The sequence below is a fragment of the Tenacibaculum sp. 1_MG-2023 genome (assembly GCF_030547425.1).
Classification (GTDB): Bacteria; Bacteroidota; Bacteroidia; order Flavobacteriales; family Flavobacteriaceae; genus Polaribacter.
The window spans coordinates 1-115,343 of record NZ_JAUORH010000009.1 but is presented as its reverse complement, the minus strand read 5'-3'; the positions used below and the strand labels follow the sequence as shown (position 1 = coordinate 115,343).

At 31.8% G+C, this 115,343-nt stretch carries 110 protein-coding genes, 1 tRNA gene, 1 other RNA gene and 1 riboswitch (1 of these 113 running past the window's edge); of the genes, 67 read left to right on the top strand and 45 right to left on the bottom strand.

Annotated elements, in window-relative coordinates; translation table 11 throughout:
* The 5 genes from Q4517_RS08275 to Q4517_RS08255 form a co-directional block, all read right to left on the bottom strand.
* Positions 1-1,556: the 5' portion of an amidohydrolase gene (locus Q4517_RS08275; RefSeq protein ID WP_303508057.1), read on the bottom strand. It extends 58 nt beyond the left edge of the window; 1,556 of the gene's 1,614 nt are visible here — the first part of the coding sequence; the start codon lies at positions 1,554-1,556; the stop codon falls past the left edge of the window.
* Positions 1,556-1,915, bottom strand: a complete 360-nt coding sequence (locus Q4517_RS08270) for a MauE/DoxX family redox-associated membrane protein (RefSeq protein ID WP_303508056.1) — start codon at positions 1,913-1,915, stop codon at positions 1,556-1,558. The genes Q4517_RS08275 and Q4517_RS08270 overlap by 1 nt, the downstream gene beginning before the upstream one ends.
* A 239-nt stretch (positions 1,916-2,154) precedes the next feature.
* Complete coding sequence (locus Q4517_RS08265) at positions 2,155-3,594, bottom strand: M20/M25/M40 family metallo-hydrolase (protein ID WP_303508055.1); 1,440 nt, start codon at positions 3,592-3,594, stop codon at positions 2,155-2,157.
* Between the two features lie 49 nt (positions 3,595-3,643).
* Complete coding sequence (locus Q4517_RS08260; RefSeq protein ID WP_303508054.1) at positions 3,644-5,425, bottom strand: hypothetical protein; 1,782 nt, start codon at positions 5,423-5,425, stop codon at positions 3,644-3,646.
* Positions 5,426-5,464: 39 nt separating this feature from the next.
* The gene (locus tag Q4517_RS08255) at positions 5,465-8,485 is read right to left on the bottom strand and encodes a tetratricopeptide repeat protein (protein WP_303508053.1); all 3,021 of its coding nucleotides are present in this window, start codon (positions 8,483-8,485) and stop codon (positions 5,465-5,467) included.
* A gap of 124 nt (positions 8,486-8,609) precedes the next feature.
* Between Q4517_RS08255 and Q4517_RS08250 the strand changes: the two genes are divergently transcribed.
* Positions 8,610-9,293: a cell division ATP-binding protein FtsE gene (locus Q4517_RS08250; RefSeq protein WP_303508052.1), complete on the top strand. Its 684-nt coding sequence runs from the start codon at positions 8,610-8,612 to the stop codon at positions 9,291-9,293.
* Between the two features lie 209 nt (positions 9,294-9,502).
* Here Q4517_RS08250 and mdh read toward each other — a convergent pair whose 3' ends face one another.
* From mdh to gyrB, 4 genes are all read right to left on the bottom strand, one after another.
* The gene (gene mdh / locus Q4517_RS08245) at positions 9,503-10,429 is read right to left on the bottom strand and encodes a malate dehydrogenase (protein ID WP_125343487.1); all 927 of its coding nucleotides are present in this window, start codon (positions 10,427-10,429) and stop codon (positions 9,503-9,505) included.
* A 126-nt stretch (positions 10,430-10,555) separates the two neighbouring features.
* Entirely contained in the window at positions 10,556-12,481 is a 1,926-nt protein-coding gene (locus tag Q4517_RS08240) for a PQQ-binding-like beta-propeller repeat protein (RefSeq protein WP_303508051.1), read from the bottom strand.
* A gap of 122 nt (positions 12,482-12,603) precedes the next feature.
* Entirely contained in the window at positions 12,604-13,644 is a 1,041-nt protein-coding gene (locus tag Q4517_RS08235; protein ID WP_303508050.1) for a DUF6588 family protein, read from the bottom strand.
* A 92-nt stretch (positions 13,645-13,736) separates the two neighbouring features.
* The gene (gene gyrB, locus Q4517_RS08230) at positions 13,737-15,674 is read right to left on the bottom strand and encodes a DNA topoisomerase (ATP-hydrolyzing) subunit B (protein ID WP_303508049.1); all 1,938 of its coding nucleotides are present in this window, start codon (positions 15,672-15,674) and stop codon (positions 13,737-13,739) included.
* Positions 15,675-16,104: 430 nt separating this feature from the next.
* Here gyrB and Q4517_RS08225 point away from each other — a divergent pair, with 430 nt between their 5' ends.
* Entirely contained in the window at positions 16,105-17,283 is a 1,179-nt protein-coding gene (locus Q4517_RS08225) for a DUF3103 family protein (RefSeq protein WP_303508048.1), read from the top strand.
* A gap of 86 nt (positions 17,284-17,369) precedes the next feature.
* On the opposite strand, the gene asnB is transcribed toward Q4517_RS08225, so the two are convergent.
* Positions 17,370-19,031, bottom strand: a complete 1,662-nt coding sequence (gene asnB, locus Q4517_RS08220; protein ID WP_303508047.1) for an asparagine synthase B — start codon at positions 19,029-19,031, stop codon at positions 17,370-17,372.
* Between the two features lie 229 nt (positions 19,032-19,260).
* A riboswitch (cobalamin riboswitch) is annotated at positions 19,261-19,458 on the top strand.
* Between the two features lie 94 nt (positions 19,459-19,552).
* Between asnB and Q4517_RS08215 the strand changes: the two genes are divergently transcribed.
* The 10 genes from Q4517_RS08215 to recQ all read left to right on the top strand — a co-directional run bounded on the left by Q4517_RS08215 (position 19,553) and on the right by recQ (position 33,021).
* Positions 19,553-20,617, top strand: a complete 1,065-nt coding sequence (locus tag Q4517_RS08215) for a DUF5074 domain-containing protein (RefSeq protein ID WP_303508046.1) — start codon at positions 19,553-19,555, stop codon at positions 20,615-20,617.
* A gap of 206 nt (positions 20,618-20,823) precedes the next feature.
* Positions 20,824-22,215, top strand: a complete 1,392-nt coding sequence (locus tag Q4517_RS08210; protein WP_303508045.1) for an anthranilate synthase component I family protein — start codon at positions 20,824-20,826, stop codon at positions 22,213-22,215.
* Between the two features lie 83 nt (positions 22,216-22,298).
* Positions 22,299-22,877 (top strand): aminodeoxychorismate/anthranilate synthase component II, encoded by a 579-nt coding sequence (locus Q4517_RS08205; protein ID WP_303508044.1) that lies wholly within the window; start codon positions 22,299-22,301, stop codon positions 22,875-22,877.
* 69 nt (positions 22,878-22,946) lie between these two features.
* Positions 22,947-23,933, top strand: a complete 987-nt coding sequence (trpD, locus tag Q4517_RS08200) for an anthranilate phosphoribosyltransferase (protein WP_303508043.1) — start codon at positions 22,947-22,949, stop codon at positions 23,931-23,933.
* Between the two features lie 122 nt (positions 23,934-24,055).
* Positions 24,056-24,844: an indole-3-glycerol phosphate synthase TrpC gene (gene trpC / locus Q4517_RS08195; RefSeq protein WP_303508042.1), complete on the top strand. Its 789-nt coding sequence runs from the start codon at positions 24,056-24,058 to the stop codon at positions 24,842-24,844.
* Between the two features lie 22 nt (positions 24,845-24,866).
* Positions 24,867-25,475: a phosphoribosylanthranilate isomerase gene (locus Q4517_RS08190; protein ID WP_303508041.1), complete on the top strand. Its 609-nt coding sequence runs from the start codon at positions 24,867-24,869 to the stop codon at positions 25,473-25,475.
* Between the two features lie 64 nt (positions 25,476-25,539).
* Positions 25,540-26,715, top strand: a complete 1,176-nt coding sequence (trpB, locus tag Q4517_RS08185) for a tryptophan synthase subunit beta (protein ID WP_303508040.1) — start codon at positions 25,540-25,542, stop codon at positions 26,713-26,715.
* Between the two features lie 127 nt (positions 26,716-26,842).
* The gene (gene trpA / locus Q4517_RS08180; protein WP_303508039.1) at positions 26,843-27,613 is read left to right on the top strand and encodes a tryptophan synthase subunit alpha; all 771 of its coding nucleotides are present in this window, start codon (positions 26,843-26,845) and stop codon (positions 27,611-27,613) included.
* 66 nt (positions 27,614-27,679) lie between these two features.
* Positions 27,680-30,847, top strand: a complete 3,168-nt coding sequence (locus tag Q4517_RS08175; RefSeq protein WP_303508038.1) for a S41 family peptidase — start codon at positions 27,680-27,682, stop codon at positions 30,845-30,847.
* 68 nt (positions 30,848-30,915) lie between these two features.
* On the top strand, positions 30,916-33,021 hold the full coding sequence (recQ, locus tag Q4517_RS08170) for a DNA helicase RecQ (RefSeq protein ID WP_303508037.1): 2,106 nt from the start codon (positions 30,916-30,918) through the stop codon (positions 33,019-33,021).
* 405 nt (positions 33,022-33,426) lie between these two features.
* On the opposite strand, the gene Q4517_RS08165 is transcribed toward recQ, so the two are convergent.
* Genes Q4517_RS08165 through Q4517_RS08155 form a run of 3 tightly spaced genes read right to left on the bottom strand, consistent with a single transcriptional unit; the run spans position 33,427 to position 37,494 of the window.
* Positions 33,427-34,206 (bottom strand): YncE family protein, encoded by a 780-nt coding sequence (locus tag Q4517_RS08165; RefSeq protein WP_303508036.1) that lies wholly within the window; start codon positions 34,204-34,206, stop codon positions 33,427-33,429.
* Between the two features lie 13 nt (positions 34,207-34,219).
* The gene (locus Q4517_RS08160; RefSeq protein ID WP_303508035.1) at positions 34,220-35,851 is read right to left on the bottom strand and encodes a DUF1501 domain-containing protein; all 1,632 of its coding nucleotides are present in this window, start codon (positions 35,849-35,851) and stop codon (positions 34,220-34,222) included.
* Positions 35,852-35,853: 2 nt separating this feature from the next.
* Positions 35,854-37,494, bottom strand: a complete 1,641-nt coding sequence (locus Q4517_RS08155) for a DUF1800 family protein (protein ID WP_303508034.1) — start codon at positions 37,492-37,494, stop codon at positions 35,854-35,856.
* A gap of 402 nt (positions 37,495-37,896) precedes the next feature.
* On the opposite strand from Q4517_RS08155, the gene Q4517_RS08150 reads away from it, so the two are divergent.
* Both Q4517_RS08150 and Q4517_RS08145 read left to right on the top strand, forming a co-directional pair.
* The gene (locus tag Q4517_RS08150; protein WP_303508033.1) at positions 37,897-38,283 is read left to right on the top strand and encodes a helix-turn-helix domain-containing protein; all 387 of its coding nucleotides are present in this window, start codon (positions 37,897-37,899) and stop codon (positions 38,281-38,283) included.
* A 5-nt stretch (positions 38,284-38,288) separates the two neighbouring features.
* Entirely contained in the window at positions 38,289-39,188 is a 900-nt protein-coding gene (locus tag Q4517_RS08145; protein ID WP_303508032.1) for an IS3 family transposase, read from the top strand.
* A 79-nt stretch (positions 39,189-39,267) separates the two neighbouring features.
* Here the strand turns inward: Q4517_RS08145 and Q4517_RS08140 are convergent, their stop codons facing one another.
* Positions 39,268-39,672: a hypothetical protein gene (locus Q4517_RS08140; RefSeq protein ID WP_303508031.1), complete on the bottom strand. Its 405-nt coding sequence runs from the start codon at positions 39,670-39,672 to the stop codon at positions 39,268-39,270.
* Positions 39,638-39,811, bottom strand: coding sequence for a sigma factor (locus tag Q4517_RS08135; protein ID WP_303508030.1), 174 nt, complete (start codon positions 39,809-39,811; stop codon positions 39,638-39,640). The genes Q4517_RS08140 and Q4517_RS08135 overlap by 35 nt, the downstream gene beginning before the upstream one ends.
* 119 nt (positions 39,812-39,930) lie before the next feature.
* Between Q4517_RS08135 and Q4517_RS08130 the strand changes: the two genes are divergently transcribed.
* The 4 genes from Q4517_RS08130 to Q4517_RS08115 are packed head-to-tail and all read left to right on the top strand — an operon-like array spanning position 39,931 to position 41,565.
* Complete coding sequence (locus Q4517_RS08130; RefSeq protein ID WP_303508029.1) at positions 39,931-40,437, top strand: GbsR/MarR family transcriptional regulator; 507 nt, start codon at positions 39,931-39,933, stop codon at positions 40,435-40,437.
* Between the two features lie 38 nt (positions 40,438-40,475).
* Positions 40,476-40,847, top strand: a complete 372-nt coding sequence (locus tag Q4517_RS08125) for a hypothetical protein (RefSeq protein ID WP_303508028.1) — start codon at positions 40,476-40,478, stop codon at positions 40,845-40,847.
* Complete coding sequence (locus Q4517_RS08120; protein WP_303508027.1) at positions 40,844-41,188, top strand: hypothetical protein; 345 nt, start codon at positions 40,844-40,846, stop codon at positions 41,186-41,188. The genes Q4517_RS08125 and Q4517_RS08120 overlap by 4 nt, the downstream gene beginning before the upstream one ends.
* A gap of 2 nt (positions 41,189-41,190) precedes the next feature.
* Positions 41,191-41,565: a hypothetical protein gene (locus Q4517_RS08115; RefSeq protein ID WP_303508026.1), complete on the top strand. Its 375-nt coding sequence runs from the start codon at positions 41,191-41,193 to the stop codon at positions 41,563-41,565.
* Between the two features lie 81 nt (positions 41,566-41,646).
* Here Q4517_RS08115 and Q4517_RS08110 read toward each other — a convergent pair whose 3' ends face one another.
* From Q4517_RS08110 to Q4517_RS08100, 3 genes are all read right to left on the bottom strand, one after another.
* The gene (locus tag Q4517_RS08110) at positions 41,647-42,282 is read right to left on the bottom strand and encodes a peroxiredoxin-like family protein (protein WP_303508025.1); all 636 of its coding nucleotides are present in this window, start codon (positions 42,280-42,282) and stop codon (positions 41,647-41,649) included.
* Positions 42,283-42,405: 123 nt separating this feature from the next.
* Complete coding sequence (locus tag Q4517_RS08105; RefSeq protein WP_303508024.1) at positions 42,406-45,846, bottom strand: methylmalonyl-CoA mutase family protein; 3,441 nt, start codon at positions 45,844-45,846, stop codon at positions 42,406-42,408.
* 70 nt (positions 45,847-45,916) lie between these two features.
* Positions 45,917-46,195 (bottom strand): hypothetical protein, encoded by a 279-nt coding sequence (locus Q4517_RS08100; RefSeq protein WP_303508023.1) that lies wholly within the window; start codon positions 46,193-46,195, stop codon positions 45,917-45,919.
* A 344-nt stretch (positions 46,196-46,539) separates the two neighbouring features.
* Between Q4517_RS08100 and Q4517_RS08095 the strand changes: the two genes are divergently transcribed.
* From Q4517_RS08095 to Q4517_RS08075, 5 genes are all read left to right on the top strand, one after another.
* Entirely contained in the window at positions 46,540-48,534 is a 1,995-nt protein-coding gene (locus Q4517_RS08095) for a urocanate hydratase (RefSeq protein WP_303508022.1), read from the top strand.
* 11 nt (positions 48,535-48,545) lie between these two features.
* A complete protein-coding gene (locus Q4517_RS08090) occupies positions 48,546-49,073 on the top strand; it encodes a DUF4136 domain-containing protein (protein ID WP_303508021.1) in 528 nt (175 codons plus the stop codon).
* 87 nt (positions 49,074-49,160) lie between these two features.
* Entirely contained in the window at positions 49,161-49,325 is a 165-nt protein-coding gene (locus tag Q4517_RS08085) for a DUF5522 domain-containing protein (protein WP_299009226.1), read from the top strand.
* 57 nt (positions 49,326-49,382) lie between these two features.
* Entirely contained in the window at positions 49,383-50,090 is a 708-nt protein-coding gene (locus Q4517_RS08080) for a DUF4197 domain-containing protein (protein ID WP_303508020.1), read from the top strand.
* A 172-nt stretch (positions 50,091-50,262) separates the two neighbouring features.
* A complete protein-coding gene (locus tag Q4517_RS08075; protein ID WP_125069320.1) occupies positions 50,263-50,460 on the top strand; it encodes a hypothetical protein in 198 nt (65 codons plus the stop codon).
* Here the strand turns inward: Q4517_RS08075 and Q4517_RS08070 are convergent.
* Positions 50,443-51,201, bottom strand: a complete 759-nt coding sequence (locus Q4517_RS08070) for an ABC transporter substrate-binding protein (protein WP_303508019.1) — start codon at positions 51,199-51,201, stop codon at positions 50,443-50,445. The genes Q4517_RS08075 and Q4517_RS08070 overlap by 18 nt on opposite strands.
* Before the next feature lie 34 nt (positions 51,202-51,235).
* On the bottom strand, positions 51,236-52,006 hold the full coding sequence (locus tag Q4517_RS08065; RefSeq protein WP_303508018.1) for a LytTR family DNA-binding domain-containing protein: 771 nt from the start codon (positions 52,004-52,006) through the stop codon (positions 51,236-51,238).
* A 395-nt stretch (positions 52,007-52,401) separates the two neighbouring features.
* On the opposite strand from Q4517_RS08065, the gene Q4517_RS08060 reads away from it, so the two are divergent.
* From Q4517_RS08060 to Q4517_RS08045, 4 genes are all read left to right on the top strand, one after another.
* Positions 52,402-55,476 (top strand): TonB-dependent receptor, encoded by a 3,075-nt coding sequence (locus tag Q4517_RS08060; RefSeq protein ID WP_303508017.1) that lies wholly within the window; start codon positions 52,402-52,404, stop codon positions 55,474-55,476.
* Between the two features lie 11 nt (positions 55,477-55,487).
* On the top strand, positions 55,488-56,684 hold the full coding sequence (locus tag Q4517_RS08055) for a RagB/SusD family nutrient uptake outer membrane protein (RefSeq protein ID WP_303508016.1): 1,197 nt from the start codon (positions 55,488-55,490) through the stop codon (positions 56,682-56,684).
* Positions 56,685-57,120: 436 nt separating this feature from the next.
* Positions 57,121-60,207, top strand: coding sequence for a SusC/RagA family TonB-linked outer membrane protein (locus Q4517_RS08050; protein WP_303508015.1), 3,087 nt, complete (start codon positions 57,121-57,123; stop codon positions 60,205-60,207).
* Positions 60,208-60,219: 12 nt separating this feature from the next.
* A complete protein-coding gene (locus Q4517_RS08045) occupies positions 60,220-61,884 on the top strand; it encodes a RagB/SusD family nutrient uptake outer membrane protein (protein ID WP_303508014.1) in 1,665 nt (554 codons plus the stop codon).
* A gap of 102 nt (positions 61,885-61,986) precedes the next feature.
* On the opposite strand, the gene pyrF is transcribed toward Q4517_RS08045, so the two are convergent.
* On the bottom strand, positions 61,987-62,799 hold the full coding sequence (gene pyrF, locus Q4517_RS08040) for an orotidine-5'-phosphate decarboxylase (RefSeq protein ID WP_303508013.1): 813 nt from the start codon (positions 62,797-62,799) through the stop codon (positions 61,987-61,989).
* A gap of 63 nt (positions 62,800-62,862) precedes the next feature.
* On the opposite strand from pyrF, the gene Q4517_RS08035 reads away from it, so the two are divergent.
* From Q4517_RS08035 to Q4517_RS07995, 9 genes are all read left to right on the top strand, one after another.
* Positions 62,863-63,939, top strand: a complete 1,077-nt coding sequence (locus Q4517_RS08035; RefSeq protein WP_303508012.1) for an ABC transporter permease — start codon at positions 62,863-62,865, stop codon at positions 63,937-63,939.
* 1 nt (position 63,940) lies between these two features.
* Positions 63,941-64,423: a thioredoxin-like domain-containing protein gene (locus Q4517_RS08030; protein WP_303508011.1), complete on the top strand. Its 483-nt coding sequence runs from the start codon at positions 63,941-63,943 to the stop codon at positions 64,421-64,423.
* Between the two features lies 1 nt (position 64,424).
* The gene (locus Q4517_RS08025; RefSeq protein WP_303508010.1) at positions 64,425-64,919 is read left to right on the top strand and encodes a TlpA disulfide reductase family protein; all 495 of its coding nucleotides are present in this window, start codon (positions 64,425-64,427) and stop codon (positions 64,917-64,919) included.
* A gap of 41 nt (positions 64,920-64,960) precedes the next feature.
* Positions 64,961-65,719, top strand: coding sequence for a triose-phosphate isomerase (gene tpiA, locus Q4517_RS08020; protein ID WP_303508009.1), 759 nt, complete (start codon positions 64,961-64,963; stop codon positions 65,717-65,719).
* Positions 65,719-66,552, top strand: coding sequence for a 50S ribosomal protein L11 methyltransferase (gene prmA / locus Q4517_RS08015; protein WP_303508008.1), 834 nt, complete (start codon positions 65,719-65,721; stop codon positions 66,550-66,552). The genes tpiA and prmA overlap by 1 nt, the downstream gene beginning before the upstream one ends.
* 5 nt (positions 66,553-66,557) lie before the next feature.
* Positions 66,558-66,833: an ATP-dependent Clp protease adaptor ClpS gene (locus Q4517_RS08010; protein WP_115900312.1), complete on the top strand. Its 276-nt coding sequence runs from the start codon at positions 66,558-66,560 to the stop codon at positions 66,831-66,833.
* A gap of 2 nt (positions 66,834-66,835) precedes the next feature.
* Positions 66,836-67,108, top strand: a complete 273-nt coding sequence (locus Q4517_RS08005; RefSeq protein WP_303508007.1) for a hypothetical protein — start codon at positions 66,836-66,838, stop codon at positions 67,106-67,108.
* 473 nt (positions 67,109-67,581) lie between these two features.
* The gene (locus Q4517_RS08000) at positions 67,582-67,911 is read left to right on the top strand and encodes a hypothetical protein (protein ID WP_303508006.1); all 330 of its coding nucleotides are present in this window, start codon (positions 67,582-67,584) and stop codon (positions 67,909-67,911) included.
* A 2-nt stretch (positions 67,912-67,913) separates the two neighbouring features.
* Positions 67,914-68,339, top strand: a complete 426-nt coding sequence (locus tag Q4517_RS07995) for a TerB family tellurite resistance protein (protein WP_303508005.1) — start codon at positions 67,914-67,916, stop codon at positions 68,337-68,339.
* Positions 68,340-68,504: 165 nt separating this feature from the next.
* On the opposite strand, the gene Q4517_RS07990 is transcribed toward Q4517_RS07995, so the two are convergent.
* From Q4517_RS07990 to Q4517_RS07965, 6 genes are all read right to left on the bottom strand, one after another.
* Positions 68,505-68,783 (bottom strand): hypothetical protein, encoded by a 279-nt coding sequence (locus Q4517_RS07990; protein WP_303508004.1) that lies wholly within the window; start codon positions 68,781-68,783, stop codon positions 68,505-68,507.
* 4 nt (positions 68,784-68,787) lie between these two features.
* A complete protein-coding gene (locus Q4517_RS07985) occupies positions 68,788-69,756 on the bottom strand; it encodes a deoxyhypusine synthase family protein (protein WP_303508003.1) in 969 nt (322 codons plus the stop codon).
* Between the two features lie 11 nt (positions 69,757-69,767).
* Positions 69,768-70,547, bottom strand: coding sequence for an RMD1 family protein (locus Q4517_RS07980; RefSeq protein ID WP_303508002.1), 780 nt, complete (start codon positions 70,545-70,547; stop codon positions 69,768-69,770).
* A 1-nt stretch (position 70,548) separates the two neighbouring features.
* A complete protein-coding gene (speB, locus tag Q4517_RS07975; protein WP_303508001.1) occupies positions 70,549-71,487 on the bottom strand; it encodes an agmatinase in 939 nt (312 codons plus the stop codon).
* 15 nt (positions 71,488-71,502) lie between these two features.
* The gene (locus Q4517_RS07970; RefSeq protein ID WP_303508075.1) at positions 71,503-72,894 is read right to left on the bottom strand and encodes an arginine decarboxylase; all 1,392 of its coding nucleotides are present in this window, start codon (positions 72,892-72,894) and stop codon (positions 71,503-71,505) included.
* A gap of 381 nt (positions 72,895-73,275) precedes the next feature.
* Entirely contained in the window at positions 73,276-73,827 is a 552-nt protein-coding gene (locus Q4517_RS07965) for a mechanosensitive ion channel domain-containing protein (protein WP_303508000.1), read from the bottom strand.
* 97 nt (positions 73,828-73,924) lie between these two features.
* Between Q4517_RS07965 and Q4517_RS07960 the strand changes: the two genes are divergently transcribed.
* The 8 genes from Q4517_RS07960 (at position 73,925) to Q4517_RS07925 (ending at position 83,949) form a co-directional block, all read left to right on the top strand.
* Positions 73,925-74,758, top strand: a complete 834-nt coding sequence (locus tag Q4517_RS07960; protein ID WP_303507999.1) for a universal stress protein — start codon at positions 73,925-73,927, stop codon at positions 74,756-74,758.
* Between the two features lie 2 nt (positions 74,759-74,760).
* Positions 74,761-75,138 (top strand): hypothetical protein, encoded by a 378-nt coding sequence (locus tag Q4517_RS07955; RefSeq protein WP_303507998.1) that lies wholly within the window; start codon positions 74,761-74,763, stop codon positions 75,136-75,138.
* Between the two features lie 7 nt (positions 75,139-75,145).
* Entirely contained in the window at positions 75,146-76,210 is a 1,065-nt protein-coding gene (corA, locus tag Q4517_RS07950) for a magnesium/cobalt transporter CorA (protein WP_303507997.1), read from the top strand.
* A 50-nt stretch (positions 76,211-76,260) separates the two neighbouring features.
* Positions 76,261-76,680, top strand: a complete 420-nt coding sequence (locus Q4517_RS07945; RefSeq protein WP_303507996.1) for an HYC_CC_PP family protein — start codon at positions 76,261-76,263, stop codon at positions 76,678-76,680.
* Positions 76,681-76,785: 105 nt separating this feature from the next.
* Positions 76,786-80,595, top strand: a complete 3,810-nt coding sequence (locus Q4517_RS07940; protein ID WP_303507995.1) for an efflux RND transporter permease subunit — start codon at positions 76,786-76,788, stop codon at positions 80,593-80,595.
* Positions 80,585-81,820 carry a TolC family protein gene (locus Q4517_RS07935; RefSeq protein WP_408034052.1) on the top strand — a complete coding sequence of 412 codons (1,236 nt, stop codon included), beginning with the start codon at positions 80,585-80,587 and terminating at the stop codon, positions 81,818-81,820. Before Q4517_RS07940 ends, Q4517_RS07935 begins: the two co-directional genes overlap by 11 nt.
* 4 nt (positions 81,821-81,824) lie before the next feature.
* Positions 81,825-83,525, top strand: coding sequence for an efflux RND transporter periplasmic adaptor subunit (locus tag Q4517_RS07930; RefSeq protein ID WP_303507994.1), 1,701 nt, complete (start codon positions 81,825-81,827; stop codon positions 83,523-83,525).
* A gap of 13 nt (positions 83,526-83,538) precedes the next feature.
* A complete protein-coding gene (locus tag Q4517_RS07925; RefSeq protein ID WP_303507993.1) occupies positions 83,539-83,949 on the top strand; it encodes a heavy-metal-associated domain-containing protein in 411 nt (136 codons plus the stop codon).
* Positions 83,950-84,228: 279 nt separating this feature from the next.
* Here Q4517_RS07925 and Q4517_RS07920 read toward each other — a convergent pair whose 3' ends face one another.
* From Q4517_RS07920 to Q4517_RS07910, 3 genes are read right to left on the bottom strand one after another with little or no spacing between them, the layout of a single operon-like run.
* Positions 84,229-84,441 carry a hypothetical protein gene (locus tag Q4517_RS07920; protein WP_303507992.1) on the bottom strand — a complete coding sequence of 71 codons (213 nt, stop codon included), beginning with the start codon at positions 84,439-84,441 and terminating at the stop codon, positions 84,229-84,231.
* A 17-nt stretch (positions 84,442-84,458) separates the two neighbouring features.
* Complete coding sequence (locus tag Q4517_RS07915) at positions 84,459-84,830, bottom strand: DoxX family protein (RefSeq protein WP_303507991.1); 372 nt, start codon at positions 84,828-84,830, stop codon at positions 84,459-84,461.
* 28 nt (positions 84,831-84,858) lie between these two features.
* A complete protein-coding gene (locus Q4517_RS07910) occupies positions 84,859-85,269 on the bottom strand; it encodes an SRPBCC family protein (protein ID WP_303507990.1) in 411 nt (136 codons plus the stop codon).
* 113 nt (positions 85,270-85,382) lie between these two features.
* Between Q4517_RS07910 and Q4517_RS07905 the strand changes: the two genes are divergently transcribed.
* The 5 genes from Q4517_RS07905 to Q4517_RS07885 all read left to right on the top strand — a co-directional run bounded on the left by Q4517_RS07905 (position 85,383) and on the right by Q4517_RS07885 (position 88,222).
* Positions 85,383-86,354, top strand: coding sequence for a GlxA family transcriptional regulator (locus tag Q4517_RS07905; RefSeq protein WP_303507989.1), 972 nt, complete (start codon positions 85,383-85,385; stop codon positions 86,352-86,354).
* 108 nt (positions 86,355-86,462) lie between these two features.
* Complete coding sequence (locus tag Q4517_RS07900) at positions 86,463-86,786, top strand: helix-turn-helix transcriptional regulator (protein ID WP_303507988.1); 324 nt, start codon at positions 86,463-86,465, stop codon at positions 86,784-86,786.
* Positions 86,787-86,788: 2 nt separating this feature from the next.
* Positions 86,789-87,259 carry an SRPBCC domain-containing protein gene (locus tag Q4517_RS07895; protein ID WP_303507987.1) on the top strand — a complete coding sequence of 157 codons (471 nt, stop codon included), beginning with the start codon at positions 86,789-86,791 and terminating at the stop codon, positions 87,257-87,259.
* On the top strand, positions 87,256-87,636 hold the full coding sequence (locus Q4517_RS07890) for a DoxX family protein (protein WP_303507986.1): 381 nt from the start codon (positions 87,256-87,258) through the stop codon (positions 87,634-87,636). Before Q4517_RS07895 ends, Q4517_RS07890 begins: the two co-directional genes overlap by 4 nt.
* Positions 87,637-87,643: 7 nt before the next feature.
* Positions 87,644-88,222 (top strand): YdeI family protein, encoded by a 579-nt coding sequence (locus Q4517_RS07885; protein WP_303507985.1) that lies wholly within the window; start codon positions 87,644-87,646, stop codon positions 88,220-88,222.
* Between the two features lie 71 nt (positions 88,223-88,293).
* On the opposite strand, the gene Q4517_RS07880 is transcribed toward Q4517_RS07885, so the two are convergent.
* Positions 88,294-88,746 (bottom strand): carboxymuconolactone decarboxylase family protein, encoded by a 453-nt coding sequence (locus Q4517_RS07880; protein ID WP_303507984.1) that lies wholly within the window; start codon positions 88,744-88,746, stop codon positions 88,294-88,296.
* A 129-nt stretch (positions 88,747-88,875) separates the two neighbouring features.
* Positions 88,876-89,856 (bottom strand): GlxA family transcriptional regulator, encoded by a 981-nt coding sequence (locus tag Q4517_RS07875; protein ID WP_303507983.1) that lies wholly within the window; start codon positions 89,854-89,856, stop codon positions 88,876-88,878.
* Positions 89,857-89,991: 135 nt separating this feature from the next.
* Here Q4517_RS07875 and Q4517_RS07870 point away from each other — a divergent pair, with 135 nt between their 5' ends.
* Genes Q4517_RS07870 through Q4517_RS07855 form a run of 4 tightly spaced genes read left to right on the top strand, consistent with a single transcriptional unit; the run spans position 89,992 to position 91,624 of the window.
* The gene (locus tag Q4517_RS07870) at positions 89,992-90,495 is read left to right on the top strand and encodes a DinB family protein (RefSeq protein WP_303507982.1); all 504 of its coding nucleotides are present in this window, start codon (positions 89,992-89,994) and stop codon (positions 90,493-90,495) included.
* A 5-nt stretch (positions 90,496-90,500) separates the two neighbouring features.
* Positions 90,501-90,908: a VOC family protein gene (locus Q4517_RS07865; RefSeq protein ID WP_303507981.1), complete on the top strand. Its 408-nt coding sequence runs from the start codon at positions 90,501-90,503 to the stop codon at positions 90,906-90,908.
* Positions 90,909-90,952: 44 nt separating this feature from the next.
* Positions 90,953-91,375, top strand: a complete 423-nt coding sequence (locus Q4517_RS07860) for a VOC family protein (RefSeq protein WP_303507980.1) — start codon at positions 90,953-90,955, stop codon at positions 91,373-91,375.
* Positions 91,376-91,390: 15 nt separating this feature from the next.
* Positions 91,391-91,624 (top strand): hypothetical protein, encoded by a 234-nt coding sequence (locus Q4517_RS07855; protein WP_303507979.1) that lies wholly within the window; start codon positions 91,391-91,393, stop codon positions 91,622-91,624.
* Between the two features lie 71 nt (positions 91,625-91,695).
* Here Q4517_RS07855 and Q4517_RS07850 read toward each other — a convergent pair.
* The 3 genes from Q4517_RS07850 to Q4517_RS07840 all read right to left on the bottom strand — a co-directional run bounded on the left by Q4517_RS07850 (position 91,696) and on the right by Q4517_RS07840 (position 92,243).
* Positions 91,696-91,769 (bottom strand) — tRNA-Arg (locus Q4517_RS07850).
* A 75-nt stretch (positions 91,770-91,844) separates the two neighbouring features.
* A complete protein-coding gene (locus tag Q4517_RS07845) occupies positions 91,845-92,078 on the bottom strand; it encodes a putative signal transducing protein (RefSeq protein WP_303507978.1) in 234 nt (77 codons plus the stop codon).
* 12 nt (positions 92,079-92,090) lie between these two features.
* Positions 92,091-92,243, bottom strand: a complete 153-nt coding sequence (locus Q4517_RS07840) for an SsrA-binding protein (RefSeq protein ID WP_303507977.1) — start codon at positions 92,241-92,243, stop codon at positions 92,091-92,093.
* Positions 92,244-92,848: 605 nt separating this feature from the next.
* Here Q4517_RS07840 and Q4517_RS07835 point away from each other — a divergent pair.
* Positions 92,849-93,790, top strand: a complete 942-nt coding sequence (locus tag Q4517_RS07835; RefSeq protein ID WP_303507976.1) for a calcium/sodium antiporter — start codon at positions 92,849-92,851, stop codon at positions 93,788-93,790.
* Positions 93,791-93,862: 72 nt separating this feature from the next.
* Here the strand turns inward: Q4517_RS07835 and Q4517_RS07830 are convergent, their stop codons facing one another.
* Complete coding sequence (locus tag Q4517_RS07830) at positions 93,863-94,873, bottom strand: glutamine synthetase beta-grasp domain-containing protein (protein WP_303507975.1); 1,011 nt, start codon at positions 94,871-94,873, stop codon at positions 93,863-93,865.
* 178 nt (positions 94,874-95,051) lie between these two features.
* On the opposite strand from Q4517_RS07830, the gene Q4517_RS07825 reads away from it, so the two are divergent.
* The 8 genes from Q4517_RS07825 to Q4517_RS07790 all read left to right on the top strand — a co-directional run bounded on the left by Q4517_RS07825 (position 95,052) and on the right by Q4517_RS07790 (position 104,420).
* Entirely contained in the window at positions 95,052-97,235 is a 2,184-nt protein-coding gene (locus tag Q4517_RS07825; RefSeq protein WP_303507974.1) for a glutamine synthetase III, read from the top strand.
* Positions 97,236-97,643: 408 nt separating this feature from the next.
* Complete coding sequence (locus tag Q4517_RS07820) at positions 97,644-98,552, top strand: hypothetical protein (RefSeq protein ID WP_115900358.1); 909 nt, start codon at positions 97,644-97,646, stop codon at positions 98,550-98,552.
* Between the two features lie 69 nt (positions 98,553-98,621).
* Positions 98,622-99,077, top strand: a complete 456-nt coding sequence (locus Q4517_RS07815) for a hypothetical protein (RefSeq protein ID WP_303507973.1) — start codon at positions 98,622-98,624, stop codon at positions 99,075-99,077.
* A 96-nt stretch (positions 99,078-99,173) separates the two neighbouring features.
* Positions 99,174-99,818, top strand: coding sequence for a CsgE family curli-type amyloid fiber assembly protein (locus Q4517_RS07810; RefSeq protein ID WP_303507972.1), 645 nt, complete (start codon positions 99,174-99,176; stop codon positions 99,816-99,818).
* Positions 99,819-99,830: 12 nt separating this feature from the next.
* Entirely contained in the window at positions 99,831-100,247 is a 417-nt protein-coding gene (locus Q4517_RS07805) for a curli assembly protein CsgF (RefSeq protein ID WP_115900361.1), read from the top strand.
* Positions 100,248-100,278: 31 nt separating this feature from the next.
* Complete coding sequence (locus Q4517_RS07800; RefSeq protein WP_303507971.1) at positions 100,279-101,625, top strand: CsgG/HfaB family protein; 1,347 nt, start codon at positions 100,279-100,281, stop codon at positions 101,623-101,625.
* Positions 101,626-101,636: 11 nt separating this feature from the next.
* On the top strand, positions 101,637-103,136 hold the full coding sequence (locus tag Q4517_RS07795; protein WP_303507970.1) for a carboxypeptidase regulatory-like domain-containing protein: 1,500 nt from the start codon (positions 101,637-101,639) through the stop codon (positions 103,134-103,136).
* Positions 103,137-103,241: 105 nt separating this feature from the next.
* A complete protein-coding gene (locus tag Q4517_RS07790) occupies positions 103,242-104,420 on the top strand; it encodes an AIR synthase related protein (protein WP_303507969.1) in 1,179 nt (392 codons plus the stop codon).
* A gap of 46 nt (positions 104,421-104,466) precedes the next feature.
* Here Q4517_RS07790 and Q4517_RS07785 read toward each other — a convergent pair whose 3' ends face one another.
* Positions 104,467-104,898, bottom strand: coding sequence for a hypothetical protein (locus Q4517_RS07785; protein WP_303507968.1), 432 nt, complete (start codon positions 104,896-104,898; stop codon positions 104,467-104,469).
* Between the two features lie 78 nt (positions 104,899-104,976).
* Between Q4517_RS07785 and prfA the strand changes: the two genes are divergently transcribed.
* Positions 104,977-106,053, top strand: a complete 1,077-nt coding sequence (gene prfA, locus Q4517_RS07780; RefSeq protein ID WP_115900368.1) for a peptide chain release factor 1 — start codon at positions 104,977-104,979, stop codon at positions 106,051-106,053.
* Between the two features lie 301 nt (positions 106,054-106,354).
* Positions 106,355-106,543, top strand: a complete 189-nt coding sequence (gene rpsU / locus Q4517_RS07775) for a 30S ribosomal protein S21 (RefSeq protein ID WP_115900369.1) — start codon at positions 106,355-106,357, stop codon at positions 106,541-106,543.
* Positions 106,544-106,632: 89 nt separating this feature from the next.
* On the opposite strand, the gene Q4517_RS07770 is transcribed toward rpsU, so the two are convergent.
* The 3 genes from Q4517_RS07770 to ssrA all read right to left on the bottom strand — a co-directional run bounded on the left by Q4517_RS07770 (position 106,633) and on the right by ssrA (position 110,185).
* Positions 106,633-107,082 (bottom strand): alpha/beta hydrolase, encoded by a 450-nt coding sequence (locus Q4517_RS07770; RefSeq protein WP_303507967.1) that lies wholly within the window; start codon positions 107,080-107,082, stop codon positions 106,633-106,635.
* A 202-nt stretch (positions 107,083-107,284) separates the two neighbouring features.
* Entirely contained in the window at positions 107,285-109,426 is a 2,142-nt protein-coding gene (locus Q4517_RS07765; protein ID WP_303507966.1) for a S46 family peptidase, read from the bottom strand.
* Between the two features lie 364 nt (positions 109,427-109,790).
* Positions 109,791-110,185, bottom strand: a transfer-messenger RNA (tmRNA) gene (gene ssrA, locus Q4517_RS07760).
* 230 nt (positions 110,186-110,415) lie between these two features.
* Between ssrA and Q4517_RS07755 the strand changes: the two genes are divergently transcribed.
* Both Q4517_RS07755 and Q4517_RS07750 read left to right on the top strand, forming a co-directional pair.
* A complete protein-coding gene (locus tag Q4517_RS07755) occupies positions 110,416-111,624 on the top strand; it encodes an NAD(P)-dependent oxidoreductase (RefSeq protein WP_303507965.1) in 1,209 nt (402 codons plus the stop codon).
* Positions 111,625-111,664: 40 nt separating this feature from the next.
* On the top strand, positions 111,665-111,886 hold the full coding sequence (locus tag Q4517_RS07750; protein WP_303507964.1) for a DUF3820 family protein: 222 nt from the start codon (positions 111,665-111,667) through the stop codon (positions 111,884-111,886).
* Here Q4517_RS07750 and Q4517_RS15455 read toward each other — a convergent pair.
* From Q4517_RS15455 to Q4517_RS07735, 4 genes are all read right to left on the bottom strand, one after another.
* Positions 111,848-112,240, bottom strand: a complete 393-nt coding sequence (locus tag Q4517_RS15455; RefSeq protein WP_368506465.1) for a DUF2809 domain-containing protein — start codon at positions 112,238-112,240, stop codon at positions 111,848-111,850. The genes Q4517_RS07750 and Q4517_RS15455 overlap by 39 nt on opposite strands.
* A 62-nt stretch (positions 112,241-112,302) precedes the next feature.
* The gene (creD, locus tag Q4517_RS07745) at positions 112,303-113,685 is read right to left on the bottom strand and encodes a cell envelope integrity protein CreD (protein ID WP_303507963.1); all 1,383 of its coding nucleotides are present in this window, start codon (positions 113,683-113,685) and stop codon (positions 112,303-112,305) included.
* 57 nt (positions 113,686-113,742) lie between these two features.
* Positions 113,743-114,039: a transcriptional regulator gene (locus Q4517_RS07740; RefSeq protein ID WP_303507962.1), complete on the bottom strand. Its 297-nt coding sequence runs from the start codon at positions 114,037-114,039 to the stop codon at positions 113,743-113,745.
* Between the two features lie 32 nt (positions 114,040-114,071).
* Complete coding sequence (locus tag Q4517_RS07735; RefSeq protein WP_303507961.1) at positions 114,072-114,680, bottom strand: hypothetical protein; 609 nt, start codon at positions 114,678-114,680, stop codon at positions 114,072-114,074.
* A 78-nt stretch (positions 114,681-114,758) separates the two neighbouring features.
* Here Q4517_RS07735 and Q4517_RS07730 point away from each other — a divergent pair, with 78 nt between their 5' ends.
* Positions 114,759-115,133: a DUF1801 domain-containing protein gene (locus Q4517_RS07730; RefSeq protein ID WP_303507960.1), complete on the top strand. Its 375-nt coding sequence runs from the start codon at positions 114,759-114,761 to the stop codon at positions 115,131-115,133.
* A 14-nt stretch (positions 115,134-115,147) separates the two neighbouring features.
* Here Q4517_RS07730 and Q4517_RS07725 read toward each other — a convergent pair.
* Positions 115,148-115,343: transposase (locus tag Q4517_RS07725; protein WP_303507959.1), on the bottom strand; the 196-nt coding region annotated here is incomplete at its 5' end.

Here is a 115,343-nt window from a genome sequence, read left to right as displayed (position 1 = left end):
TTTCCGTCGATTTTCATGATGTCTTTGTCTAAAATGATAAAATCAGCTACCTTACCAACTTCTATACTTCCTTTTTCGTTTTCTTCAAAATTTGCATAAGCATTCCAAATAGTCATTCCTTTTAAGGCATTTTTTCTTGATAATGCATTGCTCATTTGATAACCTTTTTCGGGATAACCTTTTAAATCTTTTCTGATGGTTGCTGCATAAAATGTATATAATGGACTTACATGTTCAATAGGAAAATCGGTACCTAAAGCTACTTTTCCATATTCTTTTAATAAGTCATTATAAGCATAAGCACCTTTAATTCTATCTGATCCTACACGGTCTTCAGCCCAGTACATATCAGAAGTGGCATGTGTTGGTTGTATAGATGGAAGTATATTTTTGAATAGATTAAAATCTTTTACATCTACTATTTGAGCGTGCTCAATACGCCAACGTCTGTCGATTTTGTCTTTTAATACTTCGTTATAGGTTTTTAACATCACATAATTGGCAGAGTCACCAATTGCATGTGTATTCATTTGATAGTCGGAAGCTGCAATTCTCTTAGCTACTTTCTGTAAGTTCTCATAAGAGTTTACCAAAGTTCCAAAACGCCCTTTTTTGTCAGAGTATTCATTTTTAAGAGTTGCACCACGTGATCCTAGAGCACCATCAGCATATACTTTTACAGAACGAACATTTAATCTATCAGTTTTTATAACACCTTTGTTTAGGTAATAGTCAAGGTTTTCTTGATTATTAGAAATCATTACGTACACACGCATTTTTAAATCACCTGATTGTTGTAAGCTGTCAATCAATTCAATTACCTGTTTATCTAACCCAGCATCATCAACCGTGGTAAGTCCTAAATTGAAACAGATTTTTTCAGCATCTTTTAAGGCTTGAATTTGTGCTTGTTTTGAAGGTTTTGGAATATTGATAAAATTCATTGCATTATCAATAAGTACTCCTGTTAACTTTCCATCTTTTTTTATAAACTCTCCTCCGTCTATTTTAGAATCGATAGTAATTCCAGCTAAATCAATAGTAGCTTGATTGACTAACATTGCATGACCATCAATTCTACGAATAGCAACAGGTGTATTTGGAAATATACTATCCAATTTTTCTTTGGTAGGAAATTCTTTTACTTCCCAATCATTTTGATCCCAACCGCGACCTGTAATGTAAGTAGTATTCTTTTCTTTTTGAAAATTGATTATGCGTTGTAGTACTTCATCATAACTTTTAGTACCAACTAAGTCTACTTTTTGTTGTTGTAACCCTAAGCCATAAAAATGACAATGTGCATCGATAAAGCCTGGGTAAATCGGTTTGTTTTTAGCATTAATAATGTTTAATGCTGTATATTTTTCTTGTATTTCTTTATTGTTTCCTATGGCTATAAATTTTCCATCTTTAATAGCGAAACTTTCAGCAGTATCAAAATTAGAGTTTACTGTATAGGTATTGGAATTAATAACAATAGTATCTATTTTTTCTTTTTGTTTACAAGAAAATAGCAGACTAAAAGCGAGTAGAGTAAGTAGTGTTTTTTTCATCAGTATATGTAAATCAAATAGGCAATGTATAACAGTAAAAACTGAAGAGGAACTCTAATAATGGCTATTTTTTTAGAACCAATGGCAGGTTTTTCTCTAAAAACATCCCAAATATGAATAGGTAAAAAAATCAACATTAATACAAACATAGCTAAAGCTGCTTGTTTGGTAGTTTGATTAACTAATAACCCAATACCAATTGCCAATTCTAATAAACCAGCTATATAGTTTACAACTAATTTGGGAAGAAAATTAGGGATGAATCGATTGAAAATTTTAGGCTTTACAAAGTGCATAATTCCTGCAAAGGCAAAAAATATTCCGAAAATAATCCTAAGCACTAATATTAATGTATTCATTAACTGAGTTTATTACTGGGTTAATATATAAGCATGAAGAGTCTTCTTTTTTATTCTGTTCAGCCTTTTTAGATAAATAGTTATTAAAAATATTATATAGGACAATTATAACAAAGGTGATAATTAAATTAAAAATAGCTTTTTTAAAAGTGAGTTTCTTTTTTCTATAACTTTCTTTGTGTTTTCTTTTAGTATCAAAGTATTCTTTGTTTAATCTACTACTCACCCTTATACGATTTTTAAGGTTTTAATGTTTCTTTGTTGTATAAGTATTTATCCATTAAATACACAATACTAGCCATAGAGGCACTACCTAATTCTAATTCGCGTTTATTTACTTTATCAAATGTGTCTGTTGCCGCATGATGATAATCGAAATAACGTTGTGAGTCTGGTCGGTACCCCACTAAGGTAACATGGTCATCTTTTAAAGGTCCGATGTCTGCACCGCCACCTCCAGCAGTAATATCATGTAACCCGTATGGTGCTAAGAGTTTTTTCCAGCTTTGTACAAGTTGTAAGTTTCTTTCATTGGCATCGATAGAAAAACCTCTAGGTGTGTGTCCACCTGCATCAGACTCTAAAGCTCCAATATGTAGTTCCTTATTTTCCTTAGCTAAACGAGCATATTCAGTTGCGCCACGTAAACCGTTTTCTTCGTTCATGAAAAATACGATACGGATGGTGTTTTTTGGTTGAATATTATTCTTTTTTAATAGATATGCAACTTCTAAAGACTGTACAATTCCTGTTCCATCATCATGTGCTCCTTCTCCTAAATCCCAAGAATCTAAATGTCCACCAATTACCATAATTTTATCAGGAAATTCACTTCCTTTTATTTCACCAACAACATTATGTGAAGGGGCATCAGGTAAACTCTCACAACTTTGTTTAAAATAAAACTGTAGGTTAGGTTTTCCTTTTAAATGTTTACTTAAATTCTCTGCAGCACGAGAACTAATTGCAGCAGCAGGAATGTATTCTTCTTGCGGAATATCACCGTACCCCATAGAGCCTGTGTGTGGATAATCATCGATTCCATTGGTCATAGAACGAACAATAACTCCTTTAGCTCCAAATTTTCCAACAGCAGCGGCACCTGCAAAGCGTTGCGCTACACAACCGCCATAGGCACGAAATGTATTGATTAAGGTATTATCGAAAGCACCGTTAAAGAAAACAATTTTACCATTGGCATTGTCTCCTAATTTTTTAGCTTCTTCAATGTTTTTAACTTCGATAACTTCTGCAGTAATTCCGTTAGAAGGTGTTGGAATTGAGCCTCCTAAAGCACAAATAGGAACGTTTATTTTTTCTCCGTTAAACTCATAATTAGCAACTTCTTTTTCTCCTCGAACCCAATGAGGTACCATAACAGGTTGTAGCCAAACAGAGTCTAAACCAACTTCTTTCATGAGTTTTTCTCCCCAAATAACTGATTTAGCTGCTCCTTCTGATCCAGATAAACGACTTCCGATGTTTTGTGTTAAATCACGTAACCATTCGTACGATTTACCTTCGGTAAGTGCTGTGCTAAATAGTTTTTTTATTTGTGTAGAGTCTTGTTGATAGTTTGCTTCAGTATAGTTTTTCGAAGTAGTTGTCGTCTGTTTTTGTTCTGTTTTACAGGCAAATAAAGCAATGCTTGTAAGTAGTAAAAAAGTTATTTTTTTCATTTAGGGTGTTAATTTTAATACCCTAAATGTAAGTTTTATATTTTAATTTTTAGAATAAGGTGTCAAACTTCCAAGTTAAACCTCCCATTGCTTGAAATCCTTGTACATTAAAGTTGTTAAGTCGTTGGTAACTGTTGTTTAAAACATTATTTAAGTTTAAGAACACAGAGAAAGAATCATCAAAATGATAGCCTCCGTTAAAGTTTACATCAAAATAACTTTTTAAGTCTATTGAGGTAAAGGTGTTAGCAGGTAAAGTACCGTAAACTCTTCCTTTACGATTCCCTACAAAATATAAATTAGCACCTGCAAACCATTTGTTGGTTTTATAAGTTCCGAAGACTTCACCTTTTATCTCAGGAGTATTCCAAGCTTCTGTTTCATTGGTTAAGGTAAATTTATTGAACTGAGCATTGGCTCCAACAGTAAGGTTTTTAATACCATCAAAGGCAACTTCACCAAAGAAGGTCATCAGTTTAATATCGTCATATAGAACTTTAAAAGAGTTCCCATATTCATATCCGTAAAAAGTAAATCCGTTAGCTCCAGCAATATTAGAACCATCAGATTTTGATTGATTTAATACAAAAAATGGATTATTTTCAATATCAGCATAACTTACTTTCACATTATAACTAAACTGATGGTTTAGTTTACCTCTAATTCCTCCAAAAGCATCAAACTTTTTATTAGTTTGTCTCATGTCAAGAGTAGGAGACAAATAAGGGTTGTCATCTGTAAAAGATTGATACATATTTGTGGTTAAATCACCAGAAGCACCAACAAATACATTTGCAAGTTCTTTTACTATAGGATAAGAAATCTTTACATCAGGGTAGATGAAAAAGTTATTTTCGCTATTTTCTGTGTCCATTGAAAAGTAGCTTTTTGCTCCTAATTGAATCGCTAAATCTTGTACATTGAATTTGTAAGTTGGGTGTACTCCTAATGTAATAAACTTGTAATCTATAGGCGTAATAGCATCATCACCATAAGCGTATGAACCACCTAAGTAGTTTAGGGTGGTATTTATATACAAATCGTTTAATTGACGATGAAAATTATTTAAAGGAAGTCGAAATTCTGCATTACCGTCAACTAAAAATTCCGCACTTTCAAATGAGTCAGAGAAAAAAGCGATTGCCCCGTTAGCTTCATCTAAAAAAGAATCATCTGGTTTTATTTGTCCAAATATTTTTACATGGTTGTAACTTTGAGCTTCTTCAATAGCACTTAACGTAGCTTCTGTAAACGTTATATTTGTAGGTAAACCATACCAGTTATATTTATCTTTCTCAGCACTTATACCTGCTGACCACTGAAAATAACGTTCTTGTTGGGTGTAGTTTAAGTTTAGGTCAATATTATAAAAAGTACTGCTTAATTCAGTATTTGCTACGGGGTCAGATGATAATAGGAACTTTAAATGTGCGGTTAATTCACTATTATAGCTTTCACTACGCCTTACGTACGCTTCTAAAAAAGGGGAAAGAACATTTCCAAAACCAACCGATACATAGTTAGGGTATAACTTTTCTCTTTTACCTAAGTCAACTTTTTTCATTGTTCCGCTTTTAGGAATAAAGGTAGATGCAACAGGAGCTGAAAATATTTGGTATTCTAAAGCTTTTTTCTGAGTTTCTTTTGTGTGTTCAATTACTGGTTTTTGTTTTATTTTAAAGGCATCAGTAATTTTAGGAACATATGAAGTTACAACATTTACAACTTCGGTTTTTATAATTGTGTCTTTAGCTTTGTTAGTTGCATTTTTCTCTTGTGCATTTGTATATGCTACTATAAATAAAACAAGTAAACTTAAGTGCTTTTTCATCGATCTAGTCATTTAACTTTCGTTTGTTATTAACAAATTTTAGTTTTGGGTAGTTACTGATTCGTTTGTTTTTGCTTCTTTATTCTTAATAGTACGAAGCTCGTTTTTAGCTTCTTCAATAACATCTTTATACTGTGTAAAGTTTTTGATGATATTTTCTAAGATATATGTTGCTTGATACGCATCTTTTAAGGCATAATAATTTTTTGCCATAATTATATAACTTTTAACTCCCCAGTATTTGTATGACGAGTAGTTAGCAATTAAATCTTGTACAGCTTTAGTAGAAGCTTCGTATTCTTTATTCTCATGTAAAAAGAAAGCATTGTAATATAAACATTCAGCTTTCAGTTCACCGGTAGCTTTTTTACTAGCTTCATTAAAGTATTCTTCAGCAGTTAAAAAATCATTGTTTTTAAATGAAGAACGAGCTAAAATGATTTTAGCATCTTCAGCAATGTTGGTGTCTACCTTTCCTATAACTAACACTTTTTCAGCATAGGCAATAGCATTACTATAATCATCTTTTTTATAGTACCCTTTCATTAAATTACTTTGAGCAAAAATGATGTTTTGAGGATAGTTAGCTTCTTTTTCTAACTGTTGAAGTACTAAAATACCGTTACTCCAATCTTCTTTTTGTAAATAAATATTAGCTAACTTGGTTAAAGATTCTTCTGTAAAATCACTCTTAGTTTGTTTGTTTACATAGGTGTAGTGAGGAATAGCTTTATCAAATAACTTTATGTTGTTATACGCTTGTGCTAAGTAAAAATGAGTTTTTAAAGCATTAATTCCGTTAGGGAATTGCTGTAAATATTTATTAAAACTTTCAATAGCTTTATTATTGTTGTTCTCTAGGAACTTATTTTCAGCAGATTGATAGGTTGCATTATCTAATTCTGCATTGGTAACATTGGCAAAAGGTATGTTTTGAACCCAAGCCGCATATTCATCTACTTTACCAATATCGATATATACGTTTTTAACGTTACTTACTGCTTGTTTTGCTTCGTTTGAATTTGGGTATTTCGCAACAACATCTTTATACTTTTCAATAGCTTTTCTATTGTTGTTATTACTATAGTATAATAATCCTTGGCGTAACAACACATTTGGAACGTAATTGCTTTTTGGGTGATTGGCTAGTAAACGTTCATAAGCTTTTTGTGTTTTTGAAGCATTGTTCATAGTTGTATGAGTAGTTGCCAATTGGAATAAAGCGTCGTCTTTTAATTGAGAACCATCGTAGTCACTAATTAATGTTTGAAGGTTTTGGATTTTTACATCATTTTTACCTAAAAAACCATTACTCATAGCTGTTTGATATTGTGCATAATCAGATCCTACACCACCTTCTTGAATTACCTTATTATATGCCTTAATAGCATTTGTGTAGCTTTTTGAAGCATAAAAAGAATCTCCTAGGCGATTGGAAGCATCATCATTTAAATCGTTGTCATCCAAATTTTGTTCTAAAAATTGCTGAAAGTATTTTGCGGCATTAGGATAATTTTTTAGTTTGAAGTTTGTGTATCCAATTTGATAATTAAGCATCTTAGCTTCTTTAATTTTTTTATCAGTAACCGATAAGAAATGTTTAAGAGCGTTTTGATAATTTCCTAAAGAATATTCGGTTTCAGCCAACCAGTAAGCAGCTTTATTGCTCACAGTAGTGTTTTCTGACTGAGTTGCATTTACAAAGTATGGTTTGGCTTCTGTTATTTTATTTTCGTTGTATAATTGAATACCTCTGTATAAAGAAACTTCATTGATAATGCTTTTGCTTTCTGGAGTTTCTGAAGTATTTAAAAAGTCTAAAGCACCTTGATAATCTCGTTGATGCAAGTATGAGGTCACTAACAAATTACTAATTTCAGCAGTGTTTGGAGATGTTGGGTATTTAGCTAAAAAGCCCTTTAAAACATCAGGAACACTTTCATACGGGTTTCCTTCTTCGTAACTTAATTTCGCATAATTTAAAGAAGAACTTTGTGTAATTTGAGCATCAAAATCCATCTCACTTGCATTTTTAAATGCGTTTAAAGCTTCCGTTTTTTTATCTAATTCTAAATAACACTCTCCTAAATGATAGTAAGCATTTTGTGCTACTTTGTTATTACCACCAATAATTTTATTAAAATTACTAACAGCAGTTTCATAATCTTTTTGTTGGTAGTAAGCATAACCTAAATAATAGTAATCGGTATTTGTCCATCGACCATTTTTTCCTTTGTAGGCTTTTAAATAGGGGATTGCTTTTTCATATTTTTTAAGATTGAAATAACTTTCACCTACGATTTTAGAAATTTCTGAAACCTCTTTTTGGTCTTTCGTAGATTTTAATAATTGCTCTCCAATTTGAATTGATTTATCGAATCGTCCAGCTTTAAAACTAATGTCGAGAATATAGTAATTTGCCTTTGCTTGGTAGGTAGCGTCGTTTGCTAACTGACTTAAATTGTCTTCTGCTTCACCAAAGTTTTCTTCTTTATAGGCTATGTATCCATAGTAATAACGAGCATCATTACCATAAATAGGGTTTCCTAACAAAGTTTGAAAACGAGACTTAGCATCTTTTAAGTAGTTAGAAACTAAAAGAGCATACCCCATTTTATAATTGAGTTCGTTTTTTTCTTCTTGACTCAGTAGTTTTTCATTTACTTTTTGATACCATTTCAGGGCATGAGCAGCTTTTCTGTTAGCAAAATAATAATTACCAACATTTAAAAAAGCCTTCTCTTTTTTATTATTGTACGGGTAATTTTCAACAAATTGATTAACTCTGTAGTCAGCATCATCTTGTTGTAATTTTATTGCACACATAGCATCATAATAGTCAGCATCCGCTTTTAAATTATGATGCTTTTTAGAATTTATAGAAACTTCACGAAAAAGTTCTTGTGAAGCAGCATATGCTTTGTTGTTGTACAAACGAATTGCTTTATGGAAATCGGCATTTGCATCAGTATTTATAGCCGATTCTTGTGCTATTACAGCTGTTGTAATGGTTAAAAAAAGAAATAAGTAGTAGCTTTTTTTGAAACAGTTAAATCTCATATTTTTTAGTTATCTAGAAACTATAACGTTAGTTTTTTATTTTTGTTGGGAGACTTTTTATCAAAAGTAAGAAATGTTACAGAATTACGTTATAAAATTTTAGATTTGTAAAAAACTATACTCCATGGAAAATCCTGTTTTACACCTAGAAAACGCAGATATTTATCAACAAGACAACTTAGTGTTGTCAAAAGTAAATTTTACTTTAAATAAAGGTGATTTTTATTATTTAATTGGTAAAACTGGAAGTGGGAAAAGTAGCTTGTTAAAAACCTTGTATGGTGATTTACGTTTGCAACGTGGCTTAGGAAGTATCGTTGATTTTGATTTAAAGAAAATGAAAGAAAAAGATATTCCTTTTTTAAGAAGAAAATTAGGGATTGTTTTTCAGGACTTTAAATTATTAAATGATAGAAATGTTTTCTCTAACTTAGAGTTTGTGTTGAAAGCTACAGGTTGGAAAGATAAAGCTGAAATGAAAGATAAAATTCACGAGGTTTTAGATAAAGTAGGGATGAAAGAGAAGTACTATAAAAAAACTTTTGAATTGTCAGGAGGAGAGCAACAACGTGTGGCAATTGCTCGAGCTTTATTAAATGATCCTGAGTTAATTTTAGCGGATGAACCTACTGGGAACTTAGATCCGAAAACTTCATTAGAAGTGATGGAGTTACTAAATGAAATTCACCAAAGTGGCAAAACAATATTAATGGCTACCCACGATTATCAATTAATTGTTAAGTTTAAACAAAAAGTAGTTAAATGTGAGGGAGGAGAACTGTTTGAAGTAGTACCACAAACCGTATAGTATATAAAAAACAAACCCACTCCAAGGATGAAGTGGGAAAATTGCTATGAAAAACTATGAAAAGAAACACTACTAATGCTTCTCTTATTATAAAGACGTTCAGATTAGCAGAATCTTACACAGTTATTAGAATTTTAACAAAAATTTATAAAAAAAATCCTGAGTAACAAAACTACTCAGGACTTTAAATATTCTACTGTGTTAACTTCTTAGAAAGTTAAAGCAGTGTTGTTGTTTTTAACAGCTTCAGCTGAAGAAGTTAAAGCAGCCTTTTCTTCTTCGCTTAAGTTAATTTCAACGATTTTTTCAATTCCGTTTTTACCTAATACTACTGGTACACCGATACATAAATCAGATAAACCATATTCTCCTTCTAATAAAGCAGAACAAGGGAATATTTTCTTTTGGTCACAAGCAATTGCTTGTACTAATCCAGAAACCGCAGCACCTGGAGCATACCAAGCAGAAGTACCTAATAAACCTGTTAAGGTAGCACCACCAACTTTAGTATCTTGTTTTACTTGCTCTAATCTTTCTTCTGATAAGAATTCAGATACAGGAACAGAGTTACGAGTAGCTAAACGAGTTAACGGCACCATTCCTTTGTCAGAGTGACCTCCGATAACCATTCCGTCAACATCAGAAATAGGAGCTTCTAAAGCTTCAGCTAAACGATACTTGAAACGAGCAGAATCTAATGCACCACCCATACCAATGATTCTATTTTTAGGTAACCCAGTTGCTTTGTGCACTAAATATGTCATCGTATCCATTGGGTTAGATACTACAATGATAATTGTGTTAGGAGATTGCTCAACTAAGCTAGCAGCTACAGATTTTACAATACCAGCATTGATTCCTAATAACTCATCGCGAGACATTCCTGGTTTACGAGCAATACCTGAAGTAATTACACAAATATCTGATCCAGCAGTTTTGCTATAATCTCCTGTTGTTCCTGTAATTTTAGTATCAAAACCATTTAAAGAAGCAGTTTGCATTAAGTCCATTGCTTTACCTTCAGCAAAACCTTCTTTAATATCAACTAAAACAACTTCAGAAGCGAAATTCTTAATAGCAATGTACTCAGCACAACTAGCACCTACAGCACCTGCTCCTACAACCGTTACTTTCATTTTATATATGTTTTTTGTAATTAATTATGTTTATAAGTGCGGAATCCGCACAAGATGCACAAAAATAGCGATTTGGCTATGGATATAAAAGAAAAACCCGTTGATATTTCAACGGGTTTTATATTGTTAGTTATAGCTAAATATTTTTAAGTCTTTTCCTTTAGAAAAATAAATCTTTTTAGCAGGTTTGTCAATTTTGTATTTTGGTTTATCTACACCAAACTCATATGTTTGAACAGTATCACCAGAGTCTTTGTTAACTTGCACTAAAACTTTTTTTCCTTCTTTGTTTGCGTAGAAGAAAGCATTATTTTTAGTAGCTTTAAAAGCATTGTGTCTTGTATCATCCCATATGTCATTGGCAAAAGATGTCATTAACTTTCCTTGACTGTGTTGACTATAACCTTTATAGAATCTAGATTCACCTGTACCTTGTTTCATTATATTTTGTTGCCCTACGAAATGTTCTGACGTATGTAGTCCAACTCCAGTTGACATGTTGTACATACCAGCTAATTGCATGGCTGATCCTGTTACCCCTAGGGTAAAAGCGCCGAAGTTTTTTAAATGACGCAATCCTTCACCAGGTTGCTTGAAGAATTCTTTTTTGATGACGTTACCTTTAAGATCAGTCATTACGAACTCCCAATTACCATTTATAAAGTATCCATTGTCTCGAGCCTCTAAAAGATTAATGTCTTTTTTATTATGAAATTCAATTTTTTTCACCTGATCTTTTCCTAATCCTTTATCAGGATTTAATATGTATAATTTTTTACGTTTTAGTATAATTAAATTTTGGTTTTTATTATCAAAGGTAAGTTTATCCTCTTTTGGATCCACAGCTATTCTGTATACTTTTTTCTCTTGTCCTTTTTTAAAATATAAAATTCTAAAAGGAGTTACAAGAATGATTCCATTATTGTATTCAAAGGTAGTATATTCCTCATCGTCTTCAACTTCAAAATCAATACCAGAAATCAGTTTTTGAGGCTTTTTCCAAACTTTTTTCCCTATATTGTCAACTAAATGTTTTTTGTTTTTATAGTAAACCATATAACCTTCATCAGTTTTTTCAACACCTTTTACTTTTTTTCTTTTAAATTCTTTTTTCCACGCTTCTTTACCTGTATGATAATCATACAATTTGGCTCCGTCTTCATGGATAAGGAATAGTTTTCCATCTTCAAATTGATAGTTCACGAAGCCTTCATCTAATTTGATAGATTTTTTCCAAACTTCTTTACCTGAGTTTACATCAAACGCTATAAGTTCTTTACCGATTACTTTTTTACCTATCAAAGATAGTCCCATGGTAAATCCAGCTTTAATAGCACCTCCAACCAAAGAACTGCTTTTGTTTTCAACAGCAATTAAAGATTTGTTATCTTCTGTAAAAAATAATTTACCAGCGTCATATTTTTCTGATAATATAACTTTACCATCAGATTTGTTAATTAAAAAAACAGTTTTACCAGCTGTAAAAGCAATTTTATCCCCGTTTTGGATAAAGTTATAAGCACCTGCACCTCCTAATAATAAGCTTCCTAACTTCTTATTAGTTTTTATAGAGCTTTCCCAAATAATGTTATCATTTTCAATACTAGTTAAAAATAGTTTAGCTTCAGTTTTATCAGTTTTTGCAAAAAATAAAATAGCATTTTTACCAAAAACAAACTTGTCATCAAAAATTCCTTTGTATCCATTGGTCTTTTCGTCTAAAATTTTATGACCCGTTTTGATGTTGAAAATTGTTTGATTAAATTTTCCGAATGGAGATAATGCTACTTCAGTAAAAGAAGAGCCTCCATCTTGACCAAGAGCATTAAGACTTTTAATAAATCCGCTTTCTTTGAACTCCCATATTTTTTGACCTGTTTCACCATTAACTCCATATACGGCACCGTCTGTTGTAATCACGGGAATCCCTGTTAGGTTGTGTAGGTAAACGTCACTAATTTTACTATCAAGAGTAAGTGTGTGATCAGGAACCTTTTGAGCGGAAACTAATAAAGAGGTTAATAGAAATAATAAGAATAATTTTGTTTTCATAACACTTAAAAATTAAGAGGTTAAAATTTTGTTAAATTGAAAATTAGCTGCGAATATAGAGATTAAAAAAATCCTATTTAGTTAAATAGGATTTTTTATTATACATTTTATAAAGTGAGTTTTTATCTAAAGCTAAAAGCAATACCTGCATTAACAGAGTTGTACTCTTGTAAGGTGTAACTTCCGAAGATTTTAAAGAAACCTAAACTTAAACGAGCACCTAATGTGGTATTAAAACTACCAGAGCTAGAGCTTAATGATAGTGGGTTTGTTCCAAGGTTTTCTCTTTCTGTACCTAAAGGTGTAGAATAATTAGCGTAAAAACTATCTCCTCTCATATCTAAGCTTGTGTTACCTCCGTTATATCCAACACCTCCATAAATGTTGATAACAGGGAAGTTTAAAGAGGCTATAGCTTGAACGGTATATGAATTTAATCTAAATTCTGTAACTGCATTTCTAGCTTCGATGTCTCCATCTACGTCACCAATAGTGTAATCTACATTCATATTGGTGTAGGCGGCTAATAAAGAAACATGTAAAGGAGTTTTATCCATTGGTCCAAACCAATCAGTAATTTCTTTTTTAACACCAATACCAAATAATCCACCTTTTACATCATCTGAACCTACTTTAGGAGAGTATCTAAGCATCGCTTCAAATTTAAAAGGGAGTCCTAATCCAACTTGGACAGAAGGAGCAGGTATAGCATTAGCAGGTAGGTCATCTTTTACTCCACCAGGCATAGTGAAATTAGCAGTACCTATTTCGTTCCCTTGATCATCACGTAAAGTGTATTCAAGTTCAGCTGTAGTAACATTATCACTACTTGAACCTAGTACAGTAGGAGTATCAAAGGTGTTGTTTATTACTTTTGTATTTTGTGATAAACCTAACTTAGATATATTAAATATTTCGTCTTTAGAAGGAGCGAAAGAAGCATTGGCACCAATAGTGATATCAAAGCCAAATTTTTTATGAACTTTAGCAGTATGATACCAGCCATTGTTCATACTATAAATAAAACCTTTCATAGCAGGGTCTAAATAAGCATTTGTTAATTTGCTAGCGTCTTCTTTTGCTAATAAAATAGTTTCTAATTCTTGAGCTTTAACACTAAAGCTTATGATTAAAGTTAGTAAAGGTAATAGAGTTTTTTTCATAATTATGAAGGTGTTTGTTTTAAGCGGTAAAAATATAAAATAAAAAAAAGCTCAATAATTTTATTGAGCTTTTTTGTCGTTAAGAAATTGTTTTATGCATCAATATTCGCATATTTTGCATTCTTTTCTATAAAATCTCTACGTGGAGGAACTTCATCACCCATTAACATAGAGAATATTCTATCAGCTTCAGTTAAGTTATCAATAGTAACTTGTCGTAATGTTCTAAATTCAGGGTTCATAGTAGTATCCCATAATTGTTCTGCGTTCATCTCCCCAAGACCCTTATAACGTTGTATGGCTACAGAACCTCCTAATTTTTGAGCTATTAAATCACGTTGATTGTCATCCCATGCATACTCACGTTTTTGTCCTTTTTTAACTAAATATAAAGGAGGGGTTGCAATGTAAATATAGCCTTGTTCAACCATTTCACGCATGTAACGGAAGAAGAAAGTTAAAATTAAAGTTGCAATGTGAGAGCCATCTACATCGGCATCACACATAATTACAACTTTATGATATCTTAATTTCGATAAATTTAAAGCTCTAGGGTCTTCTTCTGTACCAATAGTAACCCCTAATGCGGTAAACATGTTTTTGATTTCTTCATTTTCAAAAACTTTGTGTTGCATTGCTTTTTCAACGTTTAAGATTTTACCTCTTAAAGGAAGAATAGCTTGGAAGTTACGATCACGACCTTGTTTTGCAGTACCACCTGCCGAGTCTCCCTCAACTAAGAAAATTTCACAAAGAGCTGGGTCAGTTTCAGAACAGTCTGATAATTTACCAGGTAAACCACCAATACTCATTACTGTTTTACGCTGTACCATTTCACGAGCCTTGCGTGCCGCGTGACGTGCTTGTGCTGCTAAAATTACTTTTTGAACAATAGTTTTAGCATCATTTGGATTTTCTTCTAAGTAATCTGTTAGCATTTCAGATACTGCTTGTGATACAGCAGCACTTACTTCACGGTTACCTAATTTTGTTTTTGTTTGACCTTCAAATTGAGGTTCTGCTACTTTTACAGATACAATTGCTGTAAGTCCTTCACGGAAATCATCACCAGCAATTTCAAACTTTACATTTTTTAGTAAACCAGATTCGTCAGCATACTTTTTTAATGTATGGGTTAATCCACGACGGAAACCTGATAAGTGGGTACCACCTTCATGTGTGTTAATGTTGTTTACATATGAGTGTAAATTCTCTGCATACGAATCGTTATACACCATAGCAACTTCTACAGGGATTCCATTTTTCTCTCCTTCCATAGAAATTACATCTTGGATAATTTGTGTTCTTGTTCCGTCTAGGAACCTTACAAATTCCGATAATCCTTCTTCAGAATGAAATACTTCAACAATATCATTTCCTTCATCATCTTTATTACGCTTGTCTGTTAACGTGATAGTAATCCCTTTATTAAGGTACGCTAATTCACGCATACGAGTAGCTAAGGTGTCGTAATTGAATTCGGTAGTTTGCTGAAAGATTGACCTATCTGGTAAAAAGGTAACGATGGTTCCAGTAAAATCAGTTTCTCCAATAGTTTTTACAGGGTACAAAGTTTTACCTCGTTCGTATTCTTGTTGCCAAATTTTACCTTCTTTATGTACAGTTGCTGTTAAATGGTCAGAAAGTGCGTTAACACAAGAAACTCCAACACCATGTAGTCCACCAGAAACTTTATAAGAATCTTTGTCAAACTTACCACCAGCTCCAATCTTAGTCATTACTACTTCTAGAGCAGAAACTCCTTCTTTTTTATGGATACCTACTGGAATACCACGACCATTATCTCTTGTTGTAATTGAATTATCTTCATTTATAGTAACATCAATGGTGTCACAATGACCAGCTAAAGCTTCATCAATAGAGTTGTCTACTACCTCATATACTAAATGGTGTAAACCACGTACTCCAACATCACCAATATACATGGAAGGACGCATACGTACATGCTCCATTCCTTCTAACGCCTGAATACTATCGGCAGAATAATTATGTTTTTTTTCTTCGCTCATTATAAAGAGAATTAAATTAAAGTCTTTATCATAAAAAAATCGCTCGAAAGCGATTATAGTTACCTCACAAATTTACAACTTTAAAAGCTTAAATTAAAGTTTTTAAGCGGTTTTTATGGTGTTTTATTAACAATTGCTTTAAAAATAAAAAACCGCTTAAAAGAGCTAAAAACACTTTTAAATTAATTTTTATAGCTTTTGGGTAGTTTTTGTGAATCTTCTTTTTTTTAAGATTGCTTATATGGCTTAAAAATTTTTGTATAAATAAATAATTTGAGTATTTGTTGTTTAAGTGTTAAATAAATGTATATAAAATGCTGTTTAATGTGTTTTGTGTTATTTTTTAATAAATATTTAACGCTTTTTGTGGTTTTTGTAGTGCTTTTTGTTATTATTGATGTCAATATTAATAAATTAAATTTTTTTAAAAATGAAAACCCCCCGAATTTTATTTGGAGCTTTATTAGCTTCGATGTTGTTTATTGGTTGTAACAATTCTGAAGAATTAGTTACTGGTTCTGATAATTTAGTAGAACAGCAAACTTCTGATTTAGTAAATAAGAAGGAAGCTGCTTTTCAATTCATTGATTTAATGAAAAATCAAAGTTTTAAAGAAAAAGCTGTGGAGCTATTGATTAATCAGCAACCTAGCGTTGCGATGTCTAAAATTTTAGAGCAAACTTCTGAATTTGTAGATGGTGAAGAAGCATACAAATCATTAGCTTCTAAAACAACAACGTTAGAAAATAGAGCCTCTAAAGAAGCTGCTCCTGACAAAATAGAGATTTTAGAGGTTTGGATGCATAATGGAAAAAGAATAGATAATCTTTCTGATGTGTTGTTTTCTTTTGCTCCTGAAGGAGATGAGAAAACATGGAAAAGAGTTGAGGCTTATACAATAGATAAAGAAGTTGTTTATCTTGACCCTAAAGAAGCACCAAGTCAAACAGTAATAATTATTGAAACCGATGGTTTTGAGACTTTGAAGAAAGAAGTTGCTTATATGAATAAGTATCTTCAAGAAGGAGGAGTTCAAAATGAGAGGTTTTTAAATTCTTCATTTGATTTAAACGCTAAACCTGCTAGAAATACAGGTTTAGAAACTACGAGATTAGATAAGATTAGATTAAATGATGATGAAGAGCCTTGGGTAAGTGGAGCTGCTGAGGTGTACGCTATAACATCAGGGATTAAAGATAGTACAAATAATCCTGAAATTAAGATAATACCTATGTATTATTTAGATCATGATGATACTGATTATTACCCGAATCAAATATTATTGTTTTGGGATGATTATCAATATCAAGCAGCAAATATTCAGTTATTTGAAAAAGATGACAATACAAATTATAAAGACTTAGTTTCTGCTATTGTAAATGGAGTTTTTCAAATTATAGGAACAGTTTCTACGCAACCTTGGGTTAATGTTTTGGGACAGGTTGCTGGAGCAATAATTCAAGCGATGCCTGATAGCTGGTATGCTAATAATGATGATTATGTAGATTCTTTTTATACAATTGAAAAAAATAAGAGTTACAATAATTATTATGGTGCTAGAAGAAATGCTAAGATAAATTTATCTCCTTTTTATGTAGCTCCAAATTAAAAAATAAATTTAAAGGAATAACAAAAACCTCGCTTATTGGCGAGGTTTTTTACAACTAAAATTTGAAAATAAACTAAGAATTACTCTTAGTAAGCGTCTTCATGTACAGTCTTAATAGCTCTACCTGAAGGTTCGTTTTGGTTTTGAAAACTTTTATCCCATGCTAGTGCTGTAGGACTACTACAGGCAATTGAAGGAACAGAAGGAACTGTTAAAGCAGCAGTTTCACTTGGGAAGTGTTCTTCAAATATTGAACGATAATAATATTCTTCTTTGGTTCTTGGTGTTTGCGTAGGAAAACGATGTGGAGCATTTGCCATCATTTCGTTAGTAATAGCAGCTTCTACAACTTCTTTTAAGGTATCAATCCAGTTGTAGCCAACTCCGTCAGAAAATTGTTCTTTTTGTCTCCAAGCTACTTCTTTTGGTAAATAGCTCTCAAAAGCTTTACGTAATACCCATTTCTCCATACGTTCACCATTAATCATTTTGTCTTCTGGGTTAATACGCATTGCTACATCCATAAACTCTTTGTCTAAAAACGGAACACGTCCCTCAATTCCCCAGGCCATTAAGCTTTTGTTAGCACGTAAACAGTCGTATTGGTATAATTTATCTAATTTTCGTACAGTTTCTTTGTGAAATTCTTCTGCGTTAGGGGCTTTATGGAAGTATAAATATCCTCCAAAAAGTTCATCAGCACCTTCGCCAGATAAGACCATTTTTATTCCCATCGATTTAATAACACGTGCCATTAAATACATTGGAGTAGAGGCACGAACTGTTGTAATATCGTAAGTTTCCAAGTTGTAAATAACATCTTTTATTGCGTCTAAGCCTTCTTGAATAGTAAAGGTTATTTCATGATGAATAGTATCAATATACTCCGATACTTTTTTAGCTGCAGCTAAATCAGGTGAGCCTTCTAAACCAATAGAAAATGAATGTAATTGTGGATACCAAGCAGCATCTTTATCACCAGATTCTACACGTTTAGCAGCATATTTTTTTGCAATAGCAGAGGTAATGGAAGAATCCAATCCACCAGAAAGTAATACTCCATAAGGTACATCACTCATTAGTTGCCTATGAACAGCGGCTTCTAAAGCATCACGAACTTCATCTATGGAGGTCTTATTGTCTTTCACAGCTTCGTATTCCATCCAATCACGAGAATACCATTTTTGCAAACCATCTTCACGCGTATAATAGTGTCCTGGAGGAAAAATTTCAATTTTGTTACAATAACCTTCTAAAGCTTTTAACTCAGAGGCTACATAAAAAGTACCGTGTTTGTCCCATCCTATGTATAAAGGAATAACTCCCATATGATCACGAGCTATTAAATATTCATCGGTAATAGAGTCATAAACCGCAAAACCAAAAATCCCGTTTAAATCATCTAAAAACTCAACTCCCTTTTCTTTGTATAAAGCTAAAATAACCTCACAATCAGATTTTGTTAAGAATTTATGTTGCTCTTTGAGTTGCTTTCTTATTTTTTTATGATTGTATATTTCTCCATTAGCAGCTAATACAAACCTACGGTCATGGCTAAATAGAGGTTGTTGTCCAGAGGCAGGGTCAACAATTGCTAGTCGCTCATGTGCCATAATTGTTTTTTCATCGCTATAAATTCCACTCCAGTCTGGACCTCTATGGCGAACTTTCTTAGCCATTTCTAATAGTTGAGGTCTTAATTTATCTGAAGGTTGTTTTAAATCAAACGCACATACAATTCCACACATAATTTTGTTTTTTATTGTTTATTACAATGCAAATAACCTAATTATGTTTTTATTTTTAAACAATTATGTTGTTATTGATTACGTATTGTAACTTTTTAATCTGAAAGATAATGTTTTAGAAACTTTAATTTGAGTTTAAAGATATTCTTGTAATACTTATAAAGTTGGGTTTCATGCGGAAAGGAGGTGTTGGAATTTTAACAGTAAAATTGATGTTTCTTTCCTGAGACTAAAATATATTTGCTGTGGTTTTTCTTTTGAAGAAAAGAAAATTAAAAGGGAATTAGGTGAAAATCCTAAACTGTACCCGCAACTGTAAGCTTAGGCCATTAATTATGGGCACTTGTTATTTCTTACACCACTGTTTTTACGGGAAGGTAGTAGCAAGATGTTAGTCAGGAGACCTGCCAAAATTTAATTCATTGCTTTTCTTTCGGGTTAAAAGAAGAAGCAGTAAAGAACATTTGAAATATAATGTTTGTATTTTTTTGTTTTCAGAAACTTTAAATTTAATTATAATAATGATACGTAATTATAGTATTGTATTGGTATGTTTAATATCAGTTTTTTTTTCATGTTCAAGTGATTCAACGAAACATGAACCAACTCCAATTTATGATAATTCTTTTATACTAAGTTATGAGGGGGACAAAACAGTGGTAGGGTACTTAGATGAAATTCAGATTTTTACCCCAAATGTATATGAGTCTCTAAATAAAAATTCAATATCTTTTACAAACTTTGAAAATAGTTTATTCATAGTGTCTCAAGACGGACCTAATTTTGTTACAAAATTAAACTTAAAAGATCTTGCAGAAGAAGCAGTGGTGACTACATCTAAGGTAAGTAGTCCTTCTTATTTAACTATGTACTCAGAAACAGAAGGTGTAATAGTATCAACTGGTGGAAGAGGGAGACGAAAAACGTATGATTTGTCATTTTTTAACTTAACAGAAGGAGTAAAAGATAAAGTTGATGGAATTTCATCAAAAGTATTGTTTTCAAAGTCAGGGGTGTTAGTAGATGGAGATAATATGTTAATAGCGGATGATAAAGAACTGAAAATATTAAACATTAAAGATAAATCATTAAAAGTGGTGTTAACTTTTGAAGATGTAATCTCAGGTATTTTAAAAGGTAAGGATAATAAAATTTGGATAGGGACAGAGAAAAGAGTTGGTGAAGCTAAATTTATAAGCTTAACAGCTAGTTACACTGTTGATGAAACGATTACGTTATCAGGAGTTAATTTGTATAAGAATAGTATGCTTTCAATAAGCGAATTAAGTAGTTACGTTTATTGGTCAGAAGTATCTACAGGAATAATTTATCGTTTTAATACAGTAACAAAAGAAGTAGAAGAGTTTATTAACCCAACTACAGAAGGAATAATGCTTACAACTGTTATAAGAGAACACCCTACTACAGGAAAAGTATATGTTTTAGGAGCAGAAGATTTTTTTGATACAGATAAAAGTATACTCACTATATATAATGAAGATAAATCTGTTTTTAAAACTGTAAAAGGAATAGGTAACTCGCCAATAGATATTTTCTTCTCTAAAGAAGATTTTTCTGTAAATTAAATATTGTTTATTTATTTTTTAATGCGAAAAAGTTTGTAAAATCAAAATCACTTTATACATTTGTAGCATAATGATAAAACAACAATTAAATAACTGGTGGTGGAAAACTCGTAACTTACGTTAGTGAGACCATCTTGTTATATCTATAATACAACGAAAAGGCTTATCTCATGATAAGCCTTTTTTGTTTTTACATATTAAATGAAATGAAAAAAATTACCTTTAAAACAATAGCAAAAAAACAATTGGCAGATATGATAACACCAGTTAGCTTGTATTTAAGAACAAGAGACAAGTATGCGAATAGTTTGCTGTTAGAAAGTTCAGATTATCATAGTAAAGAAAATAGTTATTCGTTTTTGTGTATAGAACCTTTAATAACCATCAAAGCAGAAAATGATGAGTTGTTATTGTCGTATCGAAAAGAAGAACTAGAAAGAGAGCCTATTCAAAGAAATTTTTATGAAAAGTTTGATGCGTATAGCAATGTTATTTCGATAAATTGTTCAGAGGAAATAAAATCATTTAATGGATTGTACGGTTATACAACTTTTGATGCGGTTCAGTATTTTGAAACAATTCAGTTAAAATCAAATAAAGCACCTTCCGAAATTCCAGTATTACAATATAGTTTTTTCCGATTTATCGTAGCAATTAATCATTTTAAAAATGAAATGATTTTGATAGAAAATATACCAGAAGGAGAAGAGTCTCGATTATCAGAAATAGAAAACTTAGTAAACTCTCAATCTTTTGCTAAATATGACTTCGCTTTTGAAGGAGAAGAAACATCTAATATTACAGATGAAGAGTTTAAAGAAAATGTTACCAAAGCAAAAGAACATTGTAAGAGAGGAGATGTTTTTCAGTTGGTCTTATCACGCCAATTTCAACAACAATTTAAAGGGGACGAATTTAATGTGTACAGAGCATTACGCTCTATAAATCCTTCTCCTTATTTATTTTATTTTGATTATGGAAGTTTTAAGTTAATGGGATCTTCGCCAGAAGCACAAATTAAGATAAATGAAAGTCAGGCTATTATTAATCCAATTGCAGGAACCTTTAGAAGAACAGGTGATGATGAAAAAGATAGAGAGTTGGCGAAAGAGTTAGCAAATGACCCGAAAGAAAATGCAGAACATGTAATGTTGGTTGATTTAGCAAGAAATGATTTAAGTAAGCACGCAACCAATGTAACGGTAGAAACCTACAAAGAAGTGCAATATTTTAGTCATGTAATTCACTTGGTATCTACAGTAACAGGAAAGATTACAGGAAATCCGATAGAAATTGTGGGAGATACGTTTCCAGCAGGAACTTTAAGTGGAGCACCAAAATACAAAGCCATGGAATTGATAGATACATACGAAAATCAAACCCGTGGATTTTATGGAGGATGTGTTGGTTTTATAGGTTTAAATGGAAATGTAAACCAAGCCATAGCAATTCGTTCTTTTGTAAGTAAAAATAATACCTTGTTTTATCAAGCAGGAGCGGGAATCGTTATCAACTCAAAAGAAGAAAACGAATTACAAGAAGTAAATAACAAATTGGCAGCATTAAAAAAAGCATTAGTGTTAGCAGAAGAAATATAAAATTAGAATTGAGATGTTAGTATTTAGGTGTAGGATATACATGCTTTATCAATACTTAAATCTCAATACTCAATACTATAAATATGAAGATACTAATATTAGATAATTACGACTCGTTTACCTATAACTTGGTGCATTATGTAGAAGATATTACAGGTACTTTACCAGATGTATATCGCAACGATGAAATTTCAGTAGATGAAATTAAAAAATACGATGCTATTATCCTGTCACCAGGACCAGGTATTCCTGATGAAGCAGGTGTTTTGAAAGAAACTATAAAAACCTATGCAGGCAAAATTCCGATATTTGGAGTATGCTTAGGGTTGCAAGCTATTACTGAGGTTTTTGGAGGTGAAATAGAAAACCTGAATGATGTATTTCACGGAGTAGCTACTGAAATGAAAGTGACACAAAATAATACGGTCACTTTCAAAAATATTCCGGAAACTTTTGAAGCTGCACGCTATCACTCTTGGATTGCTTCACGCAACAACTTTCCAGAGGAATTAGAAATAACAGCAATTGATGAAGATGGTAGCATTATGGCATTACGTCATAAAGAATTTGCAATTGAAGCGGTACAGTTTCATCCAGAAAGTATTTTAACTCCAGACGGAAAAAAAATGATTCAGAATTTTATAGAAAGTGTAAATAAATAACGTCATTTCGAACGAAGTGAGAAATCTGTTAGAAGAAAATCGCCTCATTCTATAGAAAACATAAAAGATATGAAAAAAATACTAAACACCCTATTTGAACAAAAACGATTGACCAAGGAACAATCGAAAGAAGTTTTGATAAATATTGCACAAGAAAAATACAATGCTTCACAAATAGCCGCATTCATTACTGTGTTTTTAATGCGTCCAGTTTCGGTAGATGAATTATCAGGATTTAGAGAAGCTTTATTGGAACTCGCCATAAAAGTAGATTTATCTGATTTTAATACCATCGATTTATGTGGAACAGGAGGTGACGGAAAAAACACATTTAATATTTCAACATTAACCTCATTTATTGTGGCAGGAACAGGACATAAAGTTGCAAAACACGGTAATTACGGAGTGTCTTCTGCATCGGGTTCTTCTAATATGCTAGAGTTTTTAGGATATAACTTTACAAATGATGAAACCACGTTGAAACGTCAGTTAGAAGCGGCAAACATTTGTTTTTTACACGCACCACTATTTCATCCAGCAATGAAAGTTGTAGCACCTATTAGAAAAGAATTAGGAGTAAAAACATTTTTTAACATGTTAGGGCCATTGGTAAACCCAAGTCGTCCACAAAATCAATTAGTGGGCGTATTTAATCTAGAAGTAGCTAGAGTGTACAATTATATGTTGCAACAATCTAATGTAAATTATGGAGTGGTACATGCACTTGATGGATACGATGAAATTTCGTTAACAGGAGATTTTAAATTGTTTACCAAAGAAGCAGAGCAACAAGTTTCTCCATCTGACTTAGGACAACAACAAATTGCTCCATCGGCTATTTTTGGAGGGAATACTGTTAAAGAAGCTGCGGACATATTTGTGAACATAATTAACGGAAAAGGAACAGAAGCACAGAATAACGTGGTATTAACCAACGCGGCATTTGCCTTAAAAACGTTTAATAAAAACAAGAGTTTTGAAACCGCATTTGAAGAAGCAAAAGATTCGTTATTAGGGTTAAAAGCAAAACAATCGTTAGAGAAATTAGTAAATTAAAATAAAAAACCATCATTCCGAATGGACACTGAGCGTAGTCGAAGTGGTAGTGAAGGAGTCTTTCTGTAAAGAAAATAATTTAGATTACTTCACTTTGTTCGCAATAACAAAAAGAATATAAGATGACTATTTTAGATAAAATAATAGCCTTTAAAAAACAGGAAGTAGCAAAAATAAAAGCTGAAGTTGCTGTTAAAAAATTGGTAGAAAGCCCGAATTTTAAAAGGCAGCCAATTTCTTTGAAAAAATCATTGTTGGAGCCTTATTCAACAGGAATTATAGCAGAGTATAAACGTCAATCGCCTTCTAAAGGAATTATAAATGATAAAGCAACCGTAGCTGAGGTAACAAATGGATATTTAGACGCCAATGTAGCAGCACAATCAATCTTAACCGATACTTCTTTTTTTGGAGGGACCATGGCAGACTTGATGGAAGCACGAGTAATTAATCAACAAAAGCCTATTTTGAGAAAAGATTTTATTGTTGATGGATTTCAAATAGTAGAAGCTAAAGCAATTGGGGCTGATGTGGTGTTGTTAATAGCTACTTGTTTGACAGCTGAACAATTGAAGAATTACGGACAATTAGCAACCGATTTAGGCTTAGAAGTTTTGTATGAAATCCATACGCAGGAAGATTTAGATAAAATCGGAGAGTTGGATAATAAAATCATAGGAATTAACAATCGAAATTTAAAAACGTTTGAAGTTGATTTAGAACACTCCATAAGTTTAGCAAGTCAAATACCCGATACGGTTGTAAAAGTTTCTGAAAGTGGAATCTCAGACCCAAGGATTATAACAGGGTTAAAAGAACATGGTTTTCATGGTTTTTTAATAGGAGAAAACTTTATGAAAACAGAAAACCCAGGTCAAGCATGTCAAGAGTTTATCGATCAAATCAGATAATATGAAACTAAAAGTTTGTGGAATGAAGTTTATAGAAAATATTCAGCAAGTAGCTGAATTACAACCTGATTATTTAGGGTTTATTTTCTATGAAAAATCATCAAGAAATTTTGAAGGCATCATTCCGAAACTACCCAAAGGAATCAAAAAAGTAGGTGTTTTTGTAAATGAGTATTTGGAGATTGTAGTTTCTTTAATTGAAGAATATCAGCTGGATGCGGTTCAGTTGCATGGAGATGAATCAGTAGCATATATAAAGGAGTTAAAACAGTATTTATCAAAAGTAGAAGTTATCAAAGTATTTGGAATTAAATACGAGTTCAATTTTGAGGTTTTAGAACCTTATGAAGAGGTGGTAGATTATTTTTTGTTTGACACTAAGGGAAAAGAGCGAGGAGGAAACGGAGTAACATTTAATTGGCAAATTTTACAAAACTATAACTCAACCAAACCTTACTTTTTAAGCGGAGGTATTGGTTTAGAGGAAGTTGATGAATTGCAGTCTTTTTTTAAAAGAGAAGCCTCTAAGTATTGCTTTGCCATTGATGTAAATAGCAAGTTTGAAACCAAGCCAGGAATAAAATCAGTAAAAGAATTAAAGAAGTTTAAAAAAAGTATTAGTCAAAAATAGTTAAGTGTCATTTCGAACGAAGTGAGAAATCTCTTTTTATGGCTAAATAATAAACGACAAGAAAATGAAATTTCAACCAGACAATAACGGATATTACGGACAATTTGGAGGAGCATTTATACCAGAATTGTTATATCCAAACGTAAAAGAATTAGAAGATAATTATATAAAAATTATAGAATCTGAAGAGTTTCAAGCAGAGTATAAAGATTTGTTACAACACTATGTTGGACGTCCAAGTCCACTATATTTAGCAAAACGATTATCAGAAAAGTATGGAGCAACAATTTATTTAAAACGCGAAGATTTAAATCATACAGGTGCGCATAAGGTAAATAATACGATTGGTCAAATTTTAATAGCAAAACATTTAGGAAAGACTAAAATTCTTGCAGAAACAGGTGCAGGGCAGCACGGTGTTGCTACCGCAACGGTTTGTGCTTTAATGGGATTAGAGTGTGTTGTTTTTATGGGAGAAATTGATATCCAACGTCAAGCGCCGAATGTAGCCCGTATGAAAATGTTAGGAGCTAAAGTAGTACCAGCAACTAGTGGAAGTAAAACGCTAAAAGATGCTACAAATGAAGCAATTCGTTATTGGATTCAACATCCAGACACCTATTATTTAATTGGTTCTGTAGTAGGACCGCATCCATATCCAGATATGGTAGCTCGTTTACAGGCAGTGATTTCAGAAGAAATGAAAATACAGTTAAAAGAGCAAACAGGGAAAGAAAATCCTGATACTATTATAGCCTGTGTAGGTGGTGGAAGTAATGCAGCTGGAGCTTTTTATCATTATTTGGAAGATGAAGAAGTGGAGTTGATAGCTGTAGAAGCAGCAGGACTTGGAGTTAACTCAGGTGAAAGTGCAGCTACTTCACAATTAGGAGAAGTAGGTGTGATTCACGGAAGTAAAACAATTTTAATGCAAGATGAATATGGACAAATTGTAGAACCCTATTCAATTTCTGCAGGATTGGATTATCCAGGAGTGGGACCGTTACATGCTTATTTGCATGAAACAAAACGAGCAACATTTATGAATGCTACGGATAAAGAAGCATTAGAAGCTGCTTACGAACTAACAAAAATAGAAGGAATTATTCCTGCCTTAGAAAGTGCGCACGCTTTAGCGGTATTGCCTAAAATGAATTTACGCAAAGATCAAGTGGTTGTGGTGAATTTATCAGGTAGAGGTGATAAAGATTTAGAAACGTATATAAAACATTTAAGCTAATAGTTAAAAGAATGTCTCATCGAGTGAGTTTGTGAGGAACGAACAAATTTGTATCGAGATGTAATAAGTTCTCGATACGATTTTCTCCCAAAGTCGAAAATCACTCGAACTGACAAAACAATAGAAAATGAACTCAATTCAACATATATTCAATAAAAAGGAAAACAATTTATTATCAATTTTTTTTACCGCAGGTTTTCCAAAATTAGAAGATACTACAAAAGTTATTGCTGAGTTAAGTAATAGCGGAGTAGATTTTATAGAAGTAGGTTTGCCATATTCTGACCCACTTGCAGATGGACCAACTATTCAGCATAGTAGCGATGTAGCGTTGAGAAACGGTATGAATCTCGATGTGGTTTTTGAACAGTTGTCTTCTTTAAAAGAAACGAATAAAACGCCATTAGTATTAATGGGATACTTGAATCAGATTATTAAATATGGAGAAGATAAATTCTGTCAAAAAGTAAAGGATTGTGGTATTGATACGGTAATTATTCCAGACTTACCAATGGTTGAGTACGAAAATCACTATCAGCAGTTATTTGAAAAATACGGAATTACAAACGTGTTTTTAATCACACCACATACTTCAGATGAACGCATCCGTAAAATAGATTCTTTATCTGATGCTTTTATTTATGTAGTTGCTTCGGCTTCTATTACAGGAGCAAAAGGAGAGGTTTCATCAGCACAAATAAATTATTTTAAAAGAATTCAAGCTATGAACTTGCAAAGTAAGTTGATTGTAGGTTTTGGTATTTCAGATAACAAAACATTTACAACTGCTTGCGAGTATATGAATGGAGCAATTATTGGCTCAGCGTTTATTAAAGAATTAGAAAAAAAAGGAATTAAAGAGATTGGTAATTTTGTAAGAACTGTTAAGAACTGTTAATATATTCCTAATTTTATTATAGTTTTAGTCGTAAAGAGCTAATTTGGTCATTTAAAATCAAATAACATGACTAAAAAGATATTCTTAGGGGTGGCTTTAATAGCAAGTAATTTTTTATTTGCTCAGCAGACGTTAGTTCGTAAGCCAGTGATAAGCCCTGATGCTTCTCAAATGGCATTTAGTTATTATGGCGATATTTGGCTATATAACTTTAACAATCAGCAAACAAAAAGGTTAACAATTCACAAAGGTTACGAAAGTAACCCTGTTTGGAATGAAACAGGAACTGAAATTGCATTTTCATCAAATAGAAAGGGAAATGATAATGTATTTGTAACTTCTATAAAAGGAGGAGTTCCAAAACAGTTAACATACTACCCAACAGCCAATGTTCCTACAGATTGGACAAAAGAAGGAGATATCGTTTTTACGACTGGTCGCGTGTTAAGAGGTCCAGAGTGGGATAAACAAATGTATGTAGTTAATGAAAAGGGAGAAACACCTCGTCGATTATTAACTGCTTATGGTGAAATGGCTTCAGTATCTCCTAACGGAAAATTAATCGCTTTTACCAAAGGAGCATGTCGTATTGCTCGTGAAGATTATTCTGGTTCTGCGCAACGTGATATTTGGGTTTATAATACTGAAACAAATGAATATCATCAAATAACGAGGAGTAACAAGAATGATCACTCTCCTGTTTGGGATACCGCGGGGAATTTATACTACATCGGAGCAAAAAGTGGACGCTATAATATTTATAAACAAGCAATTTCTGCAAATGGAACAGCCAATGGTACAGCTACTCAATTAACGAGACAAACAAAAGACGGTGTACAAACATTTTCAGTAAGTAACAATGGAACGATTGTTTATACTAGTGGGGCAGATATTTTCAAGTTAGAAAATGGAAAAACTCAAAAAATTAACTTAGATATTGTTTCAGATAATCGTTTTGAAGAAGAAGAAACTAAAACAGTTTCGGGAAATATTAGCAATTATGCAGTTTCACCTAACGGAAAAAACGTAGCACTAGAAATTAATGGAGAAATCTTTGTAAAGGAGAATAATAAAGAAAAGAAGCACTCAAACAATGTAAGTAAGCATCCATATAGAGATATAAATCCACAGTGGTTAGATGATAAAACAGTTGTTTTTTCTTCTGATAGAGATGGAGTTTATCAATTGTATAGTGCCGTTTCTACAGATACTTTAGTGGGGTTACACCGTAGTTTAAAAACAAAAGTTTCTAAACTAACAAATAGTAAAGAAGATATTGAGTATTCTTTAGTTTCTCCTGATGGAAAGAAGATAGCTTATCAGGTAGGAAGAGGGATTTTAATGATTGCTGATATTAAAAAAGGAAAGATAACAAATGCTAAAGAGTACTCCAATTCTTGGGCAGCTGCTGAAGGAGTTTCATGGAGTCCAGACAGTAAATACATCGCCTATTCTCAAGAAGACTTAAATTTTGATAGCGAAATTTTTATTCAATCTATAGAAAAACCTTCTACTAAAATGAATGTATCGATGCATCCTAGAAGTGACCGTAATCCAGTTTGGAGTGCTGACGGAAAAAAGTTAGTATTTTTATCAAATAGAAGCGGAATCAATTACGATGTTTGGATGGTTTGGTTGGAAAAATCAGATTGGGAAAAGTCAAAACTAGATCACGAAGAAGGAGCTTATTATCCTGAGAAGAAAGAAGAATCTTCTAAAGAGAAAGACGCAAAAAAAGGAAAGAAAAAGAAGAAAAAAGTAGTTGTAAAAATAGATGAAGATAAAATTTACGACCGTTTAGTACAGGTTACTTCTTTACAAGATGATGAGTATAGTCCTGTGTTTAGTGCAGATAGTGATTTCATTTATTTTTCAGCAACCAACCCTGCTACAGAAAAAAGAAGTACGTATAAAGTTAAATGGGATGGTAGTAAGCCAAAATTAGTGAAAGGAGTTGCTAATGCACGAAACTTTACTGAAAACAAAGGGAAAATTTATTTCACTTCTAGAGGAAAATTAGTTGAGTTAAATACAAAATCTGATAAAGTAACAAGATTGCCTCACAGTGCAACTTATACTACTAATAAATCAGAGGAGTATAAGCAAGTTTTTGAAGAAGGTATACGAGCATTAACTGCAGGTTTTTACGATCCAGAATTTCATGGGTATAATTGGAATGCTTTAGTAAAGAGGTACAAGCCTTGGGTATTGTCAGCAACCACACACGAAGATTATACCTATATGTTTAATTTGTTGTTAGGACAGTTGAATGCGAGTCATATGGGATACCGTGGAAGTGCGCCAAGAAATACAAGTGATAAAGTTGGCGTATTAGGGTTAGAAGTAGAAAACACTAAAAAAGGTGTAAAGGTTTCTTATGTGTTACCAAATTCAGTAGCAGATAAATCAACGAGTAAGTTAAAAGTTGGTGATATTATCACGGAAGTTAATGGACAAGAAATTAAAAAGAATACGAATTTTTACAGCTTACTAAAGAATACACAATCAAAAGAGATTTTACTGAGTTTAAATAACGGTAAAGATGTAGTATTACGCCCAGAAAGGTCGCTAAGAAGTTTACAATATGAGGAATGGGTAAATTCTAGAAAAAAGTTAGTAAATGAATATTCTAACGGTCAATTAGGGTATATTCATATTCAAGGAATGAACATGCCAAGTTTTGAGCGTTTCGAACGTGAATTAAAAGCTAGCGGATATGGTAAAAAAGGAATTGTAATAGATGTGCGTTACAATGGTGGAGGATGGACTACCGACCGATTAATGGCAGTGTTAAATGTAGATCAACATGCATATACTGTTCCAAGAGGAGCAGCAAAGAGTTTGAAAAATCATCAAAAGTTTGCAGATAACTACCCGTTTAATGAGCGAGCTATTTTATCGGTAAACACAAAACCAGTGGTAGCATTATGTAATGAGAATAGTTATTCAAATGCTGAAATTTTTTCACATGCATTCAAAAGTTTAGAGTTAGGTAAATTAGTTGGTCAGCCAACTTTTGGAGCTGTTGTTTCTACAGGAGGTAAGCGATTAGCTAACGGAATGATTCGTATGCCCTTTAGAGCATGGTTTGTAAAGAAAACAGGAGAAAACATGGAGAACGAAGCACCTGCAGTACCAGATTACTTAGTGAAAAATGCACCAGGGTGGAAAGATAGAGGAGAAGATGCTCAGTTAAAAAAAGCAGTGGAGGTATTGTTACAAGATATTAAGTAATAAGAACTAAAAATAAGATCAAGCGTAGAGTTTAAACTCTGCGCTTTTTTTATTCCTATTTTTGCAAAATGATGCAGATTACAGAACAAGAATTGTTAGAAAAATTAAAGGTAAATTTTGGATACGATAGTTTTCGTTTAGAGCAACAAGCTATTATCGAAAATATTTTAGCAAAAAAAGATACGTTGGTTATTATGCCAACAGGAGGAGGAAAGTCTATTTGTTACCAATTACCAGCATTATTTTTTGAAGGAGTTACATTGGTAATTTCTCCATTAATTGCTTTGATGAAAGATCAAGTAGATAGCTTAAAAGCAAATGGGATTTCTGCTACTTTTTTTAACAGTAGTCAATCAACTGAAGAACAGCAACAAGTATTTGATGCAATAGCTTCAAAAAGTATAAAACTATTATATGTTGCTCCTGAAAGTTTATCATTGCTTCAAAATGTATTGAACCAATCTTATATAAGTTGCATAGCGGTTGATGAGGCGCACTGTATTTCTGCATGGGGACATGATTTTCGTCCTTCCTATAAACAATTAGCATTTCTTAAAAAATCGTTACCAGAAACTCCAATAGTAGCATTAACAGCTACAGCAGATAAAGCAACCCAGCAAGATATTTTAGAACAATTATCTGTTCCAAATGCAGCACAATTTATAAGTTCTTTTAATAGAGAGAATATCGCATTAGAGGTGCGTCCTGCGAATGATAGAGTACAACAAATTATTAAGTTTATTCAAAGAAGGCCTAATGAAGCGGGGATTATTTATTGTTTGAGTAGAAAAGCTACTGAGCAATTAGCAAAAAAGCTACAACAAAATAATGTTGATGCTAAAGCTTACCATGCTGGATTACCTTTTGAGGAAAGAGCAAAAACACAAGAAGCATTTATAAAAGACGATTGTGAGGTAGTTTGTGCTACGATTGCTTTTGGAATGGGAATCGATAAATCGAATGTTCGTTGGGTAATTCATTACAATATGCCCAAAAATATCGAAGGCTATTATCAAGAGATTGGACGTTCTGGACGAGATGGTTTGCCAGCGAATGCCTTATTATTTCATAGCTATGCAGATGTTATTCAGTTACGTCAGTTTATAGAAAATACAGGAAATAAAGAAGTACAGGAGGCAAAACTAGAGCGGATGAAGCAATTTACTGAAGCCACTGTTTGCCGAAGAAAAATACTTTTGAGTTATTTTGGAGAATTGATAGAAGAAAATTGTGGGAACTGTGATGTGTGCAAGAATCCTCCCCAATTTTTTGATGGAACAGTTATTGCCCAAAAAGGATTGTCAGCTATTTATAGATTGCAAGGAAAAGAAGGAATGGGTATGGTGATTGATGTACTAAGAGGTGCAAAAAATGCGGCTGTGTTAGATAAGAATTACGATAAGCTAAAAACTTATGGTGTAGGGAATGATATTTCTTGGAGAGATTGGCAGCATTATTTAATTCAGTTAACCAATCAGGGGTATTGTCAAATTGCTTTTCATTTAAATAATAGTTTGCAACTTACTGAGTTCTCAAATAAAGTGCTTTTTGAAGGAGAAAAAGTACAATTAACAACACCAGTGGAGTTTACAAAAGAAGTAAAAACGGTAACAAAAGAGAAAAAGAAAAAAGCAGTTAAGGATACATTGTTTGAGCGTTTGAGAAAACTGCGTTATCGCATTGCTCAAGAAGAAGATATTGCAGCCTATTTGGTTTTTAATGATGCTACACTTAAAGAAATAGAAAACGAAAGACCACAATCTGACGAAGAATTTCTAGCAATAAGTGGAGTGGGACAGCGAAAGTTAGAAGTGTATGGAGCTGAGTTTATGGAAGAAATCAAAACTTTTTTAAACGAAAAGAAGAAAACTAAAAAAGATACCACTTTAGAAACGTTTAAGTTATATAAAGAAGGGTTTACAGTTGAAGAAATAGCAGAGAATCGTGGATTAAAACCTACTACTATTTTTTCTCATTTATCTAAGTTATATCTAGACGGAAAAGATGTGAGTTTGGATGAGTTTATAGAGGCAGATACATTAGCTTTGGTGGCAAATGCGAAAAAAGTATTGAAAAATGAAACAGCTTTAAAACCTTATTTTGAGTTTTTAGGAGAGAAAGTCCCATATGAAAAAATACGAGTAGGATTGACCATTTTACAAAGGAAAGGTTAGTGCATTATGAATGAGAATTGTTTTCCTGTCGATGCTAATCCAGACGTTATTTTAAACTGTTTTCATATGTTGTTAAGTTAGTTTTTTTACCTTTAGTTTATAAATAGACTTAAACATTTAAATGCCTATGTTTTTTTTAAACAAGAAAATCTTTGAATAACTTTTTTAGTAATTGTAGCTGTTGCAGAACTTATTTTTTTGAATAAAATAATTATTTATGATTTTGTAAAAAAAGCAGAACCAGAGAATAAGTCATTAAAAATTAAGTTTTTGTCAGTTTTACAATTGTTAAACATTTACTTTTGTTATATAAAGGCTTTTTTATTAGAAGTTTTAAATTATAAAATAAATTGATTTCAATTACCTATTAAGGAATTCTTTATATAACAAAAAATCTTTTAAATGTTATTGTTCAGATTCTATCGTTTCATAATGGGGAGCAATTGCTGTTATCCATCCCTCAATACCAGTAGCATTAGAAGAAATAAAATCGCCAGAACTTTGCTTAAATCGACTTATACCATTAAGTAGCGTTACACCAATAATTTCACTATTGAAAATAGTTAAGCAATAAGTGTCGATGCTTCCAGAAAGTGGAATGAAACTTTCATTTTTGTTAGATAAGTTTAGTTTAACTATGGGGGCTGTTACAGTATAACGTAAGTAGTATAATTTATTACCATCGATAGCTATATCAGGAATGCTAAGTGAAGCATTTTGTGTTACTATTTCTTCAACAAATTTTCCATTTTTATCAATCTTATTAATAATATTCGTTTCATAAACTGAATAATATATGTAATCTCCATCAACAGCAATACCTTCTGTTCTTATGTTTGGAATTTCAGAAATTATTGCACCCGTATGTGGATCGATTTGATATATTGATTCTTCTTCGCCAATACCACCAACCCACAAAAACTTACCATCGAATGCTATGGCATGCGGAGATTCTAAATTTTTAGGTAACTCCAGTTCTTTTTCCAATACTCCACTTGTTTCGTTGTAAAGGTATATTCCTGGCTCTTGGTACCTTCTGTGTTTTAGTAACCATAATTTTTTATCAATGGTATCAGTATCATTTACTACCTGATTATTGCTTGAGAATTTAATATAAGGCTCATTACAAGAGGATATTAAAAATAAAAAAATGATTGACTTTACTAGTACTTTTATTGCTTTCATAATCATTAATAAATTATATTTTAATGGCTTTATGAACTTCATTACTACCATTAGATAGCATAATTTCAAAAAAATAAACACCACTACTAAGGTTAAATAAATCGATGGTTGCTTTACCGTTAACTAAACGGTCTGTTCTACTCATTAAAAAGGCTCCAGAACTATCATAAATTTTATATGAAACGGATTCTAGATATTCAATACTAGATAAATTAATGGTGTTTTTAAAAGGATTAGGATACAGTAACCATTTTTTGTTTTCTTGAAAGTTATCATTTTGATTAGGAATACATCCTAGAGAAATATCAAACTCAGATTTTAAAATATCACCTACTTTTAAATTAACAAAACTGTCGTTTAAGGTATGGTTAAAAAAGGTTTCATCAATAATAGCATCATTTGCACCCAAAAAGTTTTGAAGTAATGTAGCAAATGTTTGTCTGTAGTCATACTGAACCGTTGTAAGTTGAAAATTATTAGCGCTAGTAGCTTCAGACAAATCTGGATTGGTTCCAGATACACCTCCTTTAACAGGTTTACCAAAAATAAACATAGGTGCTATTTCACCATGGTCTGTACCTAAATTTCCGTTTTCTGCAGCTTTTCTACCAAACTCAGAAAAGGTAAGTCCTACCACATCATCTGCTAAATTTTGACTATTTAAATCATTCATAAAAGCTTCCATAGCACCAGATAATTCTGAAAGTAAATTGTAATGCGAACCAATAACTTCTCCACCTCCTTGAACTTGCGAATCGTGTGTATCAAAACCATGAATATGCACCATGTATATTTTGGTTTTTAAATCGCCACTTATTAATCGAGCTACTGTTTTTAATTGATTAGATAAGTCATTATCTGGATACGTTGAAGCATTTGTACCTTTACCAAAAGCAGTAGAAATAGCTTCAGAATACGTGTCTGTAGACGAATCGATACCTGTTAAAAATCGTAATTGGTCTCCATAATCTGAATCTGGATAATTTAAAGGTGCCTCACCTAATAACCCATTAACAATAGAATAAAAGTTATTTGGATCTTGCCTTGAAAGGTTTAAAGATAAATTATGAGCTTCTTGAGAATGGAAGCCTAGCGATCTATTAACCGCACCAATCTCTATGGCAATAGGGAAGTTTTGTGTAACTAAACTTGAATAATAACGTTCCATAAAGCGTCCTATCCAACCTGTGCTAGACCCGTTTAAAACACTATTTCCATCGTTTCCTGTTAAATATAAATCATTAGATCTAAAATGACTTTTGTTTTGTGACGGATATCCTACAGATTGCATGATTCGTACCCAACCTCTATCGTATAAGCTTTTAATACCTGTAAGTGCTGGATGTAAACCTATTTGCTGGTTGTTTATAAGTGTTCTGTCTAACGTAATGTATTGATTACTTCCTGTAACCGGAACTTTTATTTTAGGTCTTAGGTTACTGTAAATGTCATACTGATTTAGCGGTACAATGGTGTTTAAACCATCATTTCCTCCAGATAAATTTACGAGCACTAGTTTTCTATTAGAAATATCTGGGCAATCTATATACGGCATAAATGTTTTTAATGCAGCCTGCAGTTGAAATGGTGTTAAACTAATTGCTGAAGCTGTTGCCGAAAGTTTTATAAAGTTTCTTCTTTTCATAATTACATTAATTGAAATTCAGCTGCATTAATCATGGCAGTAACTAAAGCATCAATACGAGTTTTTACAGTAAAATTGTCGTTATCATTTAAATATCTATTCCATATACCAGTCCAATAATAATCTGGAAAGCCATCTTCTACCAAAAACTGTTTAAAATAGTTTACTCTATCAGTATCAATAGCTTCTGGGTACAATAAATTGGCCATTTCAGATATTAATACATTAGGATCTTGAGCGCCTGTGATGTTATTTCTTACAAATAATACCGTATCTATTGTTGCAGAAATTTCACCCGAACCAATAGTATTTACTCCTTGAATTAAACTTTCAATAAGACTATATCTTCCTATAATTGTATTGGACGAAAACCAATATCTATCAAAATCGGGTTCTTGAAAATATGCATGGTAACCAGCTACATCAAAAGGACTGAAAAGATCCATACCTGATGTAACAAAATAGTTATCATGTATAAACCTTTTGAAAAAAATATGATAATATTCTAAAGGATTACTAGTAGGATCTGGAATGGATGCATTAAATAATGAACATATTTCAGATACTAATTGTAGTGGGCTTTTAATAATGCTTCCTATTGTTTCATCTGTAGCAATACTATCGTCAGCATCGTAAAAATGTTGACTAGAAAGCAGGGTTCTTACCACAGGAACTATTTCAAAATCATTTGCAATTAACAAGTCTGCTAATGGGGTAATAATATCTGTTTCAACTTCATCATCCCATTTACTTTTTACAAAATAACGATATAGCTTTCTACAGTAAGCTTTTGCGGTTTCTTGTTGGGCAAAAACCATTTCAACAAAATCATCTAATTCCTCAAATATTTCAGTAGTAGTTTCTCTACCAGTAATGGTTTGATTGTTAAAAGCGTTACTAAATGTTTTATTATCGGAATTATGTTGTTCAAAGTTTACATAACCCATCGGAATTCCTGTATCAGGATCAATAATACTTCTGTTTTCTTCTATTTTAAATCCAGAAAACACTTTTGCAGCTTCTTGTATATCTTCTTCTGTATAGTTAGTGTAATTGCCCGGGCCAATTTGCTCTCCTCTTAAAATAGTAAAAAGTTCTAAGTATTCTCTAGCATAATTTTCATTAGGGTTGTATTTATTATTCCTATGATTATCTAAATAGTACAGCATAGAACTATCTAAGGTGATTTTTTTTGCTAAGGTTTTTATATTTCCTAAAGCATAAAAATCTAGTAATCGCAAATAATCATAAAAATAGGTAGCAGCACCAGAACCACCATCTTTTGAAACGGTAAAACAGGTGTGAAAGAAAAATGACAATTTGTGTTTTAAGCTAACTTGATTTATGGCATTGTACCACCACCATCCTGCAACTATGGCACGTTTTCTAGTTTGTCCCTCAAAATCTTTAGGCAATGTAGGTGAAGAAGTCCAAAATTCATCTGGACTACCTTCAGGAAGAGGATCATAAGGTTCTTGAAGTGTGTGTGGAGAATCAATAGTTAGACTATCAATAGCTTCAGTTGCAGTCATACCTGTAAATACATCTAATTGATCTTTAGTGTAATTAAAGGTAGCACGCCTAAGTAGATGCTTAGCTTTTCTTAAATCTAAGTTACCACTAAGGGGATTAAGTGATGCCATAAATTAATTTTTAGTTTAGTTAGTGGAGATATAACAAAAAATGATTTTAATTATTGTTTGTTATATATTGTTTTTTTTACCTAAAAAACACTCATGATTTACTTTATTTTTAAACGCTTATTTTTTTCAAATTCTTTAATGTCTTTAGAATAAGTTCTCATTTCTAACAGTAGTTTTTTGGATGTTAAAAAGTTATACAAAACTAGATTTTTAATATTTTAAATCAGAGGGTTTAAGATTGATGACAAAGATAATTTTTTAAATGAAGTATTTGTAAGTATTGTAGGTAGTAATTTACTTGTTGTTGAAACAAAAAAAGCAGTTAAAAGGTATTACCTTTTAACTGCTTTTTTAGGACGGATGTCCCGTCCTGAAATATCGTTACACAAAAATTCAAGTGTAATGAAAACAACTTATGTAAAACGTACTCAGAAAGACTATTCCTTGTCTTTCAAACTTCAAGTAGTTCAAGAGGTTGAGCAAGGTTTGCTCACGCGTACCCAAGCTCTATCTAAATATGGTATTCAATCAGGAGCTACTATCAGAACTTGGTTAAAAAAATATGGTAACTTTGATTGGCAGAATCAAACTCCACTTTCTATGTCAAAGACTCCCGAACAAAAGATTTTAGAATTAGAAGAAAAGATCAAACTCTTAGAGAAACAGAAAGCACGTGCAGAACATTTGGCTGAACGTGCTGATAAGGATGTTATTCTGTTTGATATGATGATTGACTTAGCGGAAAAAGAATTTAATATCCCTATCAGAAAAAACTCCAACCCCAAGTAATTGATATGTTTAAAATACATTATAGAGAGAGTATCTCATCTACTTGCGAGTTACTTGGGGTTAGCAGGCAAGTATATTATCGAGCCATACGATCAAAACAAAAACGACAATCTATTGCTAAACAAGTAACAGAGTTAGTTCAGCGTGTTCGGATGGATCAACCGCGTATTGGCACAAGAAAATTGTATCATATCTTAAAAGAACCATTACAGAAGTTGAGTGTTGGAAGAGATCGTTTGTTTTCTATTTTAAAAGCCAATCATATGTTGATAAAGCCTAAACGAAGTTATCATATAACTACCAACTCTCATCATCGTTTTAGAAAACATAAAAACTTGATAGAGGGTCTAAATATAGAAAGACCAGAACAAGTTTGGGTAGCAGACATCACTTATGTAGGTAACAGAAGTAATCCAATGTATTTATCTCTTATTACAGATGCTTATTCTAAGATGGTAGTTGGATATTATGTATCAAATACTTTAGCTGTAGAGAGTTCTATAAAAGCATTAAAACAAGCTACTAGAAACAGGAGATATCCGAAAGAAGCCTTGATACATCATTTTGACAGAGGATTGCAATATTGTAGTAATCAGTATCAAAAGATCCTTGACAGGAATAAGGTTCGATGTAGTATGACAGAATCGTATGATCCATATCAAAATGCAGTGGCTGAGAGAATCAATGGAATTTTAAAACAAGAATTTTTAATCAATACGGATACAATTAGTATTAAAATGATGAAAACTATAGTAAAACAAAGTGTTGATGTTTATAATACCAAAAGACCACATTTATCATGTCAAATGCTAACTCCAATACAAATGCATAAACAAAATAAAATCAGAATAAAAACCTATAAAAACAAAAACACAGATAAGACAGCTGTCTTATCTGTGTTTTAACTATTTTTAATCCTAATAAAAACTGTAACGGTTTTTTAGGACGGGTCAGAATGAGAGTTGTAATGTGTTAGTTGAAAGTTTAACTTCTTACAAATTTACCTATTGATTCTAAAAGTTGTGGGTTGTCTTCTAGTGCTATTTTAGCTACTGCATAAAATTCACTCATCCAATCGTCTATTTCACTGAAGGCTTTGTCTTTTGCTTTTGTTGCATCTTGACTTTCTCCTTTTTCTTGTAAATAGGTTGCTCTTGCTAGTTCTAAGTTGGTTATTTGTTGGGTGGTGTTATTTATTTCTTCTATAGTTATCTTTAATCGTAAGAGTTTTGTTTGAATGTCTGTGTCGTTGGTTACAACTGTGTAAAACTTTTTAACTACTTCTAACCATTTAATATATGCGGTTGGTAAGCTACCTGTTAAGGCTAGTTTGCTTAGCGTGGTTGGGTCTTTTCTAAAAATTACTTTCGCTTTTTTCCTGAAAAGCATCTCTACTTTTCCAAATTTGTAAGCAAGCTTCTTGGTAAAAGTCTTCAAAATCTTGTTGTGAATCTGTATATGCCCTGCATAACTTAATGATAAGACCCGCATGTGGTAATATAGATGTTATATAAAAATCGTTACTCAAAGTTGTTCTTATTAATTAGTATTCGTTTAATTAAAAGTATTACAAAATAAATTAAAAAAGTTCAGTATTTTATTTTCAGTAATTATTGAAAGTTTGATAATTAGTATTATATTTGTAACATGAATTTAGATGAAGCAAAATTAAAATACATTCATACTTGGGGAAGTTTAGCTACAAGTTGGGGAATTAATAAAACAATGGCGCAAGTACACGCTTTATTATTAGTATCAACCGAACCGATGTCTGCAGATGCTATTATGGAAACTCTAAAAATTTCTAGAGGAAACGTAAACATGAATGTAAGAGCATTGATAGATTGGGGAATTGTAAATAAAGAGTTTGTAATAGGAGAGCGTAAAGAGTTTTTTGTTGCTGATAAAGATATTTGGGAATTATTTAAACAAGTTACCAAAGAGCGTAAGAAAAGAGAAATTGAACCTGTTTTAAATGTTTTAAATGAGTTACAAAATAATGTAAATGATAATTCTGAAGAAGCAATGGAGTTTAAAAAAGTAATGAAAGATTTATCTACCGTAACAAATACAGTTAATACTATTCTTGATAAAACAATTAAGGCTGATGAGCACTGGTTATTATCAAGTTTTACAAAAATGATAAAAAAGTAAAAAAATTTAAAATAAAATTTTCAAATATTTCTGAAACTATGAAAATAAATATCTCAATAATGACCTGGATTAATAGAGTTTTAATGATTCCATTTTTAGTGCTCTTAATTTTATCAATTTTAAAAAATGATTTCCTCTCTTTAGCGGCTATTTTAGCCTTTATGATAGGATTCTTTCATGTGTTCTCATTCTTACTCACTTTATTTTATTCAGGTACTATTAGCAAGTTTGAACGGAAATTAATGTTGATTTATGGTACGTCAGTTGTGCTTTTTTTTAGTGCTTGTTTTTTTGTTGGTGAATATAATATCGGCAAAAACCACATTATTTATTACATATTATGTGCTATACCAGTAATTTTATCAATTTATTGGACTTATATTTTAGAAATGATAAAAAAAGAAATATGAGTCAATTCACATATATGATATACCTATTATTATCAAGTACAATTGTTCTTTGGGTAGGAGAGGCTTGTTATAAAAATGGGCAAGTATATATTCTAAATTATTTTCCTGATAGAATCAATTTTGGAAACGGTATAAATAATCTTTTAAGAATAGTTTATTATTTGTTAAACATTGGTTTAATCGTTTGGAGTTTAAATACAATGAATCATATAAATAGTTTAGAAGAAGTAATACTAGAAATAACAAAGAGGTTGAGTTATATGATTCTTATAATTGCCTCACTCCATTTTATCAATATTTATACAGTTTATTTAATTCACAAACACTTTAAAAATCAATAACTATGAACAATTCATTAGAATTAATCGCCTACATTATTTATTTACCAATAGCAATTGGATTAACAACGTTTGTATCATATCACCTTTTTAAAAATAGTAAAATATTTATGTTAGATATTTTTCATCAAAAGGTAGAAATTGCAATGGCTACAAATAAGCTTTTTAAAATTGGTTTTTATTTATTAAATGTTGGTTTTGCACTACGTATTTTAGAAATATATAGTTTATCTAGTTATAAAGATTTGGTAGAAACTTTAAGTGCAAAAATAGGAGGGTTCTCCATTTATTTAGGAGTTGTAATGATATTTTTTATTCTCTTTTTTTTAAAAGGAAGAAAAGCAAGTAAACAAGCTACTTTACAAATAGAAAATAAATAGTAATTAAAATCGATTCTTTTAACATAAAAAAGTCAGCTCAAATACTTGAGCTAACTTTTTTTAAAAATTTAAATCAGTAAATTAAAGTGCAGCAACAATATCAGAAGGCTCTGCTCTTAATTTATAATCTTCAGTAATAAAGCTGTAAGTTATTTTTTTATCGGTTTCAATAATATAGGTTGCAGCAATAGGCAACTCATTAGCTTTATTTCCTTGGCTTTCTAATAGGTCTATTCCGAATTTTTTATATAAATCAGCTAGCTCTTCTGGTAACTTGTAGGTTAAACCTAAAGATCTTGCCAGTCCGTTGTCTTTACTAGTTAAAATTTCGAAATCTAACTCGTTTTTTTCTTTAACCGAAAGCGTATTATCGGGTGTTTCAGAAGTAACAGCAACTAGTGTAGCATTTTTCTCTTTAATTTGCGGTACTACATTTTGTAATGCTTTTAAAGCAAGATTACAATAAGGGCACCAACCACCCCTATAAAAAGTAACTACCACTTTTCCTTTTTCAAGAAGCGCGTTAAGAGAAGTTAATTCTCCTTTTGCATTAGGTAAAGAAAAATCAGGAAAAATATCACCTTTTTTTGTTGCGTTTTTTATAATATCAGTTTTTTCTAGTTTATCAATACCAGCTAGCATTATATCTTTTGCTTCTTTAGGTATGTTTTTGGCACTGTTATCAGCGTGCTCTTTTAATTGATTTCTAAGGGTCATATTATCTTATTTTTTCAATTCGTCTATTTTTATCTAAAACATTACAAATTATAGGAAAAAAAGCCTAAAAAAAACCTCCACAAAAGTGAAGGTTTTAAATATTTATCTGCAAACATTGTTTGCTTACATGTTTCGTCTGTATTGACCACCTACTTCAAACAATGAAGCAGTAATTTGACCCAACGAACAAACTTTAGTAGCATCCATTAATTTTTCAAAAAGATTTTGATTGTTAATAGCTGCCGATTGCATTTCAGATAAAAGTTGTTCTATTTTATCTTCATGCGCTTTGTTTAAGTTTTCTTTCGTTTTGATTTGGAATTGTTTTTCCTCTTCTGTTGCACGAATCACCTCTTGTGGAGTAACCGTTGGAGAACCTTTAGAACTTAAGAAGGTGTTTACTCCAATAATTGGGAATTCACCTGTATGTTTTAAGGTCTCGTAGTATAAACTCTCTTCTTGAATCTTAGAACGTTGGTACATCGTTTCCATTGCTCCTAATACTCCACCACGTTCTGTAATTCTATCGAACTCAGTTAATACTGCTTCCTCAACTAAGTCAGTCAATTCTTCAATAATGAAAGAACCTTGAATTGGATTTTCATTTTTAGCTAATCCTAATTCTTTATTGATGATTAATTGAATTGCCATGGCACGACGTACCGATTCTTCTGTAGGTGTTGTAATCGCCTCATCATACGCATTTGTGTGTAACGAGTTACAGTTATCGTAAATCGCATATAACGCTTGTAGTGTTGTACGGATATCATTAAAATCAATTTCTTGCGCGTGTAATGAACGTCCAGAAGTTTGAATATGATATTTTAACATTTGCGCTCTTGGGTTCGCACCGTATTTGTGTTTTAAAGCTTTCGCCCAAATTTTACGAGCTACACGACCAATTACTGCATATTCAGGATCAATACCATTAGAGAAGAAGAACGATAAGTTTGGTCCAAACTTATTAATGTCCATTCCTCTAGATAAGTAGTATTCTACGTAAGTGAATCCATTCGCTAAGGTCAAGGCTAATTGTGTAATTGGGTTTGCTCCAGCTTCTGCAATATGATATCCTGAGATAGATACTGAGTAGAAATTACGGACATTTTTCTCAATAAAATATTCTTGTACATCACCCATTAAACGTAAGGCAAACTCGGTAGAGAAAATACACGTGTTTTGTGCTTGATCTTCTTTTAAAATATCTGCTTGAACTGTACCACGTACTTGTGCTAAAGTATTTGCTTTAATTTCAGCGTATACATCCGCAGGTAAAATTTGATCACCTGTAACACCTAAAAGTAGTAACCCTAATCCGTCATTACCTTCTGGTAAATCACCATTATATTTAGGACGTTCTATACCTTTATTGTCATATAATTCTTTAAGCTTTGCTTCAACCTTTTTCTCTAATTTATGCTCTTTGATGTATTTTTCACAATTCTGATCAATCGCAGCATTCATAAAGAACCCTAATAACATCGGAGCAGGACCGTTGATGGTCATAGAAACCGAAGTCATGGCGTGACTTAAATCAAAACCAGAGTATAATTTTTTAGCATCATCTAAACAACAAATAGATACCCCAGCATTTCCAATTTTACCATAAATATCAGGTCTGTGTCCTGGATCGTTTCCATATAATGTAACCGAGTCAAATGCAGTAGATAAACGCTTAGCAGGCATACCTAAACTAACATAGTGGAAACGACGGTTGGTACGCTCAGGTCCACCTTCACCAGCAAACATACGTGTTGGATCTTCTCCAGTACGTTTAAATGGGTATAATCCTGAAGCATAAGGGAATTCTCCTGGAACATTTTCTTGTAAATTCCAGCGTAATAAATCACCCCAAGCTTGGTATTTTGGTAACGCTACTTTCGGAATTTGTGTGTGCGAAAGTGACTCTGTATGTGTTTCTATTTTAATTTCCTTATCACGTACTTTAAACGAGTAAATAGGATCTTTGTATTTTTTTACTTTGTCTTGCCAGTTTAAAATAACTTCCCAGTTATGTGGGTCAAGATTCAGTTTTATTTTATCAAATTGAGCAAATAATAATTTTACAAACGGTAGCTCTTCTTCTTGAACTTGTTTCTGAATTTCATCTTGATCAATGCCATTTTTTGTAAGGAAAGATTCTGTTACTTCGTTCGGAATGACAGATAAGATGGTTTGATAAACTCCGTAAAGTTTCTGAGCTACTTTTTCTTGCTCATCAACTTTTTTATCGTATGCGCGATTGTTTTCTGAAATTTCAGATAAATAACGCGTTCTACTTGGAGGAATTACAAATATCTTTTCAGACATTTCTTTCGTAATTTCAAAAGTAGATTGTAGATCGACACCTGTTTTTTCAACCAGTTTGTCCATAATCGCTTTATACAACGAATTCATTCCTGGATCGTTGAATTGAGATGCAATCGTTCCAAAAACAGGCATGTCATCCATGTGAACATCCCATAAATTATTGTTACGCATGTATTGTTTCTTTACATCACGTAAGGCATCTAAAGCACCTCTTTTATCAAATTTGTTGATGGCTACTAAATCAGCAAAATCAAGCATGTCGATTTTTTCTAACTGTGTTGCAGCACCAAATTCAGGTGTCATTACATATAAAGAAGTATCAGAATGTTCGATAATCTCTGTATCTGATTGTCCAATACCTGAAGTTTCTAAAATGATTAAGTCAAATTCAGCAGCTTTTAAAACTTCTACTGCTTCGTTTACGTATTTAGATAAGGCTAAGTTTGACTGGCGTGTAGCTAATGAACGCATATATACACGTTCATTGTTGATGGCATTCATACGAATACGGTCTCCTAACAAAGCACCACCTGTTTTTCTTTTTGAAGGATCAACAGAAATTAATCCGATAGTTTTGTTTGGGAAATCAATTAAGAAACGACGAACTAATTCGTCCACTAAACTCGATTTACCAGCACCACCCGTACCCGTAATTCCTAAAACCGGAGTTTTAGAATTTTTATTTTTTTCGTGAATAGCATCTAAAGCATCTTTGGCAACTTCTGGGAAGTTCTCCGCAGCAGAAATTACGCGAGCAATACTCCCCACTTCTTTATCTGCTAATTTATTTACCTCACCGTTTAGTGAATCTCCGATAGCAAAGTCTGATTGTTGCACTAAATCGTTAATCATTCCTTGTAATCCTAATTCACGACCATCATCAGGAGAGTAAATACGAGTAATTCCGTAGTCCATCAATTCTTTGATTTCCTCTGGTAGAATTACTCCACCACCACCACCAAATATTTTAATATGTCCAGCTCCTTTTTCTTGCAATAAATCGTACATGTACTTAAAGTACTCATTATGTCCACCTTGATACGAAGTCATAGCAATTGCATTTGCGTCTTCTTGAATAGCACAGTTTACTACTTCTTCAACGCTTCTATCGTGTCCTAAGTGAATTACTTCAACCCCAGTAGATTGAATAATTCGGCGCATAATATTAATGGCAGCGTCGTGTCCATCAAATAAAGAAGCCGCAGTTACAATTCGTACTTTGTGTTTAGGTTTATAGGGAGTTATTTGTTCCATTCGTAAATTGTCTTAATTTTCGGGTACGCAATTTACGGAAATCTAAAAAAAAAGCAGGATGTTTTAACAATTATAAATAGGAAAGGAATGCCCACCTTTTTCGAGTAGTGATATAATCTAAATTATGTTCGTTTTGATAAGCTTCTCGCTCAAAGCTTAAATTGTTATATGCTTTAGAAGTATTACGGTAAATTAACAGCTTGATAAACCATTCTATAAAATAAAAAAGATAGAAGAAAACAATCAACAATTCTAATTGCTGCTTTAAGTGTATTTTTTCGTGGTTTATTAAAACAGGATCACCTTTTAAATCTTCTCTTTTTAAAAAGATAAAAGGGTATAATGTCATTCCAGAAAAACCTTTTGGGATTATATGTTTTGAAATAAAGATCATAAACCTATTTGTGCAATACAACTTATCAAAGGTACAATTTATTGTTAGTACAACAGAAAAAATAAAAAGAGATGAAAAATTTATGTTTTTTTAAAGTACCGTTTTTAACTGTATAAACTTATATTTGTGCAAACTTCAAAGAAGATGGATTTTTTAACTTTAAAATATAAGAAGAGGATTGAAGCTCAGTACCACAGAGCAGATATCCGTTATCCATAGTTTCTTCATTTTTACGCTTATCAACACATATAAAATTAACAAGTTTTCAAACTTTTATTGAAAACTCAAAAACGTATAAAATGACTTTTAAAGAACAAATAAAACAAGGAATACCAACTGCATTACCTCCAAAAAAGGAGTATGATACTACGATAAACCACGCACCAAAACGTAAGGAAATTTTAACTGAAGAAGAAAAAAAGTTGGCTTTACGTAATGCATTGCGTTATTTTGATAAAGAACATCACGAAGAGTTATTATCTGAATTTGCTGAAGAATTAGAGAAGTACGGACGTATTTATATGTATCGTTTGCGTCCTGATTATGAAATGAAGGCACGCTCTATCGAAGAGTATCCAGGAAAGTCGGAGCAAGCGAAGGCTATTATGATAATGATTCAAAACAATTTAGATTATGCTGTAGCACAACACCCACATGAATTAATTACGTATGGGGGGAACGGAGCAGTATTTTCTAATTGGGCTCAGTACTTATTAACCATGAAGTACTTGTCTGAAATGACAAATAAGCAAACCTTGGTAATGTATTCAGGGCATCCAATGGGATTATTTCCTTCGCATAAAGATGCTCCGAGAGTGGTTGTAACTAACGGAATGATGATTCCGAATTACTCGAAACCAGATGATTGGGAAAAATTCAACGCTTTAGGTGTAACTCAATATGGACAAATGACTGCAGGAAGTTATATGTATATTGGTCCGCAAGGAATTGTTCATGGAACAACCATTACTGTACTAAACGGATTCCGTAAGATTAAAAAAGAACCTAAAGGAAATTTATTTGTTACTGCAGGTTTAGGTGGAATGAGTGGTGCGCAACCAAAAGCAGGAAATATAGCTGGTTGTATTACTGTTTGTGCTGAGGTAAACCCGAAAATAACACAGGTTCGTTTAGAACAAGGTTGGATTGATGAAAAAATTACCGATTTAGATGAATTGGTAGCACGTGTTAGAAAAGCAAAAGAAAATAAAGAAGTAGTTTCGTTAGCATACTTAGGAAACATAGTGGATGTTTGGGAAAAGTTTGCTGAAGAAGATGTGTATATCGATTTAGGTTCAGATCAAACATCATTGCATAATCCTTGGGCAGGAGGATATTATCCTGTAGATATTTCTTTTGAAGGTGCTAATATTATGATGGCAGAACAACCAGAGCTGTTCAAAGAAAAAGTGCAAGAAACACTGCGTCGTCACGCAAAAGCGATTAATAAACATACAGAAAAAGGAACTTATTTCTTTGATTACGGAAATGCTTTCTTGTTAGAAGCGAGCAGAGCAGGAGCTGATGTAATGAATCCGAATCCGACGTTAGGAAGAGAGTTTAAGTATCCTAGTTATGTACAAGATATCATGGGGCCTATGTGTTTTGATTATGGTTTTGGTCCTTTCCGTTGGGTATGTGCTTCAGGAAATCCAGAAGATTTAGCCAAAACAGATGCTATTGCGTGTAAAGTGTTGGAAAAAATCAAGAAAAAATCTCCAGAAGAAATCCAACAGCAAATGGCGGATAATATTCAGTGGATTAAAGGAGCACAAGAAAATAAGTTAGTAGTAGGTTCACAAGCACGTATTTTGTATGCAGATGCTGAAGGACGTATGAAAATAGCGGAAGCTTTTAATAAAGCAATAAAGAAAGGAAAAATAGGTCCAGTAGTCTTAGGTCGTGACCATCACGATGTTTCTGGAACCGACTCGCCTTATCGTGAAACTTCTAATATTTATGATGGTTCTCGTTTTACAGCCGATATGGCAATTCATAATGTAATTGGAGATAGTTTTAGAGGTGCTACTTGGGTTTCAATCCACAACGGTGGTGGAGTAGGATGGGGAGAAGTAATTAATGGTGGATTTGGCATGCTTCTTGATGGTTCTAAAGATGCATCAAGACGCTTAAAATCAATGCTTTTCTGGGATGTTAATAACGGAATTGCAAGACGTAGTTGGGCACGAAATAACGAAGCTGTTTTTGCTATTAAACGTGCCATGGAAGCTGAAAAGAAGTTAAAAGTAACACTTCCTAACTTAGTAGATGATGCATTATTAGAAAATATGTAAACTCTAAGAAAATGAAAAATTTAAAATTACTTTTTTTACCAATTGTAGCCTTACTAATTACTTCTTGTAGTTCGGTAAGAGTAGTAACTGATTACGATACACAAACCGATTTTAATCAGTACAAAACATTTGCGTTTTACAAGACTGGGATTGACAAAGCTCCAATTTCTGATTTAGATAAAAAACGTATTATGCGTGCTATTGAAGCAGAGTTGATGGCTAAAGGAATGACAAAATCAGCTACACCAGATGTTTTAGTGAGTTTGTTTACTAAATCTCGTGAGCGTGTAAATGTAAACGATAATTACTATGGAGGGTTTTATTATCCATGGTATTATGGGCAAAGTCCTGTAACTGTTTCTCAATATACTGAAGGAACATTATTTGTTGATTTATTAGATGCTCAAAAGAAAGAATTGGTATGGCAAGGAATAGGTACTGGTGCTTTAAGTACAAGTAGTGTAGAACGGAAAGAAGCTCGTGTTAAAGAGTTTGTAGGTGAGATTATGGCGGAGTATCCTCCTAATGCTAAAAAGTAAGATTTAATTTTTATTAAAGATTAATATAAATACGTTAAGCAGGAATATAAAACCTGTTTAACGTATTTTTTTATGATATTTGTAAACATGAGAAATAAGATATTAAAACCTACTCCTGATGAGTATTATACGAATGAACAAGGGTATAGAGTTTTTAAAGAAGCATACCATTTACGACGAGGATATTGTTGTAAAAATGGATGTAAACACTGTCCGTATGGATATGATAAAAATACGGATAGCTTCAAATAAATGTGACAATAATTAGTTTATTGTTTCTAAAGTATAGATAAAATCAAACAAGTAAATATGAGAAAAATTACAATATTCTTTATTGCACTTACTTTTATGGGATGTGCAGAATTACAAAAAGTGGTAAATCAATTACCACAAGGTGGAGTATTATCACAAAGTCAAATAGGTAATGGTTTACGTCAAGCTTTAGATAATGGTATTCAGCATCAGGTAACCAAGTTAACTTCGAAAGATGGATTTTATAAAAATAATTTGGTAAAAATTTTACTGCCAGAAGAGTTACAGGCAGTTGATAGAGGTTTGAGAAAAATAGGTTTAGGGAATTTAGCTGATGAGGGTTTAAAAGCAATTAATAGAACAGCTGAAGATGCTGTGAAAACAGCTACACCTATTTTTGTAAATGCAGTTAAGGAAATTACCTTTGCAGACGCAAAAAATATTTTATTAGGAGCTGATAATGCTGCAACTTCTTATTTAGAAGGGAAAACAACATCGGCTTTGTATAGTGAGTTTAACCCAGTGATTAAAAACTCATTTGCTAAAGTAGGAGCTGATAAAATTTGGTCAAACTTAATCTCAAAATATAACAGTATTCCATTCGTGAAAAAAGTAAATCCAGATTTAACTGATTATGTGACTACTGAAGCGTTAGATGGTGTGTTTACTATGATTGCGGTTGAAGAAAAAGGAATACGTACTAAAGTAGGTCTGCGTAATACAGCGTTATTACGTCAGGTATTTGCATTGCAGGACAACAGATAGATAATGAGAGTTATTATCAAAAAACAAAAAAACTCTTGAAAAAATCAAGAGTTTTTTTGTTTTTTGATATGTCGCTAAGGGGTTTTTCCCCGTTTTATATTTAATTTTTGTTTTATGTAATTGTAAATCAAATAAATATGTATATTTATAATCAGTATTAACCCAATTAGAAATGTCTAGAATTAATCAATTACGAAGATATAGAAAACATCTTGAAGAAAGATACCGTAGATTGGTTGAGACTGCTAACGATTATAAGTATGAAGATGAGTGTAAAAGTGATCGCTCAGCATTTAAAGCAATGAAGATATTAGAAAAGCTAAATAGAATAAAATATTTAGACGAAGATATGTCAAATCCTGTTGTGTAACTCCTTAAAGTAATCAAAAGCTTTTAACAATCTACTACCGTACCAAGAAAAGTATTCACCGTCAACTAAGATAGGAGTGGAGTTACTTGTGTGTTCTTTTATTTCAATAATATGCTTTTCTTTAAAAGGGAAAGGTTCAGAAGATAATAAAATCAATTTTGTTTTTTTATTCTGGATATCTTCTATGTCAACTTCAGGATATCTCTCTTCGTTAGCATAAACATTTTCAAACCTATTTAGTTCCAGTAGGTGGTTAATGAATGTGTTATCCGCAGCTACCATCCATGGATTTCTCCAAATAAAGTAAGCTACTTTAGTGTTTTTTTTGTTTGTAACAAATTTTTTAAAATCTATTATTTTAGATTCTAAGTCGCTAACCATTTTTTTAGCTTCAACTTGTTTTCCAAAAAAACTTCCATATAAAAAAATCAATTCTAAAGAGTCAGTAAGTGTAAAAATATCAGAAACATGGGTGAATGCTATTTGTCGACAAGCTTCAACTATTTCTTTAGTATTTTCTTCCTTATTGCAAAGAATAATATCAGGTTGAAGCTCTTTTATTTTGTCAAATTTTATGTTTTTGGTACCACCAACAATGGTTTTTGTTTTCGTCAAGTGCGTTGGATGAACACAAAATTTTGTTACGCCTAAAATATTCTCTTCAAGTCCTAAATCAACTAGAAGTTCTGTTTGACTAGGAACCAAAGAAATGATTCTTTTATACTTTTTGTTGGTACTCATTAAACAAAAATAAGAATTCAAAAAGAAAGAATTGTTATTTAACTCCCATAAGTTCTTGAAAATCCTTCTTGTAGCTTTTACTTACTCTAAAGGTTTTGTTATCGTTAATTTTAACATCAGTTTCACCATAATTAGAAGTGATAATTTCATCAATAAAATTAGAGTTGATTATAGTAGATCTGTGAATTCTAACAAAAAAAATAGAGTTTAACCTTTTAATTATGCTAGATAAGGATTCTCTTAATAAATACTTTTTATTATCAGTAGTGAAAATTTCTACATAGTAACCTGAAGCGGATATATACTTAATAGAGTTTCGCTCTAAGAAAATTATTTTGTTTCCCGATTTAATATTAATCTTGGTTCCTTTTACAGGCATTTCAATAGGAGTCTTCTCTTTTACAAGATCTAAGATGTTGTCTAAGTCTGAAAGTTTTTCTATTTTCTTATAATCAATAACCTTTTTAATAGAAGCATAAAAACGATCTTCTTTTAACGGTTTTAAAAGATAATCAAAAGCAAAATAATCAAAGGCTTTTACAGCATGCTCGTTAGAAGAAGCTGTAAAAATAAAAAATGGTTTTTTAGGTAAGGTTATTTTTTCAATAATATCAAATCCAGTCATATTATTAATCTTAGTATCAAGATAAACAACATCAGGAGATAAGGTGTTGATTTTTTCTATAGCGTCTAAACCATCTGAACATTCACCAACAATTTCTATAAAACTATAATCGCTCACTAATTTTTTAAATCTAGATCGAGCAGTTTTTTCGTCGTCAACAATTAAAATTGATATTTTCATTTACATTTTATTTTCCAAAAACTATAACAGTCATATAAGGGATATCCCTAATTAAATGCTTGTCTAACTGTAGTTAAAGTTTTATTAAAACTAGAGTTTTTTGTTAAGGTTAGATTGGTAATTATTAAAAGGTAGTTGAAGGAGACTGCTTTATTAATAATTAGTTGATTAATGCTGCAAAAATAATGAAGAAAACCTTTAAAAAGAAGCTAAATAATGAGGTTTAAAAAAATTTAACACTAATTAACATCTGGTTGTTTTTAATGGGGGGGGTAGTTAACTTCTTAAAATTGTTTTTTCACATCAAATTAAAGGTTGTTAGCTTCAAATAGGTGTTAACAAAAACTTATAGCCTTTAGATTTACAACTGTTAATTAATAAAAATTTAATAATTTATGAATCTACATTGGAAAAATGTAATCTGTGTATTCTTCTTTTTTGGTTTTTTACTGAATATGAGTGCACAGGAGAAAAAAATCACCGGAGTGGTGTCTGATAGTTCAGGACCGTTACCAGGTGTAAATGTAATTTTAAAGGGTACGACCACAGGTACAGAGACTGACTTTGATGGAAAGTACTCATTAAATGCAAAAGAAGGAGATGTTTTAGTGTTTAGTTTTGTAGGAATGCAAGTGACTGAAAAAGCAGTTGGTGCTGGATCAGAACTTAATGTTTTAATGCAAGAAGATGCTAACCTATTAGAAGAAATAGTTATTGTTGGATATGGGTCAACTTCTAAAAAGGACTTAACAGGGTCAGTAGCAACTATAGGCGTGGAACAGTTACAAGATAAGCCAGTAGCCAATGTAGCACAGGCTTTACAAGGTAAAACTTCTGGTTTACAAATTGTAAGTACAGGTGGTAGAGCAGGTGATGCAACTCAAATTAGTATTAGAGGTAATGGTTCTTTAAGCGCATCAAATAATGCATTATATATTATTGATGGGGTGCCACAAGAAGATATGTCTGGTATTTCTCCTGAAGATATTAAAAGTATCAGTATTTTAAAAGATGCAGCTTCAACAGCAATTTATGGATCTAGAGCTTCAAATGGTGTTGTTTTAATTCAAACAAATAGAGGGGGATATCAACAAGATCTATCAGTATCTTTCAATACTTCTTATGGTTTTCAAAACATTATTAAAAGACCAAGTTTGTTAGATGCTCAAGGATACAAGCAAGTGTTAGATGCAGCAAGAGTAAACTATGAGCAAGATATTGCTTCTGGAGCTTTAGCTGGGCCAAAAGACCCAACAATTTTAAATCCATTACCAAATAGTCCTTATAATACTGATTGGTTGAAGCTAGTATTAAGAGATAATGCTACAGTTAAAAGATATCAATTTAGTGTTGCTGGAGGAGGAGAAAATACAAGAGCATATTTATCAGCGTCTTTATTTGATCAAGAAGGAATTATTAAAAAGGATAATTATAAAATAGGGCGTATAAAGTTAAATGTGGAGCAGAAGATGAATGATTATGTAAAGTTAGGAGTAAATTCTTACTTTTCTTTTTCAGAAGCAACACCTTTTTCAGATGATAATAATACATACCAACCTTATTCAAATGCGTTAGGAGCAAGACCAGATGTTAGTCCTTATGACGCAGACGGTAATATAGCTGTTCATAACTTTTCAAACCCATTATTTGCTTTTGAAAGAAAAGTAACTGATAAGTGGCAAAACTTGGGAGGTACATTATTTTTCGATGTAACCCCTATTGAAAGTTTAGTGTGGCACTCAGCTTTTAGTGGTAACATAAGAAGTAATAGGTACAATAGGTATGATGCTCCTAACACAAGAAGAGGTTTAAATGGAGATGGAGTACCAACAGGTTACGGTTACTATAGTACAGAGAATAACAGAGATTATTTAATTGAGAATACAGTAACTTATACAGATAAGTTTGCTAATGATAAGCTAAAATTAACATTATTAGGAGGACACTCGTTCCAGAAATGGGAATATGAAGATTCTTTCGTATCTGGAGAAAACTTTCCCTCAAGTGATTTGAGTTGGTTAGTTTCTGCAGGAGAGATAAATCAAGGACGTAGCTTTTATAAAGCAATGGCATTAGAATCATATTTTACAAGGTTACAGTTATCTTGGGATTCAAAGTATCATTTTATGGTGTCAACAAGGTATGATGGGTCTTCAAAATTTACTGAAGAAAACAGATGGGGAAGTTTCCCAGCAGCATCTATTGGATGGACCATTTCTAATGAGAAATTCTTTAATGTACCGGCGATTACTGAATTAAAAGCAAGAGCTTCTTTTGGATATACAGGTAACCAAACTGGTATCTCTTATGCTTCAGGGCAAAGTTTGATAGGTTCTGGTGAAAACTATGATCAAGCACCAGGTTTAGCTGCTACTACTATTTTTAACCCTGATTTAAAGTGGGAGAAAGGTCAAGCTTTAAACTTAGGTTTAGACATTACTTTATTTGATAGGATTGATGTTAATTTAGATTATTATGAAAAAGAAACTCAAGATCTTTTAAGTAGAGTTAATGTACCACAAGAAAGTGGATTTAGAACTATGTTAGCAAATGTAGGTAATATTTCAAATAAAGGATTCGAAGCTAATATTAATGCAAGAATAATCGAAAAAGAAAATTTCAAATGGAATTTTGGAGCTAACTTTTCATATAACGATAATGAAGTGTTAAAGGTAGGGTCTGAGACAGGACAATATACAACAGGATTCACTTCTATTGTTAAAGAAGGAAGTGCTTTAGGTTCGTTCTTTATATTAGAATCAGCAGGAGTAGCTTCAGAAGAGTATACATATAAAGATGCTGATGGGGTTGATGGACAAACAGTTGCTGCTGGAGACATGATTTATGTAGATCAAAATGGTGATGGTAAAATTACTGATGAGGATAAAAAAGTATTTGAAGGAGGTATAGCTCCTATTTATGGTGGTTTTAATACTTCTATTGAATACAAAGGATTTGATTTAGGAATTAGTGGTCAGTACTCTATAGGTAAAAAAGTATACGCACTTTTTAAAGAGGACGGATTAAATGGAGGAGCAGTCGGAGCACCATCTTATTCTGAAAATATGTTAACAGAAATGTTAGACTATTGGACACCAACAAATACAAATGCTTCTAACCCTAGGCCTCATTTATCTTCTGAAATTTCTGCATGGAACACTCAAAGATCTAGTAGATACTTAGAAGATGCAGATTATTTAAGAATTTCAGATATTACTTTAGGATATAACTTTAACTTCTTAAAAGATTCAGATGTGAAGTTTATAAAAAGTTTGAGACTTTATGCTCAAGTAAGAAACCCATTTACATTTACTAAGTATTCTGGTGGAGATCCAGAAGTAAGCTATGTAGATCAAACAGCTCAAAGTGGTCAAGACAGAACTGACGGAAGTAAAATTGAAGCTGGAGTTGATTTAGGTGGTATTCCTAACGTTAAATCGTTCTTAATAGGGTTAAATGTTAAATTTTAAAAAAAATAAAGATGATTAAAAAAATTTCAAAAATACTTTTTATAGGAGTATTTGCAATATTAACAACATCTTGTAGTGATCAGTTAGATATACCTTCAGAGGCATCTCTTAATGCTAATGATAATTTAGCTACTGAAGACGTGGATAAGTTATTAACAGGGTTGCACAAAAAAATGAGACACCCTAATCAGTATGGATATTTTGCTATCATGAATACTGAAATTATGGGAGATAACTATAAACCTGTTAAATTTCAGTGGTTTCAAGTTCAGAACTTTTATGAAAATAAGGTACCCGCAGGAGATATTTTATTAAGCTATTTTTATGCAGATTATTATGCTGGTATTGATAGAGCAAATACTATTTTAAAGGTTCCTTCTGCAAATGAAGCACAAAAAGGAGCAGCGCGTTATAACAGAGCTTTAAGTTATTTAAGGTTGTATGATATGTTCGAGAGAGTACCTTTAGTTGATGAGAATTATGATAGAACACCTATCGCACCTTCTTCAAAGGAGGATGTATTGAACTTTATCGTTGAAGACTTAAAATATGCAAAAGCAAACTGTGTAAGTTTTAATGGACTTAGCTTATTAGAGAGTCAAAAGACACCTACTAAAGAAGCAGCATCCGCTCTTTTAGCTAGAGTTTATAGAGTGAAAGGAAATATTGTAGCAGCAGGAACAGAGGCTGAAGAGTTAATTACATCAGGTAAATTTACGTTAGCAGTAAATCCATTAGAAAGAGATCCAGAGGTTATTTTTATGTATAAAGGTAATAAGGCAGAAGAAGCAGGTTCTTGGGGGTGGATTATGAGCCCTGAAGCTAGAACATGGAATTGTTTCGCAGCAGCAGATGATTTAACTGCTTTAGTAAAAGGAGAGGATACTCGTAAAATCTTATTTGACTTTGATGGCAAAGAAGATAATGGAGGGTATATATATTCAAAGAAATATAAGACCGAAGACAATTCTGACTTATTAATTTCTAGAATTGCTGAGATGTATTTAATTTCTGCAGAAGCAGGAAATACAACAAGGTTAGATGAATTGCAAGCAGCTAGAAAATCTTCTTTAACATTGGCAGAAGAAAGACGTTTGGAGATGTCATTTGAATGGACAAGATGGGAAGATTTAAAATTAGAAGGAAAGACTTCTTATATTTTACCTTATCCAACAAGAGCAGTGGATTCAAATCCATTACTTAAGTAATTTTTTTAGACATTATTCCCCTAATAAAAAGGGCTGAGTTTTTTAGCTCAGCCCTTTTCATATTAAAGTAATAGTTTTTCAATTCAAAAAAGAGGTAATTCAAATCAAAGTTACAATAATGAAGAGTTAAGCTTAATACATTTGTGTCAACTTATACCAACTTTGTTTTCATTGGTGTAATTATTTGAATTAATTAATTATAAAGTCAAGGAGTCATTAACCTTGGCTTTTTTTTGTTCTTATACCTGTCTTCTTCTGTAATTTACTTTTTACTATTAAGTTTATAAGTGTTTTTTTAACCTTATTTATGTTAAAAAAAAAATATATTAACTATGTTGTTGTTTTTTTTGTAGATTTAATGTGTTTATTTTGAAATTTTCACTTTAAGGTGAAGCTAATTCTATAATTTATGAGGTTAAAAAAATACCTATTGCTAATGTTCATGTTTATATGCGTGTCAATTTTAGCACAAGAAAAAACAGTTACAGGAACTGTAACTGATCAAACAGGAGCACTACCGGGGGTTAGTGTTATAGTTAAAGGGACCAATAAAGGTGTCGAAACAGATTTTGACGGTAAATACACCATACTGGTAAATCAAGGGGACATACTTGTTTTTAGTTTTGTAGGGTTAAAAACTGTTGAGAGAAGAGTTGGAACTATTCCAGTTTTAAATATTAAAATGGAAGAGGATGCTAACTTATTAGATGAAGTAGTAGTTGTAGCCTATGGTACTACTACTAAAGAAGCGTTTACTGGTTCAGCAAGTGTTTTAGGAGTAAAAGATCTTGCTACACGTAATGTAACTTCTCCTATTGCGGCTATTGAAGGTCGTGCAACAGGGATACAGTTCACATCGTCTGCAGGTCCTGGAGCCTCACCAGATATTATAATCCGTGGTGTCGGAACACTTAATGGAGATACAGATCCATTATTTATAGTTGATGGTATTCAGTATGAGGGAGAGCTAAACACAATAAATCAGGAGGATATAGCATCTTTTACTGTGCTTAAGGATGCGTCTTCTACATCATTATATGGTTCTAGAGCAGCTAATGGAGTTGTGATTATTACCACCAAAAAAGGAAAGAAAGGTGGGGTAAAAGTGAATTTTACAGCTCAATCTGGAGTCGTGGCAAATGGTGTTCGAACATATAATCAGGTGTCACCAGGTCAGTATTATGAAACTATGTGGGAGGCCCTGAAGAATTCTAGTGCAGGTGGAGGAGATCCGGTATTTGCTAGTGCAAATATATATAATCAGTTAGGCTATAATCCATTTAATGTACCAAACGATGAGATTGTTGGGGTAGATGGTAAGTTAAATCCTAATGCAAGGGTTATATATAAGGGGCTGGACTGGTTTGATGAACTACAACAAACAGGTTTTAGAAATAACTATAGTGTTGGTATTTCTGCTGGTGGAGAAGATCATACAGTGTATTTTTCAGCTTCATATTTAGATGAAGAAAGTTATGTGGTTACATCAGGTTTTGAACGTTTAACAGCAAGGTTAAATGCTGATTTTGATGTTAGTGAAAGTATAAAAATAGGAGGAAGCGCCAATATTGCTCTTACTGAAGCAAGAGGGCCTAGTTCTGCAGGAACAGGAAGTATTGTTAATCCGTTTAGTTTTGCATTAGGTATGGGGTCAGTTTATCCAGTATATGTAAACGACTTACAAGGAAATATTGTAAAAGATGAATTTGGGAATCCTGTTTTTGACTCGGGGGAAGGTTTTCCAGAGTATAATATCGGTTCTAGACCAACCAACCAAGGTAGACATGCTCTTCAAGAATTACTACTTAATAAGGAAAGTGATAAAGATAATACCTTTGGATTTAGATTTTATACAGATATTAAGCTTTTAGAAGGGCTTAATTTAAAAGTAACTTATGGTAGAGATATTAACGAATTATTTGAAAGAGAATATGAAAACGCAATTATTGGAGATGCTCAACCAGATGGAAGACTGAGTGAAGACAGAGGAAGAAGAGAAGTAGAAAACTTTAATCAAATTTTAAACTATGTTAAAAGTTTTGGTAATCATAATTTAGAATTGCTTGCAGGGCATGAGAGCTTTGAAAGAACTCTCTCTAATATTGAAGGACTTGCCACAATACAAGCAGCTAATGGAATTTTTGAATTTGCTAACTTTTCAAATATTGTAGATTTAGATGGAGCAACTTTTGATAAAGCAATTGAAGGATATTTTTTCAGGGCTAATTATAATTATAATAACAAATATTATTTAAGTGGTTCAGTTCGTCGTGATGGATCATCTGTATTTAACATGGATAAAAGATGGGGAACTTTTTACTCTGTAGGTGCTTCTTGGCGAATTGATCAAGAAAATTTTATGAAAAATGTATCTTTCATAAATAGATTAAAACTAAGAGCATCATACGGTGAGGTGGGTAATGATGATTTGCTAGATTCATATTTGTCACAAGCTCGATTTTCAATTACATCTAATGCAGCTAATCCAGCAATTATTTTTACAGATATAGGTAACGCTAATTTACAGTGGGAAACTATAGAAAATTTTGATGTAGCATTGGAGTTTGCATTGTTCGATAACTTTTTAGATGGTTCTATTGAATACTATAAGAAAAACTCAACTGATTTACTTTATCTTTTACCTATTGCTCCAAGTAATGGGTTGAATGAAGTTCCTGTAAATACAGGAGATATGTTTAATTCAGGTTGGGAGTTAGGTTTAACTGCTCATCTTTTCAATACAGAAAACTTTAAATGGGATTTAACGCTACAGGCTTCTACATTTAAAAATGAAATAACAAAGTTACCAGATCCGTTTATAAACGGTTCAAAACGTTGGGCGGAAGGTAGGTCAAGATTTGATTACTTTTTATTAAGAACTGCAGGTGTGGATCCTGATAATGGAGATCAGTTGTTCTATATGTATGAGCAAGATGAAAATGGAGAAAGTGTTCCTGTTTTAGATGCAAATGGAAACATAGAAACGACAAATGATTGGCAAGAAACAGAAAGAGCATATACAGGAGATTCTTCTGTACCAGATCTTTTAGGATCGGTTTTTAATAAAATTACATATAAAAATTTGACATTTGATTTCTTAATGACTTATGGTATAGGAGGAAAAGTGTTAGATGGTGCATATTCCTCTATGATGCATAGTGGAAGCTATGGAAGGTCTTTACACCCAGATATACTGAATGCATGGAGGCAACCTGGAGATATAACAAATGTTCCAAGGCTAGAAAATGGAAACCCTGATTTGGTTAGGACTCAATCGGATAGGTTTTTAACTGATGCGTCTTTTTGGACATTAAAAAATGTCAACATAGGTTATACATTAGATAAAAAAGTAGTAGAGTCACTTAAAATGGATAATATAAGATTCAATTTATCTGGAGAGAATTTATTCTTAAGAAGTGAGAGAAAAGGTTTAGATCCTCAGTATAATTTAGCAGGAACGCCATCTGGAGATGATTTTTCACCTCCAAGAATTATTTCTTTTGGTATTAACGTTTCATTCTAAAAAAAAATCATTATGTTAAATAAATTAAAATACTTATTAATAGTTGTTATTCTTATTTCAATAACATCTTGTAAAGAAGACTTTCTTGAAAGAACACCAACGGATGCTATATCAGCAACCGATGCTTTAGCTAACGAAGATAATATGCAGTTAGTTCTCAACGGTGTGCATAGAGGGCTATTTTCACAGTCTCAAACAATATTTCCTGGAGGAGATTCTGATAGATCTGGGAACCACTATTGGATACCATTAGGAGATAATTTATCAGGAGGGTTAATTCATAGTGCTAATGCTAATAATTTAGGTTGGAGAACAGAAATGCAATGGAACTCACATACTCAGCCGACATCGCTAACTAACGAGTTGTTGTGGTATCATCGATATAATATTATCTTACATGCAAATTTGTTAATTAACGGAATAAACGAAGGAAATTTAACAGAGACTTCTAAACTGAACTCTATTTTAGGTCAAGCCTACACCTACAGAGCTTACGCATACCTCTCGTTAATTCAGCATTATGCAAAAGGGTATTTAATAGGTAATCCAAGTACTGATAAAGGTGTGCCGTTACTTTTTTCATCTGAGTCTCCGTTTACTAGTCAGCCGAGATCAACAGTAGAAGAAATTTATGTTCAAATTGGTGACGATTTAGAAGAAGCTATCAAAGCTTTTGAAAAAGGTACTCCAAGATCTTCAGGAGGGCCAGAAGTAAAATCTCAGTTGAATATAGATGTTGCTTATGGATTAAAAGCTAGATGGGCTCTTTCTAAAGGAGATTGGCAAACAGCTGCAGATGCAGCAGCAGCTGCACGTCAAAATTACCCGTTGATGAATGAATCTGAATGGAAAGAAGGATTTAATACAAATGATCTTTCAGAAGTTATTTGGGGAAGCAATGTTATTCAAACTGAAACAGTATTTTTTCGCTCTTACTTTTACCTAGCTAGTAATACATTTAATGGAGCTCAAATTAGGAACAATCCAAAAATAGCTGACAGAAGGTTGATTGATGCAATTCCTGATACAGATTATAGAAAAGATGTGTTTATCATAGATGCACCAAACACCAATTCATCAGCTTCAAATAATCAAGGAGGTCTTCACCCTGATACAGGATTGCCAAAAGACCCCAATTATGCAAGTGATTTAGATGCCTATAATGCCAGAAGAGCAGAAATAAATTCAGAGTATGGTATCACGAATAGTTTTAACCAACACCCTTATATGCAATTTAAACTGAAGAATAAGAACCCTGGGTCTACTGATCCTGACGATATAATTTATATGCGTGCCTCAGAAATGTATTTAATTGAAGCTGAAGCAAAAGCAATGATGAATGATATTACAGGAGCACAAAATGCTTTAAAACCATTAGGTGAAGAACGAGATAGTGCTTATGATGTAACTGTTTATAATACACAAGAATCTTTAATGGAGCATATTAAGTTTCAAAGAGGAGTAGAATTATGGGGAGAAGGATTTGGATATACAGATAAAATCCGTTGGGATGAAGGAATAGATCATGGAGCTGATGGAGGTTCAGGAGCTTCAGCAGTACTTTATCAAGGAGCTTACCAAATAGAAAAACCTTCTTTAAATGATGACTGGATTTTTAAAATTCCACAAGCAGAAATTAATGCGAATCCAAATATAACACCAAGTGACCAAAACTAAAAGAGTTGTGAGTAAGAAACTAATTACATTAAATTTTTGTTTTCATTTAATGTAATTAATTGAATTAAGTACAAGCCAAGGAGTCATTAACCTTGGCTTTTTTTATTTTAAAATAGCTTCCATCTGTTGTCGTAGTTCTGTAGCTTTTGCAGCAGCAGCTTTAGCAAACCCCTTTCCATTAGAAGCATAAATAATTCCACGAGAAGAGTTAATTAGTAGTCCTACAGTATCAGTCATTCCGTACTTACAAACTTCTTCTAGGCTTCCTCCTTGGGCGCCAACTCCAGGAACTAATAAAAAGTTTTCAGGAATAATCTTTCTTATGTCAGCTAAATATTCAGCTTTGGTAGCTCCCACTACGTACATTAAGTTTTGAGAATTTTTCCAAAATTTAGAAGTTTCAATAACCTGTTTATATAACTCTTTACCATCAACTGTTTTTGTTTGAAAATCAAAAGCACCTTGGTTAGAAGTTAACGCTAACATAATTGTATGTCTATCTTCAAAAGCTAAAAAAGGTTCAACAGAATCTTTTCCCATATACGGAGCAACAGTTACTGAATCAAAAGCTAAATCCTCAAAAAAGGCTTTTGCATACATAGTTGAGGTGTTACCAATATCGCCACGTTTAGCATCAGCAATGGTGAAAATTTCAGGATGTTTTTCGTTTAAGTAGTTAATCGTTTTTTCAAGAGATTTCCAACCTTTAATACCGTAAGCTTCATAAAAAGCAGTGTTGGGCTTATATGCTACACAAAGATGATGCGTAGCATCAATAATAGCTTTGTTAAAGGCAAAAATAGGGTCTTCTTCTTGAAGTAAATGTGTTGGAATTTTGTTTAAATCAACATCTAATCCAATACATAAAAACGATTTCTTTTTTCGAATTTCAGATACAAGTTGTTGTGTTGTCATGTGTTGTTGTAAAAGTTAGGCAAAAGTACATAAATTTAGCAGTTTCTGTTATCTTTGTTATATATGTTTCAATATGTCATCAACAAAATATTTTACGGCTTCTTAACACTGTTTGGTGTAGTTACTGTAATTTTTTTACTGTTTAATATCTTACCAGGTGATCCAGCCCGTATGATGTTAGATCAGAGAGAAGATACCGAGCAGTTACAAAATATTCGAAAGAAATACGGATTCGACAAACCTGTATTTACGCAGTATTTGTATTATTTGAATGATGTTTCTCCGTTGTCGTTTCATAGTAAGAATAAAGACAATTATACTTTTTTATCTGAAGGGAAATACAACGCTCAATCCTTGTTTTCGGCAGGAAATACTGAAGTGGTTATAAAAACTCCGTATTTACGTCAATCCTTTCAAAAGAATGGTAAAAATGTTTCCGAAGTAATTAAAGAAACTTTACCAAACACTGCAATTTTAGCAATAGTAGCAATAACGATTGCACTTTTTTTAGGGATTATATTAGGGATATTCTCTGCGTTACTTAAAGATACTTTTTTTGATAGAATAATTGCTGTTGTTAGTACTTTAGGAATGAGTGTTCCATCATTCTTTTCAGCCATATTGTTTGCTTGGTTTTTCGGATTTGTATTACATAAATATACACATTTGGAAATGACAGGAAGCTTGTATGAAGTTGATGATTTTGGAGAAGAGACTTATATTCAATGGAAAAATTTACTGCTACCTGCAATAGTGTTAGGTATTCGTCCGTTAGCTGTAGTAATCCAGTTAATGAGGAATTCATTGTTAGAAACCTTAAGTCAAGACTATATTAGAACAGCAAAGGCAAAAGGCTTAACGATGTATCAAGCAATAAACAAGCATGCATTGAAAAACTCATTAAACCCAGTAATAACAGCAATATCAGGATGGTTTGCTTCGATGTTAGCTGGAGCAGTTTTTGTAGAGTATATTTTTAACTGGAACGGATTAGGAAAAGAAATAGTAAACTCTTTAAACACGCTCGATTTACCAGTAATTATGGGTGCTGTTTTAGTAGTTGCTACACTATTTATAATCATAAATATATTAGTAGATATTTTATATAGTTGGTTAGATCCCCGAATAAGATTACAATAGAATGAGAATATTTTTTATATTGATTACTGTAGCTTTTTTATCAAGCTGCGCTGTATTTCAACCAAAAGAATTTACCCCAGCATCTCTGAATGAAGAACTACTGAACTTAGAAAGAAAACCAATTTCATTTCAAAAAGTTTTAGAGAAAAATAAAGGTAAGAAAATGTTGATGCAAATCTTTGCAACTTATTGTCCTTACAGTCAACGAAGTTTTGATGATGTGCTTTTATTTCAACAGAAAAATCCAGAGTTAGAATATGTTTTTTTATCAGTAGATCATTCATATCATGATTGGAAACGAGGTTTAGAAAGTGTTCCTGTAAAAGGTCAACACTATTACATTCAAAAAAAAGGAGAAGGAGCACTTGGTGAATTTTTAAAGCTAAAAACAATTCCACGGTTTTTGATGGTTGATGAAGATGGAAATATTAAAGTATATAAATCATCAAAAGTGTCTGATAAACTTCAAAATAAAGCACAATAACATGAAGAAAATATTAGTAGTAGTTTTTATCGGGATAACCCTTTTAGGTTGTTCAAAAGAAAACCCAAGTAAATTTTCAACTGAAGCATTAGAGGATGTTCTTCTTTCTTTGGATGGAAAAGAAGTTTTGTTCAAAGATATTTTAGAAAAACATAAAGGAAAAAAAGTACTAATAGATATTTGGGCTTCGTGGTGTCCAGACTGTTTAAAAAGTATTCCAGAAGTACAAAAAATTCAGGGAGAACAACCTGAAACAGCTTATATTTTTTTATCCTTAGACAGAAATAAGACAGATTGGAAAAATGGTATTGAACGTCTAAAAATAGAAGGAGATCATTATTTTATAGAATCAGGTTGGGAAGGAAATTTAGGTGAGTTTTTAGGTTTAGATTGGATTCCAAGATTTTTAGTAATTGATGAGAAAGGAAAAATACTTGTTTTTGATGCTACAAAAGCGACTGATAATTTTATTCGTCAAAGCCTAGAAAAAATGTAATTTTGCAGACAGAAAATCAATAACCAGAAAAAACAATACACGTGAGACAAAAAATAGTTGCAGGTAACTGGAAGATGAATAAAAACCTTGATGAAGCAAAAGAATTAATCGAGGGAATAAAGAAAGAAGTAAAAGCTGGTTTAGAAGAAGGTACTAGAGTGATAATTGCTCCTAGTTTTGTAAACCTACAATCAGCAGTGAAAAATACCGAAGAATCGGTTGTAGAGGTTGCCGCACAAAATATGCATCAATCTAAAAGTGGAGCATTCACAGGAGAGGTTTCTGCAAATATGTTAACAAATTTAGGCGTTAACATAGTAATTTTAGGGCATTCTGAGCGTAGAGAATACTTTAACGAAACTGATGAGTTATTAGCTGAAAAGATAGATGCTGCTTTAGTAAATGGTTTAGAAGTTGTTTTTTGTTTTGGTGAATTGTTAGAAGATAGAAAGTCGGAAAACCACTTTAAAATAGTTGAAAGCCAACTTCAAAAAGCATTGTTTCATCTTCAAAAAGCTAATTTTAAGAATATTATTTTAGCTTACGAACCTGTTTGGGCGATTGGTACAGGAGAAACAGCTTCACCAGAGCAAGCACAAGAAATGCACGCTTTTGTAAGAGAAATTTTTGCTAAAGAATTTGGAAAAGAAACAGCTGATGCTATTTCAATTTTATATGGAGGAAGTGTAAAACCAGCCAACGCAAAAGAGATTTTTTCAAAACCAGATGTTGATGGAGGGTTAATAGGTGGAGCAGCATTGAAAGCAGAAGATTTTGCAGCAATAATTAAATCAATTTAATGGATAATATTTATATAGAATATACTTTTGAAGTAACACCGAAAGAACCAACCACAGAAATTTTAATTGCTGAGTTAGGTGCTTTAGGATTTGAAAGTTTTGTAGAGAACGAAAATGGAGTTGTAGCGTATATTCAAAAAGATGATTGGACTGCTGATATTTTAGAGAGTGTATTTGTGTTAAGCTCGGAAGAGTTTTCAATTCAATACGAGCATAAAGAAATAGAGCAAACCAATTGGAATGCAGAATGGGAAAAGAATTTTAATCCTATTCAGGTAGATGATTTGGTAAGTATTAGAGCTCCGTTTCATGAAAATCCTAATTTACAGTACGATATAGTAATTGAGCCAAAAATGAGTTTTGGTACAGGACATCATGAAACTACACACATGATGGTACAACATTTGATTAATTTAGATGTAACTGATAAAAAAGTACTAGATATGGGATGTGGTACAGGAATTTTAGCAATTTTTGCTGAAATGAAAGGAGCACAGCCTATTGATGCTATTGATATTGATGCTTGGTGTTATGAAAACTCATTAGAAAATGTAGAAAGAAATAATTGCAAACATATTTCAGTTTATGAAGGAGATGCATCACTATTAGAAGGAAAAAAATACGATGTCATTATAGCAAATATCAACCGTAATATTTTGTTAAATGATATGCAAACGTATGCAAACTGCTTAACTAAAAAAGGAGTTTTATTATTAAGTGGATTTTACAGTGAAGATATTTCAGTAATTGATAATGAGGTTTCTAAGTGTGGTTTAACATTAAAAGATACGATAAAAAGAAATAATTGGGTAGCTTTGCAGTATCAAAAATAAAACAAATGAGTACGATAGAAAAAATTCAAGAAGAGCTTGATGTTTTATTAAATGAAACAAGAAAGCACGAAATTGTTTTGCACAATGATGAGGTAAATACCTTTGATTTTGTAATTGATAGTCTGGTAACTGTATGTGACCATACACTAGAACAAGCAGAACAATGTACTATTTTAGTACATTATAAAGGTAAGTGTTCAGTTAAAACAGGAGAGTATAAAGATTTAGAACCACGATGCTCTAAACTATTAGAGTTAGGTTTATCAGCAGAGATAGTGTAAGAATGGAAAACGTTTTAAAGTATTACGAATTTTCAGATTTTTTTAAAGACAGCTCCAATACGTTTAAAGAGAACGAAATAAGTTTCTCAGAACTAAACAAAGAGCATTTTTTAATTTTTGAAAAAAAGGAATCGCAATATAACCTCTACGTGTCAAAGTACAGTTCTAAAAAAGGTGTTGGTAAAGAACCGCCAGAGATACTGGAGCTATTGGTAGAAAACTACGATAAGTCTATACCTGAACACAGAATAGTACTTAGAAAATACTTGTATTAAAAACTCAAAAAACTTTTTTTGAGTTTTTTTATGCTTTTAAGTGACCAATTAAAAATTATAGTGTCATAATAGTGTAGATAAAAAGAAAAGAATTAAGTTGAAAATATGACTTCTTAAATATAAAATTTCTCTTTTTTGCTTAAATCTTTACAAAGAGAAGTTTTTTAAGGTTTAAAAATAGTAGTAGTTAGTTTTTATACTAAGTTTGGTTAGACGAAAAGGCCTTAAGCGAAAGTTTAAGGTCTTTTTTATTTCTCTATTTTAATTAAAAAATAAATAAAAAGGTCTTTAAAAAAGAGTGAAAAATAACGTATCTTTATATAGATGAAACAGTAATAATAAAAGCCTATGTAACATCATTTTCTTTGTATACCACGAGCATAACTAAAAGCTAGTTTGTGCTAAAAGAAACTTGGACTTGTTGTGGTAAATATCCAAGATATAAATTTTGTTAATTAAAAATTTTAAAGAAAATGAAACATGCAATCATAGCAACAGTATTTATAGTATTTATTGGGGTAAGTTTGGCTTTAACAACTAAACAAAAAGAGTTTACAGATCCCATAAAAATAGCAGCAATTTTTCAAGGCCATGATGAATACGGTTATACTTTTTCATTTGTAAATGAAGAAGGAGATGACGATGTAATTACTTTTGAAGGGATATCAGAGAAAATATTGAAACTTTATAACTTAAAAGACACTAAATTTGTAGAGCAGGAATTTGAAATCACCTATGATTATGAAGTATCAGACGATGAGGTTGAAGCTCCTGTGTTACAGTCAATAAAAAAAATAGAATAATTATGAGTATTGTAGATTTATACGAGTCAAGTAAGCATAGAAATAATGTAGCACACTTTAGTGCTATTTTTAATCTTGCTATCATTGATGGTGATTTAAATGAAGATGAAGAGAAATTAGTGAATCGTTTTGCTAGAAAATTGGATATAACTGAAGCTGAGTATGAAGAAATAGTAGAAAACTCTAAGAAATACCCAGTAGTGCCACAAGCAAAAACTGATGACAGACTAGAGCGTTTGCTAGATTTATTCAAAATAATTTATTCAGATCATCAAATAGATGAGACTGAGTTAAAATTAATTTTGAGATATGCTATTCAGCTTGGTTTTTCACAAGAAAAAGCAGAGGTAATTATCTCTAAAACCACGAAAATTTTTAGCGGTAAAATTAATTTAGATCAGTATAAATCGATACTAAATATTTTATAAAAGTAACATCCCATTCTATTTAGAATGGGATTTGTTTTTTAAAACAATTGTATGTTTTCTACTTTGAAAGTAGAATAACCGTTTGTGTATATTTGAATAAACGTCAACTAATGCTGTTGTTTGTTGTGAGTTATAATAAACTATGATTTAAATACAATTTGCTATTTATTCATTGTCAAAATCACCAGTTATTTCAATTTCATCAAAAGTATCACTACCATCATCGTCAGTTTCATAATCTTCCATCGTTTGCTGTAACTGAGAACTTATTTTTACTAAATACAACGTATCATCAGTGTTTACTTCTACAGCTTTTACTGTTTCTCCTTTACTGTTTTTAAAGGAGATAATGTCAGAATGATCGTATCCATCAGGATACCTCTCTACTAATAAATCTAAAATATCAGTAGTTAATTTAGCATAGTCTACAATAATTCTTTTCATAAGGTTACATTTTTAATAAATAAGCAAATATTAATGGAGCAACAATTGTTGCATCACTTTCTATAATAAACTTAGGAGTGTCAATGTCTAATTTTCCCCACGTAATTTTTTCATTAGGAACTGCTCCTGAATAAGACCCGTAACTTGTGGTTGAATCTGAAATTTGACAGAAATAACTCCAGAAAGGAGTATCTTCTCTTTCTAAATCTTGATACAACATCGGTACTACACAAATAGGAAAATCTCCTGCAATTCCTCCTCCAATTTGAAAGAAACCGATTCCATCCTTTGAATTTTCAGTATACCAATCAGCTAAGAAAGTCATATATTCAATTCCTGATTTCATAGTAGAAGCTTTTAATTCTCCTTTTACTACGTAGGAAGCAAAAATATTTCCCATTGTGCTATCTTCCCATCCAGGAACAACAATGGGTAAGTTCTTTTCTGCTGCTGCATACATCCAAGAGTCTTTCAAATCGATTTCGTAGTACTCTTCTAAAACTCCTGACAATAAAAGCTTGTACATAAATTCATGTGGAAGATAACGTTCACCAGCTTCTTCTGCATCTTTCCAAATTTTAAAAATATGTTTTTGTAAACGTCTAAAAGCTTCTTCTTCAGGAATGCAAGTATCGGTAACACGGTTTAATCCTTTTAATAATAAATCCCATTCTTCTTGTGGTGTTAAATCACGATAGTTTGGCACTCTTTTATAATGTGAGTGAGCAACTAGATTCATAATATCTTCTTCAAGATTTGCTCCAGTGCAAGAAATGATATGCACCTTATCTTGACGAATCATTTCAGCGAAAATTTTCCCTAATTCAGCAGTACTCATAGCACCTGCTAATGATACTAACATTTTAGAGCCTTGTTCTAATTGTGCCTCGTATCCTTTTGCAGCATCTACTAATGCAGCAGCGTTGAAGTGCAGGAAGTATTTTTTTATAAAATTGGTTACAGGTTTGTTCATTTTTTATTTTGTTAAATGAGTTTTTCAACAATTACTTGTACTACTTCAAAAAGAATTAGAAGAATGATAATCCATTCTAGCATGCTGCTATACTTATGTTGTAGTATATCGTTGAATAAATCTAAATTTTCTTTAATTACGTTTAAACTATTTTCAATTCCTTGATGACGTTTTAAAATGTCTAATTCATCTTTCAGTTTATAATCTAAATCAGATAAGTCTTTGTTATTCCAAGCTACATCTGGTGAATCAAAAACAAATAAGTTTTCAGCAATGTTATTTTTTAAATTCATGGTTTTACCAATAAATTTTCGCATTTGAATTTTAGAAAGTTTAAAAGTTCCTTTTTTTTCTAGCTGTTTTGAATACACTAATGCTTTATCATGCAAATCAGATGTTTTGTTTACATAGTTCATCAATGCTACAGACTGTGCTAGATTAAGCATGATAATATGTGCTACATCATTGTTTAATTCTTTAATTTGAATAGTTCCAAAATCAACTTCTATTGAATCAGAAAAAGTGATGTTGTATTTTTCTGAAGGCAAATTGTTGATAGCAAGCTTTTCTTTGTTGATTAAAAAACTAACAATTTGACTCGTTAAATCATCTGCACAGTTAATAAAAACTACACTTCCATACTCTTTTATATAGAGGTATGAATTGTTTGTGATTTTATATAGTAAAAAAGAATGTTCTCTTTTTATTAAATCATACGATTCTAACTGTGAGCGAATAGCACTAAGTGCTATTCGTCTTTCAAGATGATATGCAATTGTTTGTAAATGCATTTTAATAATCGTCGTCGTTGTTTTTAAACTTTGCCAATTTGTTAAATGGAGAGCTTTCGTTGTCATCGTAATCTTCTTCATCTTCCATAGTAGAAGAAAACTTATAGCTTAACATTTTATAGTATAATTTAGCCGCTAAAAAGTCGGATGATTTTTCATTTTCGTTAGGACATAACTCTACAATATCAAAACCAACTACATTCCTTTCTGTAAATACTCTCTTTAAAAACTCTAAAGTTTCGTAATAAAAAAATCCTCCTGGTTCTGGTGTTCCTGTACTTGGTAATAGCGATGGATCAATAGCATCTAAATCAAAAGTGATAAAAACATTACCTGTTAATTGATCAATAACTTCATCCATCCAGTATTCATTTACAGCCATATCGTGTGCAAAAAAGACTTTATCCATATTCATAGAAGACTTTTCTGATATGTCCATACTACGAATTCCTACTTGTACCAAGTTGGTTGTTTGATTTGCTTCGTATACAGCACAAGCATGATTGCAAGAGCTACCTTCATACTCTTTACGTAAATCGGCATGTGCATCAATGTGCAATACTGTTAAGTTGTTAAAACATTCATTAAAAGCACGGATTGTTCCTATTGAAATTGAATGTTCTCCACCAAAAAGAGTTACAAACTTATTTTTATTGATGAATTTTTTTGTTGTTGCATGTACAGCTTCTACCATAGCTTCAGGAGAAGAATCTTCAGTAACAGCATCAGCTAAATAAACACCTTCTTTGTATACTTCACTATCAGTTTCTATATCGTATAACTCCATGTTTTCAGAAGCATCTAAAAATGCTTCTGGTCCTTTATCAGCTCCTTTTTGCCAAGTGCTAGTCCCGTCATAAGGAACAGGTATAAGTACTACTTTCGCGTTTTCTATTTTTGCGTATTGGTCAGGTATTCCTGCGTAATTTCTTTTTTTCATTTTGATATTTTTTTACTAGTATCCTAAAATAGATAATAGCTCTTCACTTTTTTGTTGTTCTTTAAATACTTTGGTGGTTAAATCACCATTTTCGTTTATGTCAATTAATATGTGTTTTGGAGTTGGTATTAAACAGTGTTGTAATCCGCCAAAGCCACCAATAGTTTCTTGATAAGCTCCTGTATTGAAAAAACCGACATATAACGGCCTCTCTTTTTCATATACAGGCAAATAAATTCCGTTTACATGCTGTTCAGAATTGTAATAATCATCGCTATCACAGGTCAATCCACCTAATAAAACACGTTCATACCTATGATTCCATTTATTAATAGGAAGCATAATAAAGCGTTTGTTTATAGCCCAAGAATCAGGTAACGTAGTGATGAAAGATGAGTTAATCATATTCCATTTTTCACGGTCGTTTTGTTTTTTTTGATATAATACTTCATATACAGCTCCTCCAGCTTCACCAACGGTAAAACTTCCAAATTCAGTAAAAATATTAGGTACTGGTACACCAGCTTCTTTACAAGAAAGGTTTATTTGGTTTATAATTTCATCTACCATGTATTCATAATTGTAATCAAATGCTAATGAGTTTTTAATAGGGAAACCTCCACCAATATTTAAGCTATCTAGGCTTGGACATACTTTTTTTAGCTTGGTATATACTCGTAAACATTTTACTAACTCGTTCCAATAATAGGCGTTATCTCTAATTCCTGTATTGATAAAGAAGTGTAGCATCTTTAGCTCTACTTGTGGGTTATTAGCGATTTCACGTTCGTAAAACGATACAATATTTTTGTAACCAATTCCTAAACGGCTAGTGTAAAACTCAAACTTAGGCTCTTCTTCTGAAGCAATACGAATTCCTACGTTAAATTTACTTCTAGTTTCGTCTAACAATAAGTTTAACTCCTCGTAATTGTCAATTATTGGTATGCAATTTGTATGTCCACCATCAATTAAACTTATAATATTGGCAATGTATTGGTCGCGTTTAAAACCGTTACACAATACATAAGCATAATCACTTAATTTTCCTTCTTTTTTTAGTGATTTTACAATATCAATATCAAAAGCAGATGAGGTCTCAATGTGTATATCGTTTTTTAAAGCTTCGTCTAGCACATATTTAAAATGAGAGCTTTTAGTACAATAACTGTAGTTGTAAGTACCTTGGTAATTGTGTTTTTCAATAGCTGTATGAAACCAGTTTTTAGCTTTGTTTATGTTTTCTGATATTTTGGGTAAATAGGTGAATTTTAATGGTGCCCCGTATTGTTTCACTAATTCCAGCATATCAATGTTGTGAAAAAATAAATTGTTGTTTTCTGTATGAAATTCCGCTTGCGGAAAATCAAACGTTTGTTCTATTAAGTCTTTATATTTAGTATTCATTGTTATTTTAGTTGTATCTGTATGTTGGGTACAGACAATCATTCCAAAAACAGTTAAGGTATAGACCCAAAACTTTTTAAATAAAATGTATAACAAGTTTTGTTGTTATGTTACAACAAGTTGTTAAACCAAAATAAATTGAATAGTTAGACTCTTAAAGCTAAGCAATCACCGCACTGTTTATAAAAATTCAGTGGTAGAGAGTATTGAAAGTTGGAAGAAACCTTAATTTTTCGGTTGTGTTTCTCAAACACTAAGTAATCAACTATCTTCCCATAGAAGTTATTGCCGAAATAAGTAAAACGTAACATTTTGACTTATATAATAAGATGCGGTAAATGTAAACTATTTTTTAATATAACAAACTTTTTTTTATTTTTTTTAATGAGTTGTATTGTAGTTGTTTAGTTCTTTTTTTTGTTCCCTTATTAACTCTATTCCTTTGTATAAAATAGTTGTATTAGGTATCGTAATTTCTCTTTTTTCTTCTGGCATATATAAAAGAACATAAAAACCAGTAATGTTTTTAACAACCCCTTGTAAATCGAAGTCTTTGTCTATAATTTTTATGGTATCGCCGATGCGCATAGGATGATAAAAAAACAAAATAATACTAGCCGTTAGGTTTGATAAAATAGACCATTGAGCAAAAAAACCAACTCCAAGTACCGCAAGTATTGAAGAAGCAAAAACAATAACTTCTTTAAAGTTAATACCAAAAATTATCAACGAGATAAAGAAAGCTAAGGTATAATATAGAAAATAACTTAGGTTTAATATCAATTTTCTTCTATGAGGTTCAATAGCATTTTTTACGATATAAGATCGGGTGAGTTTTTTAGTAAGATGAATTAAAAAAAATAACGTTGCTATTAAAAGGAAGAACTGTAAAAACGGACTGAAGAGAGACAATTCTAAAAAACGATTTTTCATTATTGAGTATTTTTATTACAAATATACTTCTGGTTTTGTAAATACAATCTCGAAATAAAAAATTATATTTGATTGGAAATCATAATTCTATACCGTTATGAAAAATATTTTAATACCATATAATTTTTCAGAAGCAGCGATTAGTGCTTTGAATTATACAAAACAACTATTCAAAGGTGTTGAGGCAACTATTTATTTATTAGATGTATATATAAGCCAACCTTCAGAGTTATTAAGTGATGAAGAAAATGAAAAATGGTTTAATGAAATGGATAATGAAATTGAAGACGAATTAAAGTATCTGATTGATGTTTTAAGAAGAGAGAGTACTAGTTTTAAATACGATTATATTGTAGCATCTAATTCATTAACCAAAGCAGTAACGAACACAATTAAAGAAAAGGATATTGATGTTGTAATTACAGGTACAAAAGGAGCAAAAAGCTTAACCGAAACATTTATTGGTACCAATACCATGAAAATAATTAATGCGGTTAATGAATGCCCAATATTGGTAGTACCAATGAATTATAGGTATAAAGCATTACATCAGATAGTATTTTCAACAAATTATAAAAGAACGTTTACAGTAAGAGAACTACAATTTTTAGTGAATTTAACGACAATTAAAAAAAGTTTAATTGAAGTTGTAAATCTTTCAGAAGAAAGTTTTTTGTCTGAAAATCAGCAAAGAAATAAAGTTAAATTAAGAGAATTACTACAAGAGCTAAATGTTGTGTATAAAAAGTTAGATTGGAAAGATTCTGAAACATTAACTTTAGAAAATCATATAGAAGAAACAGAAAGCGAACTGTTGGTTTTAATAAATCATAAATACAACTTCTTTAATCGTTTGTTAGATGAAAACGTAATTAAAAAATCGGCATTTAATAGTAAAATACCTTTATTAATATTACCAGAAATAGTGTAATTATGAAGTTTACTGAAGAGTTCTATAAAAGTATAGCTAACTTGTTTTATGCAGTTTCTATGGTTGATAAAAAGATGACGATAGAAGAAAAAAAGAGTATTGTTAAAAGGGTGGAAAAAAATTGGTCTACTTCAGAAAACAAATCGGATAGTGAATTGATTTATGAAACCTTAAGAAGGTTGATTAAAGAAAAAGTTACTTCAGAAGTAGCCTATGAAAGCTTTAAAAAATATTATTTAGCAGACAAAGAGAAATTCTCAAAAAAAGTAATTCATGATTTATTAGCTGCATCACATGAAATTTCTAGTTCTTATGCCAGAAAAAATAAGTCAGAACTTATAATTTTGGCAAAGTTGCATAAACTATTCAAACTTGTTTAAAAACAACATGACTCGATTTATAATAAAACAAAAAAATACTAAAAATGTAATTCCTGGAAGCCCCGTTTTTGTTGGAAATCAAAAAGAAGAGAATACAAGAATACGATTAATAGGATATGATGAAAATGAATTTATAGAAGTAGAGCTAAAAGATATAAACGAACTCAAGAGCTATATTGGAAAGTATAAAAAACTTTGGATTAATATAGACGGATTACACGATGTTGAATTAGTTGGAGAAATTGGTGAGTTATTTGATATTCATATACTTGTTCTTGAAGATATTGTAAATACCGATCAAAGACCTAGAGTAGATATTGAAGAGCATTATATTTTTACGAGTATTAAAATGCTGTTTTTAAATAAAGAAAACCATAAGCTTGAAGCAGAGCAAATATCTATGTACTTATTACAGAATGTGCTAATTACTTTTCAAGAAAAGCAAGGAGATATTTTTGAGTCAATTAGAGAAAGATTACGTCATAAAAAAGGAAGGGTACGAAATTATAGTGTAACATATTTAAAGTATTGTTTATTAGATGTAATTGTAGATAATTATAATTTCTTAATGGAAACCTTTGGAGAAAAAGTAGAAGATTTAGAAGATAAAATTCTACTCCAGCCCAATAAAAATATATTACAAGAAATTAATAAATATAAAATAGAACTTAATTATTTTAGAAAAGCAATAAGACCAGCTCGAGAGGCAATAAACAGTTTTAGAGCTTTAAAAACCGAATTAATAACTAAAAAAGAACAACCATTTTTTAACGATTTAAATGATTTGGTTCAACGAAGTTATGATTCAGTTGAAAATTATAAAAGCATGTTGAGTGAACAACTTACTGTATACTCAACAAACGTAAACAATCGGTTGAATGATATTATGAAAATACTGACGATATTTTCGGTAGTATTCATTCCCATTACCTTTATAGCGGGTATTTATGGTACAAACTTTGAATATATTCCTGAACTAACTTATCGTAGTGGATACTTTGTAATGTGGGGTGTTATTCTGTTTACAGTAGTAGTAATGTTAGGGTATTTTAAATATAAAAAATGGTTTTAAGGATTGTTTAAGTTTTTGAAAATTAATTTTTTGTACTTTTGTGGAGTAAAATGAAAAAAGCATTTCATAAAATAGCATCTATTTTAATGACTTTTGTAGTATTATTATCTACGATGTCATTTACAGTTAATAGTCACTTTTGTGGTGATATGTTAGTGGGTACAAGCTATTTTGTAAAGGCTGAATCTTGCGGAATGGATATGAAGCAAGAATCAAGATCTGAAGAATGCTCAGTAATAAAGAAAAATTGTTGTCAAGATGTAGCTTCTGTAGTTGAAGGACAAGATACTTTAAAACATACATCTTTTGATCAATTGTCTTTTGATCAACAAGTTTTTATAGCATCATTTTATTATAGTTATATTAATTTGTTTGAAGGAATTCACGATAAAGTAATTCCTTTTAAAGATTATACACCTCCACTGGTCATCAAGGATATTCAGGTACTTGATGAAGTATATTTAATATGATTTTTAAATAATAACTATTCGTCCTTTTGAGAATTTCAATAGGATGATTTGTCGTATTCGATGTTTTTTTAACATCAATGTTTAATTGTTTAAAATCATTTTTTTATGCTAAATAAAAGCATCAAATTTTTAATAGAAAACAAACTGGTAGCAGTTATATTACTCGTTTTATTTGTAGGATGGGGAACTGTAAATGCACCATTTAATTTAGATACAGGTTTTTTGCCAAATGACCCTGTCGCGGTTGATGCAATACCAGATATTGGAGAAAATCAGCAAATTGTTTTCACAAAGTGGGATGGACAATCACCACAAGATATAGAAGACCAAATAACCTATCCATTAACAACATCTTTATTAGGAATCTCAGGAGTAAAAACCATTCGTAGTTCCTCTATGTTTGGACTTTCAAGCATCTATGTAATTTTTGATGAAGGAGTAGATTTTTATTGGAGTCGTTCTCGAATTCTTGAAAAACTAAATTCATTACCAAGTAATTTATTACCAGAAGGGGTAAGTCCTTCTTTAGGCCCTGATGCAACAGGTTTAGGTCAAATTTTTTGGTACACACTAGAAGGACGTGATGAAGATGGAAATGTAACTGGAGGTTGGGATTTAAATGAATTACGTAGTGTACAAGATTATTATGTAAAATATGCACTTTCATCTGCAAATGGAGTATCTGAAGTAAGTTCAATAGGAGGTTATGTTCAAGAATACCAAATAGACGTACAGCCAGAATTGATGCGTCAATATAGTATCAGTTTACAACAAATTGTAGCAGCAGTAAAGCAAAGTAATCAAGATATTGGAGCGCAAACGATAGAAATAAATCAAGCTGAATATTTAGTTCGTGGTTTAGGATATGTAAAGTCAATAGCAGATATTGAAAATGCTGTAGTAACTGCTAAAAATTATACTTCAATACGAATAAAAGATATAGCAAAAGTATCGTTAGGAGCTGAACCTCGTAGAGGTATTTTAGATAAAGAAGGAGCTGAAGTAGTAGGAGGTGTAGTTGTAGCCCGTTATGGAGCTAATCCTTTAGAAGTAATTACCAATGTAAAGGCAAAGATTAAAGAGTTAAGTGCAGGTTTACCAAGTAAAGAGTTAAAAGACGGTAGAACTTCTCAATTAACAATAGTTCCGTTTTATGATCGTACTGAGTTAATCCATGAAACTTTAGATACGTTGAACGAAGCACTTACGTTAGAAATACTCATTACCATATTAGTAATTGTTGTGATGGTCTTCAATTTACGAGCTTCTGTATTAATATCAGGACTGTTACCTGTGTCAGTATTAATGGTTTTTATAGCAATGAAAGCCTTTGGGGTAGATGCAAACATTGTAGCCTTATCAGGTATTGCTATTGCTATTGGAACCATGGTAGATGTCGGGGTCATACTCTCCGAAAATATTATTAGCCATTTAGAGAAAAGAGAGAATAGAAAAGAGAGAATAGAAGGAAAAGAAGTCATTTCGACAGAACGAGGTACGAATGACAAGGAATCTCTATCCATCAATCAAATAGTATATAATGCAACAGCAGAAGTTTCAGGAGCAATCGTAACTGCAGTAATGACAACGATTATCAGTTTTATTCCGGTGTTTACGATGATTGGTGCTGAAGGAAAATTATTCCGCCCACTAGCATTTACCAAAACGTTCGCATTAATAGCGGCGATTGTAGTAGCATTGTTTTTAATACCACCGTTCGCAGCTATCTTATTCAGAAAAAAAGAGCTAACGAAAAACTTTAAGTACATTTTAAATGGAGTTTTAATTGTGTTGGGTATTATCTCTGTGTTTTACGGAAACTGGCTAGGAATTGCATTAACAGCTTTCGGAGTTGTACAGTTCTGGAGTAATTACTCAGGAAAAACAACAACTCATTTTTCGTTTTCCAAGTATAGCTTTACACTATCAGTAAACACTATCAATATTGTTATATCAGCACTAGCAATTGTTGGTTTGTTAGCAGAATATTGGAGACCTTTAGGAGTTGATAAAAGTATTGTTACCAATCTTTTATTTGTAGCACTTATTTGTTTTGGATTGTTAGGCTTTTTCAGTTTACTTCAAAAACAGTACAATCAGATATTACAATGGGCATTGAATAATAAAGGACTGTTTTTAACCATTCCATTAACAGTGTTAATTTGCGGATTCCTCATTTTTAAGAACACAGGAAAAGAGTTTATGCCTTCGTTAAATGAAGGATCATTTTTATTGATGCCGACTTCTATGCCGCATTCGGGAGTAGAAGAGAATAAGCGAGTATTACAACAATTAGATATGGCTGTTGCTAATATTCCAGAAATAGCAACAGTTGTGGGTAAAGCAGGGAGAACAGATTCTGCATTAGATCCTGCACCTTTATCGATGTATGAAAACATAATTAATTACAAACCAGAATATGCTTTAAATTCTGAAGGAGAGCGTCAACGATTCAAGATTGATGAAAATGGTGATTTTGTATTGAAAAACGGAACGTCATTACGAGTGAAAGAAGGTGAAGCGTGGCAAACTGTTAATGCAAAAGAGGAACTTATTCCTGATGAAGATGGAGAGTTCTTCCGAAACTGGCGTCCGCATATCAAATCACCCGATGATATTTGGAATGAAATTGTAAAAGCAACGAAGCTGCCAGGAGTAACGTCGGCACCAAAACTACAACCTATCGAAACCCGATTGGTTATGTTACAAACAGGAATGCGTGCACCGATGGGAATCAAAGTAAAAGGACAAGATTTAAAACAAATTGAAGCTTTTGGTGTAAAGCTTGAAGGAGTTTTAAAGAAAGTAGAAGGTGTTAAAAAAGAAGCTGTTTTTGCTGATAGAATTGTAGGAAAACCTTACCTGCTAATTGATATTGATAGAGAGAAATTAGCTCGTTATGGAATTGCCGTTCAAACCGTACAAGATGTGTTGAAAGTAGCTGTAGGAGGTATGCAATTATCGCAAACGGTAGAAGGGAGAGCGCGCTATGGAATTCGAGTTCGCTATCCAAGAGAGTTACGATCTAATCCAACCGATTTAGAAAATATTTACGTACCAGTAGCCAAAGGAACTCCAGTTCCGCTAAGTGAATTAGCAACGATTCGTTACGAACAAGGACCTCAAACGATTAAAAGTGAAGACACGTTTTTAATAGGATATGTATTGTTTGATAAGTTAAACGGTTTTGCTGAGGTAAATGTAGTAGAGGCTGCTCAAAAAGCAATTCAGCAAAAGGTAGATTCAGGAGAATTAGTTGTTCCTAAAGGAATATCCTATCAGTTTACAGGAACCTATGAAAATCAATTAAGAGCAGAAAAAACCTTATCGGTAGTAGTGCCATTGGCATTGATGATTATCTTTTTAATACTCTATTTCCAATTCCGTTCAGTAGCTACTTCGTTAATGGTGTTTACAGGAATTACAGTAGCTTTTGCAGGAGGATTTATCATGATGTGGTTATACGGGCAAGATTGGTTCTTGAATTTTAGTGTATTTGGAGAAAACTTGCGAGAGTTATTTCAAATGCATCCAATTAATTTAAGTGTTGCTGTTTGGGTAGGGTTTATCGCATTGTTTGGAATTGCAACTGATGATGGTGTAGTAATGGCAACTTATTTAACGCAAACCTTTAAAAGAGATAAACCTCAAACTATTGAAGCGATTCGAACATCTGCTTTGCATGGAGGAAATAAACGTATAAGAGCTTGTTTAATGACAACAGCAACAACCATTTTAGCTTTGTTGCCAGTATTAACCTCTACAGGAAGAGGTAGTGATATTATGATTCCGATGGCGATTCCTGCTTTTGGAGGAATGATTATAGATGTTACTTCGTATTTTATAGTACCAGTGCTGTATAGTTGGAGAGAAGAATTTTTATTAAAACGTAAAATGAAAAGAGATGAGTTTTAAAAAGAATAATAAAAAAGCAGCTTTATTTCTAGCTACTGTGTTTTTTGCTTTTACGATGCAAGGACAAAATCTAAAGGAGTATATTAAGACTGCTTTAGAAAACAATCCAGAAGTACAACAGTTTAATACAAAGCATAAACGTATTTCTGAGAAAAAGGAAGAAGTAAATACTTTGCCTAATACCGAGTTTGGAGCAGGATATTTTGTGAGTACACCAGAAACACGTACAGGTCCACAAAAGTTTAAGCTTTCTGTAAAACAAATGATTCCTTTCTTCGGAACCATAACAGCACGGGAAAACTATGTATCCTCATTAGCTGATGCAGCTTATCAAGATATCATAATTGTAAAACGTAAGTTAGCAACATCAGTAGCGCAGTTGTATTATAAACTCTATGAAATTAAAGCAAAGCAAAAAGTATTGGATGAAAATATAGAATTGCTTAAAACGTATGAAAAGTTAGCATTAACTTCAGTAGAAGTAGGTAAGGCATCAGCGGTAGATGTGTTAAGGTTACAGATAAGACAGAATGAGTTAAATCAACAAAAAGAAGTATTAGTAGAAACATTTTCAGGGATAGAAAAAGCATTTAATAGATTATTGAATCAAGAAGTTAATACATCAATTTCAGTGGTTAATAGTTTGCAAGTTCCGAAAGAAGCGGATAAAATACAACCAAGTACTTTAAAATTACACCCAGAGTTAATCAAGTTTGATAAGCTATACACTTCCGTAGAACAATCAGAGTTCTTGAACCAAAAAGAAAAACAACCTATGATTGGTTTTGGACTTGATTATGTAAATGTTGAAAAGCGCACAGATATGAATATGGTTGATAATGGAAAAGATATTGTAATGCCAATGGTATCGTTGTCAATTCCTATTTTCAATAAGAAAAATAAATCTATAAGCAAACAAAATAAGTTACAGCAAGAGGAAATTCTATCGCAAAAAGAACAACGATATAATACGCTAGAATCTGTATTGTATAGAGCAGTTTCAGATAGAAATGCAGCGATGATAAGTCACAGAACACAGCTTAAAAATTTAGAGCAAGCAAAAAATGCAGAACAAATTTTGGTAAAAAGTTACGAGACAGGTACAATCGATTTTAACGATGTGTTAGATATTCAGGAGTTACAATTAAAGTTTCAAACAAACATCATTACATCAGAAGTGACTTATTATACTCAAAGTACCATTATTAGTTATTTAATAAAGTAGAAAGATGAAAAAATATATAATATACATAGTAGTTTTAATTGTAGGGGTAACCTTAGGATGGCTACTCTTTGGAGGTTCTTCAAAAAGTGAGGCGACCTATGACCATAATACAGCAGAAACAGGTGAAATATGGACATGTTCTATGCATCCACAAGTTATGCAACCAGAATCAGGAGACTGCCCTATTTGTGGAATGGATTTAATTCCTGCGGAAGTCGGAGCTGAAGGATTAGCTGTAAACCAGTTTAAATTGACAAAAAATGCATTGGCATTAGCAAATGTACAAACAACTGTGATTGGTAATGCTATCAATGCAGATAATACAATTACATTATCCGGAAAAATAGCAGAAAACGAAAAGTCAAACGCAGTACAAGTAAGTTATTTTGCAGGAAGAATAGAACGTTTAAACGTGAATTTTACAGGAGAAAAAATCAACAAAGGTCAGTTTTTGGCAACGGTATATTCTCCTGAATTGGTAAAAGCACAACAAGAATTATTAACAGCAGCTTCTGTAAAAGAAAATCAACCCGCATTGTATAAAGCAGTTAGAAATAAACTGAAATTATGGAAGCTATCAGAGAAACAAATCAAACAGATAGAGAAAACAGGAAAAGTCAAAGAAAACTTTCCTGTATATGCCACAGTTTCTGGTACAGTATCTGAAAAACTAGTTGAACAAGGTGATTATGTAAGCCAGGGACAAGCTTTGTTAAAGCTAGCTAATTTGAGTACTGTTTGGGCAAATTTTGATGTCTACGAAAATCAAATAAGTAATTTTAAAGTAGGTCAAAGTATATCAATTATTACAAATGCCTATCCTAATGAAACTTTTAAGGCAAAAGTTTCATTTATAGACCCTGTTATGAATCCAGAAACTAGAACTATAACCATGCGTGCCGTGTTAATTAACAACAAAGGAAAGTTTAAACCAGCGATGTTTGTTACAGGAAAAGTGGAAGCTACAGAAAAACAAACTGAACAACAATTAAGTATTCCTGGAACAGCAGTATTATGGACAGGAAAGCGTTCAATTGTATATGTAAAACCAGACGCTAGCAAACCAATTTTTGAAATGCGTGAGATTGTGTTAGGAGGAAGAGTAGGTGAGAATTATCAAATAAAAAAAGGATTAGAGTCAGGAGAGGAGATTGTGACGAATGGAGTATTTACAATAGATGCTTCAGCACAATTACAAGGAAAAAAATCAATGATGAATCATACTAAAGAAATTACAGAATCTTTTAACACGCCTAAAAAGTTTAAAAAGCAGCTTCAAAATGCTTATGAAGGTTATATAGAGTTAAAAGATGCTTTAGTAAAAACGGATGCTGACGCTGCAAAAACTAGTGCTGAAAACCTGCAAAAGGACTTAATATCGATTGATATGAAGTTACTAACTAATAAAGTAACACACCAACAATGGATGCAATTAATTCCTGCATTAAAATCAAGTAATGCAGAAATAGCAAAAACAACTGATGTTGCTATACAACGAAAGTATTTTAAAGTAGTATCAGAGCATTTTATTATGGCAGTTCAGTCTTTCGGGATAAATGAGGTGACCTATAAACAATACTGCCCTATGGCTGATAGTGATAAAGGAGCTTATTGGCTAAGTAAAGAAAAACAAGTGTTAAACCCGTATTTTGGAGATAGTATGCTAAAATGTGGTGAAGTAAAAGAAACAATAAATAATAATTAAATTTCAATTCAAAATGAGAAAAGTAATCTTAGGAGTAGCTATGTTGGCTACAATTGGTTTAGTAAGTTGTAAAAACGAAGCTAAAAAAGAAACTGAAACAAAAGAAGTTCAAACAGAGCAAACAATAACTCAAGAAGTAGCAATGGCTACAACAACTTTTGGCGTAAGAGGTAATTGTGGAATGTGTAAAAACACAATTGAAAAGGTAGTAAATGGTGTTGATGGAGTAGCATCGGCAGAATGGGATAAATTAAGAAAGCAAATCAACGTATCGTTTGATGATTCTAAGACTAATTTAGATGCTATTCATAACGCAATTGCAGCATCTGGTTACGATACTGATAAAGTAGCTAGTAGTGAAGAAGCTTATGGAAACTTACCAGGTTGTTGTCAATACGATCACAATATGGAAATGAGCTTATAAGGTGATGTAAAAGCAGACGAAACGTCTAATCACTAATTCTAAAAAAGTGTAACGATATAAACTTCGTTACACTTTTTTCTTGTTTTAATTATTACAACTAAATAACCAGCGTATTCCATATTTATCAATTATACTTCCAAATAAATGGCCCCAATGGTTTCTTTTTAAAGGGAGAGCCATAGTTTTCTTTTTGGCTAAACTTGAGTAGTATTGTCTTATTTCAGTTTCGTTTTTACTTTTTAACAGTATAGAAATAGTGTTTCCTTGTAATAGTTCATCTTAATCAAATAAATCAGTACCCATTAATAACATATTTTCTTTTTTAAGAAAAGCCTGTACAATATATTTTTTATAATTGTAAGGGAGGTTCTCAGTTTTAGGAGAGTCCTCTAAAGTTTGAAAATATAATTCACCACCCAAACAATTTTGGTAAAAAAGCATTGCTTCTCTACAATTACCATTAAATGTAAGATACGTTATTAACTGGCTCATTATTTAGGGTTAGTAAATCAATTGGTTATAGTATTTATTTTATGATAATTGATATAAGACAAGACTAAAATACCAAGTGCTATAATTGGTAAAAAGGAATTAAGAGTAAGTCCATCAATAGCAGCATGACTTATAGCAGCAAATAAAAAAACAAAGCTAAAACCAGCATATGCCCATTCCTTTATCGTTTTATGTAGTTTAGGGATTATTAAAATGAGAGCTCCTAATATTTTAAAAACAACTAAAGCATTTCCGAAATATTGTGGATATCCTAAGTGTTTAATTCCTTCTTTTGCCAGTTCCGTTTGAGAAAATAATGCAGGCATAAGACCTTCAAATAGAACGATGATAATAGTAGTTATCCAAAATATAGTTTTATTAGTTTTCATAATGATAAGTTTTTATACTTAGTTAGTCTTATTGGTTTTCTACATACTTTTTAAAATTATCTAAAATAGCTTGCCATCCCCCTTTTTGTACTTCAATAGAGTTTTGAGTTTCTGCATCAAAAACTGTTATAACTTCAGTATAGTCTTCTTTTGGTGTAAAGTTTGTTTTTGCCTTTCTACCATCATCCATGGTGTATGCAATACACTCAAGAGGGCTTACTTCATCGTAAGTACCGGTGAAATCGAAACTAAAGCTTCCATCTTTAGCTTCCATTCTTGATAAGAATTTTCCTCCAACTTTTAAATCGTTTTCAGCACGAGTAGTATGCCAATCTTCAGAAGCTGTATTCCATGTTTTTATATGCTTTGGAGTTGTCCATATATCCCATACTTTGTTAGGAGTTCCTTTAATTGTTGTTTTAACTGTTATTTGTTCCATGATTTTAAGGTGTTAATGTTAATACTACAAAGATGAAATTAATTTAAAGCTTTCTTTGGGTGGTATAACGGCATTTTTAAGGGCTAATTACGCCAATTTCTTATATTTGTTTTATGAAAAACGTCTCTATCCTTGTTCCAGAGTCCGCTGTAATAGAGTCTGTTGCTGATCCGCAATACATGTTTTCTGCAGCAAATGATTTTTTAAGATCTAATAATCGAGAACCTCTTTTTAAGGTAAACCTTGTAGGGAGTAAAAAAGAAATTAGTTTTAATAATGGTATGTTTTCTGTTCATACAAATAAGTTATTACAAGAAGTTACTCAAACAGATCTTATTATAATACCGGCGCTTTTTGGAGATATGAAAACAGCGGTTAAACTTAATGAAGAAGCTATTCCTTGGATTGTAAAACATTATAAAAAAGGAACTGAAGTGGCCTCATTATGTGTTGGTGCGTTTTTATTAGCTTCAACAGAAATTTTGAATGGGAAGAAATGTTCTACACATTGGGCTTTTTATAATGAATTTCAAGAAACTTTTCCAGATGTTGAGGTGGCTGATGGTAGTATTATTACCGAAGAAAATGGAATTTATTCTAGCGGAGGAGCAAATTCTTATTGGAACTTACTATTATATCTCTTAGAAAAGTATACTGATAGAGATACAGCTATTTTAGCTTCTAAATACTTTGCAATAGATATTGATAGAGATAGCCAATCAGCATTTACAATGTTTACAGGACAAAAAAATCATAATGATTTAGAGGTTATAAAAGTACAAGAGTTTATAGAAACAAATTATAAAGATAAAATCACTGTGGATGATATGGCTAACTTAGTAGCTGTTAGTAGAAGAAGTTTTGAAAGACGTTTTAAACAAGCTACTAATAATACTATTATTCAATATCATCAACGTGTAAAAGTTGAAGCAGCTAAAAGGCACTTTGAAAGTACTAGAAAAAACATTACAGAAGTAATGTACGATGTAGGATACTCAGATACGAAAGCCTTTAGAAATGTTTTTAAAAAGATTACTGGGCTAACACCTGTTGAGTATAGAAATAAATATAGTAAGGGCGTTTAAGTCTTTAAAGTACCTTTTTTGCTTGAAATTTACTGGTTATTGGTTAGTTGTTTTTAAATTTGTGCAGTTATATAGCTTCGCTTATATTAGCAGTTAAATAACTGCGTAATGAAGTTAAGAAGAGACGTTTTTCAAGCCATTGCAGATCCAACTCGTAGAGTTATTATTTCTTTAGTAGCGTTTCAAGCAATGACGCCGTCTGCAATAGCCAATAATTTTGAATATTCAAGGCAAACAATTTCTAAACATATACAAATACTATATGAATGTAATATTCTAGAACAGGAACAAAAGGGTAGAGAGATATACTATCATTTAAATCCTGAAGGAATGAAGGAAATTGCTGCTTTTATTGAACCTTTCAGGAAGTTTTGGGATGAACGTTATAATAAGTTAGAATCTGTAATGAAGAATTATAAACCAAAAAAATAAACATGGAACAGAAAACAAAAGTTGTAGCAGAAACAGGAAAGCAAGAAATTGTAATAACACGAATCTTTGATTTGCCTATAGAACATTTGTTTATGGCGTATGTTGAGCCTGAAATTATTGAGCAATGGATGGGGACAAAGGTGCTAAAACTTGAATGTAAAAGATATGGAAGTTATGAGTTTGAAACAACAGAACCTAAAGGAAATAAGCATTTATTAAGAGGAGTTATTCACGAGTTTATTCCTCAAAAAAAAATTATCAGAACATTTGAGATGAATAGTATGCCTTTTGGTGTGCAGTTAGAAGTTTTTACGTTTAAAAAATTAACAGATAGTAAGAGTAAGCTTATTAAGAAAGTAATTTACCAATCAGTTAAATATAGAGATGAAAATTTAAAACTTCCATTTAAAATGGGTATTAATTGGGCGCATCAACGATTAGAAGAAGTTGTAAGTAAATTATTAAAAGTATGAAAGCAAAAAATATCACATATTGGGTATTGACAATATTCCTCTCAATAGGAATGCTCGCAGGAGGTGTTCAACAGATGTTACAAATTGGTGGGTACAATGATATCATTAAAGCGTTAGGGTATCCGTTATATTTATTAAGCATTTTAGGTGTATGGAAAATATTAGGAGTAATTGTTATTCTAGCTCCTAAATTAACCCTTTTTAAAGAATGGGCGTATGCAGGCTTCTTCTTTGCTATGTCTGGAGCTGCAATTTCTCATGTCGCCATGGGTCAGAATTTTTTTGAAGCGGTACCATCTTTAATATTGTTAATAATAACAGTTTTATCTTGGTATTTAAGACCAGATAGTAGAAAAATAGAAAGAATTATAAAGTAAGTTTGAAATGGAAAAAGTAGATAAGTATATAGGAAACATAAAAAAATGGCAAGAAGAAACAAAATTGTTACGACAGATTTGTTTGGATTGTGGTCTTGAAGAAGATTTTAAGTGGATGCACCCTTGTTATACTTTTCAAGGAAAAAACATAGTGTTAATTCACGGTTTTAAAGATTTCTGTGCATTACTTTTCCATAAAGGAGCTTTGCTAAAAGACACTGACGGGGTTTTAATTCAACAAACAGAAAATGTACAATCAGCTCGTCAAATTAGGTTTGCAAAGCCAGAAGAAATTATAGATTTAATATCAACTATCAAAGCATATATATTCGAAGCTATAGAGGTTGAAAAAGCAGGTTTAAAAGTAAAAACTAAGAAAACCTCAGAGTTTGAAATGGTAGATGAATTTAAAGAAGTATTACAAGAAAACCCAGACATACAAACAGTTTTTGAAGCGCTAACCCCAGGTAGACAAAGAGGGTACTTATTGTATTTTTCTCAAGCTAAACAATCAAAAACACGTTTGTCAAGAATAGAAAAGTCGATACCGAAAATGATTGAAGGAAAAGGACATAATGAAAGATAATAAAGCTACCTAAATTTAGGTAGCTTTATAGAAACTTAGATGAAAACTAGATAAATTAATATTATTGCGTATTACAAAACCTTAGAGATAGCATGAAACATTTGTGTTGATACTGCGATACGATTCCAAATATTAATTTCTCCTATTTGTATAATAATTTGTGCTATTTCATTATCACTAAAATAACTTTTAAGCTTTTGGAAGGTTTCCTCTGTTAATCCATTATTGCTTATTTGTGTTATTTCATCAGTAGCAGCTAATAAAGCTTTTTCCTCTTCAGAAAATAAAGGCGATTCTCTCCAAGCACTCAACGCAAAAATTCTGTTTTGTGCTTCTCCGTTTTTTAGAGCCTCCACAGTATGCATTTCTATACAGTAAGCACAAGTATTAATTTGTGAAGCTCTTATTTTAATAAGGTTTTTACTTTTTTTTGAAAGCGTTGTTGTTTCAAGGTATTTGTAAATTTCTAAGATTGCATTATAGGCATTAGGCTCTAATTCTTGAATGTTTAGTCTTTGTTTCATAATTTTAAATTTTATAAACCAAAGGTATTATTCCTTGTAAAGTTAAAACTTAAGCCAGTTTAAGAAGCATAATACAATGTGGAATCATAAATTTTGTAGGTAGAAAGTATCAAGAACATTTTTAAAATTTTAAACATAAATTGCTTTGCGATATTTGTTAGCATATTCAGAAGGAGTCATGTTTGTAACCTTCTTAAAAACCTCTCTAAACCCTTTAGGGTCATTATAACCAACTTCGTACATTATTTCGTTAACCGTTTTATTACCTCTTTCAAATTCTTTTTTAGCAGCTTCTATTTTAACACGTTGTACATATTTCATTACAGTATTGGCAGTTGCTTTTTTAAAACGTCTTTCAAAAGTTCTACGACTTACAGCTATTTTTTTAGAAAGCTCATCAACAGTTATTTTTTGCTGATAATTTTGTTCAATATGTTCTTGAATTTTTAAAATATCTTTATCGTTATGAGATTTCTGACCTTTAAAAATAATAAAAGGAGACTGGCTATTACGGCTAATATCTATTTCAAAAATTTTAGACGAGAGTACAGCCATTTCACGTCCTGCAAACTTTTCAACCAAATAAAGATTTAAATTTAAAGAAGAATAAGCTCCACCACTTGTGTATAAGCCGTTTTCATCAGTAATAATTCTATTATCAACAAGATTAACATCAGGAAACATTTTTCTAAATTCATCAGTAGCCAACCAATGCGTTGCACAATCTTGACCGTTAAGCAATCCTGTGCTGGCTAATAAAAAAGTACCTATACAAAGACTTGCTACTTCAGCCCCGTTTGCATATTGTTTCTTAATCCAAGGAATAAAAGCACTGTTTTTTGAAATTATTTGAGCATAATCTCCATGAATGGCAGGAATAATAATCAAATCTGTTTTTTGTACATCAGTAATTGTTGTGTTAGGAATAATATTAAATACCCCGTTACTTAACCTAGCTTTTTTGTGTGTGCCAACAAGATGTGTTGTAAACATTGTTTGCTTGCCTGATTTTAATAAAGCATCATTAGCCATGGTGAACATCTTATAAGTAGCCTCTAAATTACTCAAACTAGAGTCACCTTCAGGTACAAGAATAGAAATATGTTTCATAAGTCATTTTTCAAGAGATTAAACCATTTCAAATATAAGATAAGCTGTTGTCGCAATCAACCCGTGGTATTGTCGGGAACATACCTTTGGAGTATGGGTAAGACCTTTTATCTTTGGTAATCAAATAATTAAAGTATGGAGAAAGAGGTTTTAAGTGAGTATTATATCACAACTAAGGAGTTGTTAAGGTTGATTTCATCGTTAACTGAAGAAGAACTGAATAAAAAAACAAAAGAAGGAGATTGGACAGTAGCGCAAGTAGGAGATCACCTTAATAAATCTTATGCTTTATCAGAAGTTTTGACAGGAGAAGTAAAAGAAACTAGACGTAGTCCAAATAAAAAGTTAAAAGAAATACAACGCTTGTTTTTGAATTTCGATATAAAAATGAATTCACCTAAAGAAATTATACCAACCGAAAAGTTCATTAACAAAGAAATTTTGTTGACGGAGTTAAAAAATAAAATACAATGGGTGAACGATTTCTCAAAGAAGGTAGATTTATCAAAACTCTGTTTAGATTTTGAAATTCCTGAGTATGGACCATTTACACGATTCGAATGGATAGGATTTAATACAGTGCATACGAAGCGTCATATTTATCAAATAAAACAAATTATTAAGAATTTAAAACTCTAAAATGAATGAAAATATGGGCAAACTTAGGAGTAGAAGATATAGAACGTACACAAAAATTCTATAAGAGATTAGGTTTCATTCTCAATGGAACTTCTACGAACGAAATAGTTAGTTTTTTATTTGGTGAAGATGAGTTTGTAATCCACTTTTTTAAAAAGGAAAAGCTAAAAGAAAGCTTTGAAGGAGAAATAGCAGATCTGAATAACAGTAACGAAGTAATGTTTACACTTTCAGCAAAAAGTAAAGAGGAAGTTACTGTATTAATAGAAAGAATAATAAAAGCAGGAGGGTATATCCGTTTTGATCCTAGAAAAGACAAGAAAAAGTTTTATGATGATAATGGCTATTATGTTTGTGTGTTTCAAGATTTAGATGGGCATTTGTTTAACCTGTTTTGTAATTTGAATAGATAATAAAATAAAAAATTAGAATAAACATAACCTTAAAAACAAGAAAAATGAAAGTAAATCCTTATTTAAATTTTGATGGAGATGCAGAACAAGCATTCAATTTTTATAAATCAGTATTTGGTGGTGAATTCATTGCAAATATGAAAATGAGTGACGCTCCAGATGTAGAAAAATTACCAGAAAATGAAAGAAATCGTACAATGCACATTTCGTTACCATTATCAAAAAATACTATTTTAATGGGGTCTGATACCGTACCTTCAATGGGACATAAGCTAAATAAAGGGAATAATAATTACATTTCAATTCACCCTGAAAGTCGTGAAGAAGCAGATCGTTTGTTTAACGGCTTATCTGTAGGTGGAAAAATTGAAATGCCTATGGAAGATCAGTTTTGGGGAGATTATTTTGGTAGTTTTGTAGATAAGTTTGGTGTTTACTGGATGATTAATTACAACGAAGCGGTATAATTAACTTTTAATTTAATGGTAGAAGTCTTTAAAACATCTGTACAATCAGTTGAAGAGGAAACACTCCTTTTGGATAAGCTCCAAAGGGAGTTTTCTTACTATAAAATAAATTTTGATTTAGAAGATTGTGATAATATACTTCGTATAGAGTCTATAGGTAACATAATTGATCTTAACCCAATTATCAAATTAGTAAGATATTATGGATTTGACATTGAAGTACTGGAAGATGTGGTTGTAAAAGACTAAACAGTAGTAGAAAGTTAGTGTGTAAATTTATGGAAAAGCAAAACCCTGTTAGATATCTAACAGGGTTTTTGTGACCTCGGCAGGATTCAAACCTGCAACCTCTTGAGCCGTAATCAAGTGCACTATTCAGTTATGCTACGAGGCCGTTTTGCGGGTGCAAATATAAGAATGTTTTTTAAATTGTAAAGCAAAAAAATAATATTTTTTTGCCTTTTTTAACTTATTTGCCTTCTGTTATTTCTTCTTTAAAACTATCAATAGTGTCCTGAGCTTTTTCAAGATCTGACTCATAGATAAATACGTCAATAGAATTGCCTAAAGTTCCGAAACCAGCAACCCTTCCAGATTCTTTATTATCTTTAATTAAGCATGGAACTTCAACCTCATCAAGTAATTGATTTAATCTGCTTACAAAGATTTGAGATCCTGAGAAAACTTTAATATGATTGTTCATAATGGTAAAATTTTAATCCAACGAATTTATTGTAACATAAGCACGCCATCCAACAATAGCCAATTGAAATTTTGATGCTTTCGATATATCCAATTCCTTCTTAGTAAAGGAAGGTAGTAGAGCCTTGTTTAGGTTGGCTAAAAACTTAAAAAAACTTTTTCTCATTAGTAGTTGATTCTATTATCAAAAATAACGAAAAATAATTTGTTATGATGAGAAAAATCAAACTTTACTAAGTTTAAAATTAAAAGTATAGGTTTTAATTAGTTTAATCTTTTAAAAGATAAATTCCAGTAATAAATAAGCAATTTTAATAGTTATTAGAATTAGTTTTAAAGCAAGTATAATCATGTTAGATTCATGTGTTTTTAGTTAGTAAATAATGATGAATTCCGGAATTGTTTTTTCAATATATGAGAAAGGAAATATTATTACCAAACTTTTAAATCTAATTTAATTGGATTGGGTTTATATTTAAATCTATAAAAACACTATTAGTTTTAACTTATAGCTATATTGTCTATGTTTTAATTATTAAATGAAATATAAAAATGTCTTATTGGTTGTATTTAGTAAGGTTTTAAAGAAGCTTTTTTTGCAAGATTTGAAAAGTAAAGGAAAAAGGATCTTTTAAACAGAAGAGTTTTAGCCTTTTGATTTTTTTGAAGTTTATTAAAGAAAAAAGTATTGGTTTTAAAAGTTGTATTTACACGGTTGTTTATGTTTCAAAACTTCGTTACAAAAGAGTATCTTCGCCCAAAAAATATCTTATGAGCATTCTATATATTATTATTGGTTTAACATTGTTAGTTTTAGGAGGAAATTGGCTGTTAAAAGCAGCGGTAGGTTTGTCACTTAAACTACATATACCAAAAATAGTAATAGGTATGACAGTAGTGTCGTTTGCAACTTCAGCACCAGAATTAATTGTAAGCATAAAGTCTGCTTTAAATGGAGCAACAGGTTTGGCAGTAGGTAATGTTATTGGTTCTAATATTGCAAACCTAGCTCTAGTATTAGGTATAACAGTAATACTATCATCAATAGATGTGGAAAAAAGTTTTTATAAAACAGATTGGCCAGTAATGATGATTGCTTCAGTACTACTGTATTTTTTTATAGCAAATGATAAAATAATTCAATTTTATGAAGGAGCTATTTTGTTTGGAATGTTAGTAGTGTTTTTGATTTATTTACTGCGTTTTCAAAAACAGGCGGTTGTTGATGAGGTGCCTGAAGATGATGAAGAGTTACCACTATATAAAATAGCACTATTTTTAGCAATAGGAGGTGTAGGTTTATGGGGTGGTTCAGAGTTGTTAATTAATGGCTCGGTAACTTTAGCAGCAAATTTAGGGGTTAGTGATGCAATAATAGGAGTAACAGTAGTGTCGGTAGGAACAAGCGTTCCTGAGTTAGCAGCATCAATTATTGCAGTATTAAAGAAAGAAAAAGCAATTTCATTAGGAAACTTAATAGGCTCTAACGTATTTAATATTTTAGCTGTTCTGGGTATTACTGCAATGATTACTCCTGTAGAAGTAAAACCAGATGCATATAGCTTAATAAACAACGATATTTATTGGATGTTAGGTGTTTCATTTGCTATACTACCTTTAGTTTTCTTTCCAAAAGGAATGCGTCTTGGGTGGAGAGATGGAATTATCTTATTAGCAACCTATGCAACTTTCATCTATTTAACAATTTCGTAAAAACGAATTAGTTTAGAAATAAAAAAAAGCCGCAATTAGCGGCTTTTTTAGTTGTGTTGTTGTGTTTGTTAATTATATGTTGGCACCTTTTACGGTTTCTATAATTCTACCAGCTACTTTATAAGGGTCAGCGTTTGAAGCAGGTCTTCTGTCTTCTAACCAACCTTTCCATCCTTTTTCTACAGTAATAATAGGAATACGGATTGAAGCCCCTCTATCAGAAACACCATAACTAAAGTCAGATACATGAGCAGTTTCGTGTAAACCAGTTAAGCGCTCATCGTTATTGGCTCCGTATACATCCATGTGTTCCTCGGTAACAGGCCTAAATGCTTCACAAATCTTCTCGTAAGTTTCTTGAGAGCCACAAGTTCTTAAAGTAGTGTTAGAGAAGTTTGCGTGCATACCAGAACCATTCCAATCTCCTTTTACTGGTTTTGGATGGTACTCAATATAGTAACCATGCTTTTCAGTTAAACGATCTAATAAGTAACGAGCAACCCAAATTTCATCACCTGCTTTTTTGGCACCCTGTGCAAACAATTGGAATTCCCATTGTCCTGGAGCAACCTCTTGGTTAATTCCTTCAAAGTTTAAACCAGCCTCAATACATAAATCAGCATGTTCTTCAACGAAATCTCTTCCCCAAGTGTATCTTCCACCTACAGAACAGTAGTATTTTCCTTGAGGTCCAGGGAATCCACCACGTGGGAACCCTAAAGGTAAATCAGTTTTGGTATCCATTAAGAAATATTCTTGCTCAAAACCAAACCAAAAATCATTATCGTTATCATCAATTTTAGCACGTGCATTAGATGCGTGCGGAGTACCGTCAGCGTTTAAAACTTCAGACATTATTAAGAATCCATTTTTTCTAGTAGGGTCAGGATAAATAGCAACAGGCTTTAGTAAACAGTCAGAAGCACCTCCAGAAGCTTGTTCTGTAGAACTTCCATCAAAAGACCAAACTGGACAATCTTCTAATTTACCACTAAAGTCGTCTTCAACCTTAGTTTTACTACGCATGTTTTGAGTTGGTTCATGACCATCTAACCAAATGTATTCTAATTTTGATTTACTCATGATTTTTGTGTTGTTTTAGAGTTAATTATGGGGCAAAATTGAGTATTTTTTGTTAAAAGGCAAAATTTTTCAGGGTATTTTTGTTTAAAATTAACTTTAAATTAATTTAACCCCTATTTTTTAGGGGGTATTTGTTTTTAAAATGTATTTTTGAACATCTAATTTAATACTTTATTATATGTCAACTTTAAGATTCAATGCTTTACAAGAGGTTTTAAATAGAAAAACTGTTGTAGTGGAAGAGAATGAACGTCGTTCAGAATTGTTTGGTAAAAATGTATTTAATGAACAAGCAATGCGTCAATACATGACCAAAGAAGCATACCAAAGTGTAATGGATGCTATTGAGTTTGGAACTAAGATTGATAGAAAAACTGCCGATCAGATTGCAGTAAGTATGAAAGATTGGGCATTGTCTAAAGGAGCAACGCATTATACACACTGGTTTCAACCTTTAACGGGGTCTACAGCAGAAAAACACGATGCTTTTTTTGAAACAGTTGAAGGAGGAGGAGCAATGGAGAAATTTGACGGAGGTCAATTAGTACAGCAAGAGCCAGATGCTTCTAGTTTTCCTAACGGAGGAATTCGAAATACTTTTGAAGCACGTGGCTATACCGCTTGGGATCCAACATCGCCAGCATTTATTTATGGTACTACCTTATGTATTCCCACAGTTTTTGTGGCGTATACAGGTGAAGCATTAGATAATAAGGCTCCATTATTAAGAGCTTTACAAGCTGTTGATACTTCAGCTACAGCGGTTTGTAAATATTTTGATAAGAATGTAAGTAAAGTAAATGCAACTTTAGGTTGGGAGCAAGAATACTTTTTGATTGATACAGCATTGGCAGCCGCACGTCCTGACATTATGATGACAGGAAGAGCCTTGTTAGGGCATGCTCCAGCAAAGGGGCAGCAGTTAGATGATCATTATTTTGGCTCAATACCCACGAGAGTATTGAATTTTATGCGCGATTTGGAACATGAATGTATGTTATTAGGGGTGCCGGTAAAAACACGACATAATGAGGTAGCGCCAAATCAGTTTGAATTAGCACCGATTTTTGAAGAAGCTAACTTAGCGGTAGACCACAATTCCTTACTAATGGATGTGATGGAAAAAGTGTCGCAAAGACATAAATTCAAAGTGTTATTCCATGAAAAGCCATTTGCTGGAATTAATGGTTCAGGAAAACATAATAACTGGAGTTTATCTACCAATACAGGAGTTAATTTATTAAGCCCAGGTAAAACTCCGATGAAGAACTTACAGTTTTTAACCTTTTTTGTGAATACTATTAAAGCGGTTCATGATTACGAAGAGTTAATCAGAGCGTCAATAGCAAGCGCAAGTAACGATCACCGTTTAGGAGCTAATGAAGCACCACCAGCAATTATATCAGTTTTTATAGGTTCACAATTATCATCAGTATTAGATGAGTTAGAAAATGTAACAAAAGGAAAGTTATCACCAGAAGAAAAAACAGATTTAAAATTGAATATTGTAGGTAAAATTCCTGAAATATTACTAGATAATACAGATAGAAACAGAACTTCACCTTTTGCTTTTACAGGAAATAAGTTTGAGTTACGTGCAGTAGGTTCATGGTCTAACTGTGCAGGACCTATGACGGTTTTGAATACAATTATAGCAAGACAGTTAAATGAGTTTAAAGATGAGGTTGATAAATTAATTGATACCAAAAAACTAAAAAAAGATGAAGCTATATTTAATGTATTAAGAGAATATATTAAAGCATCAAAAAGTATTCGATTTGAAGGAGATGGGTATGGAGAAGCATGGGAAAAAGAAGCAAAGAAAAGAGGTTTATCGAATAACAAAACAACTCCTGAAGCATTAAAAGCAAAAATTTCTAAAAAAGCAATTTCTCTTTTTGAAGAAATGGGAGTGATGAATAAGGTTGAGGTAGAAGCACGTCATGAAATTGAACTAGAAGAATATTCAAAGAAAATACAAATTGAAAGTAGAGTATTAGGTGATATTGCAAGAAACCATATTATACCTATTGCTATTCAATACCAAAATACCTTGATAGAGAATGTGAGAGGGCTGAAAGAAATTTTTGGAAATAATTTTGAAAGGTATGCAAATGAACAAATCGATTTAATTCAAAAAATATCAAATCATATTGCTGAAATTAACTCTAAAGTAGAAGATATGATTGAAGAGCGTAAAAAAGCCAATAAGTTAGAAGGACAAAAAAATGTTGATGCGTATTGTAATAAAGTAAAACCTTATTTTGATGATATTCGTTATCACTGTGATAAATTGGAGTTGATGGTAGATGATAATTTATGGCCATTAACTAAATATAGAGAGCTTTTATTTACTAGATAAAGTAACTTATTTTAAAGAAGAAAATTCATTTTTTAAAAAAGGGGTTTTTCCCCTTTTTTTCTAATAAGTATAAAGAAATACAAAGCCAAAGGCTACGTTTATAGCGTGTTTTTGGCTTTTCTTATTTGTCTTTTTTTTAAGTAAAGAAATTTTGATTGGTTTTTGAAGCTAAAAAAATCGTATATTAGCTATGTTTAAACAGACAATCTATATATAGTTTCTTACAGTTTTATTTTAAACTGATGGATGTAATCACGGTTATCAAATTAACCTTTACATTTTACCCCATAATTTTATCTTACCCTTATTTACTTAGCATTCTCCCACAATAAGCATTATTAATATTTGTATGCTTGTCGTAGATAGAGTATGCTAAAAATTAATTAACGTATTTTAAAATTATCTATTATGAAAAATTTTTTATTAGCGGCTATTTTTTTAGCTTCAGGAACAGTTTTCGCACAGTTCGCAAACCCATTACCAACACCAAAAGCTAATTGTTTAGGGTGTTCAGTGCCACAAGTAGGGCCTTCTTATGGGGCAAGAGGAGCGATAATTAACACTAGTTACGTAGATCAAACTGGAGTTATGAATGACGCAAGTGTAGTTCAAACTGGAGTAGGTAACTTATCTAACATCGATCAAGATGGTCAAAACCAAGGATTTTCTGGAGGTTTAGGAAACGAAGCTACTGTATACCAAAGAGGAAGAAAAAATGAGACCGATATTAAGCAACATGGTGACTATAACACTGGTTTTGTAAATCAAGTAGGATATAAAAACTATGCACAACAAGATGTAGGTGTAGGTTGGGCAGAAAATAACAGAGCATATGCTTACCAAACAGGACGTCAGAATACTTCTATTCAAAAACAACGTTATGATAATAATGTAGCTATTGTAGCACAATCTGGTAGAAGAAATTTAGCTCACCAAGATCAAAGTACAGGAACTAATGGGGCGCCAGGTAGTGTAGCAGGTATTTTACAACTCGGTAACTATAATAAAGCTAAACAAGTACAAAGAGGTAGCTTTAATATAGATGGAATTGCTCAATTTGGAAACGCAAATATGGCTTCTACTACTCAAACATCAACTGGAGGTATAAACATTTCTGGTATAGCACAAACAGGTTATGGTAATGAAGCTTGTGTTGATCAAAACGCTGATGTTGGTATTAACTTAAGTTTAATTGGTCAGTTTGGTGTAGAAAACCATGCCTCTGTTATTCAAGACGCGCAAGGTTCAGGTAATGCTAGTTTTATTGGTCAAGCAGGTTATATGAATAAAGCCTGTGTTGAACAAACAGGACTATAATAATTTATTAACTAATAAAGTTAAGGGAAGAGAGAAAAACTCTTTCCTTAACTTACTAAAGTAAAGATAATGAAAGAGGTGAAAACAATATTGTTTGTAATGTTGGTTACTATTAATCTGGCTATTATGTCACAGCAAAAGACATCTACATATTTTGTATCTGTGCCTCAAATAGGAGATGATGTTTCTTTTATAGTACTAGAGAAAAATATTAATTCATTAAATGGTTTACAAGATTTTAGTAATGTAACTGCTAATCAAAATTATTTATCAATAAATCAAATAGGAATAAATAATGTAGCGGAATTAAAAAGTGGAGCGAGAGATGTGCAATTAGTAGGGCAAAAGGGTAAAAATAACTATTATAGTTTTATAGATTATTACAACACTTCTCCCACAAAAATGGATATCCTTCAGCAAGGAAATGCAAATTCATTACAGGTGTATGGAACAAACTCTTTAATGGAAAATGTAAAAATAATTCAAAAATCTAATTATAAAACAATTATAGTTAGGAACTATTAAAAGATGTTAAGTTTTATTTTTTTTAGAAACGATTTAAAATATATTACTCTGTTGTTGCTTTGTGTATCAGTGGGTTATACTCAAGAAATAAACGATGTGAAAGCCAAAATACTTGTTCTTAAAAAAGATAATTTTATAGTAGTAAAAGCACAAGCTGAAAATGAAGGAGTGTTGTTTAAAGATGAGCTTAACTACAACTTATTAGTGCTAAAAAAAAATAAAGAAGGAAACTATTCTAACAATAAACAATCAGGAGAATTTTCGTTAAAACCTAATGAGAAAAAAGAGCTTTCATTAATAAGATTAAGTTTAAACCCTGATGAAGAGTTAAGAGCTTATTTATTTGTAAAGCATAGGGAGACATTGATAGATAAAGATACGCTAGTAATAGTACCTAAAAAGGTAGGTGCAATAAAAAAAGAAAAAATAGACGAGTCTAATTTTGTGTTAAAAGGATTGGTTATTGAAGAAGCAATAACAAAAATAGGGAAAGATTTTTATGATTTTTTTTACCAAGAGTACTTGCTCTCAGGCTTAAAATATCCTTTTATTATAAAAATAAAAGAGAAACCAGGATTAAGAAGAACTACAGTTTTAATTATTGAAGCTGATGATAAAAAGATTTTTGAGTTCATGACAATGCCAGGGGAAGATTTTCTTAAACGAGCTGTTAAAGCATCTTTAGTAAGATTAAGCAGTTACTCAAAACAGAGAAATACATTATTAAGTTATAAAATTTAAATAAAGTAAGTTATGAAAATAGCAACCAAACTTATAACAATTGTTTTATTTTTAATAAGTTCATTTACTTTTTCACAAGAACTAGTTTATAAACCAATTAATCCATTTTTTGGAGGAAATAATCCATTCGGATATCAGCAAATTTTGGCATCAGCAAATGCACAAAACGATTTTCAAGAAGAAGCACAAGATCCTTTTCAGCAACCTTCAGACTTAGAAAATTTTACCAATAGTTTAAACAGGCAACTGTTAAACTCATTATCTCAAGATTTATTTCAAGAACAATTTGGAGATCAAGGATTAACTGTTGGAACTTATGTGTTTGGATCTTTAGTAGTTGAAGTAACACCTACAAGCGGAGGTTTATCTGTAAATATTTTAAATACTCAAACAGGTGAACAAACACAAATTATAATACCAAACAATTAACAACAAAACGACTAACCATAACTTAAATTTTATGAGAAAATTACTATTCAAATTACTATTCTCTTTAAGTTTTATTTTGTTTTCTAGTTGTGGAGCATACCTAAATCAGCCATTCCAAACAACGAATGCTAGAATAGGAGAAAACACCTCTTTACAAAACGATTTAATTAAAAATATTCTACCTGTCGAAAAAGTAATCGTAGGAGTTTATAAATTTAGAGATCAAACAGGACAATATAAACCGACTGAAAACGGTTCTACATTTAGTACCGCGGTAACGCAAGGAGGTACATCAATTCTATTAAAATCATTAGAAGAGTCAAAATGGTTTACTCCAATAGAAAGAGAGAATATCGCTAACTTATTAAATGAACGACAAATAATAAGGTCGACAAGGCAAGAATATCAGGGAGTTAACTCCACAAAAATGCCGCCATTACTTTTTGCTGGGATTATTTTAGAAGGAGGTGTGGTTTCTTATGATTCTAATATTATTACAGGAGGTTCAGGAGTCCGATATTTTGGAGCGGGAGCATCTAATCAATATAGAGAGGACAGAATAACAGTGTATTTAAGAGCTGTATCTACATCAAACGGACAAATCTTAAAAAATATTTATGTGTCAAAAACAATACTCTCTCAAGGTATTTCAGCAAATTTATATAGGTATGTTTCTTTAAGAAGATTGTTAGAAGTAGAAACAGGGGTAACCAAAAATGAACCTATGCAATTAGCTGTAAAAGAAGCTATAGATAAAGCAGTCGAACAGTTGATTATAGAAGGTGTTGTAGATGGTTTATGGGCTCCTCAAGGAGGAGATAAGGTTGTTAACCTCTTTAAAGAAGAGTATTTAAAAGAAAAAAATGAAGCGGACAATACATTACTCTTTAACAGGAAGCAAGAAACAAGAAGAGCAAAAAATTCAATGAGTGTAATGGGAGGCGCTTCAATAATTTCAGGAGATTATTCAAAACCCGTAGCAAGATTTGGTTTTGACCTAAAATACAGATATTTTTTTAAGAACCCTCAATTTAGTTTTGGAGGAAGCATAGGAAGATTTGAGTTAGAAAACGAACAATCTTTTAAAAATACTTTTTTAACATCTAGTGTATTCTTAGAATATAACTTACTTCCTTATGATAAGTTAACACCTTACGTGTATGTTGGTGTAGGTTCAGTTTTAGAGGAGAATCTTGATAATCCTATGTTTAAATTTCAATACGGAATAGGATTAGAATATTTAATAACCAATAAAATAGGGGTAGCTTTTTATGGAGAAAATTACCTTTTAGGTTCGGATAATCTAGATAAGTTGGTTAGGGGGAAAAGGAATGACTTTATTTGGAGGGTAGGAGTAGGTTTAAACGTTTATTTTTAAGAAGCAAAGCAATGAAAAATATAATAAAAATAACAATACTTTTAATTTGTGTAACCTTATTTAACTGTAGTGAAGATACTGTAGGTTTTGTGGAATTTGGTACAATTAAAGGACGTGTGGTAAAAAAGAGAAGTTTTGAACCTATAGCAAACGCAAAAATAGCACTATCGCCAACCAATAATACAGCTTTTACTGATGAAGAAGGTTACTTTTTAATGGAAGATATACCTGCACAAGAATATTCGGTAAGCGCTACTAAAGAAGGCTATTTAACAGGTTTTCAGCCTGTAGGTTTAGATGCTGGCACAGAAATTAATATAGTTTTTGAGTTAGATATAGAAACAGCATTAAACGATCCGCCAACAACACCAGAACTTAGAGCTCCAACTAATGGCGTAGAAGATTTAAATAATATGGTAGAACTAAGTTTTAAATCTACTGACCCTGATGAAGATGAAGTAACATACAGGATAGAAATTAAAAACGACTTTAATAATGATGTTATATCTTTTGAAAATGTAAAAGACACTTTATATACAGTTTCCGATTTAAAATTTGGAGTAAAATATTTTTGGCAAATAGGAGCATCAGATGGCATTAATGCTGAAGTATTAAGTGCAGTAAGTACATTTAAAATTACATCAACACCCAATAACAGGTATTTTTATACACGACAAGAAGATGGTAATAATGTAATATATTCTGGAGATTTTATCAATGAAGCTTCTGTAAATGAATTATTGTTAACATTACCAACAACAAACTCTTGGAGACCAAGAAAAAACTCAGCAGCAAATTTGGTTGCCTTCTTACGAACAGACAATAACGAAACTCATATTTATACAATGAAAACAGATGGTTCAGATGTTAAAAAAGTTACATCCAATGTTCCTGTAGTTGCATTTGATTTAAACGAAGTTGATTTCTCGTGGTCTTCAAACGGAGATCGAATTATATATCCGCATTACGATAAATTATACTTGATAAATAAAGATGGAAGCGGTTTACAGCAAATATACCAAACAGTTGATGGTAGTTACATTACTGAATGTGATTGGAGTAATGATGAGTCTAAAATAGCACTGAAAACCAATAACACAAGTGGGTATAATACACAAATCTATACGATTGATATGGCAGGAAATATAATTGACACTGTTTTAACAGGAATGCAAGGAGCTGTAGGAGGAATTAATTTTACAATAGACGGAAGCTCGCTGTTATACACAAGAGATATTTCTGGATATGAATCAAGTAATTATAGGCAACTAAACAGTCATATGTTTTTATATGAGTTTGCAACGACAGAAGTTACTGATTTATCAGAAGGAAAAGCTGATGGAACAAATGATTTAGACCCGCGTTTGTCACCAAATGAAGCCGAAATAATTTTTGTAAATACATCAAATGATGAGATTTCTGAAAAAACAATTTATAAAGTGCCTTTTAATGAAGGTACTACCACAAGAACAGCGTTATTTATAAACGCCACAATGCCAGATTGGGAATAAAGAGAAACGAACTATAATTAAAGAGCGAGCGTGTAAAAAACGTTCGCTTTTTTCTTGATAAAAGCGTAATAAAACCTAAATTTGCAGGCAACAACAACACAACACATGAGTAACGAAGTATCTAAACGCTACGCACAACGCGGAGTATCGGCATCTAAAGAAGATGTACACAACGCTATCAAGAACATTGATAAAGGATTATTTCCAAAAGCTTTCTGTAAAATTGTTCCAGATTATTTAACAAATGATGATGATTATTGTTTAATTATGCATGCAGATGGAGCAGGAACAAAAAGTTCTTTAGCATATATGTACTGGAAAGAAACAGGAGATATTTCTGTATGGAAAGGAATTGCCCAAGATGCTTTAATCATGAATATAGATGATTTATTATGTGTAGGCGCTACTGATAATATCATGTTGTCATCAACTATCGGACGTAATAAAAGTAATATTCCAGGAGAAGTTTTATCGGCGATTATTAATGGTACAGAAGAATTAATTGCTGAGTTGAAAGAGTTTGGAGTAACCATTCATTCAACAGGAGGTGAAACTGCTGATGTAGGTGATTTAGTACGTACTATTATTGTAGATTCTACGGTAACCGCTCGTATGAAGCGTACCGATGTAATTGATAATGCAAATATTAAAGCAGGAGATGTAATTGTTGGTTTAGAATCATTCGGACAAGCAACGTATGAAAAAGAATACAACGGAGGTATGGGAAGTAATGGATTAACTTCTGCGCGTCACGATGTGTTCCATAAATACTTAGCAGAAAAATATCCAGAAAGTTTTGATGCTTCAGTACCGTCAGATTTAGTGTATTCAGGAAATACAAAATTAACAGATACGGTAGCAGATTCACCAATTGATGCTGGTAAGTTAGTGTTGTCACCAACAAGAACCTATGCGCCAATTATCAAGGAAATTTTATCGAAATTTTCTTCGGAAGAAGTGCACGGAATGATTCACTGTTCAGGTGGAGCACAAACAAAAATTTTACATTTTGTGGATAATTTACATATTGTAAAAGATAATATGTTCCCAATTCCACCATTATTTAAAATGATACAAGAGCAATCAAAAACAGATTGGAAAGAAATGTATCAAGTTTTCAATTGTGGTCACAGAATGGAATTATATGTGTCTCCAGAAATAGCAGAAGAGATTATTAAAATTTCAAAATCGTTCAATGTAAATGCACAGGTTGTTGGTAGAGTTGAAACTTCTGATAAAAAGCAATTAACAATCAAAAGTGAATACGGAACTTTTGAATATTAATACAGTGAGATAAAAAGTAAAATCCTCAGAGAAATCTGAGGATTTTTTATTTCATTTTTTCAAACACAAAATCAATCGAAAACTCATCGTTACTAACTTTAGCTTTCAGCAGATTGTTTCCTTTCCAGTATTGTATCGTTTTAGGGAATTCGTTTAGTTTGTTTTCCGCAGTAAAAGAAGTATCGGTTTGTTGTGTAAAAGCAAATAATGTCGGGGTCTCATTCACGCCTGTAACTTGTAAAAACAAAGAATCATTTTTAGTAATGATGTGTAAGACCTCTTTAAATACAGTATCATTCTTTTGTAAGGAAAAACCAATTCCAGAAAAATCATTTTCCCAAAACTCGTAAGTTCTTTTATCAGTTTCGCTATGAACACGTTCCCATTTACCAAATAACCAAGTTGGTTTTTTAATTTTCTTTTCTTGTAGGCAAGAAAAAAGCAGTGTACAAGTAAAAGATAAGATTAAAATTCGCATAACAAAAGACTTAATGAACTAAAGATATAAATAAAATTCGATAAAAAATCGTAAATTCGCACCCCAAGAAAAGATACTATGCTAGATAAATTACAGATAGTTAAGCAACGTTACGATGAGGTTTCAGACTTAATCATCCAACCAGATGTTATTTCTGATCAAAAACGTTATGTACAATTAAATAAAGAATATAAAGACTTAGGAAAGGTTGTAAAAAAAGCAGACGAGTACGAAACTTTATTAAATACTATAGAAGAAGCTAAAGAAATTATTGCCGACGGATCAGATGCAGAAATGGTAGAAATGGCAAAAATGGAAATGGACGAAGCAAAAACTCGTATTCCAGAATTAGAAGATGAGATTAAATTTTTATTAATTCCAAAAGATCCAGAAGATGCTAAAAATGCAGTAGTTGAATTGCGTGCAGGAACTGGGGGGGATGAGGCAAGTATTTTTGCAGGTGATTTATTTAGAATGTATACTAAGTATTGCGAAAGCAAGGGATGGAAAGTATCTACAGTAGATTTTTCTGAAGGAACCAATGGTGGATTTAAAGAGATTCAGTTTGAAGTTTCTGGTGAAGATGTGTATGGGACGTTAAAGTTTGAAGCTGGAGTACATCGTGTACAACGTGTACCACAAACAGAAACACAAGGGCGTGTACATACATCGGCAGCAACCTGTATGGTATTTCCAGAAGCAGAAGAGTTTGATGTAGAAATCAATCCAAAAGATGTACGTATCGATTTTTTCTGTTCATCAGGACCAGGAGGTCAATCGGTAAACACTACCTATTCAGCGGTGCGTTTAACGCATATCCCTACAGGATTGGTAGCGCAATGTCAAGATCAAAAATCGCAGCATAAAAACAAAGAAAAAGCATTTAAAGTATTACGTTCTCGTTTGTATGATATGGAGTTAGCGAAGAAGCAAGAAGCTGATGCTGCAAAACGTGGTTCGATGGTAACCTCAGGAGACCGTTCAGCAAAAATTAGAACATATAACTATCCGCAAGGGCGTGTAACAGATCACAGAATAGGATTAACCTTATATGATTTATCAAATATTGTAAACGGAGATATTCAAAAAATTATAGACGAGTTAATGCTCGCAGAAAATACCTCTAAGTTAAAAGAACTAGGAGAAACTATTTAATTAAAAGGCGTTACTACAATAGTAACGCCTTTTTTAATGTCTCAAATTCTTGTAGAGCCGATAAATAAAACATACCTTTGCAGAATATTAATGTTCTATCCTTTTTAGGAGAAAATCTACAAGTCTTTATACTATTTTTCTGTTATCACCAGATTCTATAGTCTTCAGTTGCTTTATCAAGCGTTTTCAATAGAATTTTTAATCTAAAATAAATATCATGTAAATCATAGTTCATACTATGTGTAGTATTGCGCTGTAATTTATATGACTTAAAGTATGTCTAATAATAAAACCTTATAGTATGTTAAGAATAGTTGTAAAAGAAGGTGAAAATATCGATAGAGCCTTAAAACGTTACAAGCGTAAGTTTAGAAATGTAAAAGTTTTACAAGAATTAAGAGAAAGAAAGCAATACACGAAGCCTTCTGTAACTAGAAGAGCACAAGTTCAAAAAGCGGCTTATAAAGAGCAGTTATTTAAAGAAGAATAGTAGTATAGCTATATAAAATACAAAAGCGCAACCAATTTGGTTACGCTTTTTTGTGAAATTAAATAGAGGAAAATTCATCTTATATACATTTAACTATGCAAGTTTATGTGTCTTTTTATTTCTTCTATCAAAAAAGGAAGTTTAGTAAATCCATCTCTATCTATAAAATGTTTTCCTTCTTTAAGAAGGGTAAATTTAGCCTCTAATTTTTCTGCCATAGTTTTAGAATATTCAAAAGGAATAATATCATCATCAACTGCAGATATTGCAGTTCTAATACTCGTTATTTCTTTTAAGTGACTATAATTTAATTGGGGTTTTACAAATTCAATTAATTCAGGTATGGGTGTAGATTCAATGAATCCTGAAATTAGAAATAAGCCTTTAATTTTAGGTATGTTTAACTTATTTAAGAAGTTTAAAATAGCTATACATCCTAAACTGTGACCAACAAAAATTGTTTTTTCATCTATTTCTGTTACATGACTCTCCATAAAATCAACCCATTCATTTAGTTTGGGGTTTTTAGAGTTGGGCATGCTTAAAATAGAAACTTCAACAGAGTCATTTTTTTAATTCTTTTTAAAATCCTGAAACCAGTTAGAATAAGGAGACGCTGTATATCCGTGAATTACATAGATTTTATATTTGTCCATATTTTTAATTTGTTTCGGTGTGTCATCCTAAAATAAAAAACGCAACCAATTTGATTGCGTTTTTTTGTTTAGAATACTAATTTAACTACTCTATAATAGTTAATTCATCTACAATACGTTTAGCACCAGCGTACTTGTCAATTAACCAAAGTACATATCGAATGTCTACATTAATAGTTCGTTGTAAGTTTTTGTCAAAAATAACATCACCAGCCATTGCTTCAATATTACCATCAAAAGCTAAACCAATTAATTCACCTTTTCCGTTTAATACAGGTGAACCAGAATTTCCTCCTGTAATATCGTTATCAGATAAGAAGTTTACAGGTAATTCACCTTTACTGTTAGCGTATTTACCATAATCTTTTTTCTTATAGATATCTAACATGTCTTTAGATAAATCGAACTCGCTATCGTTTGGTTTGTGTTTTTTAACCATTCCTTTTAACGTTGTGTAATTATTAATACTAGCATCGTTTCTAGGGTCTTTTGGTAAAGCTCTTACTTTTCCGTAGGTTAAACGTAAAGTGGAGTTAGCATCTGGATATTTAATATTACTTAGACCAGACTTACGTAGTCCATCTACTAATAATCTAAATGATTTTTGGTAATCGTTTAATGGTTGTACTAAGTTTTCAGGTTGCTCTCTGTATTTGCCTAGTAATTGAGATGATAAGATATATAGTGGATCGTTAGCTAATAACTCTTTGTTTGGGTACTTTAAGAAAGCCATAGCACGCTCTTTAGATGTAAAAATACTTAATTCAAAAATAGAATTTACGTAGTCGTTTAAATTACCATCCTTAGCAATTTTAGTTACAATCTCTGGTAATTCGTAATTTGCTTTAGCTGAATATAACTTTAGTTGTTCTGCTAAAATTTCTTTTTCTAAAGGTAAATGATAATTTGCGTAGTTACTTTCTATAAAAGCATTCAATCTAGGCATTAAATTCTTACGAGCAGCTTCATTAGCATCAATATAAGACTCAAACCCTTTACCTATTCGATATGGTAAAACTGCAAATTTACTAGAACGTAATAATAACATTAAGTAGTTATCATGCTTTGCTTTGTTGTTGGTTAAGTTGTAGTAATTATTGATGTTAGTAACAACATTTCCGTAAGTTGCTTTGTTAGACTTTTTGTTAGCCCATTTGTCAAATTTTTTTTCAACGTTACGTTTAGCCTCAGCAGTTTTATGAGCTGTTAAAGCATCAATCATACCTTGTCTATTTTTCCAGTAATTGGCTATACCAGCATATTTAGATGCATACATCAAGTTTATTGAAGCATCTTTATCCATGTGTTTTTTCATTACATCCATACTCAATTTAGATCCTTCTACCCAAGCAGGATATGCGTAATTTACGTTTTGCTCAATTCCTTCTGCAGGCATCCAACGATTTGTTCTACCAGGGTACCCTAAAATCATAGCAAAATCATTTTCTTTTACACCTTTAATATTAACAGGTAAATGGTACTTTGCTTTTAATGGTACGTTATTTTCAGAATATTCAGCAGGGTTTCCTTCTGCATCCGCATATACTCTAAATAAAGAAAAATCTCCTGTATGACGTGGCCATTCCCAGTTATCAGTGTCTCCACCGTATTTACCAACTTTATCAGAAGGTGTACCTACTAATCGTACATCTTTATAATCTTCGTATACAAAATAGTAATATTCATTTCCTTGGAAAAAAGAACGTACAGAAACAGTGTATTTTCCACCTTCACTATTTTCTTGTTCTATTTTTGCAATTTCTTTGTTAATAGCAGCTTCACGTTCTTTTTCTGTCATAGAATCGTTTACTTTAGCTAAAATACGTTTAGAAACGTCATCCATTCTCACAAAGAATCTTACAAAAAGACTTTCTGGTTTAAGCTCGTCTTTTAATGTTTTAGCCCAGTACCCGTTTTTAAGATGATTTTGCTCTTCTGAAGATAATTCTGCAATAGCATTATAACCACAATGGTGATTTGTAAGTACTAATCCATTATCAGAAATAATACTAGCTGTACAACCACCGTTAAATTGAACGATAGCATCTTTAAGGCTTTGGTTGTTGATACTGTAAATTTCTTCTGCGGTTAGCTGAAGTCCCATTTTTTGCATATCACGTTCGTTTAAACGTTTAATATGCATTAAAAACCACATTCCTTCATTAGCGAACAATGAAGCAGGTAGCAAGGTTAAAAAAGCAATTAAAAAAAGACTTGTTTTTTTCATAATATAATTTGAATAATAAAAAATTAAGTTGATTTTGTTTTTTAGTTTAGAATATCTTCTTTTAAAAAAACATTAAGTTCTTTAATCAATTAAAGAATCAGCTCGTAAAAATACTCAATAATTTATTTTGTATAAGGAAGTAAACGTTAAAAAAATATAAGGATACGTATGTTAATTTTAAACAGTTTGGTTTTTGGGGAAGCTTACAATATTAATGAGTATTCTACAAAAGATTACTCACCCGAATCAAGTTATATATCGATTTTGAAAGAGATTGATAAGGGATTAAGTAAAGTTTAATTTAGATTTGTTTTGACACCTAAAAAAAACAAACCCTTACAAATACTGGGTTTGTAAGGGTTAAAAGTGGAGACGCCGAGAATCGAACTCGGGTCCAAACAAGTAGCTCAAAGGCTTTCTACATACTTAGTTTTTGTTTAATTTTCGATTAAGACCTGACCAAAAACCGCCCAATCTTAACTTATCTTCTTTAGTTTCGAAAACCTATTGAAGCGCTAAGTTTTCTATGTTTACTTTTACGATGCCCAAAAATGAAACGCCGTAAACCAAGGCTTTTCGTGGACATAAAGCTTGCGCACCTTGTGCGCCGAGGCTAATCTTACTATTAATTCAGATTATGCAGCTAAAGCGTAGTTATCTTCGCCGTTTAAATGGTTGAAATAAGTTTAACGAGTTATCATTTCACTCCTCGGTATGCTTACATTTTCACTAATCTTGCTGTCAAAACCAGTCGTCCCCAATATGTCAAAGATGCTATAAGTATCCCTGCAAAAAATATACCAGATAATCTTTGTAATTCTATGCAATTTTGTTCGGCAGTACTGTAAATGCATACTACTTAAACAAGAGAATGCAAATATAAAAAAATACTACTTGTACAATCATTTTAAAACAAGTATTTTCGCTGTAATTGTTATAAACTATAACATTATATGTAAAATTGTTTAATTTTAATACAAAGGTTAATTATGAAATTCGGAATTATTAAAGAACGTAAAAATCCACCAGATAGAAGAGTTGTGTTTTCTCCAGAAAAATTACAAGAGTTTAAAGAGCAGTTTCCTCAGGCTGAAATAGTGGTAGAAAGTTCTGATATCCGAGTTTTTTCTGATGAGATTTACATAAAAGCAGGTTTTGAAGTAGCAAATGATGTTTCTGACTGTGATGTGTTATTAGGAGTAAAAGAAGTTCCTGTAGATAATTTAATTCCAAATAAAAAATACTTTTTCTTTAGTCATACCATTAAAAAGCAGCCATACAATCGTAAGTTGTTAAAAGCAATGCTTGATAGAAATATAGAAATGTTTGACCATGAAACCATTATTGAAGAAAACGGAGCGCGTTTAATAGGTTTTGGTCGTTATGCTGGTTTAGTAGGTGCTTATAACGGGTTTAGAGCATTAGGAATAAGACAAGGGTTGTTTAACTTGCCCAAAGTTGAAACGTTACCTGATTTGGATGCTGTAAAAGCCGAATTAGATAAAATTAGCTTACCTAACATAAAAATATTGTTAACAGGAACAGGAAAAGTAGCCAAAGGAGCACAAGAAATATTAGATCATCTAAAAATTAAACAAGTAAGTGATGCTTTATATTTAACAACTGAGTTTACTGAGCCTGTATATTGTATAGCAGATGTTATGGAATATGCAAAACGTAAAGACGGTAAAGTAGGAGATAAGTTTGAGTTTTATAAAGATCCAACTGGGTACGAAAGTAATTTTATGGCGTATGCTAAACAAACTGATTTCTTTATAGCGGGGCATTTTTATGGTGACGGCGCTCCCTATTTATATACACGTGAAGATGCTAAACATCCTGAGTTTAGAATAAAGTATGTAGCAGATATTTCATGTGATATTGATGGACCTGTGGCATCAACATTAAGAGCTTCTACAATAGCAGATCCTATTTATGGTTACAACCCAGGAACGGAATCAGAAATTGATTATAAAGATAAAAAAGCGATTACTGTTATGGCGGTTGATAACCTGCCTTGTGAGTTACCAAAAGATGCAAGTGAAGGTTTTGGAGATATGTTTTTAGAGCATGTAATTCCTGCTTTTTACAACGATGATAAAGACGGAATTTTAGCGCGTGCAAAAATGACAACAAATACTGGTAAATTAACCGAACGTTATGCATATTTGCAGGATTACGTAGACGGAAAAGAATAATACAATTTAACTCCCGCTTCGGCGGGATTTTTTATTTAAAATGATACCAGACAAACAGTTTTTAATTGACACAGCTAATATGAAAATGCCCTTTGGTAAATATAAAGGAACCTATTTAATAGATATTCCTGAATATTATATTGTATGGTATAAAAATAAAGGATTTCCTCAAGGAAAACTAGGGACTATGATGTCACTAGTGTATGAATTACAATTAAATGGGTTAGAAGATATTCTTAGAAAAATACGTAGAATATCTTAATTTAAAGCTACTTTCTATAAGTAGAACGATAATAATTCCCAATGTATAAGCTACTAAGTCACCAATACTAAAAGTGGCGCCAAATATTATAACAGCCATACGATTATTCTCCAAACCAAGAAGCGCTAAAAGAGGAGTTAATTGTAAAAACTCTACTATATAAGCAAAAAGTAAGACTGAAAGGCCGATAGTTTTATTTGATAGGTTAAAGAATGACTTCACGAAATAAAAAAGAAGGATAACTACTAAAAAGCCACCAAAAGTGTACCTTATAAATCCTGAAGTTTGAGCTATTAGAATTTCTAGTATTAAAAGAAAGATAAAAACTAGAAAGTATTTCGATTGAAATTTCATGTTTGTGTTTTTAAAAGCAAACTACCATATAGTATGATAGTTTGCTCATTAATTATAGTTAATTAACCGTTTTGCCAGTCTATTTTTCTTGAAGCATACATCACTGAGGCTAGAATTATAAATAATCCTATACTACCCACTAATAAAGCATAATTTTCTAGTTGAATAATTACAAAAATAAAGGCATATAATGTGGTAAGAGATGCTCCGATAAATAACGGAAACTTAATGCCTTTTAAAATTGATTTTGAATACAATGCAATTAACAATACGACGGCTATAGAAGCAATTAAATATGCCTTTAAAAAACTACTATGTTCAGAAATTGATATTAGTAATGTATAGAACATAGTTAAGGCAACACCAATCATTAAATATTGAAATGGGTGAATGGATATTTTACTCATTGTTTGAATTAAAAAGAAGATTAAGAACGTAAGTCCAATCACTAAGAATCCATATTTAGCCGATCGTTCACTTTTTTGATATTCGTCTACAGGAATCATAAAGTTTACACCAAAAGCATATTCCTTTAAGTTTGGAATTCCATTAAAAGATTGTTGAGAAAAAGGTCTGTTAATATCTAATATTTTCCACTTAGCATCAAAACCATTATCAGAGATTTTATCAGAATTAAAAGGAAGATATTCTCCAATAAAATTAGCAGTTTTCCAGTCAGAGTTTATATGAACGGATGTCTCTTTTCCAATAGGAATAAAACGAATTTGTTTACTTCCATTAATGCTTAGCGATAGGCTAAAGTTTGTATCTGATTTTTTAGGAAGGTCTTCTTCATTTAAAAACTTACTTTCTAATTTATGAAGGTTTAAGTAGTTGTAATATGCTTTTTCGTTATTATTATCCTCATATTTAGAGGTAAAAACGTAAGTGTTTTTATGCAGTTTTATTTCAACTAAATTATTAACTCCTTTTAGATTAGAAGTTTTTATAATTAATCGAGATTTATTCCAAAGTATATCTTCTTCATTAATATCTTTTTCACTAAAATCAGGTTTCGTAAAGTTTCCATCAATGTTTATTTTACTATTATACACAGCCGTTTTATAAATACCACGTTTTTTCTCTTCAGGATTTATAGAGGATTTGATATTTAATTCCTTCGGAAAAAAGTAAGCATATCTAATTTTTTCCTCAACCTCAGTTCGTGTTTCCTTTGTTTTTTGATTTCTAACAAATTTTTCTTTATAAGTTTTGTATGGAACTTTTAAAATAGGACCGTATAACAATACCTCTTTTCCCCATTTTTGATTGATTTCTTGAACTACTTCTTGTTGTCTGTTCATTCGCTCAACAATTAAGCTCTTAATAAAGGATAAAGGAATCAATAAGATGAGAATTAAAAAACCAATCATGAGCATTCTAGCAGTGATTGATGTTTTTACCCATTTTCCGAATCTTCCATTTTGTTTGTTTAGTGTTTCCATAGTTTATTGTTTTAAAAGAACTTTGAATTTCAAAGTTTAATTGTAAAAAAATTAGTGTTATTTTTTTTTAATCAGCCTTTCTAAGGCTTCAATATGTTTTTTAAATTCCTGTTTACCAAGCTCAGTAGCATAATATCTAGTATTGGGTTTTCTGCCAATAAATTGTTTTTCTATCCTAATAAATTCAACTTTTTCTAAAGCTTTAGTGTGGCTTGCCAAATTACCATCAGTAGCACCTAATAATTCTTTTAGGGTAGTAAATTCAGCATATTCATTTACCATAAGAACAGACATAATTCCCAGTCTAATTCTATGATCAAAAGCTTTATTTATATTTAAAATAATGTTTTTCAAAAAAGATAAATTTTAAAGTACGAAAATAGTTCTTATTTTCTATCGTGTTTAAAATACATAAGTGTACCGTAAACAATATGCATGATTCCAAACCCTATAACCCAAAACCAAAAACCATAACCAGGTAACATTGCAGCAATAAGTCCTAAAACAACTTCAGTATAGCCTAAATACTTAATGTCGCCTACAGTATATTTTGAAGCATTAATCAGCGCTAAGCCATAAAAAAGTAACATTAATGCACCTGTTTGTCCATATTTTTGATGCCCTAGAATGATAATGATATAGATTGCTCCAGAAACCAGAGGAATAAGGAAATTTAATAGTAATCTTCTTGTGGTGGCATCCCAAATTTTTTCTCCATTCTTTTTAGCTTTTCTTGTGGTTAAAAAGATAGCTGTAGCAATACTTAAAAAGCCAACTAACAATAAATCAAAGATGACCATTTGGAAAATTTTTCCATCTAACATCAAATAACCGTTTGAGTTGTTGTTAACCAACCAATATGCATAAGCAGCTCCAATTAAGGCATATATTCCTGCTAAAATACCAGACAAGCCGCTTAATGATATAAATCGAGAGGATTTACTCATTAGGTTTTTAATTTCTGATATGTCTTTTAAATAATCTTCTGAACTCATTTTTAAAGAACTTTGAAAAACAAAGTAAAGCTAATTTTGAGAAACAACCAAATAAAAAATTAATGTATTTTTGAAAGCATGAAACCAGCCGAAGAATACATACTTAAACAACCAGAACCATTCAAGTCTATTTTACTACACTTACAAGTATTGATAGAAAGTAATTTTGAGGATTTAGAATTAAAATATAAGTGGAAAATACCAGTATATTATATCAATGGGAAACAACTGTGCTATATGAATGCATCCCATAAAAAAGGTTTTGTTGATGTTGGGTTTTGGGCAAAAGGTATTTTAGAAGGTTTTGATGTTTTTTTAGTTTCAGAAGGAAGAGCAGTTGTAAAATCACTTCGTTATTCATCAGTAGAAGAAATTAACGAAGAAATACTACTACAAGTCATAGAAGAAGTAGCAAAACACAATCATAAAGGTTTTTGGAAGAAGACTAATTAAACCCGTTGTGCATTTTAAATAATGCTAATTTTAATATTGTTAATATTTCTATCAAAGACAAATTTATTGATGTATTGAATTGTTGTTAAGGCAGCTATTTTAGATAGTATTCTCGTCTTAAACCCTTGAAAAGATTTGGCGTAATTACGTCTTATCATAAACTGATCACAGAGTTGAGAAAATAATGTTTCTATTCTTTTTCTTGATTTT

Excerpts from the sequence above, each read along its gene's own strand:
- Q4517_RS08270 (WP_303508056.1), bottom strand. The coding sequence starts at position 1,915 with ATGAATACATTAATATTAGTGCTTAGGATTATTTTCGGAATATTTTTT.
- Q4517_RS08265 (WP_303508055.1), bottom strand. The coding sequence starts at position 3,594 with ATGAAAAAAATAACTTTTTTACTACTTACAAGCATTGCTTTATTTGCC.
- Q4517_RS08260 (WP_303508054.1), bottom strand. The coding sequence starts at position 5,425 with ATGAAAAAGCACTTAAGTTTACTTGTTTTATTTATAGTAGCATATACA.
- Q4517_RS08255 (WP_303508053.1), bottom strand. The coding sequence starts at position 8,485 with ATGAGATTTAACTGTTTCAAAAAAAGCTACTACTTATTTCTTTTTTTA.
- Q4517_RS08250 (WP_303508052.1), top strand. The coding sequence starts at position 8,610 with ATGGAAAATCCTGTTTTACACCTAGAAAACGCAGATATTTATCAACAA.
- mdh (WP_125343487.1), bottom strand. The coding sequence starts at position 10,429 with ATGAAAGTAACGGTTGTAGGAGCAGGTGCTGTAGGTGCTAGTTGTGCT.
- Q4517_RS08240 (WP_303508051.1), bottom strand. The coding sequence starts at position 12,481 with ATGAAAACAAAATTATTCTTATTATTTCTATTAACCTCTTTATTAGTT.
- Q4517_RS08235 (WP_303508050.1), bottom strand. The coding sequence starts at position 13,644 with ATGAAAAAAACTCTATTACCTTTACTAACTTTAATCATAAGCTTTAGT.
- gyrB (WP_303508049.1), bottom strand. The coding sequence starts at position 15,674 with ATGAGCGAAGAAAAAAAACATAATTATTCTGCCGATAGTATTCAGGCG.
- Q4517_RS08225 (WP_303508048.1), top strand. The coding sequence starts at position 16,105 with ATGAAAACCCCCCGAATTTTATTTGGAGCTTTATTAGCTTCGATGTTG.
- asnB (WP_303508047.1), bottom strand. The coding sequence starts at position 19,031 with ATGTGTGGAATTGTATGTGCGTTTGATTTAAAACAACCTTCAGATAAA.
- Q4517_RS08215 (WP_303508046.1), top strand. The coding sequence starts at position 19,553 with ATGATACGTAATTATAGTATTGTATTGGTATGTTTAATATCAGTTTTT.
- Q4517_RS08210 (WP_303508045.1), top strand. The coding sequence starts at position 20,824 with ATGAAAAAAATTACCTTTAAAACAATAGCAAAAAAACAATTGGCAGAT.
- Q4517_RS08205 (WP_303508044.1), top strand. The coding sequence starts at position 22,299 with ATGAAGATACTAATATTAGATAATTACGACTCGTTTACCTATAACTTG.
- trpD (WP_303508043.1), top strand. The coding sequence starts at position 22,947 with ATGAAAAAAATACTAAACACCCTATTTGAACAAAAACGATTGACCAAG.
- trpC (WP_303508042.1), top strand. The coding sequence starts at position 24,056 with ATGACTATTTTAGATAAAATAATAGCCTTTAAAAAACAGGAAGTAGCA.
- Q4517_RS08190 (WP_303508041.1), top strand. The coding sequence starts at position 24,867 with ATGAAGTTTATAGAAAATATTCAGCAAGTAGCTGAATTACAACCTGAT.
- trpB (WP_303508040.1), top strand. The coding sequence starts at position 25,540 with ATGAAATTTCAACCAGACAATAACGGATATTACGGACAATTTGGAGGA.
- trpA (WP_303508039.1), top strand. The coding sequence starts at position 26,843 with ATGAACTCAATTCAACATATATTCAATAAAAAGGAAAACAATTTATTA.
- Q4517_RS08175 (WP_303508038.1), top strand. The coding sequence starts at position 27,680 with ATGACTAAAAAGATATTCTTAGGGGTGGCTTTAATAGCAAGTAATTTT.
- recQ (WP_303508037.1), top strand. The coding sequence starts at position 30,916 with ATGATGCAGATTACAGAACAAGAATTGTTAGAAAAATTAAAGGTAAAT.
- Q4517_RS08165 (WP_303508036.1), bottom strand. The coding sequence starts at position 34,206 with ATGAAAGCAATAAAAGTACTAGTAAAGTCAATCATTTTTTTATTTTTA.
- Q4517_RS08160 (WP_303508035.1), bottom strand. The coding sequence starts at position 35,851 with ATGAAAAGAAGAAACTTTATAAAACTTTCGGCAACAGCTTCAGCAATT.
- Q4517_RS08155 (WP_303508034.1), bottom strand. The coding sequence starts at position 37,494 with ATGGCATCACTTAATCCCCTTAGTGGTAACTTAGATTTAAGAAAAGCT.
- Q4517_RS08150 (WP_303508033.1), top strand. The coding sequence starts at position 37,897 with ATGAAAACAACTTATGTAAAACGTACTCAGAAAGACTATTCCTTGTCT.
- Q4517_RS08145 (WP_303508032.1), top strand. The coding sequence starts at position 38,289 with ATGTTTAAAATACATTATAGAGAGAGTATCTCATCTACTTGCGAGTTA.
- Q4517_RS08140 (WP_303508031.1), bottom strand. The coding sequence starts at position 39,672 with ATGCTTTTCAGGAAAAAAGCGAAAGTAATTTTTAGAAAAGACCCAACC.
- Q4517_RS08130 (WP_303508029.1), top strand. The coding sequence starts at position 39,931 with ATGAATTTAGATGAAGCAAAATTAAAATACATTCATACTTGGGGAAGT.
- Q4517_RS08125 (WP_303508028.1), top strand. The coding sequence starts at position 40,476 with ATGAAAATAAATATCTCAATAATGACCTGGATTAATAGAGTTTTAATG.
- Q4517_RS08120 (WP_303508027.1), top strand. The coding sequence starts at position 40,844 with ATGAGTCAATTCACATATATGATATACCTATTATTATCAAGTACAATT.
- Q4517_RS08115 (WP_303508026.1), top strand. The coding sequence starts at position 41,191 with ATGAACAATTCATTAGAATTAATCGCCTACATTATTTATTTACCAATA.
- Q4517_RS08110 (WP_303508025.1), bottom strand. The coding sequence starts at position 42,282 with ATGACCCTTAGAAATCAATTAAAAGAGCACGCTGATAACAGTGCCAAA.
- Q4517_RS08105 (WP_303508024.1), bottom strand. The coding sequence starts at position 45,846 with ATGGAACAAATAACTCCCTATAAACCTAAACACAAAGTACGAATTGTA.
- Q4517_RS08100 (WP_303508023.1), bottom strand. The coding sequence starts at position 46,195 with ATGACATTATACCCTTTTATCTTTTTAAAAAGAGAAGATTTAAAAGGT.
- Q4517_RS08095 (WP_303508022.1), top strand. The coding sequence starts at position 46,540 with ATGACTTTTAAAGAACAAATAAAACAAGGAATACCAACTGCATTACCT.
- Q4517_RS08090 (WP_303508021.1), top strand. The coding sequence starts at position 48,546 with ATGAAAAATTTAAAATTACTTTTTTTACCAATTGTAGCCTTACTAATT.
- Q4517_RS08085 (WP_299009226.1), top strand. The coding sequence starts at position 49,161 with ATGAGAAATAAGATATTAAAACCTACTCCTGATGAGTATTATACGAAT.
- Q4517_RS08080 (WP_303508020.1), top strand. The coding sequence starts at position 49,383 with ATGAGAAAAATTACAATATTCTTTATTGCACTTACTTTTATGGGATGT.
- Q4517_RS08075 (WP_125069320.1), top strand. The coding sequence starts at position 50,263 with ATGTCTAGAATTAATCAATTACGAAGATATAGAAAACATCTTGAAGAA.
- Q4517_RS08070 (WP_303508019.1), bottom strand. The coding sequence starts at position 51,201 with ATGAGTACCAACAAAAAGTATAAAAGAATCATTTCTTTGGTTCCTAGT.
- Q4517_RS08065 (WP_303508018.1), bottom strand. The coding sequence starts at position 52,006 with ATGAAAATATCAATTTTAATTGTTGACGACGAAAAAACTGCTCGATCT.
- Q4517_RS08060 (WP_303508017.1), top strand. The coding sequence starts at position 52,402 with ATGAATCTACATTGGAAAAATGTAATCTGTGTATTCTTCTTTTTTGGT.
- Q4517_RS08055 (WP_303508016.1), top strand. The coding sequence starts at position 55,488 with ATGATTAAAAAAATTTCAAAAATACTTTTTATAGGAGTATTTGCAATA.
- Q4517_RS08050 (WP_303508015.1), top strand. The coding sequence starts at position 57,121 with ATGTTCATGTTTATATGCGTGTCAATTTTAGCACAAGAAAAAACAGTT.
- Q4517_RS08045 (WP_303508014.1), top strand. The coding sequence starts at position 60,220 with ATGTTAAATAAATTAAAATACTTATTAATAGTTGTTATTCTTATTTCA.
- pyrF (WP_303508013.1), bottom strand. The coding sequence starts at position 62,799 with ATGACAACACAACAACTTGTATCTGAAATTCGAAAAAAGAAATCGTTT.
- Q4517_RS08035 (WP_303508012.1), top strand. The coding sequence starts at position 62,863 with ATGTTTCAATATGTCATCAACAAAATATTTTACGGCTTCTTAACACTG.
- Q4517_RS08030 (WP_303508011.1), top strand. The coding sequence starts at position 63,941 with ATGAGAATATTTTTTATATTGATTACTGTAGCTTTTTTATCAAGCTGC.
- Q4517_RS08025 (WP_303508010.1), top strand. The coding sequence starts at position 64,425 with ATGAAGAAAATATTAGTAGTAGTTTTTATCGGGATAACCCTTTTAGGT.
- prmA (WP_303508008.1), top strand. The coding sequence starts at position 65,719 with ATGGATAATATTTATATAGAATATACTTTTGAAGTAACACCGAAAGAA.
- Q4517_RS08010 (WP_115900312.1), top strand. The coding sequence starts at position 66,558 with ATGAGTACGATAGAAAAAATTCAAGAAGAGCTTGATGTTTTATTAAAT.
- Q4517_RS08005 (WP_303508007.1), top strand. The coding sequence starts at position 66,836 with ATGGAAAACGTTTTAAAGTATTACGAATTTTCAGATTTTTTTAAAGAC.
- Q4517_RS08000 (WP_303508006.1), top strand. The coding sequence starts at position 67,582 with ATGAAACATGCAATCATAGCAACAGTATTTATAGTATTTATTGGGGTA.
- Q4517_RS07995 (WP_303508005.1), top strand. The coding sequence starts at position 67,914 with ATGAGTATTGTAGATTTATACGAGTCAAGTAAGCATAGAAATAATGTA.
- Q4517_RS07990 (WP_303508004.1), bottom strand. The coding sequence starts at position 68,783 with ATGAAAAGAATTATTGTAGACTATGCTAAATTAACTACTGATATTTTA.
- Q4517_RS07985 (WP_303508003.1), bottom strand. The coding sequence starts at position 69,756 with ATGAACAAACCTGTAACCAATTTTATAAAAAAATACTTCCTGCACTTC.
- Q4517_RS07980 (WP_303508002.1), bottom strand. The coding sequence starts at position 70,547 with ATGCATTTACAAACAATTGCATATCATCTTGAAAGACGAATAGCACTT.
- speB (WP_303508001.1), bottom strand. The coding sequence starts at position 71,487 with ATGAAAAAAAGAAATTACGCAGGAATACCTGACCAATACGCAAAAATA.
- Q4517_RS07970 (WP_303508075.1), bottom strand. The coding sequence starts at position 72,894 with ATGAATACTAAATATAAAGACTTAATAGAACAAACGTTTGATTTTCCG.
- Q4517_RS07965 (WP_303508000.1), bottom strand. The coding sequence starts at position 73,827 with ATGAAAAATCGTTTTTTAGAATTGTCTCTCTTCAGTCCGTTTTTACAG.
- Q4517_RS07960 (WP_303507999.1), top strand. The coding sequence starts at position 73,925 with ATGAAAAATATTTTAATACCATATAATTTTTCAGAAGCAGCGATTAGT.
- Q4517_RS07955 (WP_303507998.1), top strand. The coding sequence starts at position 74,761 with ATGAAGTTTACTGAAGAGTTCTATAAAAGTATAGCTAACTTGTTTTAT.
- corA (WP_303507997.1), top strand. The coding sequence starts at position 75,146 with ATGACTCGATTTATAATAAAACAAAAAAATACTAAAAATGTAATTCCT.
- Q4517_RS07945 (WP_303507996.1), top strand. The coding sequence starts at position 76,261 with ATGAAAAAAGCATTTCATAAAATAGCATCTATTTTAATGACTTTTGTA.
- Q4517_RS07940 (WP_303507995.1), top strand. The coding sequence starts at position 76,786 with ATGCTAAATAAAAGCATCAAATTTTTAATAGAAAACAAACTGGTAGCA.
- Q4517_RS07935 (WP_408034052.1), top strand. The coding sequence starts at position 80,585 with ATGAGTTTTAAAAAGAATAATAAAAAAGCAGCTTTATTTCTAGCTACT.
- Q4517_RS07930 (WP_303507994.1), top strand. The coding sequence starts at position 81,825 with ATGAAAAAATATATAATATACATAGTAGTTTTAATTGTAGGGGTAACC.
- Q4517_RS07925 (WP_303507993.1), top strand. The coding sequence starts at position 83,539 with ATGAGAAAAGTAATCTTAGGAGTAGCTATGTTGGCTACAATTGGTTTA.
- Q4517_RS07920 (WP_303507992.1), bottom strand. The coding sequence starts at position 84,441 with ATGAGCCAGTTAATAACGTATCTTACATTTAATGGTAATTGTAGAGAA.
- Q4517_RS07915 (WP_303507991.1), bottom strand. The coding sequence starts at position 84,830 with ATGAAAACTAATAAAACTATATTTTGGATAACTACTATTATCATCGTT.
- Q4517_RS07910 (WP_303507990.1), bottom strand. The coding sequence starts at position 85,269 with ATGGAACAAATAACAGTTAAAACAACAATTAAAGGAACTCCTAACAAA.
- Q4517_RS07905 (WP_303507989.1), top strand. The coding sequence starts at position 85,383 with ATGAAAAACGTCTCTATCCTTGTTCCAGAGTCCGCTGTAATAGAGTCT.
- Q4517_RS07900 (WP_303507988.1), top strand. The coding sequence starts at position 86,463 with ATGAAGTTAAGAAGAGACGTTTTTCAAGCCATTGCAGATCCAACTCGT.
- Q4517_RS07895 (WP_303507987.1), top strand. The coding sequence starts at position 86,789 with ATGGAACAGAAAACAAAAGTTGTAGCAGAAACAGGAAAGCAAGAAATT.
- Q4517_RS07890 (WP_303507986.1), top strand. The coding sequence starts at position 87,256 with ATGAAAGCAAAAAATATCACATATTGGGTATTGACAATATTCCTCTCA.
- Q4517_RS07885 (WP_303507985.1), top strand. The coding sequence starts at position 87,644 with ATGGAAAAAGTAGATAAGTATATAGGAAACATAAAAAAATGGCAAGAA.
- Q4517_RS07880 (WP_303507984.1), bottom strand. The coding sequence starts at position 88,746 with ATGAAACAAAGACTAAACATTCAAGAATTAGAGCCTAATGCCTATAAT.
- Q4517_RS07875 (WP_303507983.1), bottom strand. The coding sequence starts at position 89,856 with ATGAAACATATTTCTATTCTTGTACCTGAAGGTGACTCTAGTTTGAGT.
- Q4517_RS07870 (WP_303507982.1), top strand. The coding sequence starts at position 89,992 with ATGGAGAAAGAGGTTTTAAGTGAGTATTATATCACAACTAAGGAGTTG.
- Q4517_RS07865 (WP_303507981.1), top strand. The coding sequence starts at position 90,501 with ATGAAAATATGGGCAAACTTAGGAGTAGAAGATATAGAACGTACACAA.
- Q4517_RS07860 (WP_303507980.1), top strand. The coding sequence starts at position 90,953 with ATGAAAGTAAATCCTTATTTAAATTTTGATGGAGATGCAGAACAAGCA.
- Q4517_RS07855 (WP_303507979.1), top strand. The coding sequence starts at position 91,391 with ATGGTAGAAGTCTTTAAAACATCTGTACAATCAGTTGAAGAGGAAACA.
- Q4517_RS07845 (WP_303507978.1), bottom strand. The coding sequence starts at position 92,078 with ATGAACAATCATATTAAAGTTTTCTCAGGATCTCAAATCTTTGTAAGC.
- Q4517_RS07840 (WP_303507977.1), bottom strand. The coding sequence starts at position 92,243 with ATGAGAAAAAGTTTTTTTAAGTTTTTAGCCAACCTAAACAAGGCTCTA.
- Q4517_RS07835 (WP_303507976.1), top strand. The coding sequence starts at position 92,849 with ATGAGCATTCTATATATTATTATTGGTTTAACATTGTTAGTTTTAGGA.
- Q4517_RS07830 (WP_303507975.1), bottom strand. The coding sequence starts at position 94,873 with ATGAGTAAATCAAAATTAGAATACATTTGGTTAGATGGTCATGAACCA.
- Q4517_RS07825 (WP_303507974.1), top strand. The coding sequence starts at position 95,052 with ATGTCAACTTTAAGATTCAATGCTTTACAAGAGGTTTTAAATAGAAAA.
- Q4517_RS07820 (WP_115900358.1), top strand. The coding sequence starts at position 97,644 with ATGAAAAATTTTTTATTAGCGGCTATTTTTTTAGCTTCAGGAACAGTT.
- Q4517_RS07815 (WP_303507973.1), top strand. The coding sequence starts at position 98,622 with ATGAAAGAGGTGAAAACAATATTGTTTGTAATGTTGGTTACTATTAAT.
- Q4517_RS07805 (WP_115900361.1), top strand. The coding sequence starts at position 99,831 with ATGAAAATAGCAACCAAACTTATAACAATTGTTTTATTTTTAATAAGT.
- Q4517_RS07800 (WP_303507971.1), top strand. The coding sequence starts at position 100,279 with ATGAGAAAATTACTATTCAAATTACTATTCTCTTTAAGTTTTATTTTG.
- Q4517_RS07795 (WP_303507970.1), top strand. The coding sequence starts at position 101,637 with ATGAAAAATATAATAAAAATAACAATACTTTTAATTTGTGTAACCTTA.
- Q4517_RS07790 (WP_303507969.1), top strand. The coding sequence starts at position 103,242 with ATGAGTAACGAAGTATCTAAACGCTACGCACAACGCGGAGTATCGGCA.
- Q4517_RS07785 (WP_303507968.1), bottom strand. The coding sequence starts at position 104,898 with ATGCGAATTTTAATCTTATCTTTTACTTGTACACTGCTTTTTTCTTGC.
- prfA (WP_115900368.1), top strand. The coding sequence starts at position 104,977 with ATGCTAGATAAATTACAGATAGTTAAGCAACGTTACGATGAGGTTTCA.
- rpsU (WP_115900369.1), top strand. The coding sequence starts at position 106,355 with ATGTTAAGAATAGTTGTAAAAGAAGGTGAAAATATCGATAGAGCCTTA.
- Q4517_RS07770 (WP_303507967.1), bottom strand. The coding sequence starts at position 107,082 with ATGCCCAACTCTAAAAACCCCAAACTAAATGAATGGGTTGATTTTATG.
- Q4517_RS07765 (WP_303507966.1), bottom strand. The coding sequence starts at position 109,426 with ATGAAAAAAACAAGTCTTTTTTTAATTGCTTTTTTAACCTTGCTACCT.
- Q4517_RS07755 (WP_303507965.1), top strand. The coding sequence starts at position 110,416 with ATGAAATTCGGAATTATTAAAGAACGTAAAAATCCACCAGATAGAAGA.
- Q4517_RS07750 (WP_303507964.1), top strand. The coding sequence starts at position 111,665 with ATGATACCAGACAAACAGTTTTTAATTGACACAGCTAATATGAAAATG.
- Q4517_RS15455 (WP_368506465.1), bottom strand. The coding sequence starts at position 112,240 with ATGAAATTTCAATCGAAATACTTTCTAGTTTTTATCTTTCTTTTAATA.
- creD (WP_303507963.1), bottom strand. The coding sequence starts at position 113,685 with ATGGAAACACTAAACAAACAAAATGGAAGATTCGGAAAATGGGTAAAA.
- Q4517_RS07735 (WP_303507961.1), bottom strand. The coding sequence starts at position 114,680 with ATGAGTTCAGAAGATTATTTAAAAGACATATCAGAAATTAAAAACCTA.
- Q4517_RS07730 (WP_303507960.1), top strand. The coding sequence starts at position 114,759 with ATGAAACCAGCCGAAGAATACATACTTAAACAACCAGAACCATTCAAG.